Origin of the sequence: Jujubicoccus corallicola (genome assembly GCF_047345645.1) — a bacterium.
Taxonomy (GTDB): domain Bacteria; phylum Pseudomonadota; class Alphaproteobacteria; order Rhodobacterales; family Rhodobacteraceae; genus JBLEFH01.
In genome coordinates, this window is sequence record NZ_JBLEFH010000003.1 from 331,825 (window position 1) to 445,875 (window position 114,051).

A 114,051-nucleotide genomic window follows, 5' to 3' on the forward strand; every position below is an offset into this window, starting at 1 on the left:
AGATCGGGCAGACGGCAAAGGGGCAGCTATAGCGCGAATAGCCATAGGCCATTTTGTTGATGAAAAGATAATCGCCGATCAGCAGCGTCGGCTTCATCGAGCCGGACGGGATCCAGAACGGCTGCACAAACAGCGTGCGGATCACCGCGGCCAGCAAGAGCGCCACCACAACGGTCTTGATCGTTTCGAAAATGCCGCCTTCTTTTTTGGCTTTGGCCATATCCTGCTCTCCTTAATTCCCGCCGTCTTGGCCCTCGGGGGCCTTGGTGTCAACAGAAACGGGCTGCCCTTGGAAGGCTGTTTTGTCTGTCTTTGTGTGTGCGTCTAAAGGGCGCGCTTCCAGCACCACGAAAGCCTGCGCCCAAGGGTGATCATCCGTCAGCGTCACATGGAGGATGCTCTCATATCCCGCCGGGGTCAGCGCCTTCACCCGCTCCGCCGCCCAGCCGGTGACATGCATGACGGGCTGCCCGGTTGGCAGGTTCGTCACTGCCATGTCTTTCCACTTGATCCCCATGCGAAGTCCGGTGCCAAGCGCCTTGGAACAAGCCTCTTTCGCCGCCCATCTCTTGGCGAGCGTTCCCGCCTCATCAGCGCGCCGCGCAGCTTTCGCCAGTTCGGTTTCGGTAAAGACCCGATTGCGAAACCGATCACCGAAGCGCGCCAAAGTGCCTTCGATCCGCTCGATATTCGCCAGATCCGTGCCGATGCCGAGGATCATTTCAGCGCCGCCGTCACATCGCCGCTGGCTTGGTTGAGCGTGACGATAAGCGTGTGCTCCTCCGGCTCGGTCATATCCGCGCCGAAAAGTCCAGCTGTCATCACGAGGGTCAGGCCGGTTTCGGGATCATAGTCGGACTCGAGCCCGTCCAGCGTCAGTGTCGCAAAGCCCGACCGGTTGTTCGCGGAAACAAGGCGGCATTGCCGCTCGCCCGCCTCGCCATAGGGCGGCGAAAGGATCAGCAGATGAAACGCAGCCGCGGCGGGCTCCAGCGTGTCCATCACCGCGATCCGCACATCGCCATTCGCGAAGGTCGCGGTGTTGTCGGCCCATGGCTCGGCGATGTTCTCGGCATGGGTGATATAGTTGTCTCGGCAATCGCTGACCTCTTGCGCGGCGAGCGGCGCGGCGATCAGAAAGGGGAGAAGCGCAAAGAGTTTCATGCCCGCGCCTCGTCCATCTTGCGTCGCATTTCCTTAATCGCCTCATCGAGCCCGACGAAAATCGCCTCACCGATCAGGAAATGCCCGATATTCAGTTCCTTTACCTGCGGCAGCGCGGCAATCGGCCCGACTGTGTCATAGGTCAAGCCATGACCCGCATGAACCTCCAGCCCGAGGTCATGGGCAAACGCGGCCATTTCCGTGAGGCGTTTCAGCTCCGCATCACGCTCCTCAAACCGCCCTTCAGCATGGGCATCGCAATAGGCCCCCGTGTGCAGTTCAATCACCGGCGCGCCAATGCGATGCGCCGCTTCGATCTGCCGCTGGTCCGCCGCGATGAAGATCGACACCCGGCATCCGGCCTCCCGCAACGGCGCGATAAAATGCGCCAGCCGGTTCTCTTCCCGCGCGACCTCAAGCCCGCCCTCGGTGGTCTTTTCTTCGCGCTTTTCGGGCACGAGACAGACCGCATGAGGCACATGGCGCAGGGCGATTTTCTGCATCTCCTCCGTCGCGGCCATCTCGAAATTGAGTGGCACGGTCAACTCCCGCGCCACCGCCTCGATATCCGCGTCGGTGATATGGCGGCGGTCCTCGCGCAGATGCGCCGTGATCCCGTCCGCACCCGCCGCTTCGGCCATTTTCGCCGCCCGAAGCGGGTCCGGGTAAGCGCCGCCGCGCGCGTTCCGCACGGTCGCCACATGGTCGATATTCACGCCGAGACGCAGATCAGACATCGCTGCCTCCTTCTTTCGCGGACTCCTTCGCGCGCGCCAGACGCTCCGCCCATTTGCGCTCCACCGCCGCGCGTCGCCGTTTTTGATACGCCGCAATGGCGGGCTTGGCGACAAAATAACACGCGACGCTGGCGATCACCCCAAGGATAACACCGCCCAGGAAATAGGGCCAAAACACATTGGAGACAAAGGAGAAGAATGGATCCCAATCCGCATGACCGCCGCCGAAAAGTGCCGTGATCGCATCCCATAGCGAGCCGAAGGCTGCGGAGAAGCTTTCATAGATGGAATCGACATCCTCGCCCACCTCGTGATGCGAGCCGCCGGTCAGCATTTTGCCCACCTTGAAACTCATGGTCGCGATGAAGGGGAACGTGATCGGGTTGCCGACAATCGTGCCAATGGCGGCGGCGATGATGTTGCCGCGCAGCACCCAAGCCCAGAACATCGCGTAGAAGAAATGGAAGCCGAAAAGCGGCGAGAAACTGGCAAAGGCGCCGCAGGAAAATCCGAGCGCGATGCGGTGCGGCGTGTCCGGCAGGCGGCGCACGCGATGCCCCATATAGGTCGCCGTACGCCGCCATCCCGCGCGCGGGTAAACGGTCTCAATAAGACGACGATAGAAAGGAGGGCGCTCGCGCCGTTTGAACATATCCGGGCCCGCTCAGCGTTGTGCGCTGCCGCGCTGGCGGACGACCTCGGCCACGTCGCTATCCGCCTCGAGGGCGGTGCGGACGTTGTGATAATGTTCCAGATCTCGTACTTCGATCTCAAAATTCATACGGTAAAAATCCGGTTTGCGGTCCGTGAACTCAAGATCCGATATATTGGCGTTCTGCTCGCCGATCAATGTGCAGATCCGGCCCAGGACCCCCGCATCATTCGCCATGGCGAGGCTGATGCGGATTTTATGTTCGGGTTTGTAAGGCACGCCCGACCATTTGAGGTCGACCCAGCGTTGCGGCGCGTCCTCATATTCGGTGAGGCGCGGGCAGTCAATCGTGTGGACATGCACGCCATGCCCGCGCTGGCTGATCCCGATGATCCGCTCGCCCGGAAGCGGGTAGCAGCACGGGCTCATCTTGGTCCACTGGTCTTCCTCGACGCCGACGATCACGGGCGCGGCCGGGAATTGCGGGATGTTTTCCTCGCGCAGAATCTCCGGGTAGAGCACGCCCACGAGATCGCGCCCTGCGATCTCTCCCGCACCAAGTGCGGCGAGCATGTCCTGCGCATCCTCGTAATTGGCACGCTTCGCCGCGGTGCGGAGCGCCTTGTCGCTGGCCTTTTTGCCAACGCGCTCCAGCGCCACCCGTGCGACTTCGCGGCCAAGGGCAATGTTCGTGCCGCGCCGTTCTTCTTTAAGCGCCCGACGGATCGCGGCCTTCGCGCGGCCCGTCACAACCATCTCTTCCCAACCCGGCTGCGGTTTCTGCCCTTCCGCCCGAATAATCACCACGGACTGGCCGTTGCGAAGCTGCGTCCAGAGCGGCACCCGCTGACCATCCACCTTCGCGCCGACGCAGCTATTGCCGATCCGCGTGTGGATCGCATAGGCGAAATCGAGCGGCGTCGCGCCTTTCGGCAGCTTGATAACCTCGCCCTTCGGGGTGAAACAAAACACCTTGTCCGAGAACATTTCGAGCTTCACATGCTCCAGAAATTCTTCGGGATGTTCCGCCCCGGCAAAACGCTCCGTGAGGTTTTGCAGCCATGTCAGCGGATCGACGGTAAACGGGTTTTCCGCCTGCACACCGTCGCGATAGGACCAATGGGCGGCGACCCCGCTCTCGTTGACCTGATGCATCTGGCGGGTGCGGATCTGCACCTCAACGCGCTTGGCCGCGCGGCCCGACACGGTGGTGTGGATCGAGCGGTAGCCGTTCGATTTCGGCTGACTGATATAGTCCTTGAAGCGCCCCGGCACGGCGGCCCAGCGACCATGCACGAGCCCGAGGATCTTGTAGCAATCCTCGACCGTGTCCGTGACGATGCGGAAGCCGTAAATATCTGAGAGACGGGAGAAGCCTTCCTTGCGCTCCTCCATCTTGCGCCAAATCGAATAGGGGCGCTTTTCGCGGCCCGTGACCTCTGCCGCAACGCCGTTTTCGACCAAGAGACGGCGCATATCGTCCATAATGGCCGGGATGAGATCGCCCGCCTCACCGCGCACCCGCTCGATCCGGTTCATGATGGACTCGCGCGCGGCAGGGTTGAGGACGGCGAAGGAAAGGTCCTCCAATTCCTCGCGCATCCACATCATCCCCATGCGGCCCGCCAGCGGCGCGTAGATTTCCATCGTCTCGCGCGCCTTGCGCATCCGTTTGGCTTCCGGGAGCGACTCGATGGTCCGCATATTGTGGAGGCGGTCGGCGAGCTTCACGAGGATCACACGAAGATCCTTGCTCATCGCCATGAGAAGCTTACGGAAATTCTCCGCCTGCTGGGTCGCGGCGCTGGACAGTTCCAGATTGGTCAGCTTGGTGACGCCATCGACGAGATCCGCCACATTCTCGCCAAAGAGATCACCGAGATCGGCGCGGGTCGCCTCGGTGTCCTCCACGGTATCGTGCAGAAGGGCGGTGATGATGGTGTCGTCGTCGAGTTGCTGCTCCGCGAGCAGCATCGCCACCTCGACCGGGTGGGTGAAATATTCTTCACCAGATTTGCGATATTGGCCGCGATGCGCCTCGCGGCCGAATTCATAGGCTTTGCGGATCCGGGCGGTGTTGCTGGCAGGGTTGTAACTCTGAACCGTGCCAACGAGTGTGTCGACGGGGATCAGCTCAGCCAGTGCCTGCACGTCCCCCGCCATCCCGTTTGCCTTATCCTTACTGCTCGCCTTGAGCTTCCATCAGAGCGCGGAGGAGATCTTCTTCCGCCATGTCGTTTTCTTCGGGCTTGTCGTCGGCCTCGGCCTGACCCAGAAGCTGCGCCATGTTGTCGTCTTCCGGCTCGTCCACCTCGATCTGACGCTGGCGGGACTCGATGGCGCTTTCGCGCAGCTCATCCGCCGGTTGCGTCTCGTCGGCGATCTCGCGGAGGGCAACGACGGGGTTCTTGTCGTTATCGCGATCAACGGTGAGCTCGGCACCAGAAGAGATCTCACGCGCACGGTGCGCCGCGAGCATCACAAGCTCAAAACGGTTCGGGACCTTGTCAACGCAATCTTCGACAGTAACGCGCGCCATAGGGTTTCCTTCCGGTCAAAACATCGAAGAGATCTGCCCCAATCGAGGCGGATGTCTCCTGAAAGATTCGTGAAGGCACAGACATAACGTCGCCGCGCCCAAAACGCAAGGGCAGAAGGCCCTTACGCATCAATGGGATCTATCTTCATGACCGGCGCCGCCGAGATCATCGTATCGACACTGTCGCCCGTCACCGGATGCGTCCAGCGCGGTGCGATGTCTTTCAAGGGGAGCAGCACAAAGAGCCGGTCCTGCAGGCGCGGATGCGGCAGGATCAACTCGTCCGGCGCGAAAATCTTCTGATCCTCAAAGGGCAGATCGCGCCAGTAGCGCCAACGCTCCTCATTGGGGCTGATGAGCCGATCATAAGCAATGAGGTCCAGATCCGCACCGCGCGCGCCCCAGCGATCCGTCCGCAGACGCCCCGCCTCGGCCTCGATCCGGTGCATCGCATCGAGGAGCGCACCGGGCGCGTGTTCTGTCTCCAGCAAGAGTGCGGCATTGCAATAATCGGGCCCATTGCCGGCCGGAACTGCCTCCGTCGCATAGAGTTTACTGCGCGCCACAATCCGCCCGAGCCCGCTCAATTTCTCCATCAAAGCGCGCGCCGTCTCGCGCTCATTTCCATACGCCGTCGGCAAGTTTGCACCTATGGCAATAAGTGCAACCCCCTTTCCCTCTTGCTCATTCACGATCACACCTTATTGTCTGCACGATTTTATTATGTGCCGAGGAAACCATGTTTTACAAGGATGACCGCCTTGCTTTGTTCATTGACGGGTCGAACCTATATTCCGCCGCAAAGGCGCTTGAGTTCGATATAGATTTCAAACTGCTCCGCGAGGAATTCGCGCGCCGCGGCAAGCTTTTGCGCGCGTTCTATTACACGGCGATGCTGGAGAATGACGAATTCTCCCCGATCCGGCCGCTGGTGGACTGGTTGAATTATAACGGTTTTTCGATGGTGACGAAGCCCGCCAAGGAGTTCACCGACGCGCAGGGCCGCCGCAAGATCAAAGGCAATATGGATATCGAGCTGGCCGTCGATGCGATGGAGCTGGCTCCCCATCTCGACCATGCTGTGATCTTCTCCGGCGATGGCGATTTCCGCTCGCTCGTTGAGTCGCTGCAACGGCAGGGCGTGCGTGTGTCGGTCGTCTCGACCCTGCGCTCGCAGCCGCCGATGATCGCCGATGAGCTGCGCCGTCAATGCGACAACTTCATTGATCTGGCGGATCTGCGCGACGTGATCGGCCGTCCGCCGCGCGATGAAGATTAAGCCGGAACCGCCGAAAGACTGCCAACTCTGCCCCCGCCTCGTCGCCTTTCGCGAAGACAGCGCCCAAAAGAACCCTGACTGGTTCGCCGGCGCCGTCCCGAGTTTTGGCGATGAAGGGGCGGAGCTTTTGGTGCTCGGCCTCGCGCCGGGCCTTCAGGGCGCGCACCGAACGGGGCGGCCCTTCACCGGCGATTATGCAGGGCATCTGCTTTACGAGACGCTGACCGAATATGACTGGGCCAATGGTAAATTTGATGCGCGCATCGACGACGGGCTGAAACTCTCCGGCGCGATGGTCTCGAACGCGGTGCGCTGCGTGCCGCCGCAAAACAAACCCATCGGTGAAGAGGTCAACACCTGCCGCCCCTTTATGCTGGACCGGATCGCCGCGTTGAAAAATCTTAAGGCGATCCTCTGTCTTGGCCGCATCGCCCATGATACGCTCATCCGCGGTCTCGGCGCGCGGCTCAAGGATTACCCTTTCGCGCATCAGGCCCGGCATGATCTGGATGGGCTTATGGTTTTCGACAGCTATCACTGCTCCCGCTACAACACAAATACCGGGCGGCTCACGCCCGAGATGTTCCGCGCCGTTTTTGCCGATATCCGCGCCGCGCTGTGATCGCGTCGCTCAGCATCCTTGCGGGGCTGTTTCTAACATGCCTCGGCGCAGCGACGTTTCTGCCGTTCCAGTCAGAAATTGTCTTCATCCCGCTGGTTCTGGGCGACCGTTTCCCGCTCTGGTTACTGCTCTTCGTCGCCTCGGTCGGCAACACGATCGGCAGTTTCATCATGTATTGGATCGGCCGCGAGATCGAACATTTCAAGGATCGCCGCTGGTTCCCACTAAAGCCAGAGCAGCTTGAGAAAGCCGAGCGCTGGTTTCAGAAATACGGCCTCTGGTCCCTGTTTCTGAGCTGGGCGCCCTTCGGCGATGCGCTGGTGCTGATCTCTGGCGTCCTGCGCACCCCGCTCCCGCTTTTCCTGCTCATCGTCGGTTTCGCGAAATTCGCCCGCTATGTCGCCGTCGCCTGGCTCACCCTCTCCGCCCAAGGCACGTGACGGATAAATTTCCTTAAATTTAATTATTAAATCACTCTGATTTATTTTTTGATTTTAACCAGACTCTTCGCTATTGTGACGTTAGGTCAACCCAACAATCATAAGCCCCCCCGGAGGAACCCTATGTCTCAAACCGCTGAAACTGCTACCGAAATGGGGAGCAGAAAACCTTTCCTTCATGAAGGTTTGCGAATCCCCTTCATCCTGATCGTGACCTGCTTCGCCGCTTGGGGCGTGGCCGCGAATATGACGGACCCGCTGGTAAAAGTGTTCTCCAAAGTGTTCTCGATGAGCACATTTCAGGCCTCCCTTGTGCAGTTTTCCTATTACGGCGCGTATTTCTGCCTCGCCCTTCCGGCGGCTTTCATTAACCGCAAATTCTCCTACAAGGTCGGCGTTCTGACCGGGCTCGGCTGCGCTATTGCGGGCGCAATGCTGTTCTACCCGGCCAGCCTGACCATGCAGTATGGCTTCTTTCTCTTGGCGCTCTTCACCCTCGCGGGCGGCCTCTCGATCCTGGAGACCTCGGCGAACCCCTTCGTGATCGCCATGGGTCCGGATGAAAACGCCACCCGCCGCCTCAATTTCGCGCAGGCGTTCAACCCGGTCGGCACCAATATCGGCGTGTTCCTCGCCGCGACCTTCATTCTGCCGAAACTCAACTCGGCGACCGAGGCCGAGCGGGAAGCGATGAGCCAGGCCGAACGCCTCGCCGTCCGCTCCGAAGAGCTTCAGGCAGTCATGCTCCCCTATGTTGGCTTCGCTTTCGTCCTGCTCGCCATCTGGATCGCCATCGCGCTCCACAAGATGCCGACCGAGGAAGAAACCGCCTCCGACGATCCGCATAACGTCCGCTTCGGCCCGACCCTGAAGCGCCTGCTCGCCAACCGACACTACCGTTTCGGCGTGCTGGCCCAGTTCTTCAACGTCGCCGCGCAGACCTGCGTTTGGACCTTCACCATTCAATATGTGATGGAAGCCATCGGCGGCGATGAGGCCAATGCGGGCCGCTACCTGCAATACTCGTTGCTGGTGTTCCTGATCTCGCGCTTCATCATGACATGGCTCATGGGTTTCATCCGCCCGGCCCTGCTGCTCACGCTGATGGGTGCCGCCGGTGCCGCGCTCTGCCTCTTCGCGGTCAGCACGCCCACCATCGCGGGTGTCTGGGCGGTGGTGTTCTGCTCCGCGTGCCTCTCGCTGATGTTCCCGACGATTTACGGTATCGCGCTGCATGGCCTTGGTGAGGACACCAAATTCGGTTCCGCCGGTCTCGTCATGGCCATCCTCGGCGGCGCACTGATGCCGATGGTCCACGGCGCCACGATGGACGCTTATGGCGCGGCGACCTCCTATGTCGTCCCTGCCGTCTGCTTCCTGCTCGTTGCCAGTTACGGCGTGTTCGATCTGCGCGGCGAAGACCGCGAGGCGAGCCTGAGCAAAAACAAGCACTAACCGCAGCTCGCGACTTTAACATGCACGTGACCCGCCATGCGATTTTCGTATGGCGGGTATATTTTTTCACCTCTGGTTCTCCCGGCGCAGCGGGCCTAGCTAGGCCGCAAGTTAACGCTAACACTGGAGACACCAATGCTTGGATACTTCGCTTACTACACCCGTTCGGCAAACAACGCGCCGAAAGCAAACCGCCGTCCGTCCCTGATGGACCTTTTCCTGGGCCTCGCTCCGCATGAAATCGCGGCGCTGAACGCCAAATAAATTGATCCCGTGCGGGGCGCAGCTCACGGGCTGCCCCCATTGCTGGCCTCGCCGTCTCCGCGTATAACGCGCCTGAACAAGGAGACCTTCGCATGGCCAAAGCTCCCCTCCATCTCTATCTCGCCGCACCGCGCGGCTTTTGCGCGGGCGTGGACCGCGCGATCAAAATCGTCGAAATGGCGCTCCAGAAATGGGGCGCGCCGGTCTATGTGCGCCACGAAATCGTGCATAATAAATATGTCGTCGATGAGCTGCGCGACAAAGGCGCGGTGTTTGTCGAGGAGTTGGACGAATGCCCGATGGATCGCCCGGTGATTTTCTCGGCCCATGGCGTGCCGAAAGCCGTGCCCGCCGAGGCCGAGCGCCGCAATATGATCTATGTGGATGCGACCTGCCCGCTCGTCTCCAAAGTGCATATCGAAGCCGAGCGGCATTCCGAAAACGGTCTGCAAATGATCATGATCGGCCATGCGGGCCACCCGGAAACCATCGGCACCATGGGCCAACTGCCACCCGGCGAGGTTCTGCTGGTCGAGACGGTTGACGACGTGGCGAAGATCGAGCCGCGCGACCCCGAAAAGCTGGCCTTCATCACGCAAACCACACTATCTGTGGATGACACCAAGGACATCGTGGCCGCCCTCAACGCGCGGTTCCCGGCCATTATCGGACCGCATAAAGAAGATATCTGCTACGCCACCACCAACCGGCAGGAAGCCGTGAAAGCGATGGCCCCGAAGATCGACGCGCTGCTGGTGATCGGCGCGCCAAACTCGTCCAACTCACAGCGCCTCGTCGAGGTGGGCCGCAAGGCCGGATGCAGCTATGCGCAGCTCGTCCAGCGCGCGGATGATATCGACTGGCGCGCCCTCGGCGGCATCGCCAGAATCGGCATCACCGCAGGCGCATCGGCCCCCGAAGTGCTGGTGAATGAGGTCGTCGATGCATTCAAGGATCGCTATGACGTGACCGAAGAATTCGTGACCACCGCCGAAGAGAATATCGAGTTCAAGGTGCCGCGCGTCCTGCGTGTGGCGTCATGAGCCGGGCGGCCCCATCCATGCAAAACGGCGTCAAAGAGATCCCTCGCCCGGCGCTGATCCTCGGCGGTCTCGGCCTGATTCCGTTCCTATGGGGCGCGCTCTGCGTCCTCTTCCCCTCCATCGGCAATTTCCACGAACAGCGCTTGCCGCTGTCCTATGACGGCATCACCCTGCTCGCGCAATATGGCGTGATCATCCTGAGCTTCATGGGCGGCGCGCTCTGGGGTTTCGGCGCGACCCGCGGTTGGCTGACACTGGTCGTCGCGGTCCTGCCCGCACTCTGGGCGCTTTACGCGGCTTCGGCAGATGCGGCAACGGCTTGCCTGCTGCTCGCCCCCGGCTTCGCGCTGCTCCTTGCAGCCGACATCATGTTCACCGCCGCTGGTCTCGCGCCGCGCTGGTGGCCTTGGCTGCGCGTCCCGCTCACGGCGATTGTCGTGCTGTGTCTGCTGACCGCCGCTCTGTGATTTCAGGGCTTTGCCTTCCGCGCCAAGCCGGATATTGAACGCAAAACTCTGAAAGGCGCTGCCATGCTCACGCTCTATTCCATGCCCAGTTCCGGCAACAGCTACAAAATCCGCCTGCTGCTCGCAAAGCTTGGGCAGGACTATCGGCATGTCGCATGTGAGGCGGGCAGCGCCGCATGGGAAGACGCCAAGCCGCTCTCCCCGCTCGGCAAACTGCCGTTCATGCAGTTGGATGATGGCCGCGTCCTCGCGGAATCCAACGCCATTCTGCTTTATCTCGCGGAAGGCACGCGGTTCCTGCCGGGCGACCGCTATGCCCGCGCCAAGGTTCACGAATGGATGTTCTTCGAGCAAAACCGTCATGAGCCGGTGATCGCCGTGCGCGCATCGCTGAACTTCTACCCTGACCTGCGCGCAACGGCCAAACCGGAGCGCCTCGCCGAGTTGCTGGAGGCCGGACAAACCATCCTCGTCCTGATGGAGCGCCAGCTTCAGGAAACGCCTTATCTCGCCGGAGACACCATCACCGTCGCCGATCTCGCGCTCTACGCATACACCCACACCGCCGAAGAGCGCGGCGGGTATGACCTGTCGGGAATGCCCGCTCTGAAGGACTGGCTCGCCCGCGTCGCGGCGGATGAAGGCCATATTGCGCTGGACGATATCCCCGCATGACCGCATTTTTCGCCTATACCGATGGCGCCTGTTCAGGCAATCCCGGCCCCGGTGGCTGGGGCGCGTTGCTTGTGGCCAAGAAAGGCGACGAGATTGTGAAAGAGCGCGAGTTAAACGGCGGCGCGGCCGAAACCACCAACAACCGCATGGAACTCACCGCCGCCATCGAAGCGCTGAATGCGCTTGGCCGCCCGACTACACTGACCCTCGTGACCGACAGCGTTTACGTGCGCGACGGCGTCACCAAGTGGCTACATGGCTGGAAACGCAACGGCTGGAAAACTTCTCAGAAAAAGCCGGTGAAAAACGAAGACCTCTGGCGCGCCCTAGATGAGGCCACGCAGCGGCACGACATCGAATGGCAATGGGTGAAGGGCCATGCGGGCCACCCGGAAAACGAACGCGCGGATCAACTTGCCCGCGATGGCATGGCGCCTTTCAAATGACCCTCGTCCAGATCCTCGACTTCGCCTCCGTCTTCGTCTTCGCCCTGACCGGTGCGCTCACCGCCAGCCGCGCGCAGTTGGATCTGGTGGGCTTTTTCTTCATCGGTTGCCTCACCGGCGTCGGGGGCGGCACGGTCCGCGACGTGGTGCTAAACCGCGATTTCGTCTTCTGGATCGCCGACCCCAGCTACATCTTCGTCGGCTGCGCCGCCGCGCTTCTCGTATTCTTCACCGCTCCCCTTCTGGAAAACCGCCGCTCCGCGATCCGCTGGCTCGACGCGCTCGCCCTCGCCGTCGCTGTCCCTGCCGGTATTGCCGTGGCGCTCGACCATAATGTCAGCTGGCCCATTATCATCATCATGGGCATGGTCACCGGCTCGGTCGGCGGCATCGCGCGCGATGTCGTCTGCAACGAGGTGCCATGGGTCCTCAAAGATGGCGAGCTCTACGTCTCCGCCGCCTTCGCCGCGGGCTGCGCCTTCATGGCCGCAACCATGCTCGGCCTTAGCGAGATAACCGCAACCCTGATCTGCGGCGCGGTGGCCATTTGCCTGCGCGCCGGTGCCATCCAGTTCGGCTGGCAATTGCCGCACTACAAACCCCGCCCACCACGCGAAAAATAGCCACCGTCGGCAGTTTCGCGCCTACGAAAATTTATGTGACCACCCGTCGCATTGCTGGCTTTTTCGCCGAACGTTAACCATTTAAGAGCTAAACCTTCACGGTTGATGCCGCGCCAGACATAACCAGTCCGAGAAGTTAAAACTGTGTCTTATCCAGATCGAATGAAAAACGAGACCCGCGTTATGGGCAAGACGAAACGCCCGGTGCCCCATAGTGGTTATTTCACGGATATGACCCGTGCGATCATGGCCGCAGGGATCACCGGTCCGCGGATCATCATCGACCTTGACCGCGTGGACGAGAATATCGAACGGCTGCGCCTGCAATTGCCGCCGGAAATGAAGGTGCGTGTCTCGGTGAAAGCCGTGCCGTCGATCCCGCTGATCGCCACCGCCCTCAACGCCTTCGACAGCGACCGGGTGATGGTGTTCAACCTGCAAATGGCCGAGACGCTGGATGGGGCGATTCCCGGTCTCGATATGCTCTTCGGCAAGCCGCAACTCGGCAACACGCTGCGTGCCTGGCTGGCCAAACCGCGCCAGACCGATCCGGTTTGGCTCATCGATAGCATGGAGCGGCTAGAGGAATTTCACACCATCGCGGTCGCCCATGGGCGCAAAATTCGCGTGGCGCTTGAAATCGACATTGGCTTGCATCGCGGCGGCTTTTCCGCGGACGACACCCTGCGCGCCGCCCTCAAACGCGGCCAGGAAATGCAGGCGCTCGAGATCGTCGGCTACCACGGCTATGAATCGCATATCGTGAAGGTGCCGATCCTCTTTGGCCTACGCCGCAAAGCGGTCGATCAATCCGCCACGCTCTACCGCGCGGCCAATGAGATTTACCGCGAGGTCATGGGCGAGATGCCGCGCCTGCGCAATGCAGGCGGCAGCATGACCTTCCAGTTTTACAACGATACCAGCATCGCCAACGAGGTCTCCATCGGCTCGGCTTTCATAAAGCCGACCGAGTTCGACATTCCCTCTATCGGCGCTCTGCGCGGTGCGGCTTTCATCGCTGCGCCGGTCCTCAAAGCAATTGACGGTCTCGTCCTGCCCGGCCTACCCAACTGGTTCGCCAATCTCTGGGCGCGGCTCTCGCCGCATCGCCGCCAGACGCTGTTCATCCATGGTGGCAACTGGCTGGCCGAACCGGAAAGCCCCTATGATCTGCGGCCAAACCCGCTGGTTGGCCGTTCGAGCAATCAGGAAATGCTGAATTGCGGCGTTCGCCGCCGATTCCGCGCCGATGATTTCGTCTTTTTCCGCCCCCGTGTCAGCGAGGTCGTGCTAGGGCAATTCGGCGATCTGATGATCTATCGCGACGGCCAGATCGTCGATCAATGGCCGGTCTTCTCCGCCGCGCCTTAATTGGTGTCGAAGCGCATCCCGGGCGTGAGCGGATAGCCCCTTAAAAACTCATCCGCGTCCTGCGCGCCCTTCCCGGCCCGCTGAAGTCGCGTGATGCGCACCGCACCGGTGCCGCAAGCCACGGTGATCCCGTCACCGATAAGCGTTCCCGGCGCGCTATCGCCGTCCGTTTCCTCCGCCATCAGCAGTTTGATCCGTGTGCTATCAAGCTCCGACCACGCGCCTGGAAAGGGGGACAGCCCTCGGATCAGCCGTGCAACTTCGGCAGAAGGTTTCGCCCAATCGACCTTGGCTTCCGCCTTGTCGATCTTGGCCGCATACGTCACGCCATCCTCCGCCTGCGGCACCGCCTCCGGCTGCGCGTCAATCGCGGCCAGAATCGCCTCTGCACCGATATCCGATAGCCGGTCATGCAAACTCGCGGCGGTATCTTGCGGCGTGATTTCGGTTTCGCGGCGGAGCAGAACCGGACCGGTATCGAGCCCCTTTTCCATCTGCATGATGCAGACGCCGCTTTTCGCATCCCCGGCCATGATCGCCCGTTGGATCGGCGCGGCACCGCGCCAGCGCGGCAGCAGCGAGGCGTGAATGTTCCAGCAGCCAAGGCGCGGCGCAACCAGAACCGCTTGCGGCAGGATCAACCCGTAAGCCACGACCACCGCGAGATCGGCGTCATGTGCCGCAAATTCCGCCTTCGCCGCGTCCGTTTTGAAATTCTCCGGCGTGAACACGGGGACGCCCAATTCCAGCGCCTTCGCATGAACCGGCGACGGGCGCTCTTTCTGGCCGCGTCCCGACCGCGCGGGCGGCTGCGAATAGACCGCCACCACCTCATGCGCCTTCGCAAGCGCCTCCAGCGCCGGAACCGAAAAATCCGGCGTGCCCATGAATACCAGCCTCATCGCTTCCCCTTGCGCCATTTGTCGAGGAGCATCTTGCGCTTCACCGGCTTGAGATTGTCGAGAAAAATCATGCCGTTGAGGTGGTCGATCTGATGCTGGACCGAGGTCGCCCAAAGGCGGACAAAATCCTGCTCCTGCACCTCGCCATTTTCATCCCAAAACCGCACCGTGACCGCGCGCGGACGGGTGATCTTCGCGCTGATCCCCGGCAGGTTCGGCGAGGCTTCCTCATAATCCGATGTAAATTCAGAGGCGTGCAAAATCTCGGGATTCGCCATGCGGATCGCCTGATCCCGCGTCTCCGAGCAATCCACCACCGCAAGGCGCTGCATGATCCCAAGCTGCGGCGCGGCGAGGCCGACGCCGGGCATCGCATACATCGCGGCGAGCATTTCGCCCCAGATCGCGCGGGTCTCGTCGGTCACACACTCAACCGGCTCCGCCGCTGTGCGCAGCCGCTTATCCGGCCAGCGCAGATACGGGCGGTGCGCACTCACGCCCGCGCCTTTTCTTTCTTCAGCTTGATCATCTTCTTCGTGATCATCGAGCGTTTGATCGGCGAGAGATAGTCGATGAAGAGCTTGCCATTGAGGTGGTCCAGCTCATGCTGCGCGCAGGTCGAATCCAACTCGCTAAGCTCGATCTCCTGCGGATTGCCGTCGAGATCGAGATACCCCATCTTGATCTCCGCCGGCCGCGTGACCAGCCCAAACTGATCCGGGATCGAGAGACAGCCTTCCTCATATTCCGACGTCTCGTCCGACGCCTCCAAAATTTCCGGATTGACCATCACCAAGGGGCGGGGCTCTTCCTCATCCTTCGCCGTATCCATCACGAAAAGACGACTCATCACGCCAATCTGCGGCGCGGCAAGCCCGATGCCCGGCGCGTGATACATGGTCTCCAGCATATCATCGGCCAGCGCACGGATCTCGTCGGAGATATCAGCGACGGGCTCGGCGATTTTTTTCAGCCGCGGATCGGGATGGATGAGAATAGGTCTGCGCATAGCCCGTTCGATAGTGGATTGCGACCCGCCCCGCAAGGTGCCACTCTGCCCCGCAAAAGGAGGCCGCGATGGATTTTGACAGCCGCCCACGTTTGGGCACCCAGTCCACGAAATGGGATCAGATGGAGGCGCGTTATGGCGTTTCGCCCGAGGACGGGCTCGCCATGTGGATCGCGGATATGGATTTTCCCGCGCCGCCTTGCGTGATCGAGGCTCTGCGCGCCGATCTCGATCAGGGTGTTTTGGGCTATTTCGGCGATGACGGGCGCTATCTCGACGCGGTGTGCGGCTGGATGAAGCGTCGCCATGGCTGGGAGGTGGATCCCGAGGCGATTTTTGTCGATCACGGCACAGTCCAAGGCGCCTCCATGGTGCTCGAAGCCTTCACAGAGCCGGGCGATCATGTGCTGATGCTCACGCCTATTTATATGGGTTTGCGCCGCATCGCACATGTGAACGGTCGGCCCGCCACTGAGGTCCCGCTTGCCAAGGAAGATGGCCGCTATGTCATCGACTTCGACGCGATGGAGGCAGCACTTACAGGCAAGGAAAAGCTGATCTTTTTCTGCTCGCCCCTCAATCCCGGTGGCCGCGTCTGGACGCAGGAAGAACTCACCGCCATCGCCGATTTCTGCATCCGCCACGATCTCTTGCTGGTCTCCGACGAGGTGCATCACGATCTGATCATGCCCGGCTACACACACATCGCAATGCCCGTCGCCGCGCCCCAAGCACGCGACCGGACAATTATGCTCACCGGCACCGGCAAGACCTTCAACCTCGCGGGCGGTATGCTCGGCAATGTGACGATCGAGAGCCCGGAGCTGCGCGCGCGGTTCAAGAAAATCCACGCGCGCAATGTGACTGATGTGAATCGCTTCGGCCCGATTGCCGCCACCGCCGCCTATAATGAGGGCGAGGCGTGGCTGGAGGCGGTCATCGCGAAGATCGACCAGAACCGCAAAATTTTCGACGCGGGCATCAACGCCATTCCCGGCGTCCATTCGATGGATTTGCAGTCGACCTATCTCGCATGGGTCGATTTTACCAATACCGGGATGGATCGCGACCAGATCCACAAGCGGGTGAAAGAGAGCGCGAAGATCGCCGCGAATGACGGCCTGACGCTGGCGGATCATTGCGGGTCCTTCCTGCGGTTCAACCTCGCTGCGTCCACCGATCTCGTGGAGGACGCGGTCGCGCGGATGCAGACCGCCTTCAGCGACCTTCAGTAAAGCCTGTGACGGCGCGACTTCGCAGTTGCAGCGTATTGACGGTTGCAGCGCAACAATCTACCGTCCGGCAAGATTGTTACGCAATGAAATGAGGCCGCCATGTCGTTCATCATCCAACCCACCCCGCCCGCTCGCCCGAATCGCTGCCAGCTTTTCGGGCCAGGCTCGCGCCCCGCGATCTTCGAGAAAATGGCGGCGAGCGATGCGGATGTGATCAATCTCGACCTTGAGGACAGCGTCGCGCCGCAGGACAAACCGCAGGCCCGCAAGAACATCATCGAGGCGGTGAACGATATTGATTGGGGCAACAAGACGCTCGCGGTGCGGATCAACGCGCTCGACACGCCTTTCTGGTATCGCGATGTGGTCGAGCTTCTGGAGGAAGCCTGGGACCGCGTGGATCAGATCATGATCCCGAAGGTCGGCAACGCCAAGGATATCTATGCCGTCGATGCGCTCGTGACCGGGATCGAACGCGCCAAGGGCCGCAAGAAACCGATCAATTTCGAGGTAATTATCGAAAGCGCGGCAGGTCTGGCGCATGTCGAAGAGATCGCCGCCTCCAGCCCCCGCATGGTCGCGATGAGCCTCGGCGCGGCGGATTTCGCGGCCTCGATGGGCATGGCGACAACCGGAATCGGCGGCACGCAGGCGAATTATTACATGATCGAGGACGCGAAAGAAGATGGCGGCGAACGTCATCGCTATCTCTCCGATCCGTGGCATTTCGCGCAGGCGGCGATTGTGGCGGCGTGCCGGACCCATGGTCTGCTCCCAGTCGATGGTCCCTTCGGCGATTTCTCGGATGAGGAAGGTTTCCGCGCGCAGGCGCGCCGCTCGGCGGTGCTCGGCATGGTCGGCAAATGGGCGATCCATCCTAAACAGATCGCGATTGCCAATGAAGTGTTCACCCCGGACGAGGCCGCCGTCACCGAAGCCCGCGAGATTCTCGCAGCGATGAAAGAAGCCGAAGCGCGCGGCGAGGGCGCGGCGGTTTACAAGGGCCGTCTCGTGGATATCGCGTCGGTGCGTCAAGCCGAAGTGATGGTCAAACAGGCCGACCTCATCGCGGGCGCAAGCTAACCGCAAGCGGCGCGGCGGGCGGCAGCGACAAGCGCGCGCCCCCGCTCGCGCCGCACTTCACCGCTTCGCCAAGATGAAACCGGGGTGGCGTCACCGATCCCGAACCCCTATAGCTTGGCGAAATGCCCAAGCGAGCGGGAATCCCATGAGCGAGAAAACGTCGAATAAAATGTGGGGCGGGCGGTTCGAAAGCGGGCCGGACGCCATTATGGAAGCCATCAACGCGTCGATCGGCTATGACCAACGGCTGGCCAAACAGGATATCGAAGGCTCGCGCGCCCATGCGGCGATGCTCGCAGCGCAAGGGATTATCGACAAGGATGACGCCGAGGCGATCCGGGCAGGTCTTCTCGATGTGCTGGCCGAGATCGAGGGCGGGAATTTCAGTTTTTCCACGGCGCTCGAAGATATCCACATGAATGTCGAGGCACGGCTTACCGAACTGCTCGGCCCGGCGGCGGGACGACTGCACACCGCGCGCAGCCGCAACGATCAGGTCGCAACCGATTTCCGCCTTTGGGTGCGCGATCAGTGTGATGCGGCGATCTCGGGCCTTTCCGCGCTCATCGACGTGTTGATCGGACAAGCCGAAAAGGGCGCGGACATGGTCATGCCCGGCTTCACCCATCTGCAAACGGCGCAGCCGGTCACCTTCGGCCACCATATGCTTGCCTATGTCGAGATGTTCGCGCGGGATCGGTCCCGCTTCGAAGATGCCCGCAAACGGATGAACGAAAGCCCGCTCGGCGCGGCGGCGCTGGCGGGCACCTCCTTCCCCATCGACCGCGATGCAACCGCGAAGGCGCTCGGCTTCGACCGCCCCATGGCAAACTCGCTCGACGCCGTGTCCGACCGCGATTTCGCGCTTGAATTTCTGAGCTCCGCAAGCATCTGCGCCATCCACCTCTCCCGCCTTGCCGAAGAGCTGGTGATCTGGTCCTCCGCCCAATTCCGCTTCATCAAACTCTCGGACAAATGGACGACCGGCTCCTCCATCATGCCGCAGAAAAAGAACCCCGATGCTGCAGAATTGCTGCGCGCAAAAATCGGGCGGATCACGGGCGCGCAAATCGCGCTGATGATGGTGATGAAGGGCCTGCCGCTCGCCTATTCCAAGGACATGCAGGAGGACAAGGAGCAGGTCTTCGACGCGGTCGACAACCTCATGCTCGCCCTTGCCGCCATGACTGGAATGATGGGCGACGCCGAGCCGCAAGCGGACAATCTCCACGCCGCCGCCGCGAGCGGGTTCTCAACCGCGACAGACCTCGCCGACTGGCTCGTCCGCGTGCTTGGCCTGCCCTTCCGCGAAGCGCATCACGTCACTGGCGCGCTCGTCAAAATGGCCGAAGATCAGGGCAAAGACCTACCCGCACTCACGCTGGACGAGATGCAATCCGTCCATGATGGCATCACCGAGGACGTGTTCAACGTGCTGACCGTGGAAGCCTCTGTCGCCAGCCGCACCTCCTATGGCGGGACCGCCCCGAGCCAAGTGCGCGCCCAGATCAAGCGGTGGAAAGCGTGACCCTCCGCCTGATCCTCCTCGCCGCGCTGCTCGCCGGATGCGGCTATAAAACCGAGCCGGACCTGCCGCCGGACGGCCTCGAACGCCCGCAGCAAATTCGCGATATGAGCGGGATGGACGACGAGGATTTCTCCTAATGTCGCGCCTGCGGATGGCCTATCTTGCGCTCGCCATTCTGGGCGCGGTCATCCCTTGGCTCCGCTTCGGCGCGTGGTTTGCCGAAGGCGGCACGACCAACGGTCTGTTCGACGCGTGGACAGCCAACCCCGCCGTCTCCGGCCTCTCATGGGATCTGCTCATCGCGGGCATCGCCCTCACGCTCTGGATCGCCGCCGAAGTGCATGTCCGCCGCGATTACGTCTCGCTCCTCGCCCTGCCGGCGCTCGCCATTGGCGTCTCCTGCGCCCTTCCGCTCTACCTTTTCCTCCGCACAAGGCCCCAAGGCTGACCATGGATCATTTCACCTATCAATCGGGCGTGCTGCACGCCGAAGATGTGCCCCTCACCGAGATTGCCCGCGAGGTCGGCACCCCCGCCTATATCTACTCGACCGCGACTTTAACTCGTCATTTCAAGGTCTTCGACGACGCGCTTGACGGGATGGATCACCTCATTTGCTATTCGGTCAAAGCCAACAGCAATCAGGCGGTGCTGACCACGCTGGCGCAGCTTGGCGCGGGCATGGACGTGGTGTCGGGCGGCGAATATCTGCGGGCGAAAGCCGCGGGTGTACCGGGCGACAAGATCGTTTTCTCCGGGGTCGGCAAGACCCGCGACGAGATGGAAATGGCGCTGAAAGGCGGCATCCGGCAGTTCAATGTGGAGAGCGAGCCGGAGCTGCACCAACTCTCCGACGTCGCCACGTCCCTCGGCGTCCGTGCACCGGTCACCTTCCGCGTGAACCCCAATGTAGACGCGCTGACCCACGCCAAAATCGCGACCGGCAAAGCGGAAAACAAATTTGGCATCCCCATCGGCACCGCGCCGCGCGCCTATGCGGATGCGGCGAAATTGCCGGGGATCGAGGTGGTCGGCGTCGATGTGCATATCGGCAGCCAACTCACGCAGCTGGCACCGTTTGAGGAGGCGTTCACCAAACTCGCCAGCCTCGTCGAAACCCTGCGCGCTGAGGGCCACCCTATCCGCCGGATCGACCTCGGGGGCGGGCTTGGCATCCCCTATCGCCAAGCCAATGAAGTCCCGCCCCTGCCCTTCGACTACGGCGCGGTGATCCGCCGCACGGTCGGCCACCTAGGCTGCGAGATCGAAATTGAACCGGGCCGTCTGATCGCAGGCAATGCGGGGCTGCTCCTCTCGTCGGTGATCTATCTCAAGGAGGGCGAGGGCCGGAATTTCCTTATCCTCGACGCGGCGATGAATGATCTCATCCGCCCCGCCATGTATGACGCCTATCACGAAATCATCCCCGTGACCGAACCCGCGCCGGGTGCCGAACGCATCCCGATGGATATCGTCGGCCCGGTCTGCGAGACGGGCGACACCTTCGCCAAAGAACGCGATATGACGGCGCTTAGTGCGGGCGATCTCGTCGCCTTCCGCTCGGCAGGCGCTTACGGCGCGGTGATGGCCTCGCAATACAACACCCGCCCGCTGATCCCCGAAGTTATGGTGAATGGCGATCAATTTGCGGTGGTCCGCGCACGTCCCAGCTATGAAGAGATCATCGGGCAGGATAAGCTGCCCGCATGGCTTGGCTGACCCGGACCCCTTCCGAAACGGACCCGCTCGCGCGGAACATCACGCGCAGCCGCAACGCGATCCGCCGCGAGCGGATTTTGCGCGCGCTCTGGCCGGGCGGTTCGCTCGCGCTTGCAGGGATTGGGCTGAGTTGGTTCGCGGTGCCCTATTCCGGTTGGCTGGCGCTCGCTGGCGCCAGTGTGGCCGCGATCATGGTCGCCCGCGCGCCGAAAGTCACAGACGCCGAAGCTATCGCGCGGCTCGACGAGGGCGATCCGGCGCATCCTTTGGCCAGCCTTCAGGACCACGCCGTCACCGGCGATCCCGAGCTTTGGGAACGATCTCAAGCGGATATGGCCAATCGCGCCGCCGCGCTGAAACTGCGCAAAGCCAACCCGGACCTCTCGAAACGCGATCCGTGGGGCCTTCGCCTCGCCGCACTCATCGTCGTGGTCGCCGGGACCATGTTCGGCGTCGCACCGCGCTTTGCGCCCGAACGCGACGGCACGCTGACCATCTGGGCCGAGCCGCCCAGCTACACGGGCCGCGGCGCACAACCGCTTGATTTTTCGGAACCTGCGCGCCTGCCCATCGGGAGCAATATCTATCTTCAGGCACAGGATATGGGCCGGATCTGGCTGAACGCGACACTCGGCGAGGAGCAAAGCTTCACGCCGCCTGCGCCGCCTGAGCGCGCGGAAATCACGCTCAATGCCAGCGGTCATGTGAGCCTCCGCCGCCCTTGGGGCGCGCGCGATATCTGGCGCGTGACGGCCATTGCCGATCTGCCGCCCGAGGTGGACATCACGGAAATCGAGTCCGATCAGATGGGCCGGATGCGCCTCGCGCTGGAGTTGCGGGACGATTACGGTGTCACCGCGCAAAGCCTCCATATCGAGATGCCGCCGCCTTCGGTTGAGCTCGGCCCGGCGGGGTTCGACGCCCCGGACCCGATCACACTCGGCGGCCCCTTCTGGGAAGGCGACTTCGCCAAACACCCGCTCGCGGGCCGGCAGGTGATCCTCTTTGCCAGCGCCGAGGACGCGCTCGGGCAAACCGGCGAAAGCAGTCTCCGGCGCGTGACCCTGCCGCGCCGACATTTCCAGAATACCCATGCCGCGCGCCTCGTCGCGATCCGCTCGGATCTCATCTGGAACCCGGCGCGCAACTCCGCACTCAGCGCCGTGCGGTTGCGTAACTATCTGGGAACCGTGACCGATTTGCCTGCCGGTCCCTATCTCGGCGCGCAGCGGTCTTTGCGCCTTCTCTACCGCGCGGAGCCAATCGAGGCTGCGGAATTGCTCTGGCAAGTCGCTATCGCGCTCGAGGAGGAAGGGCTGGACCGCATCCGCCAGCTTGTCGAAGCGCTGCGTCAGGCGCTGGCCGAGGGCGCGCCGCAGGAGGAGATTTCCGCGCTGATGGATCAACTGCGCGCCGAACTCGCCCGCCGCGCCGCCGAAGCGCCGCAAGCCCCGGCGAATATGCAAAACGGCACGGATCTTGCGCAGCAGCTCGACCAGATCGAAGCCTTGAGCGAAGCGGGTGCGCAGGATGCCGCACAGGAATTGCTCGACCAACTCGCCCAGATGCTGAACCAGCCGATGATGCAAAACCCGCAGGCGGGTGGGCTCGACGAGATGATCCGCCAGCAACAGCAATTGAACGACCAGACCTTCAGCGCCGATCCTTCCGCCTTGCCGCAGATGCAATCCATGCAGGAGGCGCTGGCCGAGATGATGCAGGCGCTCGCCGAAAGCGGACCCGGTGATGCCCCCGGCGAGCTTGGCGAAGCGCAATCTCAAATGGAAGCGGCGGCGCAGGCTATGGCGCAGGGCGATCAGCCGGGCGCGCTCGCCGCGCAGGCCGGTGCGCTTCAGGCGATGAGCCAGCTTAGGCAGCAGATGATGGGGCAGCAGCCCGGCCAGCAATCGCCCGGCATGATGCAGGGGCGCGATCCTTTGGGGCGTCCAAGTCAGGGATTTCGTCAGGAAAATCTGGAAGTTCCGGGCGACATGCCAGATGGCAACGCCCGTGCGCTCCGCGAGACCATTCGCGAGCGCCTGCAAGATCCTGCGCTCGCGCCGCGCATGGAGGACTATCTTCGCAGCCTCCTGCGCAGCTTTGGCGGCTAGGTCTTACTCGGGCGCCGCCTCTGTCGCGGGCTCATCAGCCACCCCTTCGGCCACTTCGCCGCCGGTGAAAAACACAAAGCCAAGCACCACCAAAACCACCGCAATGATGATCCCGACCACGGGGCCGCGATGGCGTTTCGCCTGTGTTTCGACAGATTTATCGTCTTCGGGATTCGCCATGAATCTATTCCTTTTCCTAAATGTTTAACGAAGAAAACATAAAATCCACGGCCCGTCACCCGCGCATCGTGATCGCCTTGATGTTCACGAATTCGCGGATCCCGAACGCCCCATGCTCGCGGCCAAACCCGCTATCCTTGGTGCCGCCGAAAGGCATGTTTTCCTCCGCCGCGCCGAAGCCGTTGATGTTCACCATGCCCGTATCGAAATGCTCGATCGCGAGCGAACGGGCACGGTCCACATCTTCCGAGAAAATTCCGCCACCAAGACCGAACCGCGAGTCATTCGCAATCCGCATCGCGTCCTCGTCGTCTTTCGCCCGGATCAGCGCCGCCGCCGGGCCGAAGAGCTCGTCCTCGTAAGCGGGCTGACCCGGCTCTACATCCTCCAGCACCGTCGCCGGATAGTAATAGCCGGTCTCATTCGGCACGACCCCGCCTGTCAGCAGCTTCGCCCCCGCATCGACAGACGCCTGTACCTGTTCATGCAGATTGTCGCGCAGATCCTCGCGGGCGAGCGGGCCGAGACCGTGCGCCTTCTCGAACGGATCGCCGTATTTCACGCCTGCCATCGCCTCGGTGAAGGCGTCCCGGAAATCATCGTAAATCCCATCCGTCACGATAAACCGCTTCGCCGCAACGCAGGTTTGGCCGTTGTTGTAAATACGCCCCGTGACCGACTCGCGAACGGCTTGTTTGAGATTCGCATCGTCGAGAACAAGAAACGCGTCGTTGGAGCCAAGCTCCATCACGGTTTTCTTGGCATGTTCCCCCGCCACGCGGCCAACGGCGGACCCGCCCTTGAACGAGCCGGTAAAGGTCACGCCGCGCACCCGCGCATCGGCGATCAGTTTGTCCGATTGCTCATGATTGATAAGCAGCACGCCAAACGCCCCCTCCGGCACGCCCGCTCGCGCAAGAATTTCGCCCAGCATCAGCGCGCAGCCGGTGACATTGTCGGCATGGCTCAACAGCACCGTATTGCCCGCCATCAAATTCGGCAACGTGTAGCGAAGCGCCTGATAGACCGGGAAATTCCACGGCTGGATCCCGTAAATAACCCCTTGCGGACAATAGCTGACCCAAGCCGGACGGCCGCTGACCTCATGCTCTTCTGTCGCCAGAAACCGCGCGCCGTTTTCCGCGAGATAGTCGCATTCGGACGCCATCGCGAGCACTTCGCCGTCCGTCTGACTCCGCAATTTGCCCATCTCGCGCGTCATCAGATCGCCAAGCTCACCTTTGACCGCGCGCAACTCCTCGCCGATCCGTCTCAGCACGGCGGCGCGCTCCTCAAAGCTGGTTTTCCGCCAGTCCTGATAGGCCGCATGGGCCGCGCCAAGCGCGCCGTCCATCTCCGCATCGCTCATAAGCGGATAGCGCTTGAGAACCTCTTCCGTCGCCGGGTTGATCGTGGTGATCTCGCTCATATCGGCCTCCTTTGTCGCTGGACATCATCGGCCCTTTCCGCTCTCTTGCCAAGGAACAAAGGACCCCGAATGCTCACGCTTTTTCTCCTCTTTCTCGCCGGTTGCCTCGGCGGCGTCATCAACTCGCTCGCGGGCGGCGGCAGCTTTATCATCTTCCCGGCCCTGCTCACTGCGGGCCTGCCGCCGGTCGCCGCGAATGCAACCAACACCTTCGCCTGCATGCCCGGCTATCTCGCAGGCGCCTGGGCCTTTCGGGACGATCTCGCCAAGCATCGGGACGCCCTGCCGCGCACCGTCCTCATCTCCGTCATCGGCGGCGCGCTCGGCGCGGCCATCCTGCTTGCCATCCCGCCGAGCCTCTTCGAGACCAGCATCCCGTGGCTCCTGCTCGTCGCAACCGGCCTGTTCGTGACCGGCAAACGCCTCTCCGCCGCACTCATGGCCAAGGAGTTCAACGCCTCCGGCGTCCAGATCGGTTTCGCCGCGCTCCTACTGCTCGTCTCCATCTATGGCGGCTTTTTCAACGCGGGCCTCGGCATCGTCACCCTCGCCTATCTCGCCGTCGCGGGCTATGACGACATCAACACGATGAACGGGATGAAACTCCTCATCTCCACCGCCATTTCCGTCAGCGCCATCATCCTCTTCGCGATCAAAGGCGAGATTGCATGGATCGCAGGAACAGCCGCGCTGCTCGGCACAATTACCGGCGGTTATCTCGCAGCCCATATCTCGCGCGGTGTGCCGCAAGTCTGGGTCCGTGGCATCGTGCTCGTAATCGCCATCGCGACCACGATTTATTTCTTCTGGGAGGTCTACAGCTAAACCGTCGGGCGGATTTCATACCCTTCCGGCGCGCTCTCCGCATCGACCATCTCGATCCGCTCGACATGGCCAAAACGCGGCCCTTGGCGCAACTCGGCTTCCATCTCTGCAGGGAGATCCGACAACAGCGCCTCGCCCCGCCCGTCGGACAGATTGCGCACCCAACCCGAGACGCCATAGCGCGCCGCCAGTTTCGCCGTGAAGGCCCGAAAACTGACGCCCTGCACGCGGCCAGATATAAAAAGATGCTTTGCCATGCGTCAGCCTCACATTCTGCGCGTATGAACGCAAATAGACTTTGCTTTTTTGAGCCGCCTTCTGCATCTTCGCGCCATGTTCTTGCGAGTGTTCCTGACGCTGGTCGTCGTCGCCATCATTTTGCTCCTGTTCGGTCCCCGTCACCCGGTGCAGAATTTCCCCGCCCATGCCGAATTTGACGATCCCGAAGCCGTGGTCGCCGCGCAAGAGGCCGCGTTTGACGACATCCGACCCGGCCTGAACGCGGCGATCTATCGCCAGTCCGAAGGCAAAACGCCGCTGGCGTTTGTGTATCTGCACGGCTTCTCCGCCTCGCCCGCCGAACTCGCGCCCGTCCCGCAGGATCTCGCCGCGCGCTTTGGGGCCAATCTCTATATCCCGCGCCTGACCGGTCATGGCCGGACCGGCGACGCCCTCGGCGAGGCAAAAGCCAGCGACTGGATCAAAGATGCCGCCGAAGCGATCGATATCGGCAGCGCGCTCGGCGAGCAGGTTGTCGTCATCGGCACCTCCACAGGCGGCACCCTCGCCGCCCTCGCCGCGCTCGACCCTGAAACCCGCGACGAGATTGCCGGTGTCATCTTCATCTCGCCGAATTTCCGCCTGATGGCCAAAGGCGAATTCATCCTGACCCTGCCCTTCGCAAGCCAGATCGTGCCGCTCATCCTCGGCGAAACCCGCAGCTTCGAGCCCCATAACCCGGCGCATGAAGCGGGATGGACCAGCAGCTATCCCAGCCGCGCCATCGTCCCCATGGCCGCCCTTGTGAAAAAGGCACGCAATTCAGACTACAACGCTGCAGCACAGCCCGCGCTCTTCCTGTTTGATCCAGCCGACAGTGTCGTCTCCGCCGAGGAAACCCGCGCCGTCGCCTCAGAATGGGGCGGCCCGGCGCAAATCGCAGAGGTCGCGCTCGGCCCCGATGATGATCCCAGCCACCACGTCCTCGCAGGCGATGCCCTCAGCCCGTCGCAAAACGCGGCGGTCACGGATCTGATGACGAATTGGCTGGTTGAGACGGGTCTGGCACCTGCGCCGTAGGCCGAAACACGGGCTCGCCGCCGATGCGAAAATCCGCGATCACCGCCTGCCCCTCCGGCCCAACCAGCCAGTCGATAAAACGCTGCCCGGCCTCCGCCTTCACATGCGGGTGCCGCGCCGGATTAACGAGCATGATCCCGTAGCTGTTGAGCAAGCGCGGATCGCCCTGCACCAGCACCTTCAACTCATCGCGCCCGCCAAACGCAGCCCAACTCGCAAAATCGCTCAGCGTATAGCCGCCCATGGCCCGCGCGATATTGAGCGTCGCCCCCATCCCGCTCCCCGTCTCGCGGTACCACGCGCCTTCCGGCGTGATCCCCGCATCCTCCCAAAGACGCATCTCCGTCACATGGGTGCCAGACTCATCGCCGCGCGACACAAAAATCGTTTCGGTCTCCGCCAGATGCGTCAGCGCCGCGCTCGCATCCGGAATGACCGCCAGCCCCGCAGGATCCTCCGGCGGGCCGAGAATAACAAAATCATTCTCCATCACATCATAACGCCCAGTCGCCCAGCCCGCAGCGACAAACGCCTCCTCCGCAGCGCGCGAATGGACCCAAACCAAATCCCCATCACCGCGCTCGCCCAGTTTGAGCGCCTGCCCCGTGCCCGCAATCACCGGCTTCACCGTGATCCCGGTCTCTTCTGTAAAGGCCTCCAAAACCACATCTAGTAAACCAGAGTCGCGCGTGGTCGTGGTGGACAGCAGCGTGATCTCCTCCGCGCACAAGGGCAGCGGGAAAAGAACAACTATCGCGAGAAGCCACTTCACACCACCAACTCCCCCGACAGAAACGCGCGCGCCTCGGCAGTCTCAGGGGCATCAAAAAACGTCGCTGCTGGACTGTGTTCGACCACCTTACCAGCGTGCAAAAACACCACATCACACGCAATCCGCCGCGCCTGACCCGGATCATGCGTGACAAGCACAACCTTGACGCCCTTCGCGCTCACCTCGTGGATCAGCACCTCAACCTGCGCCGTCGCCGCCGGATCAAGATTGGCCGTCGGCTCATCCAGCAACAACACCGCCGGATCCATCGCCAGCGCCCGCGCAATTGCAAGCCGCTGCTGCTCACCACCCGAAAGGCTGCGCGCGGCCTGATTTTCCTTGCCTTCCAGCCCCGAAAGAGCCAGCAAATCGCGACATCGCATAGTTTGGTCGGCTTTCGAAACTCCAGCCACGCGCAAAGCAAAACGCATATTGCCGCCCACACTACGCCGAAGCAAAACGGGCCGCTGAAACACCATCGCCTGCTTTTTCCGTGCGACCAGATCAAGCGGCTGACCTCCCGAGAAAATTCGCCCGCGATCCGGCGCAATCAACCCGTGCATCACCCGCAAAAGCAGACTTTTCCCGGCGCCGTTCGGCCCCATGATGACGGTCGGCCCATCGCCGGAAATACGCAGCGAAAGTATATCCAGCAGACCACGCTGATCGCGATCAAGCCGAATATTTTCGAGGCTGAGAAGCGCGCCACTCATGCCCGACGCGCTCCCGATAGCGCCGCCGCGACTGCGTTCACAGAGAGCGCCATCAGCAGAAGAATCCCGCCAAGCGCGAGAGCCAGCGCAAGATTGCCCTTCGACGTTTCAAGAGCAATCGTCGTCGTCATGACCCGCGTCGCGTGGTCAATATTACCTCCGACGATCATCACCGCACCCACCTCGGCAATCGCGCGGCCGAACCCTGCCAGCGCCGCCGTGTAAAGCGCTGGCCGCGCCTCGACGATCAAAGTCGGGATTTGCCGCTGTTTTGAGAGACAAAGCGAAGCGAAAAGCTCCTCATATTCCTCGGCGCGAGACACTATCGCCTCACGCGCAAGCGCCGCGACAATGGGCGTCACCAAAACCGCTTGCGCGATAATCATCGCCGTTGGCGTATAGAGAAGGCCCAGCGTTCCGAGCGGCCCCACACGCGAGAGCAACAGATAGAGACCAAGGCCGACCACCACGGGCGGCAGCCCCATCATCGCATTGGTCAACACAATAAAAGTGCGTCGAAACGGAAAGCGAAGTGCGGCTAGGCAGGCTCCGAGCGGCACACCTATGAGAACGGCAAGCGCCGTTGCGCTCAAGGAGACGCGGAGAGATAGAAGAATGATCTCAATGAGATCCGCATCGCCGCTTAGGATCAAACTCCAAGCAATCCCAAGCGCTTCGCTGAAGGTGTTCATGGACGGAACCCTTCGCAAGTGGCGCTAAATATGGCGATCGGTGATGACAGCATAACGCAGCCAAGGAGCCGCAAGCGGCGCGCCGCGTCAAGGTCAGACGAGGCCGAAGCTCGAAAATGGTAGGAAGCGCAGATAGTCACCGGTGCGGATCGAGGTGGTGTCTGCGGGCACGTCGATCAACCCCTCGGCCCAGCTCAGGCTGGAGACAATTCCGGACCCGTCCGACTCAAAGGCAACGAGTTCGCCATCTTCGATCCGCCCGCGCAGAAATTCGCGACGGCCGGAGCGGAAATCCTTGGCAAAGCCTGACGGCATCTGCCAAGCGCGTGGTTTTGGCCAGTCGGCGCCAGACATGACGGTCAAGGAGGGCCGCGCAAAGATAAGGGCGCTCACGAACGCCGACACCGGATTGCCGGGCAGGCCGAAAATCGGGACCTCTTGCCAATGGCCGAGCACCAGCGGCTTGCCGGGCTTGGCCGCGACGCGCCAGCTTTCGAGACGCCCTTCTTGGGCAATCAGTTGTGCGACGTGATCTTCATCGCCAACCGACGCGCCGCCGGAGCTGATCAGCGCGTCGCAGCGCGCGACCGCATTGTTCAATGTGTCGCGAAGCGCATCGCGGCTGTCCGGGACATGGCCAAGGTCAACCGTGTCGAAGCCCCATTGTTTCAGAAGGCCAAGCAACATGGGGCGGTTGCTGTCGTAAATCTGACCGGTCCCCGCTGGCGCACCCGGCGGCAACAACTCGTCGCCGGTTGAGATCACGCCGACACGAAGCGGCGCATAGCAGACAGCCTCCGAAAGCCCGACCGACAGTGCGACGCCGATATCTTGCGGACGCAGGCGTCGCCCTTTGCGGAGCGCGATTTCACCCGCTCGCAGATCCTCGCCCGCGCGGCGGATATTCGTGCCTTCGAGCAGAGGTTTGCGGATCATCAGGCGACCGTTTTCCACCCGTGTATCTTCCTGCGGCACGACGCGATCCACACCGTCCGGAATGACCGCGCCGGTAAGGATCCGGATCGCCTCAACTTCGCCCACCTTGCCGCCAAACGGCGCGCCAGCGGCAGAGCGTCCTTCTATAAGGCGAAACGCTGTCTCCTCGCCGCGGAACCCATAGCCATCCATGGCAGAGTTGTCGTCCGGCGGATGGCTGCGGGCGGCAATCAGATCCTGCGCGAGAACCGAGCCGACGGCGTCCGTCAACGGGATCGTTTCGGTCCGCGCCACCGGTGTCATACGCTCGCGGAGCGCGAGCAGCACGTCATCAACGCTGAGAAGGTCGTCGGACATTGCGCGCCTCTTTCATCACAAACTTCGCCAACCCTGCGATATCATTGAGATCAAAAACAGGTAAATCGTGCTCTATCGGGAAATCCGCCGCGATGGCCACCACTTTCGCGTAGCTTTGCGACAGATCCTCCCGGCGCTGCCCGCCGCGCCGGCATTCGAGCCGAGGATGGCAAGGCTTCATATAGCCATCCACCAGAACGAGATCCGCCGCCGCCATCCGCGGCAGGTAGAAATCAAGCTGCGGCTCCGGCGCGCCGCGCAACGCGTGGGTCATGCTGAACCCTTCCGGCGAGGATTCGACGAACTCCATCGCACCTGCCGCGAGATGCGTTCCCGCGTCGGATCCGCCCGCATCCACCAGCGACTTTTCAGACGTCTTGACCACAGACACCCGATAGCCCTGCCCGTGAAACTCCTTGATCAATCTCTCGCAAAGCGTTGTCTTCCCACTGTTCTTCGATCCGGTAATCCCGAAAACCTTCATGGCGCAAGCCGCTCCGTTGCCCGGATCAGATCCTCCGGCCTGTTGATATTCAGGAACGGATCGTAGATTTGATTCTGAAAAGAAATCCTTTCCGGAGAGACGTTATCCGTGAAAGCCGTGACTTTTCTTCCGCCGTTTTTCAGAAAATCCAAGAGATTATCCGCGAGCGAGACCGGCCAGCGGGCGAAAACCGGATGCAACCCACTGGGCGATGCGGCCTGCGCACATTCCGCGACCGCCAAGCGTTCAACAAGATCCATCGGGAAAAATGGCGTGTCCACGGCGACGCTGACAAGATGCGATGCGCCAGCCTCGCGCGCCCAAACCAGACCCGACAGAACGCCGCCAAGCGGGCCGCAATCGGGCAAGGCATCGGGCAGCACCGGCAGACCATAGCCCGCGAGCCGCGCCGGATCGCCATTCGCGCTGATCGCCACCGCCGCGCATTGCGGCGAAAGCCGGGCAATCGCCCGCGCATAAAGCGTCTCCCCGCCAAGCTTCAAAGCCCCTTTCTCAATGCAGCCAAAGCGCCGTCCAGCCCCTCCCGCGAGGATCAGGCCAAAGTCGTTTGATTTTTCAGGCTTTTCGCTCATCAGCCAACTATCACGATTTGCGCAAGAACCAGCAAGCCCTCCTTGCTCCTCCCGCCAATGCCTGCCAATATTAACGCAAAGGAGATCCAATGCTCTATTGGCCACCCAAGGACGCGACCAACGCCCCGGTTCTCACGGATCGGCATGGGCGGAGCTTTCCTTATCTGCGCCTGTCGGTCACGGATGTCTGCAATTTCAAATGCAGCTATTGCCTGCCCGATGGCTACAAGCCGACCGGGAAATCGCCGTTTTTGAGCCGGGATGAGTTGGTGCGGACGGCGAAGGCGTTTGTCGGCATGGGCACGTGGAAAATCCGCCTGACCGGCGGCGAGCCGACCGTGCGTCGGGATTTCTTCGAGATTGCGGAAGAGATCGCCGGGATCGACGGGCTGGAGACGCTGGCGCTCACCACCAATGGCTACAAACTGCCAGAGCGGGCGCAGCGGCTGCGTGATTGCGGGATCAATGCGATCAATATCTCCATCGACTCGATGAGCCGCGAAGGGTTTCGGGCCGTCACGGGCCGGGATCGGTTTGGCGATGTGATCGGCGGAATCGAGGCGGCCATTGCGGCCGGGTTCGACAGCATCAAGCTGAACGCCGTGCTCTTGAAGGGGATCAATGATCGCGAGATTGGCGAGTTGATCGGTTTCGTCCAAGACAAGCCGGTCGATATGCGTTTTATCGAGTTGATGGAGACGGGCCTCAGCGCCGACTATTTCGCAAAGCGTCACCTCTCCGCCGATGTGGTGCGGGACTTTCTGGCGGAGGGCGGCTGGTCGCCCGTGCCGCGCGCGGTAGGCGCCGGTCCGGCAGAGCGGTTCAGCCATCCCGAGAGCCAGGGCGAGGTGGGGATCATCGCGCCCTATTCCAAGGATTTCTGCAAGGGCTGCAACCGTTTGCGCGTCTCGGCGCGCGGCGATCTGCATCTTTGCCTCTTCGGCAAAACCGGCTTCCCGCTCCGCGACCTTCTCGAAGACGACGCGCAGCGCCCGCAGCTTCAGGCGCGTCTGACCAAGCTTCTGGCGCTTAAAACGGAGAGCCATTTCCTGCATGATGGCGATACGGGGATGACGCCGAATCTGGCTTATCTCGGGGGATAAATGAAAGACGCATTTGAGATCGGGGCCGCCAAAGGGGCCAGCCTGCGGATGATTGATGTGGGGCGCAAACGCCCGACGCGCCGCCGCGCTGTGGCCTGCGGATCGATCACCATGGGGGCGGAGGCATGGCGACTCCTGCGCGCGGGCCAACTGCCGAAGGGCGACGTGCTGACGCTGGCCGAAGCGGCGGGTATCATGGGGGCGAAGAATGCGCCGGATCTCATGCCGATGTGCCATCCACTCCCGCTCGATTCCGCCAGCATCGACTATGTGTTTGATGATGAGGTGCAGCGGCTCACGGTCTACGGCCAAGCCGCCGCGGTCGCCAAAACCGGGGTCGAGATGGAAGCGCTGGCCGCGACCAATGCGGCGCTGCTCACCATCTGGGATCTCACCAAGGGGATCGACCCGGCGCTGGAAATTTCCGGCGTGCGCTTGCTTGTAAAAACCGGCGGCAAAAGCGGCGTATGGGTGAATCCCGAGGGCATCCCCGATTGGCTGTCGGCGCAACTCCCTGATGATGGGTCGCTGGAGGGCCGCAGCGTTGCCCTTCTCACCGCTTCGGACCGCGCGGCGGCGGGTGAATATCTTGACGAATCCGGCGCGCTGCTCGCCAATCTCGTGGAAGATGCCGGCGGCGCAATCACTGCGCGCGAGGTCGTGGCGGACAGCCGCGACGGCCTCAAAGCCGCAATCCTCGCGCTCACCGAGAGCCAACCGGATCTGCTGATTATCTCCGGCGGCACCGGCCCCGGCCCGCGGGACAACACCCCGGAAACCCTCGCTGAAATCGCCGAGCGGATGCTGGATGGCTTTGGCGAGATGCTCCGCACCGAAAGCCAGCATCATATCGAAACCGCATGGCTCTCGCGCATGACGGCGGGGATGGTCGGGCGCACACTCGTCCTCGCCTTCCCCGGCAGCCCGAAAGCGGTCAAAGAATGTTGGGATATCGTCGCGCCCTTTATCGGCGTCACGCTGACCCGCATTGCAAAACAGGGGTTTGGCTCGAAATGATGACACTCACTCTCGCGCCTTTCGGCGCCTTTCGCGATCTGCCCGGCGGGGCGATAGAACTCGAATCCGGCGCAAATACAGACGCGCTTCGGGCCCGTCTCACCGATCATTACGGCCCGGCTCAAGAGGCACTGGTGCAGTCCGCCGCCTTCGCACTCAACGGCACGGTGATCCCCGAGGGCGGACGGATTGAGGAAGGTGGCGAGCTCGCGCTTCTGCCGCCCGTCTGCGGCGGATGAACTGTCGCTGCGTCATTCGCGAAGCCCCATTAACCCTCGACGAAGCGCTGGCCTTCACGAGCGATCCGGCCCATGGCGCGGCGGATATTTTCCTCGGCCATGTCCGCAACCATCACGGCGGCGAAGCGGTCGAGGGGATCACCTATGACGCGCATCCCGCGCTCGCCGAAAAAGCCTTCACCGAGATCGCCGAGGAAGCGCTCGCGAAATTCGGGCCTCTCAAAATCTATATCGGCCACGCCATGGGCGAACTCCCCATCGGCGGGCTTTCGGTCCTCATCGCCGTCTCCAGCGCGCACCGGGCCGAGAGTTTTGACGCCTGCCGCTATGCCATCGAAGAGATCAAACATCGCGCGCCCATCTGGAAACGCGAGCATTATCTGAGCGGGAAAAGCGCGTGGTTGCCGGGGCATTCCCTCCGATGAGCCGCCATGATCGCCAGATTGTTTTGCCCGAGATCGGCCCAGTCGGTCAGGCGAAACTGGCGGGTGCCAGCGTGCTGGTCATCGGCGCGGGCGGTCTCGGCGCACCGGCGCTGCTCTACCTCGCCGCCGCGGGCATCGGGCGGATCGGCATCGCGGACAGTGACGTGGTCTCGCTCTCCAATCTTCAGCGGCAGATCCTCTATAAAGAAGCCGATTGCGACCAGCCGAAGGCGGAGACCGCCCGCCGCCGCCTGCTGGAGATCGACGCAAACCTCACCATCGAGACCTACCCCGCCATCACCCATCACAACACCAAAGAGATCTTCGCGCGCTACGACGTGATCCTCGATGGCACGGACAATTTCGCCACGCGCTTTCTCGCCAATGACGCAGCGCTGAAGTCCGGGCGGCCCCTCGTTCAAGGCGCAGTGCTTGGCCTCACCGGCCAACTCGGTGTGTTCGGCCACGAAGACGGTCCCTGCTACCGCTGCCTCCACCCCGAGCCGCCGCAAATGCCTGTGAAGAATTGCGCCGAAGCGGGCGTGATCGGGGCGGTCTGCGGCATGACCGGGAGCATGATGGCAATGCAGGCCATTGCGCTCCTCATCGGTGCGCCTTTCGAAACCCTCTCCGGCCAACTCTGGATGACCGATCTGCGCCGTATGACTACCGACACCCTGCGCCTCGCGCCGCGCCCGGATTGCCTCTGCCGGGGCGACCGCGCGGCGATCACGCTCCCCAAAGGCGCGCCGCCGGTTGTAAGGCTCGCCACGCTCGCCCCCGGCGATGTGCTGGTCGATGTGCGCGAGGCGCTCGAATGGGCGAGCGGCTCGCTGGCCGGCGCCGTTCACGCACCCCTCTCCGAACTCGAAAACGGCACCCCGCCCCCCGAAGGGGGCCGCCTCGTCCTCTTCTGCGCCGCAGGGCCGCGCGCCCGCCGCGCCGCAGACATCCTCAAGGACCACAACGTGGCGCTGCTCGACGGCGGAACGCGCACACTTCTGCCGTAGCTATTCCTTCCGCTTGATCCGCCCAAGCGCCGCCCCTAGGCTCAATCATCGACAACCACTTTCGGACCTCTATGCAGCCGCTTCGCATCGCTCTTTTGCAAACCACGCCGCAAAGCTCGCCCGCCGCCGCGCTGGCGACGCTGGAGCAATCCGCCCGCCAAGCGGCCAAGGATGGCGCGAAACTGCTCATCACGCCCGAGATGTTCCTCACCGGCTACAATATCGGCGCGGAGAAAACCGCGGATCTCGCCGAGCCCGTGGACGGCACCCTGCTCCATGAGGTCAGCGTGATCGCCCGCAGCAGCGGCATCGCGATCCTCACCGGCTGGCCCGAAAAAGACGGCGCGATCTACAACAGCATCGCGCTCATCGGTGCGGACGGAAAACGCATCGGCACCGCCCGCAAAACCCATCTGTTCGGCGATGTCGACGCGGCGCAGTTTACCCCCGGCGACACCTTCGCCCCGCTCATCGACTTCCAAGGCTGGCGGCTCGGCCTCGCGATTTGCTATGACATCGAGTTTCCCGAAACGGCACGGCATTTCATGCTCGAAGGCGCGGATGCGATCCTCGTGCCGACCGCCAATATGTCGCCTTTCGAAATGGTGCCGACGCAGATGCTGCCGACCCGCGCTGCCGAAAATACGCTCTACATCGCCTATGCCAATTATGTCGGCAAGGAAGGCGGGTTCAGCTATTGCGGACTCTCTTGCGTTAGCGGTCCGGACGGCGTTGATTTCACGCGCGGGAACACCCGCAGCGAGCTGCTTTTCGCCACGCTCAGCCCCGATTACCTGACCAAAACCCGCGCCGCGCAGAACCAACGCCTCCAGCGCCGCCCGACCCTCTACCGCAACCTCACCGAGGAGACAGAATGACCGCACTGACCGCGTTCGGCCCCGATTTTCCCTTCGCTTATGACGATTGGCTGACCCATCCTTCGGGCATCGGGTCCGTGCCTGCCGAGAAGCATGGCACGAAAATCGCTGTCATCGGCGCGGGCGCGGCGGGCGTTATCGCGGCCTATGAATTGATGAAACTGGGCCTGCATCCGGTGGTCTTCGAATCCGGTCAATTCGGTGGCCGCCTCCGTTCGCAAGCCTTTGAGGGCACGGACATTATCGCCGAGCTTGGCGGGATGCGCTTCCCCCTCTCCTCGGCGGGATTCTACCACTATGTCAGCAAGGTCGACGGCGAGAGCCAGCCCTTCCCGAACCCGCTGACCCCCGCCGCAAGCTCTACCGTGATCGACCTTGCGGGTGAGACCTTCTACGCCGAAACGCTCGACGATCTGCCGGATCTCTTCAAAGAAGTCGCCAAAGCCTACGACTCCGCCCTCGAAGTCGGCGCGCGGTTCAGCGACCTGAAAACGGCGATCCGCAACCGCGATGCGGCCACGATCAAGGAGATCTGGAACCCTATCGTCGCCGATTGGGACGAGCGCACCTTCTACGATTTCGTCACCTCGTCCGAAGCCTTCCAGAACCTCTCCTTCCGCCACCGCGAAGTCTTCGGTCAGGTCGGTTTCGGCACCGGAGGCTGGGACTCGGACTTCCCCAACTCCATGCTTGAAATCTTGCGCGTAAACCTTTGCGAATTCGACGAAAATCAGCATTTCATCGTCGATGGCGTGGAGAGCGTCCTGCACAAACTCTGGCGGCACGCGCCCGAGACTTGCGCCCATTGGCCGAGCGGCACGACCCTCGCCAGCCTCAACAACGGCGCGACCCGTCCCGGCGTCACCGCCATCGCGCGCGCAGCCTCAGGCGATCTCACCATCACCGATCAATGGGGCCGGCGCGAGGATTTCCCCGCTGTCATTTCCACCTGCCAAACCCATCTGCTGACCACCGCCATCGACACGGATGAGGCCCTCTTCAGCCAGAAAATGTGGATGGCCCTCGACCGCACGCGCTACATGCAGTCGTCGAAAACCTTCGTCATGGTCGACCGCCCCTTCTGGAAGGATAAAGACCCCGAAACCGGGCGCGACACCATGTCGATGACCCTGACCGACCGCATGACCCGCGGCACCTATCTCTTCGACAACGGGCCGGACAAGCCGGGCGTGATCTGCCTCTCCTACGCGTGGATGACCGACGCGCTCAAAATGCTGCCTCTACCGGTCGAAAAACGCGTCTCCCTCGCCCTGTCGGCGCTTGAAAAGATCTACCCCAATGTCGATATCGCGAGCCACATCATCGGTGACCCGATTGCCGTCAGTTGGGAGAACGATCCCAATTTCCTCGGGGCGTTCAAAGGCGCGCTGCCGGGACATTATCGTTACAATACGCGCATGTACGGCCATTTCATGCAGGACGAGTTGCCCCCCGAAGAACGCGGCCTCTACATCGCGGGCGACGGCGTCAGCTTCACTCCCGCATGGGTTGAGGGCGCTGTGCAAACCGGTCTCAATGCGGTCTGGGGCGTCATGCACCAGCTTGGCGGGCAAAGCAGCGCCGAGAACCCCGGCCCCGGAGATGTCTGGAAGGACCGCGCCCCGATCCGACTGCCCGAATGACCCCGCGAAACTAATCCATATTTATTCCCGACGGAAAGAGTGTGACATTTTCACGTCACGCGCCCAAATGGCTTTGGAAAACCCGGAAAGGGTCTCGACTCCCATTCCCGAACTTTATAGTCGGGAATGGTAACTTCCTTGGTGAGACCCATGAAAACCGCGACCCAACTCTCCCTGCTGGCGGGTGCCAGCCTCTCGACTCTCGCGACATTTGCACAGGCGCAAAACACCGCAGACCTCTTCATGCTCGACGAGCTGGTCATCAACTCGACCATCGACCCGACCGCACCGATTGCGGGCTATGTCGCCGATGCATCGATCTCGGCGAACAAGACCGGCACCCCGATCCTCGAAACCCCGCAATCCGTCTCCGTCATCACCGGCGCGCAGATCGAGGACCAGGGCGCGACCACCATCGGCGACACGCTCGGCTACACCTCCGGCGTAACCGCGCAGCCATTCGGCACCGATCCGCGTTTTGACAGCCCGACCCTGCGGGGCTTCAACAGCGCTAACTCGCAATATCTCAATGGCTTGCGGATCATGCGCGATTTCGGCGCGCCCTCCTTCGAGATTTATTCGCTGGAGCGCGTCGAGGTGCTGAAAGGCCCCTCCTCCGTGCTCTACGGCGCGGGCAACCCCGGCGGGATCTTCAATCAGGTCCAGAAACGCGCGCAATATGGCGATTTCGGCGAGGTCGGCATCGGCGTTGGCGATCCGAAAGCGACCGAAGGTTTCGTCGACTGGAACCGCGGGCTCTCCGAGAATTTCGCCGCTCGCCTGACCGCCGTTGCCCGCGACACCGAGGAAGACGTCGAGGAACTGACCAATGAGCGCGGCTATGTCGGCCTCGCGACCCGCTGGCAAGTGACGCCGACAACCGAGCTGCAATTCCTCGGCTCCTACCAAACCGACACGCCGATCACCCCGGCGGGCGTGCCTTACGATCTCCTCGGCCAGATTGACGATGGCACGCTGCGCAGCTTCTATGTCGGCGATCCGGCAGATGATTTCAGCGACCGGACCAACCGCAACCTTGGTTTTGAGCTCAAGCAGGAGCTCGCCGGCGGCTGGCAACTCAATTCCAACTTCCGCTACCAGAATTTCGACTGGGAGTATCGCGGCTTCGATCTCGATCATGAAGTGCTGGATGGCGACACGATCACCCGCGGCATCATCAACCAGTTTGAGGATAGCGAAACATATAATCTCGACAGCCGCGTGACGGGCACCGTGACCACCGGCGCTGTGACCCACGACCTGATGTTCGGCGTCGATATTCGCCGTTTCGAGGATGAGAACCGCACGGAATTCGCCGATGCCGGGACGATCAGCGTGTCGAACCCGGTCTATGAGGGCGCGGACATTCAGGCCCCGTGGTATATCGGGGCCAAGGATCTCACCGTCGAGCAGATCGGCATTTACGCGCAAGACACGCTGAAAGTCGATAACTGGACCGTCGGCATGGCCCTGCGCCACGACTGGGCCGAGCAATCCGGGACCGCCTACAGCAACTATAACGGCACCTCGGATGCGGGTCAGGAAGATGAAGCCACCACGGGCCGCATCGGCGTCTCCTATCTCTTCGCCAATGGCATCGCGCCCTATATCAGCTACGCGACCTCTTTCGATCCCGAAATTGGCGTCGATGGCGATGGCAATGCGCTGGAGCCCACCGAGGGCAAGCAGATCGAGGCGGGCGTCAAGTATCAGCCCACCAATTTCGACGGCTTCTTCACCGCCTCAGTTTATAAGATCGAGCAAACCAATCTTAGCCGGTCCGTTGAGGAGGAGGTCAATGGCGACACCATCGCAGTGACGCGCCAGATTGGGGAAGCGGAGTCGATTGGCTTCGAACTCGAAGGATCTGTCAGCCTCAATGACAACTGGAACATTCGCGGCGCTTACACCTGGAACGAGACGGAGCAGAAAGAAGGCGCGAATGATGACAACTGGCTTGCCAATGCGCCGAAGCACAATGCGAGCCTTTGGGCGAACTACACCTTCTCCGATGGCACCACGCTTGAAGGTCTGACCCTAGGCGCAGGCGTGCGCTATATCGGCGAGCGTTATGGCGAGGATGCGAATATCTACAAGATGGACGATGTCACCCTCGTCGATGCGCAGCTTGCCTATGATCTGACAGACGACGCGAGCTTCTCGCTCAACGTCAGCAACGTGGCCGACGAGGAATATGTCGCGACCTGCACGGCCTTCTCCTGCTACTATGGCGATGGCCGCGCCTATCAGGCCCGCCTCAACTACAAGTGGTAACTACCGCGCCTATCGGGCGCCGGGCCGCGATGCTCGGCGCCCTTTCTGTTTGCGCCGCGCCTTTAATCGGGCGCGGCGCCGAGCCGTTGCGGCTCGCGGCGATAGACTGGGCGATGATGGAAACCGCCATCGCCCTCGGTCACATGCCCGTCGCGGCCTGCGAGTTGATCCGCTACCGCGAGGATGCCGTCGCGCCGAACATCCCTTTGAGCGTCACCGATCTCGGCCTGCGCGGCTCGCCGAATTTCGAGCTGTTGCAACTCACACGGCCAGACCTGATCCTCTCCTCCAACTACTACACCGGCATCGAGCCCCGCCTCGCCGCCATCGCGCCGGTCATGGCGCAGCCCTTTTACCTGCCGGGCGAAGCGCCGTGGCCGAAGGCCGTCGCCGCGCTTCATGCGCTGGCGGATCGGCTAGGCAATCCGGGCACGGCCACCCGCACCGAAGCGCGCGCCCGCGCCACGCTCGCGGAGCTCTCCACCCGGCTTGATCCGCTCAAAACCCGCCCGGTCTATGTGATCGAAATCGGCGATGCGCGCCATTTCCGGGCCTTCGGGGCGGACAGCATGTTCGGCAATATCCTGACCGAACTCGGCTTCGAGAACGCCTGGACCGACCTCAGCCGCTTCGCCTTCGCCGCGCCGGTGCCGCTGGAGCGGCTGGCCGAGCGCCCGGAGGCGCGGATCGTCCTCGTCTCCGGCATCCCGCCCATTGCCGCCCGCGCCCTCGAAACCTCGGTGCTTTGGACCCATCTGGAACCGGTCGCCGAAGGCCGCGCCAGCACGCTCGGCGCGGTAAACCCGTTCGGCGGCATCCCGGCGGCGCTACGTTTCGCCGAGCTTCTGGCTAGCGCGCTCACAGGTGCCGCATGACCGCCCGCCGCGCCACGATCTTCGGCCTCTGGTTCCTCCTCTGCGCCGCGCTCTGGGCTCACGCCGCCCGGCCCTTCCTCGCAAGCGGCTGGCCCGCTTTCCCTTTCAGCGCCGAAACCCTCTCCATCGACAGCCTGCTCTTCGCCTTCGGCCACCTGCCGCGCGGGTTGATGGCGCTGGTCGCGGGCGCGCTGCTCGGTCTCTCCGGCGCGCTGCTCCAAGCGGTCCTGCGCAACCCGATTGCCGACCCGACCACCCTCGGCATCTCCTCAGGCGCGCAACTCGCCCTCGTCGCGGTTCTCGTCCTCGCCCCCGAGTGGTTAAGCTGGGGCCGCTGGCCCATTGCGATGCTCGGCGCGGGCGTCTCCACCGCGCTCGTCATGGCCATCGGCAGCGCCCGACGATTCTACCCGGTCACCATGGTGATCGCCGGGATGCTCATCGGCCTCTTCGCCTCCAGCGTCGGCGCGGCGATGACCCTGTCGCAAGGACAATATCTCTTCTCGCTCGTCATCTGGAATGGCGGCTCGCTGGTCCAGACCGGCTGGGGACCGGCCCTCGCCCTCACCGCTATCCTCGCTTGCGGCGCCCTCGCCAGCGCCCTTCTCGCAAGGCCGCTCTCCGTTCTCGCCCTCGGCGAAACCGGCGCGACGTCGCTCGGTCTCAACGGCAGCCGCATCCGCCTTCTCGCCATTGCGCTGGCTGCAATCCTCGCCGCCAGCGTCTCCGCCGCTGTGGGGCTCGTCGCCTTTATCGGCCTCGCCGCACCGGCCCTTGCCCGCGCTCTCGGCGCGCGAAGCCTAAAGCAACTCCTGGCGCTCTCCCCGCTCACCGGCGCGCTGATCCTCTCGCTCTGCGACGGGCTCGTCATGCTCGCTGGCGGCGCGAGCGGCGAGATGTTCCCGACCGGCGCGATCACCGGCCTCATCGGCGGCCCGCTCCTTCTGTGGATGCTCCCGCGCCTGCGCAGCACGCCGCCGCCCGCCACGAAAGAGCGCGTGAAACGGCGCGATCGCCCCACCCCTATGCTCGCGGCCTTCGCCGTTTTCCTCTTGGTCTCAACGATCATCCTTGCCATGGTTGGCCGTGTTCCCGGTGGCTGGGATGTGCTGGACGGCGAGACGCTGCGCCTCTTTCTGCCGAACCGCCTCCCGCGCCTCGCGGGCGCGGCCGCAGCGGGCGGCTTGCTCGCTCTCGCCGGGGCGATGCTCCAGCGCCTGACCGCCAACCCGCTCGCCTCGCCCGAACTCCTCGGAGTCTCGGGCGGCGCGGCCATCGGCTATGCGGCGCTCCTCTTCCTGCTCCCCTCCCCCTCCGCGCTGATCCTCACCGGCGGCGCGGCGCTCGGCGGCACCCTCGCCATGCTCATCATCCTCGGTGTCGTCTTTCAGGACACAGTCCGCCCGCAGCGCGTCCTCCTCGCCGGGGTCGCCATTTCCGCCTTCGCCTCCGCCGTTCTCACCGTGCTGATGGCGGCCGGAACGATGAAATCCTTCGCTATCCTCGCTTGGCTCAGCGGCTCCGCCTCCGCGCTGACCGCCACCGGCGCGGCGCTTCTGCTGGCGATGCTCACTGCACTCACAATCGCCGCCCTCATCCTCGCCCGCTGGCTCACCATCCTGCCGCTCGGCCCCGCGATCAGCAAAAGCCTCGGCGTGCCGCTCTCCGCCGCATGGGCGCTCATCGTGATCATGGCCGGGCTCGCGACCGGCGCGGCCACCATCCTCGTCGGCCCGCTCAGTTTCGTCGGCCTCGTGGCCCCGCATCTCGCGCGCCATCTCGGCCTTGCCAACGCGCGCGCCCATCTCATGGGCAGCGTGCTGATCGGCGCGCTTCTCATGCTTGCCGCCGATTTTGGCGCAAGAATGGCGAGCTTCCCCTATGACCTCCCCCTTGGCCTCTTCGCCTCGCTGCTCGGCACGCCCTGGCTGATCTGGCTGCTTCTTCGGAGACCGAAATGACCCCGCTTTTCGAGATCACCTCCCTGTCCTTCGACGTGCCAGGGCGCCGCCTGCTACATGATCTGACCCTCTCGCTTCCGGCGGGTCAGGTCGTTGGCCTGCTCGGCCATAACGGCTCGGGCAAATCGACCCTGCTCAACCATCTCGCGCGGCATCTCACGCAAAGCGAAGGCCGCATCCACTTTGAAGGCCGCGACCTGCGCGACTGGCCTGCGCGCGACTTCGCCCGCCGCCTCGCCTATCTGCCGCAACATCTGCCTGCCGCCGCGGGGATGCTCGTCGAAGAACTCGTCGCGCTTGGCCGTTATCCGTGGCATGGCCCCCTTGGCCGCCCCGGCCCGGACGACCGCGCTGCCATCGACCATGCCATCACGTCCTGCGGTCTCGACCCGCTGCGTGGCCGTCAGGTGGACACGCTTTCGGGCGGCGAAGCGCAGCGCGTCTGGCTCGCCATGCTGATCGCGCAGGAAGCCGGGTGCCTGCTGCTGGACGAGCCGATCTCCGCCCTCGATATTTCGCATCAGGTGGATGTCCTCAGCCTCGTCCACAGCTTCTGCCACGAGAAAAGCCGCTCGGTGATCGTGGTGCTGCATGATCTCAACATGGCGGCGCGGTTTTGTGATCACATCGTCGCCATGCACAGCGGACGGGTTGCATTCCAGGGCGATCCGGGCGATTTCATGACCACCCAAACCCTGAGCCAGATCTATGGCGCGCCGATGGAGATCCTGACCCGCGCCGATGGTAGCCCGGTTGCCCTGCCCGCCTGACACCGGAGACAACATGCTGCGTCAATTCTTTTCGTATTATCAGCCGCATATGCGGCTTTTCTGGCTCGATTTCGGCTGCGCCGTGGCGTCCGGCCTGCTCGAACTCGCCTTCCCGCTCGCCATCACCGGCTTTATCGACTACCTGCTGCCGCGCGGCGACTGGACGTTGACCTTGCTCGCCGCCGCCGTGCTGACGATCATTTACATCATCAATGCCGGGCTGATGGCGATTGTTATCTATTGGGGCCACAAGCTTGGAATCAATATCGAAACCGAGATGCGCGCCCGCGCGTTCGCCCATCTCACCCGCCTGAGCTGGCGCTGGTATGACCGCGCCGAGACGGGCAAGCTGGTCGCCCGCGTCACCCGCGACTTGGAAGAAATCGGCGAGGTCGCCCATCACGGGCCGGAAGACCTCTTTATCGCCATCATGACCTTCATCGGGGCCTTCGCGCTGATGATGTGGATCCACCCGCAACTGGCGATCATCACGGCAACCATCGTGCCGCTGATGGTCTGGCTGATCTCGGTCTATGGCGGCAAAATGACCCGCGCCTGGCGCGAGATTTACGCCCGCGTCGGTGCGTTCAATGTCCGGCTCGAAGAGGCGCTCGGCGGCATCCGCGTCGTGCAGGCCTTCGCCAATGAGGACCACGAAAAATCCCTCTTCGCCCGCGACAACCATCGCTACCGCCAGACGAAACTCGACGCCTACCGCATCATGGCGAGCGTGACCTCGATTCACTATATGGGGATGCGCCTCGTGCAGGTGATCGTCATGGTCGCGGGCGCAGCCTTCGTGCTGGAAGGGAGCCTCACCACGGGCGGCTTCGTCGGCTTCCTGCTGCTCGTCGGCGTGTTCTTCCGCCCGCTGGAGAAAATCGCCGCCGTGGTCGAGACCTATCCGCGCGGCATCGCGGGCTTTCGCAACTATCTCGAACTCATTGGAACCGAACCGGATATTCAGGAAACGCCCGGCGCCAAACCCGCGCCCCGTCTGCGCGGCCATATCCGTTTTGAGAATGTCGAGTTTGAATATGGCGAGGGTCGCCCGGTCCTTCACGATGTGACGCTGGAGGTGAAGCCGGGCAGCACCGTGGCGCTGGTTGGGCCTTCCGGGGCGGGTAAATCCACAATCATGGCGCTGGTCCCGCGTTTCTACGAGCCAACCGCCGGGCGCATCACCATCGGCGGCGTGCCGCTCCATGACATGACTATGGAGTCGCTCCGCCGCCAGATTGGCCTCGTCAGCCAGGACGTGTTCCTCTTCGGCGGCACCTTGCGCGAAAACATCGCCTATGGGCGGCTCGATGCGGGCGAGGACGAGATCCTGCGCGCCGTCGAGAAAGCGCAACTCGGCCCGCTCGTCGAGAACCTGCCGGACGGGCTCGACACCATCGTCGGCGAACGCGGTGTCTTGCTCTCGGGGGGGCAGCGTCAGCGGGTGGCGATTGCCCGCGTGCTGCTGAAAGACCCGCCCATCCTGCTGCTCGATGAAGCGACCTCCGCCCTCGACCGTGAGACCGAGCGCGAAGTGCAAGCCGCCCTCACCGCGCTCTCGGTCGGCCGCACGACGCTGGTGATCGCGCATCGTCTCAGCACGATTGAACATGCTGACAATATCGCAGTCGTCGAGGCGGGCCGGATCACGGAACAAGGCCGCCACGCGGAGCTGATCCAGCGCGGCGCGACCTATGCGAGTTTGGCGAGCTAAAGGGCATCCACGAGTCTGCGACGATCAACCGCGTTCAATAAGACAGCAGAAAAATGGCGAGCCGAGCGCTCGCCATTTTCGTTAGTTCACCGTGACCGGGAAACCGTAAGTCGTTCTCGCGCCCGGCGGTGGCGGCGGAAAAGGTGCCGCTTGGCGGATCACATTCAGGGCCACCTGATCCACAGCGGGAATGCCCGAACTGCTGGCAACCCCAAGCGCCGCCAATTGCCCCGACGCCCCTATGGTGAACTGCACGACGACACGACCACCACCGCCACTCGGAGCCCGCGCTCGAATTCTACTCACTTTAGATTGCACAATTCCTGAGTAATTCGCCGCGGCCTGCTGTGCCGCCGCTTGGGCCTGAGCCTGAGCTTGCGCCCGTGCCGCTGCGGCTTGTGCCTCGGCTTGCGCGCGCGCCTGCGCCTCGGCAGCGGCCTGTGCGCGGGCACGTTCTTCTGCGGCCCGCTGCTCGGCGGCACGTTGCTCAGCAGCGCGGCGCTCGGCCGCACTTGGCTGCTGAGGCTCAGGCTGCGTGCGCTGCGGCTGGGGGTCCGGCTGGCGCTGCGGTTGCGGCGTCGGTTGAGGTTGCGGCTCCGGGCGGCGCGGCGGCGTGCGCGTCTCGGGACGCGCGCGCGGCACGATCGCCGGAATATCGGACTCCTCAACCACCTCCGGCTCAGCTTCCGGCTCAACCGGCTCAGGCTCTTCCTCCGGCACAGGCTCCGGCTCCACCGGTTCTTCCTCTACAGGCTCCTCAAGCGGAACCTCCTGAGGCTCAACCGGCGCAGGCTCCTGCGCGGCCTCCGGCTCCACGGGCTCTTCAGGCTCCGCTGCCTCGGGCGGCTCTTCCGCGTCCACCGCCTCGGCGTAATCCGCAAACTGCGCCCCACCTGATGGCGGCGGCGCGGAGGACGGCAAGATCGGCGCCTCCCAACTCGGGCGCAGCGCGCCGAACAGCATCAGGTGAACCAGCCCCGAGATGACCAGAAAGACGACCGTATTGCGCATCACTCTCCACTCCTTTCCGTCACCAGAACCACGGATTCCGCACCCGCCGCCTGCAATTCTCCAGAGATCCGCACCAGCTCCTGCGCAGGCAAATCGCGGTCCGGCAGCATCCGCCAGACGATATTCTCCTTGTCCTGCTGCGCGGTCACGAACCGGTCGAGCGAGACATCCTCACCCTCATAAACCAGCCGCCCATCGGGATGGACGACAAGCGTATCAGGCGGCGGCGAGCCTTCGATGTTGGCCGTTTCGATCAAGGAAATATCCCCGGCAACCGGCTTTGCCAGCGTCCCAGCAAGCAGGAAAAAGATCAGCATCAGAAAGACGATGTTGATGAGCGCAATCGTCGGCTCGCCCCGGCTGCGTTTTTTTGTGACGCGCAATCGGCTCATCGCAGCACCCTCACATTCAGCCCGTCAATCTCGCGCAGCGCGGTCAGCACCGTCACGAGCGACTGGCTGTTCACCGTCTCCGTCAGGCTGATCAGCGCCGTCTCGGACTCGCCGCGCCGCGCTGCCGCCTCATTCGCGACATCCTCCAGCGCCACCTCATTCGCGCCGATACGCGCCGTCTCACCATCAAGCCGGATAAAGAGCGGCGGCGCGGCGCGTTGCGTGGTCCCGCTGCCCTGCGCAGCCGAGACAAGCTCCACCTCGGCGAATTTCGTAAAGGTCGAGGACAGCATGAAGAACAGCAGCAGCAGGAAGATCACGTCGATCAGCGAGGTCAGCGACAGGCGCCGACGCCGCTTCTCACGCCGCTTGATCATAGCGCGCTCCCGCGGTGATCGGGTGGAACGCCGCTTCGAGGGCGGAGGCAGCCAGTTGACGCTCGCGCTCGATGCGGCTTTCGAGCCATGTCAGCACCATCGACACGGGCATCGCCACCGCAAGGCCCGCCGCCGTGGTCAACAGCGCGACCCAGATCCCGCCCGCAAGGATCGACGGGTCCACCGAACTGCCCGCCGCCTGAAGCGCGCGAAACGCTTCGATCATGCCCAAAACTGTCCCAAACAGCCCGAGCAGCGGCGCGATTTGCGAGATCAGGTCAAGCAGGCGCATGTTGTGTTCGAGCGGCGCGAGACTGTCTTCGGCCAGCGCCTCATAGCGCGGCTTGACACTTTCATCCTTGCCAAGCGCACTTTCGATCACCCGCGCAATATGGTTTTTGCTCTCGCCAAAAGCGCGATGCGCCCCGTCAACATCGCCATTGTCCCAAGCGGCCAGCCCCCGGCGGATCGAGCGATGACGCCCGACGCCCATCGAGGCAAATTGCCACAGCTTGGCCAGCACCACGGCGAGCGCGATCACCGACATGACCAGCAGAATCGCAATGACCGGCCCGCCCAGAGCCAGCGCTTCGGAAAGTTGCGCCACGGCGCCGTTAAAACTGTTCATTGCAAAGTCTCCAGATCGGATTTGTTCGTAATTTCAAGGGCGTCGCCGCAAGCGGCCGCATCTATTCCCTCGCCCTCGCACGCGCTCACGCCATTGACGAGGACGGACGCCGCCGCGTCGCAGTCGATATCACTCAGCGGGAAGGCGCTAACGCGCGGGCGATCCTGTGAGACATTTCCCAGATTGAGGGTTTTCAGGCCAAGCACGACGCCCTCTTCATCGAAAAACACCGTCTCGATGACAAGCTTGTCGAGATCCGCCTCAAGCCCGTTGCGGGTGACAAATGTCAAGCGACACGCCTCTTCACTAGGCTCAACCTTATTGAGTTCAACCGAGAGCTCCTGCGCCATCGCAGGTGCCGCGCCCCCAAGGGCCAAAGCGACTGCCAAGATCATCTTCCGCATGGGATGCCTCCATTAACCTTCGCCATTCGATGGCACAGCCACTGGGCGGGGTCAATATTCCCAATAAAATTTGTCGAGATAGTTTTTGGTGTCTGGTGAGTCTCCGCTTAGGCGAGATTGGAAGTGGAAATAGTCACCTTTAGAGAGTGTCGGGCCCGCATCCTTCATTCGCGCCTCTTCCGCTCAAAATGCAGATCAATCGCAAGGTGCGGAGAGCTCCGACGACAGAATTCCCCGCTCATCTTCTCATCCTGACTAGATTTTGTGCATCGCGATAGCGGTTGCTGAAATGTCAGGCAAAGCACCTGTAATGAGCGTGGACCCAAAGGCGAAACTCTGGTTCCCCTTCGCGCCACGCTCCTACCCATAGGACAACAGCCGAAGGAGAGCGCCATCACCGTCGCCGCCCAAATATCCACGCAGCCCCGCGCCATCGGACGCCTTCATATCGACGTGAAGGCGCGGGACGGGCGCAGCGCGCTGGCGCGGCTTGAGCAACAGGGCGCGTCGCGGTTGCTCTTCCCGCGGCGGGATCATGTCGAGGGGATCATCCTCAACACCGCCGGCGGCGTGACGGGCGGCGACCGGTTTCAATTTCGCGCCGAGGTGCAGGAAAACGCGGCGCTCACCCTCACCACGCAAGGCGCCGAGCGACTCTACAAAGCGCAGGACGGCGAGACCGGACGCATCGAAAGCGAGGTGCGCATCGGCCCTGCCGGTCGCCTCGACTGGCTGCCGCAGGAGACAATCCTCTTCCACGGCGCGAATGTGTCCCGCCGCTTCACCGCAAACCTCACCTCCGATGCGCGGTTCCTCTTCGTCGAGCCGATCATCGTTGGCCGTAGTCATATGGGCGAGACCGTCACGTCCGCCCGGTTCCGAGATGACGTGCGGCTCATCCGTGACGGCGAGGTGATCTTCCGCGACACGACCGCGCTGGATGGCAACATCGCCGCGCTCATGGACCGCCCCGCCATTGGCGGCGGTGCCCGCGCAGCGGCTCTACTTCTCTACGCCGCCCGGGACGCCGAGGCCCATCTGGAACGCCTCCGCGCGCTCTGCCCAGCGACCGGCGGCGTGTCGCTTCTGCGCGGCGGCCTGCTTGCGGCGCGCTTGCTCGCGGCAGACGGGTTCGCGCTTCGCCGCAGCCTCATCCCGATGCTGCGCCACTTCACCGATCTGCCCCGCTGCTGGAGCCTTTGAATGAACCTGACCCCGCGTGAAAAAGACAAATTGCTGATCGCCATGGCCGCGGAAGTCGCCCGCAAGCGCCTCGCGCGCGGCGTCAAACTGAACCATCCCGAAGCCATCGCCCTGATCACCGATGCGGTGGTCGAAGGCGCGCGGGATGGCCGCACGGTGGCCGACATGATGCAGGTGGGGGCGGAAATCGTCACCCGTGCGGACTGTATGACGGGTGTGCCGGAAATGATCCCCGAAATTCAGGTCGAAGCCACGTTCCCGGACGGAACCAAACTCGTCACCGTTCACAACCCCATTCGCTAAAAGGAGCCTTTCATGCGTTATCTCCCTGTTTTCCTTCTGATCGCCAGCCCCGCGCTCGCCCATACCGGCGCGCATTACAGCGGCTTTATGGCGGGCCTTATGCACCCGCTCACCGGAGCCGATCACCTGCTCGCCATCCTCGCCATCGGTCTTTGGGCCGGCCTCTCCGGCGCGCGCCGCAGCTATCCGGCGGTGTTTGTCGGAGCGATGCTGACCGGCGCGCTGCTCGCCATGAACGGCGTCGTCCTGCCGCAAATCGAGCCGATCATCTTGGCGTCCGTGATTGTCTTTGGCGCGGCGGCTGGCCTTGCGCTCCGCATCCCGCACCTCATTGCCTTCCCGGTGATCGCGGTGGCGGGTCTGGCCCATGGCGCCGCCCACGGCATGGAAGGGTTTGGCGGCAGCTTCATCGCAGGCTTCCTTGTCGCGACGGCTGGCCTTCTCGCGGCGGGCATAGCAGTCACCCATCCACGTATGGCCCGCATTGGAGGCGGCATTGCGGCACTTGGCGGCGCGGCCATCGCAGCGGGCGTGGCATGATCCCCGGCGAGCTGTTCCCCGCAGCCGGCGATATCATCCTCAACGGCAACCGGGAGGCGACCACATTGATGGTCGCCAACACCGGAGACCGCCCAATTCAGGTTGGCAGTCATTTCCACTTCGCCGAGACCAACCCGGCGTTGGACTTCGACCGCACCGCTGCCCGCGGCCAGCGCCTTGATATCGCTGCAGGCACCGCCGTGCGTTTCGAGCCCGGCCAGCGACGCGAAGTCCGCCTGATCCCGATCAGCGGCGCGCGCAAAATCTACGGTTTCAGCGGCGAGATCATGGGCAAACTATGACTTCATTCTTACCACCAGCCACGCCACTGACCGAGAATGACGACCATAAACGTAGTGTATGCGGCGGCTTGAAGCCAAAAGGCGATGCTGGACATTTGAATCCTCATTCAATCTGCATCCCCTTCACTAACCGCGGTTCTGGGCGAGTCATCAAGAACCTTCGCAATCACTTCGTAGATTACGAAGTGTTCCCAATTTTATATATTTTAAATCAATATATTAGACGTGATTGGCTGAGGTTCAACAGGTTTCTTGAAACAAAATGTGAAGGAGAACTCTGATGCCCGCCCAGATTTCCCACGGCGATTACGCCGCGATGTTCGGCCCCACCACCGGGGACCGTCTGCGCCTTGCCGACACTGACCTCATCATTCAAGTCGAGCGCGATCTCACGAATTACGGCGAGGAGGTCAAATTCGGTGGCGGCAAGGTGATCCGCGACGGAATGGGCCAGTCTCAAGCCACCCGCGCGGAAGGCGCGCTTGATACAGTCATCACCAACGCGCTGATCGTAGATTATACCGGGATTTATAAGGCCGATGTGGGTCTGAAAGACGGGCGCATCGCCGCCATTGGCAAGGCGGGCAACCCGGATACGCAGCCCGGCGTCGATATCATCATCGGTCCCGGCACGGAGATTATCGCGGGCGAAGGCAAGATCCTCACCGCGGGCGGGTTCGACAGCCATATCCATTACATTTGCCCGCAGCAGATCGAGGACGCGCTTCATTCCGGCCTCACCACCATGCTCGGCGGCGGCACCGGCCCCGCCCATGGCACGCTCGCGACCACCTGCACGCCCGGCCCTTGGCATATCGGGCGGATGCTGCAATCGGCCGATGCCTTCCCAATGAACCTCGCCTTTGCGGGCAAGGGCAACGCGTCGCTTCCCGGCGCGCTGGAGGAGCAGATCAAAGCCGGGGCCTGCGCGCTCAAACTCCATGAAGATTGGGGCACCACTCCCGCCGCCATCGACTGCTGTCTCTCCGTGGCGGACGCGATGGATGTGCAGGTAATGATCCACACGGACACGCTCAACGAATCCGGCTTTGTCGAGCACACGGTGAAGGCGATGAAGGGCCGCACGATCCACGCGTTCCACACCGAAGGCGCGGGCGGCGGTCATGCGCCGGACATCATCAAGATTTGCGGCGAGGACTATGTCCTGCCCTCCTCCACCAACCCGACGCGGCCCTTCACGGTCAACACCCTCGAAGAGCATCTCGACATGCTCATGGTTTGCCACCATCTCGATAAATCAATCCCCGAGGACATCGCTTTTGCCGAGAGTCGCATCCGCCGCGAAACCATCGCCGCCGAGGATATTCTGCACGACATGGGCGCGTTCTCAATCATCGCGTCGGACAGTCAGGCCATGGGCCGGGTTGGCGAGGTGCTGATCCGCACATGGCAAACCGCCGACAAGATGAAAAAGCAACGCGGGCGGCTATCAGAGGAAACCGGCGAGAACGACAATTTTCGCGTCCGCCGCTATATCGCGAAATACACGATCAACCCGGCGATTGCGCATGGTATTTCTCACGAAATCGGCTCCATCGAGGTCGGCAAACGCGCCGATCTGGTGCTTTGGAACCCCGCCTTTTTCGGCGTGAAGCCGGAGATGGTCCTGCTCGGCGGCTCCATCGTTATGGCGCAAATGGGCGATCCGAATGCCTCGATCCCGACGCCGCAGCCCGTCTATTCGCGCCCGATGTTTGGCGCTTTTGGACGGGCGGTTGAAAACGCGGCTGTTGTCTTTGTCTCGGAAGCCGCAGACGATGTGCGGTCGCGCCTCGGCCTCGCCAAGCAAACCGTCGCAGTGAAAAACACCCGGAAGATCACCAAACGCGATCTCAAGCTGAACGACGCGTTGCCGCATATCGAGGTCCATCCCGAAACCTACGAGGTCCGCGCCGATGGCGAGCTCTTGACCTGCCAACCTGCGGAGACCCTGCCCATGGCGCAGCGGTATTTCATGTTCTGATGCTGACGGCGAGAGACTACCACCCGCATCTGCATGGCGACGCTGACGACCGGATCGCGCTCACTTTTGAGGGCCGGTTTCTCCGTCGCCGCACGCTGGAAACGGAAAGCGGCCTTACCTTCCTGCTCGACCTGCCTCGCACCACCTCACTCGACCATGGCGGCGCGCTGGTCTTGGAGGATGGCCAGCAAATCGAAATCATTGCCGCGCCGGAGCCTCTTCTCGAAATCACCGGCGATCTGCCCCGCTTCGCTTGGCATATCGGCAACCGTCACACACCTTGTCAGGTTGAGGCAAAGCGGCTCTTGATCCAGCCCGACCATGTGATCCGCGAGATGCTGAAGCACCTCGGTGCCACCGTCACCGACATCACTGCGCCCTTCACGCCCGAAGGCGGCGCCTATGGCCACGGACGCACCCATGCCCATAGCCACTGATGCCACCCTTCTGCTCGCGCAATGGCTTTCGCCCGCCTTCCCTGTTGGCGCGTTCAGCTATTCGCACGGGCTGGAAGTAGCCATCGCGCAGGGCGATGTGGTGGACGCGGGCAGTCTTGATATCTGGCTCACCGATATCCTACGCCATGGCGGCGGCTGGATCGACGCCGTGCTGATCCGCGCCGCCATGAGCGATCCAATCGCGGCGGCGGAAGAGGCCCGCGCCCGCAGTGGCGCGAAAGAGAGGCTTTTCGAAACCGAGCAGCTCGGCGCGGCCTTTTGCGCGCAACTTCGCAATGTCTGGGGCCTTGATCTGCCGGACTGCCCCTATCCCGTCGCTTTCGGCATCGGCGTCGCAGAGCTCGACCTACCGCCGACCCAGGCAATCTCAATGTATCTCCACGCCTTTGCGGGCAACCTCATCTCCGCCGCGCAGCGCCTCATGCCGCTTGGCCAAACCGATGCGCAGGCGATGCTCAACCGCCTCGCCCAAATCTGCCAATCGCTCGCGAAAGAGAGCGAAGGCACCACCCTAGACGACATCGCAACCGCTTGTTTCGCCGGAGATATCGCCGCCATGCGGCACGAAACGCTCAGCCCAAGGATCTTCCGCACATGAGCCAAAACGGCCCTCTTCGCATCGGCATCGGCGGCCCGGTCGGCGCTGGCAAAACGACCCTGACCGCCGCCCTCGCCCGCGCCCTCAGCCCGCATCATTCCATCGCCGTGATCACCAACGACATTTACACGCGGGAGGATGCGGACGCACTTCTCCATATGCAGGTTCTGCCCGAGGACCGGATCATGGGGATCGAGACTGGCGGCTGCCCGCACACGGCGATCCGCGAGGATGCGTCGATCAACCTTGCAGGCGTGGCCGAGCTTTGCGCCCGGCACACTGATCTTGAGATCATCCTCATCGAAAGCGGCGGCGACAATCTTTCGGCGACCTTCAGCCCCGAACTCGCGGATCTGACCATTTATGTGATCGACACCGCCGCCGGGCAGGACATTCCGCGCAAGAAAGGCCCGGCGATGATGCGCTCCGATATTCTCGTCGTGAACAAGATCGACCTCGCACCGCATGTCGGTGTCTCTTTGGGCCAGCTTGAAGCGGATGTGACCGCTGCCCGTGCGGGTCGCCCCTACGTGCTGACGGTCGCAAGAGATCAGCGCGGGACAGAAGAGATTGTGGCACATATTCGCGAGATCGGCGGGCTTCGCCTTCCGGACTGAGACGGTCGAAGGTGTAATGCAGGTCGATGGCGAGCGCGAAAAACCGACCGCGCCGCCCCTTCCTCCGTCTTCCATAGCCACCAAACACTCCAGACTTTCGACCTTGCCCAAAGCCGGATCGCATCTATGATCGGTCTGCGGCGACGCTCGGCGCTTGCCCTCGGGAGAGACTGCACATGATGACCATCACCCCAAGCCGTAAGCGCACGCGATGATCCTCATCACTATCTGGCCCCTTTTCGCGTTGATCTGCCTCGGCTTTATCCTCGCACGCAGCCAATTTCCCTCCACCGCGTTCTGGCCTGCAGCGGATAAAATCAACTATTTCGTCCTCTTCCCGGCGCTGCTCGTCTCCAGCCTCGCCAATGCGCCCGTGACCGACCCAGCGGTGTTTCGCCTCGGCGGCGCGGCGATCCTCACCATCCTGATCGCCGCCGGGCTCGCGCTTCTTTTTCGCCGCGCGCGGCCCATGCCTGCCGCGCGGTTCGGCCCAATTCTGCAGGGCGTGATCCGGTTCAACACCTATCTCGGCTTCGCGGTCATCACCGCGGTTGGCGGGTCCGAAGGCGTGGCCCGCGCTGCGGTCTATCTCGCCATCGCGGTGCCGCTGGTGAATGTCCTCTCCATCATCGCGCTCACCAAGAAAACCGGCGAGCAGCAGGGGCGGCTCCTCGTCAAAACCATACTCCGCAACCCGCTCATTCTCGCCTGCCTTCTCGGCATCGCCATCGCGCTCAGCGGGATCGGCCTGCCCTTCGGTCTCGGCGCGTTTTTCGGCCTGCTCGCCCAAGGGAGCTTGCCGCTCGGCCTGCTCTGCGTCGGCGCGGCGCTGCAACCGGCGAGCCTGCGCCATGACAGCCGCGCTTTGGCCGCCAGCGGCGTGGCCCGCTTGCTCCTGATGCCCTGCCTCGCCTTTCTCGTCGGGCGGCTGTTCGGCCTCAGCGGCACCGAAGCGCTGGTCCTGATCGTTTTCTCCGCGATCCCGACCGCACCGACCTCTTACGTGCTGACCAAACAACTCAGCGGCGACGGCGCGTTCATGGCCGGGATCATCACCGCGCAGACGCTGCTCGCCGTGCTGACGCTCCCCCTGATTCTGATGGTTTTCGGCGGCTAACCCCTAGCCTACCGACACATTTTTCTGCGCCGTGCCCGCCACATAGGTCTGTGCAACGGCGCGGTCATCGCCCAGAGTTTGCAGGATAAACAGCTCCTCAGCCAGTGTCTCCGCCGCCGCCATGCGCAGCGCCATGGCCGGGGTGGCTGCGGCATCGAGCACCACCACATCCGCTGCGCTGCCAACCTCCAGCGTGCCGATCTCCGACAACTTGCCAAGCGCCTCGGCATTGCCGCGGGTGGACCAGTAATAGCTCTCAAACGGATGCAGTTTCTGCCCGTTCAGTTGCAGCACCTTGTAGCCCTCATCCATGGTGCGGAGCATCGAATAGCTGGTCCCACCGCCAATATCCGTCGCAATCGCGGTGCGCACACCAGCGCCCTCCAGCCCATCGCGATCAAAAAGACCGCTGCCGAGAAAGAGGTTCGAGGTGGGGCAGAACACGGCGACCGAGTCCGTCTCCGCAATGGCGCTGCGCTCGCGGTCGGTCAGATGAATCGCGTGGCCGAATAGGCTCTTCGGCCCGGCGAGGCCGTAGCGCTGGTAAATGTCGAAATAATCCCGCGCCTCGGGGTAAAGCTCCGCCGTGAAGGCAATCTCATCGTGATTTTCCGACAGATGCGTCTGTATCGGACAATCCGGGAATTCCTGCGCCAGCGCGCCCGCAGCCTTAAGCTGCGCAGGCGTTGAGGTGATCGCGAAACGCGGTGTGATCGCCACCTCGGCGCGGCCCTTGCCGTGCCACTTCTCGATCAGCGCTTTGGTCTCGTCATAGCCGCGCTCGGGCGTGTCGGTCAGGCCGTCCGGGGCGTTGCGATCCATCATCACCTTGCCTCCAATCACCGCCATATCGCGGCGCGCGGCTTCGGTGAAATAGGCCTCGGCGGAAACGGGATGAACCGAGCAGAACGCCACCGGCGTCGTCGTGCCGTGAGCGGTGAGCAGGTCGAAAAACGCGGTCGCCATTTCGCGGGCGTGGTCGGCATCGGCAAAGGCGAGCTCGGCTGGGAAAGTGTAGGTGTTGAGCCAGTCAAGCAGTTGCGCGCCCCAACTGCCGATCACCTGCACCTGCGGGAAATGCAGATGCGTGTCGATGAAGCCGGGGAGGATCAGATGCGGGCGGTGGTCGACGACCTCCACGCCTTCCTGCGCGATGTTAGCGTAGTCACCGCGCGCTACGATCTTGCCATCCCGGATCAGCAGCGCGCCGTCCTCGACATAGCGATGCGCGGTGGTGTCCTCGGGGCCTTCGGGTTTGCGTGTGAAGTCCAAGAGACGCCCGCGCAGGATAAACTCGGTCATGACCCTCCTCCAATCGCCGGGCTAAGGCGTAGCAAAATTTCGGTCGCGACAAAGGCGGCGATCACTTCGGGCCGCTTATCGCCATAGCCGGACGCGCCTATGGGACAGATCAGCGCGCTGTCATCCACCCCGGCCTCGCGGCACTGCCGGGCGAAAATCGCGCGTTTGGTCGCGGAGCCGATCATGCCGACATAGGGGAATCCCCGTTTCAGCGCCTCCATACCGATCAGGAAATCCAGGCCATGGTCGTGAGTGACGATGAGGATCGCGGCATCCTCGGGCGCGGTGTCGAGTTCAGCCTCCGGCAGCGGCGTCAGGCGCGTCTCGGCGCCGCCCTCATACCGCGCCATTTCCTCAGCGCGCGGGTCGATCAGGATCGGGGTCAGCGGCAGCGGCTCCAGCGTCCGCGCAACGGCCCGCCCGACATGACCCGCCCCGAAAATCAGCACCTGCGGCGAAACGGCGCGCGGCGCGTCTTCCGCCTCACTTTGCACAAGGCTGACAGTCACACGTCCGCCGCAGCATTGCCCGATCTCGGGGCCAAGGCTGCGCGTGATCTCGCGCGCGGTCTCGCCGGAAAGGAGCATGTCGCGCGCCGATTTGATCGCCTCGAATTCCAGCGCGCCGCCACCAATCGTGCCATCGATGCGGTCCGCGAAAACCAGCATCGCGGCGCCCTCCTCGCGCGGCGCGGAGCCGTCCACCTTGGCGAGCGTCACCTTGATCGCGCGCTGCGTCTCGTCAGCCATTCTGCCCGCGCATCCGCTTCACCGCCATCAACACGCGCTCCGGCGTCGCGGGCGCATCGAGTTGCGGACATATCTTGTAATCCGCCTCGGACGCCACCGCCATGGAGAGCGCTTCCAGCACCGAACTTGCCAACATAAAGGGCGGCTCGCCCACGGCTTTCGAGCGCCGGATCGTCGGCTTGGGGTTCTCCGACCAATCCGCCAGCGCGATGTTCATCACGCGCGGTCGATCCGAGGCGAGCGGGATTTTATAGGTCGAGGGCGCATGTGTCTTAAGCTGCCCCTTGTCGTCCCAGACCAACTCCTCGGTCGTCAGCCAGCCCATCCCCTGAATGAACCCGCCTTCGATCTGCCCGATATCGACGGCAGGGTTCAGCGAGCGGCCGCAATCATGGAGAATGTCCACTCGGTCCACATGATATTCGCCGGTCAGCGTGTCGATGGAGACCTCGCTCACCGCCGCGCCATAAGCGAAATAATAGAAGGGGTTGCCCTTCCCAGTGCTGCGATCCCAGTGAATGTCCGGCGTTTTATAGAAACCGGTTGCCGAGAGGTGGATGCGCGCGAGATAGGCCGCTTCGATCACCTCCTCAAAGGGCAGAAGCTGGTTGCCGACACGCACATGGTTCGGCTCAAACGCGATCTGGTCTTTCGGCACACCCCAGTGATCGGCGGCGAAGTCCTCCAGCCGCCCGCGCAGGGTGAGCGCCGCGTCCTGCGCCGCCATGCCGTTGAGATCGGAGCCCGAGGACGCCGCCGTCGCCGAGGTGTTCGGCACCTTGCCCGTGGTCGTTGCCGTGATGCGGACGTGGTTCAGGTCCACCTGAAAACAGTCCGCCACGACCTGCGCGACCTTGGTGTTGAGGCCCTGCCCCATCTCGGTCCCGCCATGGTTCAAATGGATCGAGCCATCGCGATAAATATGGATGAGCGCGCCCGCCTGATTGTACCAGGTCGCCGTGAAGGAGATGCCGAATTTCACCGGCGTCAGCGCGATCCCTTTGCGGATCACGCCGCGCTTGTCGTTATGCGCAAACACCGCCTTGCGCCGCGCCTGATAGTCGGAACTCTCCTCAAGCTGATCGACGATCCGGCCAATGATATTGTCCCGCACCGTCTGGTGATAGGGCGTCACATCGCCGTGCTGCCCGTAGAAATTGGCACGACGTATCTCCAGCGGGTCTTTGCCAAGTTTATAGCCGATTTCCTCGCAAATCCGCTCGGCCATAAGCAAGCCCTGAGGCCCGCCAAAGCCGCGAAACGCCGTGTTCGACACCGTGTTCGTTTTCATCGGGCGGGATTGCAGATGCACCGCCGGGTAGAAATACGCATTGTCTGCATGGAAGAGCGCGCGGTCGGTCACGGGGCCGGAGAGGTCCGCCGAGAAGCCGCAGCGCGCGGCAAGCTCGCCCTCCACCGCAAGGATGCGGCCCGTCTCGTTATAGCCGACGGTGTAGCGGTTGAGGAAATCATGGCGCTTGCCAGTGGCGGTCATATCGTCGTCGCGGTCGGGCCGGATCTTCACCGGAACACCATGCTTTTTCGCCGCGACGGCCGCCAGCGCCGCGAACAGGTTCGGCTGCGTTTCCTTGCCGCCAAAGCCGCCGCCCATCCGGCGCACTTCGATGGTCACGGCCCCGGTCGGCACGCCGAGAACATGGGCCACCATATGCTGCACTTCGGACGGGTGCTGGGTGGAGGAATAAACCTTCACCTCGTCATCCTCGCCCGGAATGGCGAAGGCGATATGGCCTTCGAGGTAGAAATGATCCTGCCCGCCGACACGCATTTCGCCGCTGAGCTGATGCGGTGCGTCCGCCAAGGCGGGCGCCACATCGCCGCGCTGAAGCGTGAGCGGCTCCGTTACATGCGGGCCGTCCTGCGCCAGCGCGTCGCCGACATCGGTGACATGGGGCAGCGGCTCATACTCGACCTTCGCCAGCTTCGCCGCCCGCCGTGCCGCATCGCGGCTTGTCGCAAGGACGCAGAAGATCGGTTGCCCCCAGAATTCGACCATGCCTTCGGCGAGAACCGGATCGTCATGTTTGCCGGTTGGCGAGACATCATTATGCCCCGGCATGTCCGCTCCAAGCAGCACATCGACCACGCCCGGCGCCGCGCGCACGGCGCTCAGATCCATCGCCGCGATCTTCGCATGGGCCGCTTCAGAAAGGCCGAGGCAGGCGTGCAAGGTGCCATGCGGCTCGGGGATATCGTCGGTATATTCCGCGCCGCCGGTGACGTGTTTATGGCCGCTGTCATGGCGCTGCGGTTGGTGAACGCCCCCCTTGATCATGTTCATTCTGCTGCCTCCCGGATGAGCCGCACGTCGCTGCCCCCTTGCTCCAGCCAGAACCGCATGAGCAGATTGGCGGCAACGTCGGCGCGGTATTCGGCGCTGGCGCGGTGGTCGGAAATCGGGTCGTAATCCTTGGCGATCGCGTCCATCGCGGCGCGGACAGTATCCTCATGCCACGGCTGGCCTTTCAGCGCGGTTTCTGCGTGGCGCGCACGTTTCGGGGTCGCTGCCATACCGCCAAAAGCGATCCGCGCGGAAGTGATGGTGTCCCCCTCAACCTCCACGGTGATCGCCCCGCAGACCGACGAAATCTCCGACTCGCGCCGCTTGGAAATCTTGTAAGCGCCGCTTCGCGCGGTCTCATTCGGAAGCGGGATATGGATGGCCTCAACAAACTCGCCTTTGGCGCGGTCCTGCTTGCCATAATCGATGAAGAAATCCTCCAGCGGGATCGTCCGCCGCGCATCGCCCTTGCGCAAGGTGAGCGTTGCGCCGAGCGCGATCAGCGTCGGCGGCGTGTCGCCAATCGGCGAGCCATTGGCGATGTTCCCGCCAACCGTGCCCATATTGCGCACCTGCCAGCCCGCGATCCGCGCCCAGAACGGGCCGAGATGCGGGAAATGCTCCGCCAAAAGCGCCTGACAATCAGTGTAGCTCGCGCCCGCGCCGAGAGTCAGTTTCCCGCCTGACACCTCCATCTGGCGCAAGTCATCAAGATGCGCGATGAAGATCGCGGGAGAAATATCCTTCAGGAATTTGGTGATCCAGAGGCCGACATCGGTGGCCCCGGCGACAATGGTCGCGTCCGGATGGGCTTCGTAAACAGCCGCGAAATCATCGACGGAGGCAGGCAAAATAGCCCGGTCGCCGTCCCGCTCAACTTCCACGCGCGCGCCGTCAGCCCAGTTATGAAGCTGCGCCGACACCGCCTCCCGCTGCGACTCCAGCCGCGCCGCGACGCCGCCCTCACGTGCCGCCTCCTGCGCGGCAGCAATGATCGGGCCGTAGCCGGTGCAGCGGCAGAGATTGCCTTGAAGCGCTTCCTCGATCTGGTCGACAGACGGGTCCGGCACGTTCATCAGAAGCGCGAAAAGCGTCACCACGATGCCCGGCGTGCAGAACCCGCATTGGCTGCCATGCAGCTTGACCATCGCCTCCTGCACCGGGTTGAGCGCGCCGCCCGGCTCCGCCAGATGCTCGACCGTGACCACGTGACAGCTATCGAGCGTCGGCAGCAGGCGGATGCAGGCATTCACCGGCTCATAGACCAGCGCGCCGCCCCGAAACTGCCCGACCAGCACCGTACAGGCCCCGCAATCGCCCTCGGCGCAGCCCTCTTTCGTGCCTTTCAACCGCCGCTCGATCCGCAAGAAATCCAGCAGCGTGTCACGGCTCGCGACCTCGCGCAGCGTGATTGGCTGGTCATTGAGAAGCAGGCGCATCTCGCGCCGCGTCTGCACATCGCTCATCACAATCTCCCTGTGGCCTTTTCGGCCTTTCTTCGCAGCTTACGCCCGCAAAGGCGCGACTGTAAGGGGCAAAACCGCAGGGAAGCTTTTCAAAAATTCTTTGAAAGTATTCCAGAAAAAGCGCACACAAACTAGTGTCATAAGACACTGACAGCGGGGAACAATAAAAATGTTGGAAAAATTCTTTAAACTGGAGGCGCACGGCACCACGCCGCGCACCGAGATCATCGCGGGGGTCACGACCTTCCTGACGATGGCCTATATCATCTTCGTCAACCCGGACATCCTGTCCACCACCGGTATGGATCGCGACGCGGTCTTTGTCGCAACCTGCCTGGCCGCTGCGCTCGGCTCGCTCATCATGGGTCTGCTCGCGAACTGGCCGATCGGGATGGCCCCCGGCATGGGCCTGAACGCCTTCTTTGCCTTCACCGTGGTTGGCGCCATGGGGTTCACATGGCAGCAGGCGCTCGGCGCGGTGTTTATCTCTGGTGTGATCTTCTTGCTGCTGACCGTCACGGGTGTCCGCCGCTGGTTGATCGCCGGGATTCCGTCCTCCATGCGCTATGCCATTGCCGCCGGTATCGGCCTCTTTCTGGCGCTCATCGCGCTGACCAGCGCCGGGATCGTTGTGGACAATCCGGCCACCTATCTGGCGCTTGGCGACATGACGGCCACCGGTCCGCTTCTCGCGATCCTTGGCTTTTTCATCATCGCGGCACTCGCGGCGATGCGGGTGACTGGCGCGATCCTCATCGGCATCCTGATCATCACCGCCATGTCGATCATCATAGGCGCAAGCGAGTTTGGCGGGATCCTCTCCATGCCGCCCTCCATGGCACCGACCTTCTTGCAACTCGACATCATGGGCGCGCTCAGTGCCGGGATCTTTCAGGTTGTGCTGGTCTTCGTGCTCGTCGAAGTCTTCGACGCGACCGGCACGCTGATCGGGGTTGCGAGCCGCGCCGGTCTTCTCGAAGGCGACAAGCCCGAGGACAATCCGCGCCTTGGTCGCGCCCTTCTGGCGGACAGCTCTGCGATCCTCGCAGGCTCCGCGCTAGGCACCTCCTCGACCACGGCTTATGTCGAAAGCGCCTCGGGCGTGCAGGCGGGCGGGCGTACGGGCCTGACCGCCGTCGTCGTCGCGGTCCTGTTCCTGCTGGCGCTCTTCTTCGCGCCGCTCGCAGGCTCGGTCCCGGCGGTCGCCACTGCTCCGGCACTGCTCTACGTCGCCTGTCTGATGATGCGCGAGCTGGTCAACGTCTCTTGGGACGATGTGACCGAAGCCACGCCCGCCGCGATCACGGCGCTGATGATGCCCTTCACCTATTCTATCGCGAATGGTCTGGCTTGCGGCTTCATCTCCTATGCGGTGATCAAGGCGCTCAGCGGTCAGGCGCGGGATGTGCATCCGGCGACATGGCTGGTGGCGGCGCTCTTCGTCATCCGCTTCGCCTTCTTCGGCGGCGAATAAACCAAAAAAGGGGCGCCTTCGAGGGCGCCCCTTTTCCCATCGGCCAGGCCGATTATTTCTCTTATTTCTTGCCCGACATGCCGCCCGACACCTCTTCGGTCGCCTCAGCAGGCAACTCATCCGGCAAGAGTAGGTTCAGGAAAATCGCGATGAAGGCTGCGGGCAGCAGGCCCGAGGTCATCAGCACCGCCGCCGTTTTCGGCAGATGCTGGACCGCGCCCGGCTCAAGCTGAAGCCCCAGCCCGACCGAAATCGCGATCCCGAAGATCACCATGTTCCGGCGGTTCCACTCCACATCGGCGAGCATGGAGACGCCCGAGGCGACCACCATGCCGAACATCACGATCACGCCGCCGCCCAGCACTTCGATGGGCATGGTCGAGATCGCCGCGCCGACCTTGGGCAGAAAGCCGCAGAGGATCAGGAAGACCGCGCCGATGGTCACAACCCAGCGGCTCATCACGCCGGTGATCGCGATCAGGCCGACATTCTGCGAGAAGGACGTGTTCGGAAGCGTGCCGAAGAACCCGGCCACAGCGCTGCCAAGACCGTCCGCCCAAGTGGCACCAGTGATTTCCTTATCCGTTGCTTCACGCTGTGCGCCCCCTTTACAGATCGCAGTCACATCGCCGACTGTCTCCACGGCGGAGACAAAGGCCAGCAGGCACATGCCGATGATCGCCGCCGGATCGATGCGGAACCCGAAAGGCAGCAGTTGCGGCGGCGCGACGACAGCGGCGTTGCCAACCGCGGAGAAATCCACCATGCCGAGGAAGAACGCGTAGATATAGCCCGCGATCAGGCCGATCAGGACCGCCGCGACGGACAGCATCCCCTTGGCGAAAAACTTCAGGCCAAGCGTGGTGAAGAGAACCACCAGCGCCACGGACCAGCTTTTCAGACTGCCATATTCGGGCGTCCCGATTTTCGGCACACCGCCCGCGGCATATTGGATGCCGACTTTGACGAGCGCGAGGCCGATCAGCGTCACGATCAGCCCGGTGACGAGCGGCGGGAGCGCAAAGCGGATTTTGCCGATCTGCGTGGCGAGGAAGGCGTGGAAGACCCCGCCAATGACGACCGCCGCCATCAGCCCGCCCATGGCCTCAGTGCCGCCGCCAGCGACGACCGGCACCATCACCGGGAGGAAGGCAAAGCTGGTGCCCTGCACGATCGGCAGACGCGCCCCGACCGGGCCGAACCCGATGGTCTGAAACAGCGTCGCGATCCCGGCAAAGAGCATTGACGCCTGGATCATGTAAATCAGCAGCGGGAAATCCGGGGAGCCCGAGCCGAAGCCAAAACCCGCCGCACCGGCGACGATAATGGCAGGGGTCACGTTGGAGACAAACATCGCCAGCACATGCTGGATGCCAAGCGGTACCGCCTTTGCCAGCGGCGGCATGTAGTCGGGATCTCGTAGCTGTTCGGGGGTTCCTATCGCGCTATCTGCGGCCATACTTCTTACTCTCCGTGTTGATTTGGAAGGGAAATCTGCCAAGGCGTTTCCATATTATATTCTTCCAGATTATTGCCGGGGCCGTCCCGGTCTATGACGAGGAAATCCGCCTCCTCATAGAGCGTCGTCAGAACCGCGTGCCACAGGCCGCGCGGGTAATTAAGGCCGATGCCGGGTGGCACCAGAAAGGGATGCGGCGTGCCGGGTTTGCCGCCGTCGTCATGCGCCACCACCGCGAGCCATGGATGCGGGCCGAGCGGCACGAAACACTGGCTGCCGAGCGGGTGGCGCTCCATCAGATCGAGCATGAGCGGCACCGTGTAAGGCCGCCCGTGGAAAATATTGATGACCGCCGTGCCTTCGCCGCTCAGTTCGACCGAGGCGAGCGCATGATGCCGGTCGCACATGCCGCGATTGATGACCTTTGAGGGCGCATCACGGCGCTGAATGATCTCGCCAAATGGCGCGAAGCCCTCCGCGGTGAGGGGCTGGGCGACGAGGTGGCGAGACCGATCCATCAGCGCATCGTCCCCTGAAGCTGTCCGCTGATCGAGCCATCAAGCGGCGCGTGGCGGTTCACGTCTTTATAGAGCAGGTAGCGGAACGTCCCAGGTCCGCCCGCATAGCAGGCTTGCGGGCAGAAGGCGCGGAGCCACATAAAATCGCCCGGCCCGACCTCAACCCAGTCGCGATTGAGCCGATACACCGCCTTGCCCTGAAGCACGAAAAGCCCGTGTTCCATCACATGCGTCTCAGCAAAGGGGATCGAGCCGCCGGGTTTGAAGGTCACGATGGTCACATGCATGTCGTGGCGCAGATCGTCGGGATCGACAAAGCGCGTCGTCGCCCAAGCCCCTTCGGTCTCAGGCATCTCGGCGGGCGGAATGTCCTGCTCATGGACGGTGAAAAACTCCGGCTTGCCCTGCCCTGCACAGCTTTTGTAACGCTTGCGGATCCAGTGAAACACCGCCTTGCCCTCGCCCTCATTGCGCACGGCCCAGTCGGAGCCGGACGGCACATAGGCAAATCCGCCCTGCCGCAGGGTCGCGGTCTCCTCGCCGCAGCGCAGCGTGATTTCCCCCGCCGTGACGAACAGCGCCGCCTGCGCATCCTCGTCACTTTCCGGCAGATCGGACCCGCCGCCGGGCGAGAGTTCCACCACATATTGCGAGAAGGTTTCCGCAAATCCTGTGAGAGGGCGGGCCAGTACCCACATGCGCATCCCCTCCCAGTTCGGCAGGTAGCTCGCGACAATATCGCGCATCACAGAGGCCGGGATCACCGCATAGGCATTGGTAAACACCGCCGTGTCCGTGGTCAGCTGGTCCTGCCCCGGCAGACCGCAGAGCGGGCCACCAAAGGGTATGGGAGGAGTCGTCATGGCAGGATCTCCTTCAGGCGCAACTCAGCGATCCGCTCGACCTGCTTCGCCGCCGTCTCGAATTCGGTTTCCGTACCGTTTTCAACGCGCTCTTCGAAGTTCTTCAAAATACTTGCCTTGTCGTGATCCCGCACCGCGATAATGAAAGGGAAGCCGTGCTTCGCCGTGTAGGCATCGTTGAGTTCGGTAAACCGCGTGCGCTCCTCATCGGTGAGCGCATCCAGACCCGCGCTCGCCTGCTCCGCTGTCGACTCCGCCGTGAGGCGCTTGGCCGCCGCCAGTTTGCCCGCCAGATCGGGGTGCGCCGTGAGCACACCAAGCCGCTCCTCTCGACTCGCCGCGCGAAACTGCCGGGTCAGCGCCGAGGCCATGCCGACCGCCGTGTCATGGGCGGGACCAAGCTCGCCGTCATAGGCACGTTCGGCGAGGAAGGCGGAATGTTCATAAATGCCGCCGAATGTCTCGACAAAGGCGTCACGTTCCATCTCGGACGGCCGGGTGCGGCTCTGCGGCGGGTGATGCTCATGCCAATGCCGCGCGATATCGATCCGGCGGGGGAACCAGACATCGTCGTGACCGCGCGCATATTCGATGAATTTCTGGACCGCCAACGCACGGCCCGGACGGCCAGCGAGACGGCAATGGAGGCCAATCGACATCATCTTCGGCTGGCCCGCCTCACCTTCCGCATAAAGCATATCGAAGGCATCGCGCAGATAGGCGAAGAACTGCTCTCCGGAGTTGAACCCCTGAGCCGTGGCGAACCGCATGTCATTGGCGTCGAGCGTATAGGGGATGACCAGTTGCTCCCCGCGCCAATAGGGCAGATCGTCATCATAAGTGTCGGAAATATAGAGGAACCCGCCCTCCTCGCTTGCGAGCGACACCGTATTCATCGACGCCCGCCCGAGATAGAAGCCCAGCGGGCGCGCCCCGGTCACTTCAGTATGAAGCCGGATCGCCTCATCAAGATGCGCCTTCTCCTGATCGCGCGGCACGTCCTTATATTCGATCCATTTCAGGCCGTGGCTCGCGATCTCCCAATCCGCAGCCTTCATCGCCGCGACCTGCGCAGGCGAGCGGGCGAGCGCGGTGGCCACGCCGTAGACGGTCGGCTTTACATCCGAGCCGGTGAAGATCCGGTGCAGGCGCCAGAACCCGGCCCGCGCGCCATAGTCGTAGATCGACTCCATGTTCCAATGCCGCTGTCCGGGCCACGCCTGCGCGCCGACGATTTCGGACAAAAACGCCTCGGACGCCTGATCCCCATGCTCAATGCTATTTTCGCCGCCTTCCTCGTAATTGACGACGAATTGCACCGCGATTTTCGCACCGCCGGGCCAGTTCGGGTTGGGCGGTGTGGCCCCATATCCATGCATATCGCGGCTATATCGCATCGGTCCTCCTTTGAGTTTCCCCTCAGACTAGGCGTTCTGATCGCGCGGGACATTCAAGAAATTTTTGAAAGACTGTTTCTTTATTTACGCTGTATTCGCGCGCGAGCCCGCTCTAGGGTCGGCGGAAAAGGGAGACGACCATGGCCGATAGCGGCAGACTGAGCACCCATGTTCTCGACACAGCCAAGGGCAAACCGGCCGCCGGGCTGCGCATCACGCTTTACCGCCTCGACGGCGAGACACGCGAGACGGTGAAAGAGGTGGAAACCAACAGCGATGGCCGCACGGACGCGCCGCTTCTGGCCGGCGATGAGTTGACCGAAGGGGTCTACGAGCTGGAATTTCACGCCGGGTCCTACCTGCGCGCGGGCGATGTGACCGGCGGGACGCTCTTTCTCGATGTGATCCCAATCCGGTTTGGCGTCGGCGATGCGGGCGCGCATTATCATGTGCCGCTGCTGCTCTCGCCCTACGGCTATTCCACCTATCGCGGCAGCTAAGCGTCCTCGCGGGCGGTGGCGTCCTCGATGGCATCCAGTTCCCGCCGCGCGGCGGACAGCATGAATTCGATGTAAATCCGCACCTTGGGATCAATCAGCTTCCGGTGCGGATAGAGGATGGCGAGCGGCGACGGGTCCGGCAGAGCGTCCGGCAGGATTTCCACCAGATCACCGCTGGCGAGGTAGGGCGCGACCTCATAGCGCGCGCGGTTGATGATGCCGTGACCCGCCAGCGCCCATTGAATCAGCACATCGCTGTCATCGGCGCTGAACGGGCCGCTCAGGCGATAATTCTTCGTCTCGCCATTGTCGCGGAGCGCCCAAACCTGTTCCGTCGTCCCCGCGAAACGGAGTAGCAGACAGTCATGATCCGCCAGATCCGCCGGGCTTTGCGGCGTGTCGCGCGCCTCCAGATAGCTTGGCGCGGCGCAGATGGTGCGGCTCACCTGACGGATCACACGGCGCTTCAGGGTAGAGCTGGATAGCTCGCCAAACTGAAAGGCCAGATCCACACCTTCGTCAAACAAATCAACGATATGGTCGGAAAGCCTCAAGCGGATTTCGACCTCGGGATAGATCTTGTTGAAGGCCGGAATGACCGGCGCCACGATCCGCCGCCCTAGCCCCAACGGCGCGGCGACATGGATGGATCCTTTGAGCCCGGTCGAATGTTCCGCCAGCGCCGCCTCAGCCTCCTCTACTGTGTCGATGATCCGGCCCGCATGGGCGTAAAAGAGCCGCCCCATCTCCGTCGGCACCACTTTCCGCGTCGTCCGGTTAAAGAGCCGCACCCCAAGCCGTTTCTCCAATTCCTGTATCCGCGCCGACGCCACCGCCGCCGACACGCGCTGATCCCGGCCCGCCGCGGAGATGCTCCCCAGCTCCACCGTGCGCAGGAAAATACGGAGATTATCGAGATAGGGCATAGGGTTTACGTCCGATTATCAAGAATTTTTTGATAGCAAACCTTGAATCGCTGGCTTTTGCAATCTCCCGCGATTTGGCACTCTTTGGCGCGAGGAGAATTTATGAACGAATACGCTGTTATTTGGGACTGGGCGATGGCGGCCGCGCGGTGGCTTCACATCGTCACCGCAATCGCTTGGATTGGCTCATCTTTTTACTTCATTGCGCTGGATTTGGGGCTGCGCAAAGCTGCGAATTTGCCGAAAGGCGCGGCGGGTGAGGAATGGCAGGTCCATGGCGGGGGCTTTTACCACATCCAGAAATATCTGGTCGCGCCCGAGGCCATGCCCGAGCATTTGACGTGGTTCAAATGGGAAAGCTACGCGACTTGGCTCTCCGGCGCGATGCTGATGGCCCTGCTCTATTACGGCGGCGCGGACCTCTTTTTGATGAACCGCGAGGCGTGGGATGTGCCGAGCTCCGTCGCGATCCTCATTTCGATCGTCTCGATTGCCTTCGCATGGGCGCTTTACGAGATCCTCTGCAAGTCGAAATTCGGTGAGGACAACACCAAACTGATGCTCGCGCTTTACGGCATTCTCGTCGTGATTGCATGGATTTACTGCCAGATCTTCACAGGCCGCGCGGCCTTCCTGCACCTCGGCGCGCTCACCGCGACGATCATGTCCGGCAATGTGTTCTTCACCATCATCCCGAACCAGAAAATCGTGGTGGCGGACCTCAAGGCGGGCCGCACGCCGGACCCGAAATACGGCAAGATCGCCAAGCAGCGCTCGACCCATAACAACTATCTGACTCTGCCCGTGATCTTCATGATGCTGTCGAACCACTACCCGATGGCGTTTGCGACCGAGTTCAACTGGATCATCGCGTCGCTCATTTTCCTGATGGGCGTGACGATCCGCCATTTCTTCAACACCATGCATTCGCGCAAAGGCTATGTCTGGTGGACTTGGGTTGCGACGGTCGGGCTCTTTTTTCTCGTCATCATGTTCTCGCTTTGGGGCAGCAAGGTCCCGGACAGCGAGACCGAGGTCAGCGAGCTTCCGGCCCGCGTTCAGCAATTCGCTAGCAACGCGCATTTTGACGGGGCGAAGCAGGTCATCAACACCCGCTGCGTCATGTGCCACAACGCCGATCCGAGCTATCCCGGTGTGCGCTGGACGCCGAAGGATGTGGATCTGAGCAATGATGCGGGCATCCTGACCCATGCCCGCGCCGTCTATCTTCAATCCGGGCGCAGCCATGCCATGCCGCCCGGCAATGTCACCATGATGGAAGATCGGGAACGCGCCCTGATCACGGCATGGTTTGAAAGCGCAGTCAGTGAGGGGAGCGTCGAATGAGTTACGAAACGAAAGCAGGGATTCAGGTCGAAAGCGGGCTGGCCAAGTTTATCCAAGCGGACGCCCTCCCCGGCACCGGGATCGAGGCGGATGCGTTTTGGTCCGGCCTTGCGGATATTCTCGGCCGCATGACACCGAAGAACGCGGCGCTGCTGAAAAAACGTGAGGATTTGCAGGCGCAGATCGACCAGTGGCATCGCGAGAATGAGATGGATGCTGGGGCTTATCGCGCATTCTTGGAGGAGATCGGCTATCTGCTCCCTGAGGGTGAGGACTTCCAGATCGGCACGCAGAATGTCGACCCCGAGATTGCCGAAGTGGCCGGGCCGCAGCTTGTTGTTCCCATCATGAATGCCCGCTACGCGCTCAACGCCGCCAACGCCCGCTGGGGAAGCCTCTACGATGCGCTTTACGGCACAGACGCGCTTGGCGATTTGCCGAGCGGTAAGGGATACGATCCCGAACGCGGCGCCCGTGCGATTGCTTGGGGCCGCGATTTTCTCGACGCGCATTTCCCGCTGGATGGGGCGAGTTGGTCCGACGCGACCAAACTCAGAGCTGATGCAAGCGGCCTGAGCGTCACCACCGACAATGGCGATGCGACCCTGAAAGACCCGGCGCAATATCTCGGCTTTGCGACCGAGGCATCGCCGCTTCAGGTGATCCTTGTCCATAACGGCCTGCGGATCGAAATCCTCGTCGATCCAGAGAGCCAGATTGGCAAGGATGACAAGGCCGGGATTTCCGACATCTGGCTCGAATCCGCCCTCACCGCGATCATGGATTGCGAGGATTCGGTGGCCGCCGTCGACGGGCCGGACAAGACGCTGGCTTACCGCAACTGGCTCGGCCTGATGAAGGGCGATCTGACCGAAGAGGTCAGCAAAGGCGGCGAGACGATCACCCGCAAGCTGAACCCGGATTTCGCCTATGAAGGCCCGAACGGTCCCTTCTCGATCAAGGGCCGCGCGCTGATGCTGGTGCGCAATGTTGGCCATCTGATGACCACGCCCGCCGTGCTGAACGCGGATGGGTCCGAGGCGTATGAGGGTCTGCTCGACGCGGTGATCACCGTGATGATCGCGCTGCACGACCTGAAGAAAACCGAAGGGCCGCGCAACTCCGTCAAAGGCTCCGTCTATGTGGTGAAGCCGAAGATGCACGGGCCGGAAGAGGTTGCCTTTGCCGATGAGGTGTTCACGGCGGTGGAAGATCTGCTCGGCCTCGCGCCGAACACCGTGAAAATCGGCATCATGGATGAGGAGCGCCGCACGACGCTCAACCTCAAGGAATGCATCCGCGCCGCGAAGGACCGCGTGGCCTTCATCAACACCGGTTTCCTAGACCGCACGGGCGACGAGATCCACACCTCCATGCAGGCCGGTCCGATGATCCGCAAAGGCGCGATGAAGGGCGAGGCCTGGATTTCCGCCTATGAGGACAACAATGTCGATATCGGTCTCGCGGCCGGCTTCCGGGGCAAGGCGCAGATCGGCAAAGGCATGTGGGCGATGCCCGACCGTATGGCGGAGATGCTGGAGCAGAAAATCGGCCACCCGAAATCTGGCGCGAATTGTGCGTGGGTGCCTAGCCCGACCGCCGCGACCTTGCACGCGACCCATTACCACAAGGTCGATGTGGCCGCGCGGCAGGAAGAGATCGCCAAGGGCGGCAAGCGGGCGGATAAGGCGGACATCCTGACGGTCCCGCTCGCCAAGGGGCAGAACTGGACGCCCGACGACATTCGCGACGAGATCCGCAACAATGCGCAAGGGATCCTCGGCTATGTGGTCCGCTGGGTGGATCAGGGCGTCGGCTGTTCCAAAGTGCCTGATATCAATGATGTGGGCCTCATGGAGGACCGCGCGACCTGCCGGATTTCCTCGCAGCACATGGCCAACTGGCTGGAGCATGGCGTGATTTCCGAGGACGACGTGCGTGCCGTCATGCAGGAAATGGCCGAGGTGGTGGACCGCCAGAACGCCGATGATCCGAGCTATGAGCCGATGGCCCCCGGCTTCAACGGTCCGGCCTATCAGGCGGCGCTGGATCTGGTGTTGAGAGGCGCGGAGCAGCCGTCTGGCTATACCGAACCACTGCTCCACGCTGCGCGCCTCGACAAGAAGGCGGGCTAAACGACCACGCTAGCCCTTCCCAAACGCGCCCCCGGTTCCCGCCGGGGGCGTTTTTCATTTGCCGCGCATATCCGCGACCAGCCGATGCTCGATGTCCAGCGGGAAGGCGCGGCTCGCGCCCTCATCCCCGGTCGCATCGAAAATCAATGCCTTGAGGCGCGGCAGATAGCTGCGGAGCGGGCGCGGCGCGTCGCTTGGCGCCTCCGCATGATAGCGCCGCATCGTCTCGATATAATCCTCAATCGCCTGCATCAGCGCCGCATCCGCCCGCGCTTTACGCAGGATCTCGTCCATCTCGCGGCGCGTGATCAGCACATGTTTGCCCTCAGCCCCGATCCAGGCCTGAAGAACCACGTCATTGTCTTTACTCATCTTGGTGTCAGAAACTCGTTAAACAGAAATTTTTGGTTAAACGCCGGCCCGCAGCAGAGGGAAAAACACCGGCCCCGACCGAGATCGGGACCGGTGCGTCCTGCCTTGAACAGACCGCGCTTCGGAGGCTTGGGGGGTTACTCGCGCATGGCGTGCTGAATCTGGTCGACCATCGGCTTGACCAGATAGGACAGGATCGTGCGCGGCGTGGTTTCGATGAAAACTTCCACCGGCATCCCTGGCCGCAATTCTGCATGTTCGATCTGGGCAAGCGCCTCCTGATCGATGGCGAGACGGGCAAGATAATAGGTGTTGCCGGTCATCTCATCCGTGCTGGCATCGGGGGAGACGTCGAGCACCGTCGCATTCACCTGCGGCGTGGTGCGCTGGTCGAGCCCCGAGAAGCGCAGCCGTGCCGACTGCCCCTGATAGACCTGATCCACATCCTGCGGCGGCAGCTTGCTCTCGACGATCAACTGACCATCGACGGCAATCAGCGTCACGAGCGTTTCGCCCGGCGAGATCACCTGCCCTTCCGTATGCACCGCCAACTCGTGAAGCTGGCCGCCAATCGGCGCGACGATGCTCAGACGGTTCCGGCGATCCTCCGCAGCGATTTTTTCCTGCTGGAGTTGCGCGAGTTCGGCCCGCTTTTCGTCTAGAATGGTCAGTACTTCCTCGCGATAATCCTCGTCGATCTTTGCATATTCGAGATCGCGGCGCAGGATTTCTTCCTGCGTCTCGGCGCGCTGCGCATCGAGGGCGGCAATATCCGCGCCCAGATCCGTCCAGACCCGTTTAGCGGACCGGAATTCCGTATCGCGCACAAGGCCCTTCTTGGCAAGTTCCGCCTTGCTGTCCATCTCCTCAGCCGCAAGGCCAAGCGAGACTTCCACCGCCTCACGCTGCGCCTGAAGCGCGGTCAGCTTTTCCTCAAGCTGCGCCTTCTGGGCGGTGAGCTGATTGCGGCGCCCTTCGCGCGCGGCGCTGCGCGCTTTCATCAACTCGCGCTGGCCGGTCATCAGGACCTCGGCGTCGCGGGTGTCCTTGGCGGTCAGCGTCTCGGGGAAGGTGATCTCGGCCTCATTCAGCAGTTCCGCCTCCAGCCGCGCTTCCTGCGCGAGGAGCGTGTCGATCTGGCTGTTGACGATGCTCAGATTGGCGTTCACGACCGTCGGGTCGAGGCGGAAGAGCGGTTGCCCGGCCTCCACCGACTGGCCTTCCTGCACGAGGATTTCCTTCACCGTGCCGCCATCGAGATGCTGCACATTCTTGGGCCGTCCCTCGACGATGAGCTTGCCCATACCGACAACCGCGCCGCTGATTTCCGCAAGCGCCGCGACACTGCCCGCGCCGCCGAAGAGGATGCCGATCACCGCAAGGGCAATGACGATTTGTTTGCGGAGCGAGCGTCCGATGCTCTGGTCGATCTGATCATACCGCATTGAGTTGCCCCCTGTGTTTGGCGACGCCCTGGTTGGCCGGAACGACCTTGCGCAGGACTTCGTCGCGATCCCCGAACGCCACCTGCGTGCCGTTCTGGATCATCAGTGTTTTGTTGACCGCCGCGAGCGCGCTCGGCCGGTGTGCGATGACGATGACGATGCCGCCCCGTTCCCGCACGGCGTTCAGCGCATCGGTCAGCGCCCGCTCGCCCATCGTGTCGAGGTTGGAATTCGGCTCATCAAGCACCAGCAAAAACGGATCGCCATAAAGCGCACGGGCGAGCCCGAGACGCTGGCGCTGACCGGCGGAGAGCAGCTTGCCGCTGTCGCCGATCTGCGTCTGATAGCCTTCCGGCAGCGCCGCGATCATATGGTGAATCCCGGCGAGATTGGCGGCTTTCAGCACCTGCTCAATATCGGGCTGAAGCGCGAAGCGGCAGATATTCTCGGCCACGGTGCCCTCAAACAGCTCCACATCCTGCGGCAGATAGCCGATGAATTTGCCGCGCTCCAGATCGCTCCACTGATCGAGGGTCGCGCCATCGAGACGGACCGATCCGGCCAGGGTCGGCCAGACGCCGACCAGCGCACGGGCAAGGCTCGATTTACCCGAACCGGACGGCCCAACGATGCCAAGCCCTTCGCCCGCTTTCAGCTCAAACGCCACATCCTGCAGGAGAAGCGCTTGCTCGCCCGGTGCGGCAGTCGCGAGACCATCCACCCGAAGCATCGCTTGCGGAACCGGCAGGCCCGCGGTCTCCGCCGCGTCGCCGCTTTTGCGCAGAGTCTCATCGAGACGCGCGGTCGCCTGACGCGAAGCCACAAAGCTCGGCCAATGCGAGACGGCCTGCTCAATCGGGGCCAGCGCACGGGCCATGATGATCGACGCCGCGATCATGACGCCTGCCGTGATCTGCTGATGGATCACCAGATAGGCCCCAAGCCCCAGCATCCCGGATTGCAGCATCAGCCGCATCATCTTGATGACCGAGGAGAACATATTGCTGTGGTCGGACATTTTCTGCTGGCGCTCGTAATGCTGCTCGACCGCGCCGGAGTAGCGGGCGGAGAGGCTCGCGCCCATGCCCATGGCCGTGATGACCTCAGCATTGCGGCGCGTGGTGGACATCAGCGCCGACTGCATCCCGGAGCTTTCCGACAATTGCTTGGTCGGGTTACGCGACATCAGTTCATTGATAACGACGAGGCAGGAAATCACCACGCCGCCGATCACCGCCATGATCCCGAGCCATGGATGGAACAGGAAGATGATGAGGAAATAGAGCGGCATGAAGGGCAGATCGCAGATCGCTGCCGGGCCGGGGGAGCCCAGAAAGCGGCGGATCGCCTCCACATCGCGGTAAGGATTGATGCCACTAGCGCTGCGGCCCGCCATGATCGGCATCCGCAGATTGGCCATGAAGGCCGGGCCGGAGAGCCGCGCATAGACGCGCATGGCGATCCGGTTGAGCGCCCGGAGGCGCAGAATGTCCAGCACGCCGCTGAGCAGGTAAAGAAAAATCGCGATCCCGGCGAGGACCATCAGCGTCGGGACGCTGTTGCTTGCCAGAACCCGGTCATAGACCTGAAGCATGAAGATCGGGCCGGTCAGCATCAGCACGTTCACCACGGCGCTGATGACGAAGATCGCCATGAAGGCCCCGCGATAGAGACCGATGATCTTTTTGACCGAAGATGGTTTCGAGGACTGCACGTCACTCCCCCCTTTTGTATTCGGGGCCGCGCCGTTGCCGGCGCGGCCGTTTGTTTTACGAGATCAGATCGTGGCCGAAGAGATTGCCGAGCTGCGTTGCCGCTGCTTCGTCTTCTGCCATATCCGTATCGTCGCCAAGGGCGCTCAGATCCGCATCGACACCGTCCTCAGCATCCCACGGTAAGGCCGCAGCTACCTGGGCATTCACGGACGGCGCGAAGCGCGCGGCCATGCTGCTGTCGTCCAGCATCCGCATCTGCGGACCAATCGCCGGGGTCAGGTTGATCGAGGCCAGATCCTGCGAACCGCCCGAGAAGGCCACACGCATCACCTGAACACCCGCTTCAAGCTCAACCTGCGCCGATCCGGTTTCCGCGAAGGTGGTCCAGCCACCTGTCGGATCGACCGAGATCGCACCGCTGCTCTCGTAAGGCACACCGTCCTTGCGGAAGCTGGCCTCGATGGACCGTGCCCCGCTGCCACCGAAGGCCGACAGGAAGCTGACGTCATACACCCCGTCTTCAGCGACGTTGATGGTGTATTCCAGCCACTCGCCATCGGCGATCCAGCCGATGTGACCCTGTGCGGTTTGCTCGACATCGCTGCCAGCACGGCCGCCATTGGTGCCACCGGCAAGGCCCGGATCGTCGTTATAGGCCACGCCCTGACCGCCATCGTCGTAATCCGACGCATCGATGGTCAGCGCTTCGCCATCCACGAGAACCGGGGTGCCGCCGAACGGGGTCTGGCCAACCTCGCCGCCGCCATCGCCGCCTGCCTGGTAGATCGTCACGGCATTGAGCGGGGCGTTGTTGATATCCGCGCTCATGTCGATGCTGATCGTCCCATTCGTGACGGTGACAACAGTCTGGTAGGACACAGGCGTATCCGGCCCGACCTCGGCGAAAGGATCGAGGTTGGTGATGACCTGCTGGCCATTCACCGCCGCATCGAACTGACGCTGACCCGCCGCATTGAAATAGGTCTCCTGCGTCCAGAGCGTCACCACATAGGTGCCGTTCGGGATGTCGATGGAGGCATTCCAATTCGTGCCATCCTCATAGGTCTTGAACGCGGACCCAGCCGTCGCCCCTGCCCCATTCGGATTGTTCGGGTTGTCCGTTCCGGCGCCCGGATTGATCGCGCCCGAGAGCGTGACCCGCGGATCATCCTGACCGACAAGCGCGACACCCAGCACCGGATCGTTGGCAATAGCGCCGCCACCGAAGTTGATGCCGAGGACGAAATCGCCTGCTTCCGGCTCCGGCGTGTTGTCCGGATCGAAGAAGTTGACGGTGCCGTCATTGTCGGTGTCGAGCTGTAGCGCGTCGTTCACATCGTCGCCATTGGCGTCATCATCACCGGTCAGCTGGTAAGGCTTCACGTTTTTGATGACGAACATATGGTCGTTGTAATCGTAGTTCCCTGCGCCCGGATAATCCTGGATCGCAATGAAGGTGCCTTCGATCACATCGCCATTGGCGTCGAGTGCCTGGAAGAACCGGATCAGGTGGCCCTGATTGTCGCCAACAAGCTGCCCGAAATTCGGGTCGATCTTGTTGGCTTCCGGATCGGTCCAGGAGGCGTAGGTCGGACGGCCATCCACCGCGATGAAGAGCCCGAAGGGATCATCACCCGAAATGGTCGCGCGTGCCACGCTGCCGGTGTCACCCGTGCCCGCAACATGCCCATCCGGCAGAACCGTCTGTGCCTGCTGGTTATCCTGCGCAAACAACTCTGTCGTGTCCGAAGACTCCAGCCCGTGGACGTTGAGCCTTGCGACATTGTTGTATTGCAGGAAGGCGGCCAGCTGGATCACCTCGACATTCTGCGACGGATCGAGCGCCTCCATGTAAGGCATCAGAACCTCGTCGCCGACGGTCTCGACAACACCGCCACCCGCGAGCTCGCCTTGCGCCATATCGGTGCTGTAACCGAAGGCTTCGACGATCTGGGCCACAGTCGGCTCCGAACCATTCTCGGAGAACTCCTGCGCGATGCCCGCCAGTTGAACCACAACCTCCGGCTTGGTGATATCGTCAGAAATCACCGTCAGCGTGGAGTTCATGATCTCCGCGCCTGCCGAGGTGCCGGTATGGGTGCCGACAAACTCGATGGTCAGATCGACACTGCCGCCCGCCGGGACTTCCGTCGGGATCGTGCCGACAATCTGGAAATTCTCCGGATCGCCGAGAACGATGTCCTCGATGGTCAGCGCCGCGAAACCGTCATTGGTGAGGGTCACCGTGGCTTCATTGCGGAACTCCTGCTGGCTGTTGGCCGGGTTGTCGATATTGGTGAACACCAGACGGTCATCCGCCGCCGCATCGTCCAGACCTTCGATATCGAGCGTCTGGCCGAAGCCGACGGGCGCGATACCCTCCACGACATACATGTTGTCGTTATAGTCGTAGTTGATGCCGGTGTAGTCCATGATCACGAGATACACATTCGGGATCACGTCCCCACCCTGATCAAGCGCCTGGAACACCTTGACCGTGTGGCCCTGCTGTTCGCCCTCGACGACGACACCACCGGTCGGGTTGAGGCGCGGATCGGTCGACAGACCGGCGACCTCGATGCCAAATACGCCGTCGCCCTGCCAGCTTGCCGGGATCCGCCCATTGCCGAAGGTCTCCGTCGCGAAGGTGTTGTCGTTACCTTCATTCGGGAGCAGGCGCTGGTTGTCCGTGCCCTCATGGCTCCAGAACGTGATGTCCTGACCCTTGTTGCCCGGATTGTGGATGCCAAGCGTCGCCCCGCCCGGACCGTGGAAGGCCGAGATCTGGGTGATTTTCGCCTCGGTCACACCATCGGCGAGTTTCCAGTAAGGCGACAGGACTTCGGTCTCGTCGGTCTTGCCGAACACATCGTTGGTGCTGAGCGTGCTGTTCTCGCCGCCGCCGAGAAGCGTGAGCCCCTCGATACGGTTGCCAAAGCCAAACACTTCCCAGACCTCGTTGACATTCGGTTCCTGACCACCCTCGGGTCGTGCCTGCCAGAACCCTGCCAGATCCACATCAACGAACGGGGTGTCCGCATCGTTGGTGCTGATCCGCAAGCGGCCATCGAACACCGTGGAGGTGCCGTTGATGTTGCTTGTCGGCGGGGTATAGGCCGCACGGTCGAAGGAGACCGTCACGTCGATGAAGCTGCCTGCGGCGATGCTTGTGCCTTCCAGCGTGGCCGGCGAGGTGATCGCGAAGGGGCCGGAGATATCCACATCGTTGATCGTCAGATCCTCGGTGCCGTTGTTGGAAATCCGCACCACACCCGTGTCCTTATAGTCGCGGGTGACGCCATCCTGCACCGGATCCTCCAGATAGGAGAAGTGCAGGCGATCATCGGCATAGGTCGCATCGAGGCTCTGGATCGCGATCTCAGCATTGGCATTGCCGTTGAAGGCGGTGACATCGAGATAGTCGATCTGGCTCGCACCCGGCGCATCGGAGGTGATCCGAAGCTCATAGGTGGTTCCGGCCTGAAGATCGGCATAGACCGTCTCCTCGCCATCCTCACCCTCGCCCGGGAAGCCCGTGCTGCTGATCTCGACACCGTTGAGCTCCCAGGTCAGGCCCTGCCCGTTCGGTGCGCCGGCATTTGCCGCTGCATCAAGCAGATAGGTGCCATCCTCGGCGACGGTGAAGTAGAACACCGCCTCGCTGCCGCTGACCGTGTTGGCCGAGCCATCGTCTGCCTCCAGCTCGATCCGGCCCGCCCCGTCGATATCGGCCGGAACCGCGACGAAGGGGGTGATCGGCTCTTGGGTGACGCGCAGATAGTCCACATTCGGGCCATTCGCCGCCGGTGCCGTCACGGTGATCGTGTTGGTCCCTGCGGTGAGTGTCACCGTGGTCTGCTGCGGGCCCCAGACGGATTCCGCCTGGTTGGAGTTCGGCGTGAAGGCGAGATCGCCCGCATCCGCTCCGTTGACCGACAGGCTCATCGGACGCGCTTGTTTGCTGGTCGAGAGGGCATAGAGGATATCCAGCCCATATTCGCCATCCTCAGGCACATCGATGGTCCAGGTGATCGACTGATCGGTCGAGCCGTTGAAGTCCACGAAATTGCCCGACTGGTCGCGATCCTCGGTGACGACGACGGGCCCATCCAGCGCGGCATTTTCAGCCTCGTAGATGGTGTAGACCGTGCCATCGACCACTTCGATCCCGTCGCCCGCATCGGTGCCATTGTCCGTCGAGACAAGCACTTCAAGCTGGTCGATATTCGGACCGGTATTGGCAACCGAGCGCAGCGTGACCGCGTTCTGGCCCGACACGAGTGTCGCCGGAACCTCGACGATCTGCCAGTTCGCCCAGCTTTCATCCGAGGTGGCCGCCGTGGTCGGCGGGAAGGACGCGACCTCAACGATCGTGCCATTCACCTCAACCTGAAGCGGACGGTCGGCATTGCTGCCATTGGCGTAACGGAACTGGAGCAGCGCGCTGCCCGACTTGTCCGCCGGCACATCGAAGGTGAAGGTCATGAAGTCGGCATTGGTGCTGCCGAAGTCCGCATAACCGCCGCCTTCGCCGTCGAGATTGTCGGTGTTGCCGTCATTCCCGTACGCGCCCGGCCACAGACCGTTGATCTTGCCCGTGCCCGTTTCCGGGTTGTCCTCGGTGCGGATCTGGATCTGGCCATTCGTCGCAATCTCAACCGAGGTGCCATCAAGCGGCGTATAGTCCTCGGCCTGGATCGAAAGCAGCGGGACGAACTCTTCCGGCTCTTCGCCCGGCACGAAGGTCGTGCTGACGCTGGCCGTGTTGAGATCGTCATCGGTGACTTCGAGCGTCGCGACGGTGTTGCCCTCCAGAACGCCCAGATCAATGGTGAACTGGTTGTTGCTGTCGAGCGTGACCGTGGTTTCCGGCCCGCCATCGAAGGAGACGCGCAGCGCGGTGATGTCATCGTCCAGACCGTTGACCTGGAAGATCGCCGCCGACGGATCGCTCACATCGAAGGCCACCAGCGCGAGATCGCCGCCCTCATTGGCCGAGATATCCTGCGTCACACCGCCCGGAGCCGGGGTCAGAAGGATGAGCTGGCTCGCCCCGGTGCCGCGGTTCAGCGTCATCAAGTAAAGCTGGCCGGTTACCGGGTTTTCGATGATGTCGAGCGGATCGATATAGTCGTCGATCACTGACCCATCGGGACGGCGCAGAACGTCGTCGCCGGTGATGTTGCCCAGCTCGTCCACGGTGATGTAGCGCACATTGTCGCCCACCGAGAACTGCGCGAAGACAACCGCGCCTTTGAGGTTCGAGCCGAAGGCATTGCCGGTATATTCCGTCACACCATTAGGCGAGCGGTTGTAGCCGAGATTATAGACCCCATCGAGATCGTAATTCTCGTCCGGCTGAACGCCAACCTCATAGCCGTCGGTGTTCGGGTTGCCGTCATTGCCGCTCACCACCTCGTTCGGATCAAGGCCCGAGGTCGGGTTCCCGCCGTTCAGCACATACTCGTCGCGGAGGGTAACCGGGTGGCCGTAATAGCCGCCCTCATCCACCGTGAAGAGATAGTCATACTGCTTCGGCGAGTTGGTGATGGTCGTATCGAGGCCCGGCTGGGTCGGATCCGTCGGGGTTTTCCCGCCGGAGGCCGTGCCGTTCGTCGGGACATAGAGGTTCCCGTTCGAGTGCCAGACCAGATCGTAGGCGTTCCGCACACCGGTGGCGTAGATCTTGACCACGGCATCGTCCGCATAGGGATTATACATCCCCGGATAGGTGCCATCATCGTTGAAATCGCTGTCCGGGAAGGTCGTCGTCGGAACGTCATCATAGTCGATCGGCTCGGTCCGCACGTCAAAGCCGCCTGCCGGTGCCTCCTGCGAGATGTCGATCTCGAGGATCGCCGCGTTGAAAAGCCGCTCCGGACGGTTGCCCCAGGCGTTGTCGGGATCGCCCGCCGCCGAGTTGGAGCCTTGCGACAGATAGAGCAGATATTCTGGCTCATCCGCCTGACCGAAATCCGGATTCTTGCGGAACTCGAGGCTGTTCGTCAGGTGGTCGCCGCCGGAACGCGGGAACCCGAAGGCGAAGGTTTCTGCGGTCGCGGTGTCAAAATCGCCATTGTCGCCAAGGGTGATCTTGCTGACACGGCCCGAGAATTCCGGCGTCGAGTAGGCTTTCGACTCCCGCGGGATCGGTGCGTTGTCGGTGATCCAGATCGTGTTCGGATCGTTCGGATCAAAGACCATGCCGACAATGCCGCGGCGATCCGTCCCCTCTTCGAGATAATCGAGGGAGAGCGTTTCTTGCGACGCCTTGTCGATGGAGCCATCCGCATTGACATCCCAGCGATGGATCTCGCCGGTAATGGTGCCGACATAGAGCTTGCCGTCCGGGCCGAACTCGATCGTGGTGTAACCGAACGCACCGTCTCCGAAGCCGTCAAGCTGCGTGGTGGTGTCGAAGGCAACTTCGCGGGCCACATCCTCCGGTGCTTCGCCGGTGACGAAAGTGGTCGTCAGGTCCTGCATCTGGCGCAGCGGTGCATCCGGGTCGCTGACCGCGCCGAGATCCATCACATCCTGCACCTTGAGGGTGTAGCTCGTGTTCTCCTTCAGATCTTCCAGCGGACGGATCGTCAGGGAGTCCGCACCGCCGCTGACCTGAACGTCGATCTCGACTTCAATGCCGGTCAGGGTCTCGACCAGTTTGACATTGTCGACATAGGCGACGTTCGGACCACGGTTGCCCGGAGCCTGAAGATTGACGCCCACCACCAGCGAGGAGGTCGGGTCAATATCCGTCGGCAGTTCGCCATCCGGCCCGATCTCAATCGTGGTCTGCCCGTCGAGATTGGCCGCCACAGGCGAGGTGAAGAACGAGTAATCCAGATCCGCCGAGCGATCATCATCCGGCGTCAGATCCGGGATTTGCTCGATTTCGAGATACTGGATCTCGGTGTTCTCACCGCCGATGGAGTCGATGGTCAGCTTGCCGTCGGTCACCTGAACGATGCCGGTCACCAGCGTCGAGCGGAAGCCTTCGCCGTCGGTCGAGCCGTCAATCGGGTTCGCCGGCACCCAGTCGGGCATGAAGCTCTGGCCTTCGACATTGATGACATAGTTGCTGTCAAATGCCCCGGCCGTATCACCCACAGACATGGTGATCTGATAGGTGCCATCCTCAAGCGCCATCTCCCAGGCCCGCGAGCCGTTTGCGCCTGCGCCCGGATACTCGAAATGGGCGTAGGTTTTCTGCAGGTCGGTCGCTTCGCTGGCAGTGTTCTTGTACCAGTGCGCATTGGCGGGCTGATCGAGCGGCGTGGTGCCGTTGGCGGTGCCATCGGCGACGCTGTCCTCGCTCACCCAGCCATAGGTGAAGCCATTGCCACGGTCGCCATAAGCGGCACCCGTATCGGCCTCGTAGCCATCCGGCGTGGTGTAGCCCGACGGCAGACCTTGCTGCGTTTGCCCTTCGGGCGGCTGGAAGTTGATCTTCACAACCTCTTCGAAGCGCACCAGTTCCCGCTCATCGACAGGGCCGCCATCGTCATTGCTGATGGTGACATTGTCGATATTCGGACCCGCATTGCCGACATTGGTGAAGGAAATCTCGTTGGTGCCGCCCGAGAGGGTGACATCCACGGTGACTTCCATCCAATCCGACCATTTCGCTGCTTCGGTGGTCTCAGTGCTCTGCGGGAAGGACAGAGTCTGCGTGACGCCGTTGACCGAGAGGGTCATCGGACGGTCCGCATTGCCGCCATTCGCATAGCGCACGGTGAGCTGATACTCGCCCGCTTCCGGCACATCGACCGAGAAGGCCGCGCTGTCGGTCGGCTCGCCGCCCATGTCGAGATAGCCATTGCCTTCCGAGCCCGGACGCAGGCCGTCGGAGTCGAAATCCAGACCGGGACCGCTATTGCCCGCGTTGGCGCCCGGCTCCGGGTTGTCCGGCGTGCGGTGAACCGTGTCAGGCTCCGTCTCAGCATCCGTGATCACGAAGGTCTCACCCTCGATGGTGACCGAGAACGGCGTCCCGGTGTTGCCACCATCCTGATAGGAGAAGCTCAACTCGTCGATATTCGGTCCAGCCGTCGCACCTGCCGGGATTTCCAGACGGATCTGGTTGCCGCCTTCGGTGAGCTCCAGCTCAACCGTCTGCGTCACCCAGCTTTCCCAGCCATTGCCGTCAACAACCGGCCCCGGCACGAAGTCCACGGACTGCGCAGTGCCATCATTGAGCGACAGATCCAGCGGGCGGTTCTCCGTGCCGCCATTGGCGTAACGGATCGTCACCTCATAGGTGCCCGCTTGCGGCGCATCGACATTGACCACAATCGCGTCCCCGGCATTCGCGCCGAAGTCGATATAGGCCTCGCCAACCGCGCCAGCGCGGAAGTTGCCGAACGCATCAGGATTGTCCGCATCCACGACGCGGGTGAAATCGCCATTGCTAGGCTGACCGTCGTCGAGAACGGTGACGAGCGAGGCGTCTTCGGCCTGAATGGTGAAGTCATCGACATTCACATCCGGGTCCGCCACCACGATCGGCATGGAGGTCGACGCCTCGTTGCCCACCTCATCGGTAACATAGGTGATCACAGTGTAACCGCCCGGCGCGAGCGCGGAGCCGTCCACAGTGAAATCGCCATCGGCATCCGGGAACACTTCCACGCGGGTCGCCCCGCCATCGAAGCTGAGTTCCGTTTTGACGATATCCGCGTCGATCCCTGCGAGGTTGAAGTTGATCGAGGCCGCTTCGGTCTCGGTCAGTTCGCCGTCCGGCCCACTCAGGAAGAGCGGCACACCGTCCTCATCCGCAGAGGTGTCGTTCAGCGCTTCGGTGGTGATTTCGATCTGGTCGATGTTCGGGCCGGATTCTGCACCTGCCGGGATCGCCAGCGAGACCGTGTTGCTGCCAGCTTCCAGCGTCACCGGAACCGTCAGGATGCCCCAGTTGTTGAAGCCCGCATCATCCCCGTTGCCGGTCGGACCGGTGGAGGGGAAGAGCGTGGTCGCAGCCGTGCCGCCATTGATGGCGATATCGAGCGAACGCTCTTGGGTGCCGAACAGCTGCGACGCGTAGCGGATATTGACGAGATACTCGCCGGCTTCCGGCACATCGAAGGTGAAGGTCAGCGTGTCGCCCGGATCATCGCCGTAATCAATGTAGCCGGTTCCGTTGAAGTCCGGACGCAGCCCCTGGAAGCCGCCCGTTTCCGGGTTATCCGCATCGCGCACAACGGTAATGGTCGCATCGCCGTCAGGATTGTCCGACAGCGTCACCGCCGCGTCCTCTGCCTGAAGCGTGATCGGCGCGAAGACCGGCGGCTCACCCACAGTCAGCGTGAACTGGACGGACTCCGAGTCAAGGCTGCCATCCGTGGCAAACACGTCCACCGTGTAATTGCCCTGCGGCAGCGCCGGATCAACCGTAAGCACGCCATCTACAAGGGAAATCCCGGCCGGAAGCGGATCGCCGCCCGCAAGCTGCGCGGTGTAGGTGACCGCATCGCCATCCGGATCGGTCGCGCCAAGCGCCGCGGCCACATCGACCGTGCCGCCCGTGCCCTGATCGAGCGTGACATCGTCGAGCGTCGCTCCATCGGCAAGCTCCGGCGCTTCGTTCACATCTTCGACCGCGATATCGAGCGTCGTCGAGGTCGCGTTGCCATCGGCATCCGTCGCCGTGACCTCAACCTGAACGCTGTCGCTTTCCTCATGGTCGAGCGAAACGCCATCCGCCAGCGAGAGCGTGTTGCCGTCAATGGTGAACCGCGCATCGTCGGTGCTGAAGGTGATCGCATCGCCATCCGGATCGGTCGCGCTCAGCGCCCCAATCACTGCCCCATCGGCGTTCTCCGCCACACTGGCATTGTCGAGGCTCGGCGCCGTCGGTGGCCCATCCTGCGGCGCGGTGCGAGTCAGGGTGATGTTGTCGATGCGGAGGTTCTCGCTATCGGCAAGACCCGTCAAGGTAAGGATCGTCCCCTCCTCGACATAGACCACGGTGTCAAAGGTGAGCAGCTTGCGGTTGCCTGCCTGCCCTGCCGCGCCGCGCCCGGTGGTGCCATCGCCGTTCAGCCACTCCCCATCATCGTCGAAGCTCGCATTGTCAGCGACGCTGACACCATCCACATCGATCGAGAAGGTCGCGCTACCATCGGTCTCGTCATAAACTGTCACGGAGATCGTGTAGTAGCCCGGCGGGATATCGCCCGCGCCGAGATCCGTCGTCACGCTCGCAGCCGTGTTCGCATTGGTGCGGATCAGCTGATAGCCCGACGCGCTGGCTGCAGCAGCCTGATAGAAGCCGGTCGCATCTGGCAGACCGGTGAAGTCTTCCGCCTCGATGGTGAAAGTATCGCCAACCTGCGGCGCATCAATGTTGAACTCGAGCGTCAGATTGGTGGTCAACCCGCCCGGATCCGTCGCAATGATATCGACATTGAAGAGCCCGCCTTCCGTCGGCGTCCCGGAAATAGTCTGGGTCGCCGGATCATAGGTGATGCCATCCGGCAAGGTCGATGTATCGACACTCAGCGTCAGCGCATCTCCATCCGGGTCGGAGAAATACTCCGCAAAATCAAGGATGTTGATCGTCTGGAATTCTTGATTCACATCGCCGAAATACTCTTCCAGAGCATAGGGCGCGGTCACCGGTGCATCATTCACATTGCCAAGAGTCAACTGGAAGCTATCGCTCGTCGTTGCATTCTGCGACGCCCCATCATCAGCAGTCACCGTCACCGTGTAGGTGCCCGGCAATTTTGGCAGCGTGCCGAGCATCGCATTGCCGTTGAAGCTGATATCAGAGAACTGGCCGGTCACATCCGCGCCATTCTCATCGGTGACAGTGAAGCTGTATGTGAGGCTCTCACCCTCCGGGTCAGAAAAGGGCAGATCAAGTTCAAGATTTGCGCCTTCGAGGAGTTCGAGATCAACAATCCCACCGCCGATCACCTCCGGCGCTTCGTTAACGTCGGTGCCCGCTCCTTCTTCGATGAGTTGGACATTGGTGAAGCTGACCGTGCCCAGACCGTTGCGGGAGTTATCTTCATCCGAGACAAAGACCAGAGAGTCGATGGTTTTGCCCGCATGGGCACTCAGATCGATGACATAGCGTACCGTGCCGCCGCCAACAGACGTGCCCGTGCCTTTCAGGTCGATAAAGTTGCGGAAACTGTCAGTCCCATCAAGCAGATAGACAGAGCCGTCGGTATCCAGACCATCATTGTCGAGATCGAAGCCCACGGCCACAAGCTCAGGTTCAAACTGCCCAATCGTGACATCCACGGAGATCCGGGTGTCCTCCGTGATCACATAATCTGTTCCCAGAAACGCGCGCTTCCAGTGGTTGTCATTCAACGCCAACGTCGCGCCACCATCCTCGACGGCATAGTTGTTTCCGCCGTCTTGATTGCCAGTGTAGCCGACAATGCTGTCCTCGCTGAAGGTCACATCAAACACCGTGTCAGAGCCCGGCTCGCCAGGATCACCTTCCGTCACTGTAAAGCTCACAGACGACTGCGAGGTTTGCGCGCCGTCAGAAGCGGTGATCGTCAGGTTCAGCGCCTCGCCTGCGGTGAAGGTTGCGCCGTCGGCGACGACGATGTCGGTGCCGATGATCTCGAAACGCGCATCGTCAACGGTGAAGGTTACCGGGTTGCCCTCGGGGTCCGTCGACGCAACCGTGCCGACAACGTCGCCAGCTTCAATGTCGTCCGCGAAGGTCGCATCGCCCGTGTAGACGGGAGCACTCGGCGCTTCGTCGACAGTCCCGCCATTATCCTCTTCGATCAGCTGGACATTGGTGAAGCTGACGGTGCCGAGACCGTTGCGGGGGTTATCTTCGTCCGAGACAAAGACCAGCGAATCGATAGTTTCGCCCGCATGGGCGCTCAGATCAATGACATAGCGCACCGTGCCGCCACCAACAGGCGTGCCCGTGCCTTTCAGATCGATAAAGTTGCGGAAACTGTCGGTCCCATCAAGCAGATAGACAGAGCCGTCCGTGTCCAGACCATCATTGTCGAGATCGAAGCCCACGGCCACAAGCTCAGGTTCAAACTGACCAATCGTGACATCCACGGAGATCCGCGTGTCCTCCGTGATCACATAATCCGTTCCCAGAAACGCGCGCTTCCAGTGGTTGTCATTCAACGCCAGCGTCGCGCCACCATCCTCGACGACATAGTTGTTTCCGCCGTCTTGATTGCCCGTGTACCCGACAATGCTGTCTTGACTGAAGGTCACATCGAACACCGTGTCAGAGCCCGGCTCTCCAGTATCACCCTCCGTCACCGTGAAGCTCACCGACGACTGCGAGGTTTGTGCGCCATCCGAGGCCGTGATGGTCAGGTTCAGCGGCTCGCCTGCGGTGAAACTTGCGCCTTCGGCGACGACGATATCAGTACCGACGATTTCGAAGCGTGCATCGTCCACGGTGAAGGTCACCGGATTGCCCTCGGGATCGGTCGACTCGACCGTGCCGACAACATCGCCAGCCTCAATGTCGTCCGCGAAGGTTGCGTCGCCAGTGTAAACCGGCGCGCTCGGCGCTTCGTCGACAGTCCCGCCATTATCCTCTTCGATCAACTGCACATTGGTGAAGCTGACCGTGCCGAGACCGTTGCGGGGGTTATCTTCATCCGAGACAAAGACCAGAGAGTCGATGGTTTTGCCCGCATGGGCGCTCAGATCGATGACATAGCGCACCGTGCCGCCACCAACAGGCGTGCCCGTGCCTTTCAGATCGATAAAGTTGCGGAAACTGTCGGTCCCATCAAGCAGATAGACAGAGCCGTCCGTGTCCAGACCATCATTGTCGAGATCGAAGCCCACGGCCACAAGCTCAGGTTCAAACTGACCAATCGTGACATCCACGGAGATCCGCGTGTCCTCCGTGATCACATAATCCGTTCCCAGAAACGCGCGCTTCCAGTGGTTGTCATTCAACGCCAGCGTCGCGCCACCATCCTCGACGACATAGTTGTTTCCGCCGTCTTGATTGCCCGTGTACCCGACAATGCTGTCTTGACTGAAGGTCACATCGAACACCGTGTCAGAGCCGGGCTCGCCAGAATCACCCTCCGTCACCGTGAAGCTCACCGACGATTGCGAGGTTTGTGCGCCGTCCGAGGCGGTGATCGTCAAGTTGAGCGGCTCGCCTGCGGTGAAACTTGCGCCTTCGGCGACGACGATATCAGTACCGACGATTTCGAAACGGGCGTCGTCCACGGTGAAGGTCACCGGATTGCCCTCTGGATCGGTCGACTCGACCGTGCCAACCACATCGCCAGCTTCGATATCGTCTGCGAAAGTCGCATCGCCGGTGTAGACGGGCGCGCTCGGCGCTTCGTCGACGATGGCTTCGGTGACGGTGAAGCTCACCGAGGACTGCGAGGTCTGCGCGCCATCAGATGCGGTGATCGTCAGGTTGAGCGGCTCGCCCGCGGTGAAGGTTGCGCCCTCGGCGACGACAATGTCGGTGCCGATGATTTCGAAGCGAGCGTCGTCAACGGCGAAGGTCACCGGGTTGCCTTCGGGGTCGGTCGACTCGACCGAGCCGACTACATCGCCAGCTTCGATATCGTCTGCAAAGGTCGCATCGCCCGTGTAGACCGGCGCGCTCGGCGCTTCGTCGACGATGGCTTCCGTGACGGTGAAGGTGACCGACGATTGCGAGGTTTGCGCGCCGTCCGAGGCGGTGATCGTCAGGTTCAGCGGCTCACCAGCGGTGAAGGTCGCGCCGTCGGCGACGACGATGTCGGTGCCGATGATATCGAAACGGGCGTCGTCAACGGTGAAGGTCACCGGGTTGCCTTCGGGGTCCGTCGACTCGACCGTGCCCACGACGTCGCCAGCTTCGATGTCGTCCGCGAAGGTCGCGTCGCCGGTGTAGACCGGCGCGCTCGGCGCTTCGTCGACGATGGCTTCGGTGACGGTGAAGGTGACCGACGATTGCGAGGTTTGTGCGCCGTCAGATGCGGTGATCGTCAGGTTCAGCGGCTCGCCGGCGGTAAAGGTTGCGCCGTCGGCGACGACAATGTCGGTGCCGATGACTTCGAAACGCGTGTCGTCCGCGGTGAAGGTCACCGGGTTGCCTTCGGGGTCGGTCGCCGAGACGCTGCCGACGACCGTGCCAGCGGCGATGTCATTGGTGAAGCCCGCATCACCGCTGTAGAGCGGGGCGGTCGGGGCTTCGTCGACATCGTTGACGGTGATGATCACGTCCTGCGCGACGCTATTGCCGCCTTCGTCGGTTGCGGTGACTTCGACCTCATAGCTGGATTTGGCTTCGAAATCAGCCGCTTCAGACAAGGTCAGTGCGCCGCTTGTGGCATCGACCAGCACGAGCGCCGCATCGGCGCCGCCGGTGATCGCGTAGGTGACTGTGCCCGGCGTGTCGCCGGTGGTCGTGTCGGAGACCACATCGGAGGCGGCGACGCTGCCGGCTTCGGTGACGCCCTCGTCCATGGTGAATTCGCCAGGCACGTCAAAGCGCGGGCCGAAATCGGGCGTGCCGCCAACGGCGGTCAGCGCGAGGACATCGACATTCGGGCCGTTACCGTCATTGAGGAAGAGCGACAGGGTGTTTTCGCCTTCTTCCAGCGTGACTTGCGTGACCAGCACCTTCCAATCGTTGAACGCATCCGAGCCGCTACCTGTGGGCGCGAAAGAGAGCGTCTCAACCGTCGCACCGTCAAGCCGGACCTGCGCGCTGCGCGTGGTCGACGAGGCATAGCGGATGTGCAGATCATAGGTGCCGGAGAGTGGTGCATTCACCGTGTAGCTGATACCGTCACCGGTGGCGCCGAAATCGAGATAGCCTTCGCCGCTGTAGTTCGGTCGCAGGTTGAACGCATCGACGCCGCTGGCGCCCTCGTCCGCGTCATTCGTCTGGGTCAGGATCTTGCTGCCCGGCGCGCCGGTGCCTTCGCGGAAAATCGCGCCGGTCTCGGCCTGAATGTAGATCGGATCGATCGGAACCGGCTCTGCGGCCACATTGACGGCATAGCTTTGCGCGGTGGACGCACCGGCTTCGTCGGTTGCGGTGACCTCGACGTCATAGGTGTTCGGGCCATCCGCGTTGTAAACAGGGGCGTTGATGAAGGTCAGCGCGCCGGTCGCCGGATCCACGTTGAACAGCGCCGCATCCGCACCGCCGGTGATTGCATAGCTCACATCCTGACCATCGGCATCCTCAGCCAGAAGGGTCCCGACTTCGGTTTCGCCCTCGAAGAGGTCAAAGGATTGCGGACCTTCGAATTCCGGATCAAGGAAGCTGTAGCTGCCGCCAGCCTCGACAATCGCGATCCCGTCGATATTCGGGCCATTGCCCTCAAGCTGGCGGAATGTCAGCACATAGTCGCCATTCGCATCGGTCTCGGTCAGCGCGATGTCGAAGGTCTGCGTATCCCAGACGGCAAAGCTGCCCGTGTTCGTGTTCGGCATGTTGAGCACTTCGGTCGTGCCGTTGAATACCGAGATGGGACGCGCCGTGTTCACCGCGCCCGTGCCGCCATTCGCCCATTTGATCACCAGACCGTAGGTCTCGCTGCCATCCAGCTCGCTCGCCGGAATGGTGATGCTGAACTTGTCCCCGGCGGCCCCGCCGAAATCAACATAGCCCTCGCCCGAATAGCCCGGACGCAGCCCGTCGGCCGTGTATTCGTTCGGATCATTTGTCGGGTTGGTCTCTTTGTTCTCAATGTTCCGACGAACTGTGTCGGTGCTCAGGATGTCGAACTCGGTATCTTGAAAGACAATCGGAAATGCCATGGCGTCCTCGCTTAACTCTGGAATTGGTGCTGCACCGCGTGCCGCGCGTCATTGCGACTTGCGGTGCTGGCTGAGCGTTTCGGTGAATGATGGTGTGGTTTGCGTGCGGAGCGGCGCGCCGCCCCGAGGTGCCGAGGATGCGCGGCGTCCTGCGTCGCGCCCGTCGGCTGGAAATGGTTTGGTTTATGGGGGGCCGTTCGCGCGACGTCGGAAGTCTCGGCTTCCACGTGATCACAGTCGATAAAGTTAACGCGCATTTTGAAGGCCCCCACCTTGCAGTCCGTTCAGTCTGTGGTGACAGGCGTCGGCAATCTATTGCCCAAAACGACGAAAATGCGCAGCTTTCTTGCGCCGCTGTTTACGAAATATAAAGGTATATAAACGAAACGTTAACGCGATTTTGGCTGTTCTACGCGTTTCGTTTAGAAGAGCGGCATCGGGCGGAATCGGTTAATTGGTTAAGCGCTTAACATTTCGCTCGCCGAGGCGTTTGGACAGGTTTCCAAACGCGACTTTGTTAACTTTCAAAACCTGAACACTCTAAAATAATTAACGATTTTTTCAGTTTCATAAAATGATGAACAATCGCGGCTAAGATGTTAACACCAAAGGAAAAATGTTAATCTGTAACAATTTTTTAGCGTTTTTGAGTAGGTCACGTCTACTCAAAACGGCAATTTTTTGCTTGTTGGAGCGCTGCCTTTCGGACAACTTTAATAAATTGATTAAAGGGGGCGGCCGCTCTCACGGGTTAGGGGAGCGGCTGAGAGGTGATATGACCGTAGCTATTAAACTTGTGAGTGACAGCGAATTTATTATCAACGCACTTGAACGCGACCTATCGACGCATTTCAAGACAATCGAAAAGCTGACATCGCCGCAAAATTTCTTCGCAAAAGGCGCGGTGTCGAACTGCGTTTTGATTTGGGAAGTCGGCTCGACCGAAGACTGCATTCGCCAACTCAGTGATGCGAAAAAGCAAGGGCTGGCGCTGCATAACGTGCTGCTCATGCTGCGTTCGGAGACGCAGCTCGAGGCGCTGGAGCCGATCATGTATGACGTGGGTGCGGTCCTTCAGCCGTCGCTTGATCCGAACGCGATTGCGCGCACGGTTCATGCCATGTCGCCGGATCTGTGTATCCTGCCGACGATCTATATCAAACGCCCGTCTCGCGCGGCGGCTCTGCCGAACGCATCGCCGCGTCTCGACCGGCTGACGACGCGCGAACGTGCTGTTTTGGCACGGCTTTCCGAGGGCGATTGCGATAAGGAGATCGCGGCGGCGATGAATATCAGCGACAGCACCGTCCGCGTGCATGTCCGCTCCGTGATCCGCAAACTCGGGGTTCAGAACCGCATCCAGGCCGCGCTCCACGCGGTCGGCGCGCAGCCCAATCCCTGCGCGTCTTATCGTCACTGACAGACCGGCGCGGGCCGTAGGGGCCGCGCAAAACTGACCGGCTCTGTGCAAGCTCCCGAGCCCATGCCCAGAGCCTTTTGAATTTTCAGTTGAGATTCAAAACATTTCCCAGAAATAGAAGATACCGTTAATTTCAGTTAAGCGGGATCTTCTCGCGAATCTGTATTTTCAAAACTGCGCCGTAACTTCTGATTTCTCCCGTTATCAAGCGGTGCATCGTATTTTTGTAGTATTGAGATATTTTGATCTATCTCTGCGGCCATCCTCTACGCTCCTCCCTTGCGTGGTCGAGATCGCAGATCCGAGAAAGGTAAGCGCCATGTCGGCCTGAGCACACGCCCCCACTTTGTGCGTCTCCGGTGACAGAACTTACCCTAGCGCGACCGCGGTCCGAACCTTGCGCAGGACTGCGGTCGTCCTTTTGCGCGCGGACCTCAGCCATCCCCGGTCAGACCCAGCCGTCAACAGTCAGCCGTCGAGATAGCAATCATCGAAGTTGGCGAAAGAAATAAGGGCGGGCAAATCCTCGAAATGCACCCGCCCCTCTTTGAACGTTAACAATTTCATCTCCCTAAGCTTTCGTAAACAGCGATTCAGATGAATCGATGTCAGCCCCAGCGCGTCGGAGAGAATGGTTTGCGTCAGCGGGCAATGGAACCCGTCATCGGAGGCCTGGCCCACGCGGCGCAGGCGCTCCCAAAGCTCCAGCATAATATGCGCGGTGCGCGTCACCGCCTGACGGCGCCCGACGCTGGTGAGATGCTCGCACAGCACCGCCTCGTCCCGCGCCGCGGACCAGAGAACCGCCGTGGCGATTTTGGGATTGGCCAGCATCAGCTTGGTCATATCCTGCCGCCGCAGTTCGCCCACATGGGCCTCACAGATCGGCGCGATGCTATAGTCGGCATAACGAATGGCGAGATTGCGGAGGCCCAGAAAATCCCCCGGCACGTGGAAATCGACGATCTGACGCGCGCCATCGGGAAGGATTTTATAGGAGTAGGCCCAGCCGGAAATCAGGATAAATGCTTTCGCGTCTTTATCCCCCTCCGTCACGAGATCGCATCCCGATGTACAGAGCCGACCATTTTCCTGAAGCTTGCGAAGCTGAGTGGTTTCATCCTCAGACAAGCACACGAACGGCGAGAGCTTTCGCTCTAAGGGGGTATGATAGCGAAGCATAAATCCAACCAGTGAGAAATGATTAAAATAATGTTGATTTTACCATAATCGGGCCTCGCTGTCATATTTTTACGCATTTGGGACCGGGGAGGATGGTTTCGCGCCACTCCATTTTGCCGCGTTGGCGGCTGCAGCATAAAGTGTCAGGTGAAAGGGTAAGTATGCGCATTTTTTGAGCGCTCGCGATGGCCTTCGCGAGCGGACATGAACATGTGTCGGAATTTATGTGTGAATTCTTCACACTAGCGCAGTGGCCCAAAAAGGGCGTTTGAGGGCGGCTGATCAGGGATGAAACGGTCGCTCTTTTGATCGGGGCGTCGAGACGGCGCCCATGGCGAAACTTACGTATATGTCAAATGCTACACACAAATGCGTGATCAAACCCGATTGAGACCATTTGCCGCATAAAACCGACAGAATCACTTTTGAAATCAATCGGTGTCGAATGGAACTGAGAAAGCAGGGGGCGACATAATATTGCGAGAATGGTCTGCGGGTCGTAGCTTTATTCTGCCAAACGGCGAATCTTCGAGACAACCGAAAGGGCTCCACCATGAACCATCTCCGTAAATTCCGCGCGGCCGCGAGCACGGCGGCACTTCTCACCGCGTCTGTGGCCGTCGCGCAAGACGACATTCAGCCGATTGAAGCGACGCTGACCGAGCAGGATCAGGCCATCATCGCTTGGGTGGATGAAAACCGCGATGCGATCCTCGACGAGTTGAAAACCCATGTCGATATGAACACCGGCACGGACAATGTCGAAGGGATCGACGCCTATCGCGAGGTGCTTCAGGGCGATTTGCAGGAGCTTGGGTTTGAGACGGAAACGCGCCCTGCTCCCTCCGTTGAAATCCTGACCTGCGAAGGCGGCGAAATGGCGTTTGCGGACAGCCTGATCGGCACGATCCGGGGCGAGTCCGGAAATCGCATTTTCCTCAACGGGCATATGGACACGGTGTTTTCCGCCGATGATGAGTTTCAGACGCTCGAAATCACCGAGGATGGCGTGCTGAAGGGCCCGGGCGTGGGCGACATGAAGGGCGGCATTGTGGTGATGCTGAACGCCATGCGCGCCGTCGCGGCGCAGGACATGCTGCAAAATGGGCATGTGACGGTCGTGTTCAACTCGGATGAGGAGATCGGCTCGCTTGGCTCTCGCGCGCTCATCGAGGAGCAGGCCGGAGAGCATGATGTGGGTCTTATTTTCGAATCCGGCGCGAATGACACCATGACCCGCTCGCGCAAGGGCTTGGGACAGGCGCGTCTGAAGATCACGGGCCGCGAGTCCCATGCCGGGGCCAACCATCAGGACGGCGTGTCGGCAAATCTCGAACTCGCCCATAAGGTGATCGCGATTGAAGAGCTAACCGATTACGAGAAGGCCAGCACGGTCAACACCGGCACCATGTCCGGCGGCGAGAAACGCAACACCGTTCCCGGCTGCGCGGAGGCCTATATCGACATGCGCTACATGACGCAGGCGGATGGGGAAGAGCTGAAATCGCAGATCGAGAGCATCGCATCCGAGACGGTAGTGCAGAACGAAGCCCATCCGGATTTTCCCCAGGTGGAAAGCTGGGTGGTGCTGCACCGCCCCGCCAAGGAGCAGAACGACGCGGTTGATGAGATGCTCGCGACGGTGATGGGTCTCTCGCAGGCTATCGGCGCGCCGGTCACGGGGACGAATGTATCCGGTGGCGGCACGGACGGCTCGATTGCGCAATCGGTGGGGCTGCCGACGCTCGACAGCCTTGGCCCGGATTCGAGCGGCATCCATTCCTCGCGTGAAGAGTCGACGGCGGACTCGCTGATCGCCCGCACCAAACTGGCGGCGATTCTGCTCGCGCGGGAGATTCAGGAAGGCATGTAATAAGAAACGCGCCGGGTCGATCTGGCCCGGCGCGTTTTTCTTCGTCGAATACCTGCGTTGGCTCGAACGCGAGACGGATCAATACATCACCTGATGCAGCATCACCTCAACCGGTCCGTCGCCACGCAGCTTCGCACTCCCGCGCGCGAGGAGCCAGCCATCGGCGCGCTCCAGCCTCGCGACAATCTGCACATTCTCGCCGGACGGCACTGCCGGCAGCGACACCTTCACCGCCTTCGCCCCACCCTCACTCTTAAACCGCATCGCCGGCGCGGCGCGGCGGCTTTGTAGCTCGCTTTCCGCCCCCTCAAAGACAATCACGATCTCTCCTTCCGGGATCGCTTCGCCATTTGCGGAGACAAGCGTGGCGTCAAGAGCGGTCTGTGCGACGGCGCGGTCGGTCAAGGCAACTCCTGTCGTGAGCGTGAAAATGAGCGCTCCGAGGAGGCTCAGATATTTGCGGCGGGAAATGAGGTTGCGTGTCATGTCGTTGATCCTTCTGACAGCGTGCGGAAAGGGTGACGCGCAAGCCGGCGATGATCAAGCCACAAAAAAGTGGGGCGCCCGAGAGCGCCCCATCTGGGTGTTTTAGACAATGATGAAATCGTCGTGGTCGATCCGCAGGTTCGCGCGGGTCTGCGCAAACTGGATCGCCTCGATCTCGCCCGAGCCGTCCGCGTCGTAGAACAGCCCGCCATCATTGGTGTCATAGACGATGCGGCCATCCTCGCTCGTGGCGACGCCAAGGTCATTCGCCTCGAAAGCATCCATGCTGAGGGTGCCAAGCTCGCCCGCTTCGGTGAAGATCAAATCGTCGAGCAGGATCACATCGTTCTGGTTGGTCCAGAAGCCCTTGATCTCATCGACATTGTTCTCCCCGAGGGCGGTCGAGAAGCGGAAGGAGTCCGCCCCGCTGCCACCGAACAGCACGTCGTTGCCGAGCCCGCCATCAAGCAGGTCATCGCCCGCCTCACCGCGCAGCTCGTCATCCCCGGCAACACCCGGCTGAACCGGCTCTGGCGGGAAGTCCACCGACACATTCAGCTCATAGGCCGAGCCCGCCGGGACGACCTCTTCCCAACCGCTGCCACCCGCATCCGGCGACCAGCGGCCTTCCAGAATGTAGTAGGTGCCGGTTTCCTCAACGACATAGGTGAGGCTGGAGTCGCGACGGGAGTTGGATCCGGGATCGCTGCCGCCATCGTCGTTCTGCGCGACTATATTCCCGTCGCTGTCGAGCAAGCGCACCCAGCTGTCATGCACATTCGGGTCGGCGATCCCGTCGATATCGACCGTGATATTCGTACCCGCAGCCAGATCGACGCTGTAATAGCCGCCCTGCCCGTTGCCGACGGCGTTCACTGTCGTGTGGAGCACGGTCGTCGAGTCGAAGATGTCCGGATCCTCCTCCAGCGAGAAGTTGTTCGAAATGTCGAACGCGGTCTCGATGGAGTTGTTGGTCGCGGTTTCATCAAGGGTCGCGTAGCCGCTGCCCAGACCCGGACGCGGGATCGGCTCGCCCTGATAGGCATAGTCCCCGAGGATGGTGTCGTTGCCGCCGCGGCCGCGCAGGATGTCATCTCCGCCCTGACCGGTCAGCACATTGTCGCGGCCATCACCTATGATCTGGTCATCATAGCCGGTGCCGGACAGGTTCTCGATGGAGATATAAGTGTCGCGCACCGAGGTCGGCGCGTTGAACCAGAGGAACAGCCCCTCGTCATAGTCGCTGTAATCCGCAGTATCGCTGCCCTCGCCGCCGATGAGCGTGTCGCGCCCGCCGCCGCCTGTCAGCGTGTCATCGCCATCGCCGCCTTCGAGCGTGTTGGCCTGATCATCGCCGATCAGTTTGTCATCAAAGGACGAACCGACCACATTCTCGAAACCGACGAGAATATCGTGGCGGATCACGCTGCCGCGCCCGACGATTTGCACCGGGCCATCTGCATCGCCGCCTTCCGCCGTGCCGTTGACGAGGTCAACCATCACGCCGTCCGAGCTGCCGACATAGCTGACGGTGTCATTGCCGTCGCCGCCGTCGAGATAATCCTGACCCGAGCCGCCAATGATGAGATCGTCGCCGCCCTCACCATAAAGCAAATCACCATCGTTCCCGCCGTCGAGAATGTCATCCCCGTCACGGCCGTTGAAGACGTCACCGCCGCCGCGCCCCCAGAAATGGTTGTTCGCCGCGGTGCCAATGAAGCGGTCAATCCGGTCGTCAGAGCCGATCAGGTTCTCGATGCTGTAGAAGGTGTCGCCCGAGGCCGTGCCGCCGCTCGCCACATTGGTTTCGAGATTGACGAGAAGCTGAAACGGGCTTTCACGGCTGTAATCCACCGTGTCCTGACCGTCACCGCCGCGGAAAATGTCGATCCCGGCCTGACCGCTCAGCGTATCGTCGCCATCGCCGCCGTCGAGAATGTCATTGCCCTGACCGCCCAGAATGGTGTCGTTACCGCCACCGCCATAGAGCGTGTCATTGCCGTCATCGCTTTCCGTCTGATCTTCGAGATCCGCCACATCAATCGTGTTGTTGATATCGCGGCTGGCCAGCGAGTCGCGCCCGCCAATGATGAGATCATCACCATCCTGCCCGAAAATCGTGTCATCACCGGAGCCGCCGTCGAGGGTCTCGCCCTCATCGGTGCCGACAATGATGCTGCTCATCGTGTTGTCGCCGACGCTCGGGGTATCTACATCGACATTACCGCCCGGCGGGATCGTGGAGTCGACATAGATGATGTTCTCGACATTGGCGATCGCGCCCACGTCGATATCGCGAGACAGGACGAACACCGTGTCATTGCCGCCATCCTCTTCCTCACGGACAATGTCGTCAGCGGAGTCGATGAAATAAGTATCATCGCCGCCATAGCCTGCCATCCGGTCCGCGCCGCCACGGCCATCCAGCACGTTGTCGCCGTCATTCCCGATCAGAACGTCGTCATAGTCGCTGCCGATCCCGGTCTCGATATAATATTCCGTCTCATCGTCATTATGACCCGCGAAAATCGAGACATTGTTGCGGTGCCCGTTCACGCTTGAGAACTGGCCAGCGCGCAGATCAAGGATCGTGCCATGGGTCGAACCGGAGAAATCAATCGTGTCCTGGCCGCCCGTGTCATGGATGACAAAACCGATATCTTTCTGCATCCCGGTCGAGGTCAGTTCATAGCCATACACCGTCGCGTTGAAACCATAGACATCATCGTCGGTATTGAGATCAATCGTCTGATAGGTGCGCGTGCCCTCATCATCGACCGTCGAGAAGAAGCGGCGGATCACGGCCTCAATGTCCGCCATAAGCGGTGTCGAGGCGGACCAGCGGCTGTCCTCGCCCACATCAATCCCGTCGAAATAGGACATGACGCTGTATTGCTGGCGGTCATAGATCCAGGTCGCATTGTTCAGATAATTGATCTGCACCCCGCCCGGACCGCTATAGTTATAAAGGCCGGGATGGTTCAGACCGAATTCATGGCCAAATTCGTGAATGTAGCTGTCAAAGACATATCCACCAATATCCGTCAGGCTTGGCTCGGTGTCGTGGAATCGCTGCCCTACGCTCACATAACGGTTGCTCGAAAATGCACCGCCATCGTCTTCCTCGCCAAGCTCGGGACTGACGACCTGCATCCAGTGCAGATCCGGATCATATTCCGCATCATCGACGATCTCGAACTCAAACGGCGTCGTCAGGGACCAGACTTCCAGCGCACCAATTGCCGCTGCCTTATAGTCGGGGTGATTGTTCAGCTCGGTGACATTGATCACCACCGGCTCGGCGGCGATTTCCGGCGTGATCGTGCGGAAAAGTGCGCCCACATAATCGAGGAAGGCTTCATAATCTTCGCTCTTGTCAAACGGGTTGTCCGGGGTCTGGTCGTTGACCCACCATTCGGTATTGGCATCGCTAGAGGTTGGCATTTCTAACTCCCTGTGTGTCGATTTCAAATATCTGAAATCGTTATTATTTTGGGTGCAAAAGACCAGCAAGCAACGCGGAGGCGTTGCCCGGAAATCTGGTCATTTACCATGTGTTGATGCGTTCAGTTTAGCCGCAACCGCCTTCGATCCCGCAACCCTTTTCGTCAGTTACGGGACCGGCTTTTTTGTAAACTTATAGATAAACTTGAATCTTATTCGTGTTTGTCTCCGGCCAGCCCTCGCGCTGATAGGCGCTGTGCCAAAACATCCATTCATGCCAAGAGGATAGCGCGAAGGTTGATGTCATTGCCGCGCGGGTCTCTTCATCCGCATTGTCCGCCAGACGATCCGTCAGCGCGAGCATCCCTTGCACCGCAGCATCGAAATCGGCGCTCGCATACGTGTCGATCCACGACCGATAGGGATGGTCCCCCGCGGCCTCCGCATGGATCGCCGCGCCGACGCGCTGATAGATCCAGAAACAGGGGAGCAACGCTGTGACTGCAACCGAGAATGGATCGACCGCCGCCGCGCGGATCAGCGCGCTGACATAGTGATCGCAGGCGCGGGACGGCGGCGTTGCGGCGAAATCCGCCGGCGTGATCCCGTAAAGCGCCATATATTCCGCATGAAGCTGCCGCTCGACCGCAATCGCGCCATTGGCCGATCCCGCCAGCCGCGCCACGGTCTCCGCATCCGGCGCGCGCGACGCCGCAAGCGTCAGCGCCCGCGCGAAGCCTTCGAGATAATGCGCGTCCTGAATGATGTAGTGCTGAAAGGTCTCGCGCGGGAGCGTTCCCTCGGCCAATTCGCGGTTAAACGGCATGGTGCGGATCGTATCCTGCAACTCGGCCGTCGCGGCCCAAAGCTCTTCGGTAAAGCGCATCGTCATCTCTTTCTCTGAAGGTAAAAATGGTGAACGGGACCGTGGCCCGCGCCCACTTGCAGATCATCCGCCGCGGCAATCGCGCCGCTGATATAGGCTTTCGCCCGCCGGGTCGCTTCCGGGAGCGCATGGCCACGGCCAAGCTGCGTCGCCAGCGCCGAGGAAAGTGTGCAGCCCGTGCCATGGGTGTTGCGTGTCTCAGTTCGCGGGGCCATCAGCTGCGTCTCCACCTCGGGCGTGAGTAGCAGATCCGTCGCGTCCGCGTCCGGCAGATGTCCCCCCTTGATCAGCACCGCGCCGCAGCCGAGCGAGAGAAGCCGTGCCGCCTGCCCGCGCATCTCCGCCAGAGTCTGGCATTCGGCATCTTGCAGCAAATCCGCCGCCTCCGGCAGGTTCGGCGTGATGACCGCCGCACGCCGCAAAAGACGCTCGCGCAGCGCGGTCACGGCATCTTCCGCCAGAAGCCGGTCGCCCCCTTTCGCGACCATCACCGGGTCAAGAACAATCGGCGCATCCACCCCCTCCAGCGCCTCGGCGACCGCCTCAATCGTCCGCGCATCGCCGAGCATCCCGATCTTGATCGCATGGATCTCGATATCCGCCCGGATCGCCGCAATCTGCGCCGCAATCATCTCAGGCGAGACCATCTCAACCGCCTGAACGCCGCGCGTATTTTGCGCCGTCAGCCCGGTGATAACCGCCATCGCATAGCCACCATTGGCAGAAATCGCTTTGATATCAGCCTGGATGCCCGCGCCGCCCGACGGGTCCGACCCCGCAATCGACAAGATATTCGGAATCATGCGCCGCTCCATTTCTGGACGAATTCGCGCGCGGCTCCTTCGGGGTCGTCGGCGCGCGAAATGGCCGACACGATGGCAATGCCCGCGCAACCCGCACGCTGCACATCCGGCACATCGGCGGCTCTCAGCCCGCCAATCGCCATCGCGGGCAGCGGCGATTGGCGAACAATCGCGGCCAGCCCATCAAACCCAAGCGGCACGGCATGGTCAGGCTTCGACGCCGTCGCGCGGACCGGGCCAACACCTAGGTAATTCACCGCGTCAACCGGCACCGCAGCAAGCTGCGACTCGGCCTCAATCGACAGCCCAAGCACCGCATCCGGCCCGATCTGCGCCCGGATCGCCGCCGGATCGCCATCCGACTGCCCGATATGGAGCCCGAACGCCCCAACCTCGCAAACCAGTGCCGCGCGGTCATTTAAGATCAGCTTCGCGCCAAGCGGCTCTAATCGCGTCCGCACTTCGCGAGCGAGTTCCGCAAAAGCCTTGTCCTCCAATGTCTTGTGCCGAAGCTGCACCCATCCGGCACCGCCGCGCGCGGCTTTCTCGGCTTGATCTGGAACAGACAGCGGCGCGACCGCATCGGTGATGAAACAGAGCGGCGGGATCATGCGAAGGACACCCGCGCCATGCTGTCGAGCCGCTCGCCCGTCATGCTGTAAAGCGCGTCGATGAACGCAACCTGAAAGCTCGCCGGCCCCTTCGCCGTTTCCGCCGCGACCTCGCCCGCGGCGCCGTAATAAGCCAGCGCCGCGACCGTCGCCTCCAGCGGCGAAGCAGCAGCCGCGAAAGCCGCGACGATCCCCGTCAGCGAGCAGCCCAGAACCGTGATGCGCGGCATCATCGGATCGCCATTTTCGATGCGATATGCTTGCTTCCCATCCGTCACGAAATCCACAGGCCCCGTCACCGCGACAACCGCTTTGCTCGCCAAAGCCAGCGCCCGCGCAGCTTCCTCTGCGGCCTCCACACTGTCCGTCGCATCCGCGCCGCGCCCCTGACTTTCCGCCGTTTGCGAGAGAGCCAAGATCTCCGATGCATTGCCCCGGATGATCGTCGGGCGGAGCGCCAAAAGCCGCGCGCCGACCTCTTTGCGAAACGCGGTCGCGCCCACGGCCACCGGATCCAGAACCCACGGAATCTCATTCTCCACCGCCGCCGCCGCCGCGATCTCCATGCACTCCGCCCATTCCTCATCGAGCGTGCCAATATTGACTGTCAGCGCCGACGCGAGCCCGGCAAATTCCGCCGCCTCCCGCCGTGCATGGGCCATCGCCGGAGACGCGCCCGCCGCCAGCATGATGTTCGCCATGACATTCATTGCGACATAATTGGTGAGGTTCTGGACCAGCGGCGCGGTCTCGCGCATGGCATTGAGATAATGTGAGGGTTTGTGCATCAGCATCCTCCGCTATGGGGCGAGGTTGCTGAAAAGACGGGGCATGAGGCCGGGTCCAAGACAACTTCCTACGCCGATATGAGTCGGTTCAGGTTCGAAGGGTACGTCTCAACCCGGCCCGTGCCGGATGCCCCTGTTGTGCGGGCCAATGTAGCGGCAGGGCGGCGCAAGTCAATCGCTGTGCGCGGCCAAAAAGCCTGCGCGATCAAAAGGGTTAACGGCGGCGCGACACGCGATCCGGTCTCAATTTCAGCGATGAGGGGAAGTGGCGCACCTTGAAGGAGAAAGTTCGAACTCCTTCTTCTCCGATCTGGAAGACTGGGAAGCCCAGCTCAAGCCGCATGAAGCCTTGCTGCCGGAGATGGAACCATGAGCCATCTCACGCAAGAATTCTCTGAATCTAAGCCTGAAGCTTCTGCCGCACCCTCGAAGCGAAGGGTGCGGTCTAAGACGCCGCCGCCATTCTCTCTGCGTCTGAATGAGGACGAACGTGCAAAACTGGAGACGGCAGCGGCGGGTATGCCGCTCGGCCCCTTCATTAAGGCCAAGCTGTTTGATTGCGATCTCTCCCCGCGCCGAACACGCGGTCAGGCTCCCGTCAAAGACCATGCAGCACTGGCACGGGCACTCGGTCTGCTCGGCAATTTGCGTCTGGCGAATAACCTCAACCAGCTCGCCAAGGCTGCAAACAAGGGAGCGCTGCCTCTGTCGCCTGAAGTCGAAGACGAACTGATGGCAACCTGCGCTGCGGTGCTGGCCATCCGTATGGAGCTGATGAAGGCGCTTGGCTATGAGAATGAGGACCACTCATGATCATGGTAGGCAATCAACGCGGGAACGGTCTCAAGCTCGCTGCCCACCTGATGAACGCCCGCGACAATGAGCATGTCGAGGTGCATGAACTACGAGGCTTTACGGCGAACACTTTGCATGGCGCGTTTCAGGAAGCCGATGCGATCTCCAAGGGGACAAAGTGCCAACAGTACCTGTTGCAAACTCTCACCCCATTGATCACCCCTTTCTCACACGCTTAACCGCGCAACCTTACTAAGATTGCGCGTTTGATAGATCATCGCAGGGACTTGCCTTCGAGCTGCATAATATGCGCGCGACTTCGGATGCGATCCATAAACGCATCCGCAATCAACGGATCGCCGATGTATCCGTACCATTCTTCTGGAGCACGCTGAGAAATCACGATCGTGGAAGATCGCGAGGACCGATCTTCTATGACCTCAAAGATATCTGTGAGCTCCTGCTTTTTCAGCGGACTGAGCGCAAAGTCATCGATAATGAGAAGCTCCAGCTTCGAGGTTTTCGTCCTCAGCTTCGCAATCGTTCCGTCCAAACGCGAGAACCCGATCTCTTCGGCGAGGCGGCCAGTGCGGACGTAGCGCACGCCCATTTCACTCTGAACCGCGGCCATTCCCAGTGCGCAGGCAAGCCAAGTTTTGCCGGTTCCAGATGCGCCAGTCAGAATGAGATTTTGGTGCCGCCTAATCCAATCACATTTTAGAAGCGATAGGATCTCCGATTTGTCGATATTCCGGTTCTTTCGAAAATCTATCTCTTCTGGCGCCGCGTGATATTTAAATTGAGCCGACTTCAGCAGGCGGTCGATTTTGTTACGATATCGTCGGTCCGCTTCTGATTGGACCATGCGAAGCAGGCGATCTTCGATGGGTACATCTGAGTATTGTGGGTTCTTTAATTGATGGTCCAACTCCTCCATGAAGCCCGTCAATCTGAGGTTGCGAAGCATATCAAATAACTGCGCATTAGACATCGCCATCTCCTTCAATTTTCCTTTTGAGCGCCTCAACAAAGTAGTCAGGCCCTCTGACATTGCGCTTTGCTGGCGGCAACTCGCGGCCCTCGATCTCGTCATCGTCCGGAGCCTCAATGCCCGCACTTAAAATGTGTTCCACCTTACGAATGGTTGGCTTTTCAATCTTGTTCGCAATTGCGCAGGCTTTTTCGACTCTCTTATCGCCGTAGCTTTCGGCGAGATGCGCAAGGTTGGCGGCAGCTTTCGCTGTGGAATCTGCCTGTTTGCCAGTTCGAAAGTGACCATCAATCAGGCGAACCGCTTCCTTTCCGATATGTCTGACGTGACTTTTGGCCCCGTTAAGTCTCAGCATGGAGGCAGACTTATGATTTTCCGGCATATGCCTAGAGTCGGTCACAAGGTTCCCGCTTCCAGACGACAAGGCGTGGGTTGCGACGATTTTTCCTTCGAAAGCAAGATGCACTGAGGTTGCCGTTACCTTTGCGCTAACGTGTTCGCCGGAAAGGTGCGCGGGAACCGAATATCTGCTGCCAGAAACCGGCACGTGATAGTCCTGTCCAACCCGGATATTGAGAAGCCACCGTCCGGGCTCATAAGCGTTCGTAGGTAAGGGTGCGAAGCCCTGTTGATCCTGTTGTTCAAAAAGTTCATTTCGGCTCGCGTCGTGGCCGCGCATTCGGCGCGAATTGAGATCGTTGAGCAACGGGTCTATGGCGGCGTTGAGCTCTGAGAGCGACAGGAAGCGGCGGTCTCTCAGTGGTGCTAGTATCCTATTTTGAGTGATACCGACCGCGTTTTCTACCAACCCTTTGTCGCGCGGCTTCCGTACCCGCGCAGTCAACAGTCCGAAGCCGTAATGGTCAGAGAATTCCAAAAACTCTGGTGTAAGAACGGCTTCCTGACCTTTTCGGCGTGGCGTTTGAACGGCTGCAGGGAAGTTGTCGATGGTAATCAGAACGGGAGAGCCACCGAAGTATTCCAGCATCTTTTTGAATGCGGCCAGCACCACAAACTTTGTTTGGTTCTCAATCGCAATCGTGAAGGTCTTCCTGCTTTTCGCGCTTACAGCGCAGAAAACATCATAATCGCGCGCTTTTTCGTCAACTCCGAAGAGCGTCGGCCACCTTCCTGACTTCCTGCCAACAAAATCGCACTGGATCATTTCGCCAGGATCATAAGTGAAGCTCATGATCACGTTCTTGCTCTTTGCTTGCCGATGATATTCCCTGCAGAAGGTCGGATAAGACTGCGCTTTCAGACCGTCTGGAACAGTCCTTACGTATTCTTCGTGTAACAACTTCAGGGTAACTCCGCGCTCAGAATGCTCGAAAATAACGTGATCAAAATCGGGCTGCGCGAAGGACAGGTCCCGTTTGAAAGCACCTGGAGCGACATACTTGCGAAGCTCCGTTTCGCTCAAGTCGGTAATGGTCTCTATCGTGAGAGGCGATTGATTTAGATGTGTGCGCCATTTCGCGACAGTTCCGCGTGATAAACCCGTTAGTTCGGCAATTTGCGTATTATTAAGTTTTCCTTGCAGGATAAACTGAATCCCGCGTTGAGTTTGAGTAAGCATGCGAATTCACTCCTTGAATGCACATAATTGGCTGGCCAAGAAGTTCTCGTTCTTGACAGAGTGCAGTGTTTCGGAAAGAATTAGCTATCGGTTCGATATCGACAGCTAAATTGGGGGGCCGCCGACGGCAATCGGCGGTTTTCTCTTTTCAGAGAGTGAGAGATCAGTCGTCTTTATACCTTTCGGGCCAAAGGTCCTCAGGCCGCCGACCGATCGCAGTGGCAATGGCTTCTTCGATCCGCTTGGATCTGTGCAATCCCTGACTCACCAATGACATCGACGCGCCGGATACACCGAGCTGTCGGCTCAGCTGGGCAAATGAAGTACCGTTAACCCTCATGGCCTCTTTGATGTGATGGTGAATTTTTGAACGGTTATCAGGCGATTGATCGGACATTTCAGTCCCAGTGTTAGATTAATGGTTTCGAAGCTCTCTCAAAGCAGAAACACCGTAGGGATAAGGAGCAAGTAAAATCGTAATTTGAAGTTCCTACAGCCTGCATACAAACGTAAGAATTGGCGCTGCCGTTTGTAAGCATTTTCCAATTTTCGCCGCTAAATCATCATTTTAAAAAATTGATTTTTTATCGCCTTGGATCTACCATTAAGTCGATGTTCATGGCGAAAAGATGTGTGCGACGAGAAAAGATAACGAATCGCTTGATCGAAAGCTGGTCGCGACACGATTGCGTCAGATACGCAAATCATGTGACCTGACGCAGGCTGAACTCGCGGAGAGAATTGGATATTCGCGAGAAGGCTACGCAAATTACGAACGCGAGCATCGCGCATTGCCGCGCAGGGCACAGCGCCGCATTATCGAGTTAACGGGAGAAGACCCATTAGACTTCTCGAAAACTTACATTGCCCCCCATCAAAATAAGCGTCGGAGCAGCGCCAATATTTACAAGCTGTGCCGCGACCTGCCTGAGATACGGCGGCGCTCCGTCGCAGATCACAGCATCTACATCGCTCGGGAATTTTCAGTGTTAGGCCGCCGATGGGTAAAGTTGCGCGACTTCATGGCAATTGAAGCCGCACTTTGTGGGCTAATCAGGATCATTTCGATTGAAGTGGGGCTGCCATTCGGCGAGCCTGTCGGAGAAGTTGACTGGATATTGCTGCTTTCCTGCCTCGCAGCAATCGTACTCGCACCGATGCAGATAGTCTCGTTTGTCAAGTTTCAAAAATGGCGAAAAAGACAGAACTTCGTTTATTCATAAATGTTTAGGCTTGAGCGCTGCTGAGATCAAAGGCTTCGATAGCCAATCCACCTAACGACGAGATATGTATTCGCGACAGCCGGATAGGACGGCGCAAAACCGATCTTACCTGCCCATCTCTTGCTCAACATCAGCCAAGAATTCCGGCATCGATACATCAAGTTGCTCGCACAAGGCCGCGATGACCGAAAGGGTCGGCTGCCGATTGGACGTTTCAAGCAAGGAAACGTAGCTGACAGATATATTGGCCCGAAACGCCAACTCTTCCTGCGAAAAGCTTTTCGCTTTCCGTCGCCGCTTCAGAACCTTAGCGAATGCGGAAACTAGTTGATTGTTCGACCTCTCCATCCTGAACGGTATTGGATGGCCGGTCCATTTTCGTCTAATGACTATAGTCGTATTTTTGCTATAGTCACAGAGTTCGGGCCGCAGTGCATGCTCGGCTTGTTGCCCTTAGCAGTCCACGCGCAAAGGAGATCTTCAATGACAAGTCTATCAACCGAAATGCCGCAGCTGGCATCATATGTTGTTCTGAATAGGCAGGGCGAGACCCTGCATCGCTTCTATTTGCGTAACTTACTTTCAAGCGCCGATGCGGTTTTTCTGGAGGACGCCGGTCTGATCGAGCCCAGCCTGATCAAAATTAAGACTGGCGAAGGGCAAGATTTCCTCTTCGAATGCGCGGACTTCACCTTAGAGGGCGCACTCATGCTCAAAGAAATGACAGCATGGCTCAGTACCGAGCGAAAATCTTGGGGACAGATTTGGGACGTGCGCGACCATATCACCGATCTCTTTGGCCCGCCCGATGAGCATAAGATGGTGTTTCATCCGAAAGCTTTAGAAATTCTCAGCAAAGACAGTGTTGAAGAATTTTTCGAAGATGCAGCGACGGGTTGGTCTGTCCTGGATCTCGATATATTAGCGATCGAAGAGCGATTGCTATAAAGATTTGCGGTTTTCAATTTGTCTTACTTAAGCTTTCACGAAGGGAAGCAAGTAATTTTAGTGCCGACATTTAATCTCCGACGAATATCGGTCCTTTGCTGGCGTTCGCGCATGTCAATTTTCGCAACGGCACCGCCTGTCGAGCCTACCATTCAATAATCACGTAGTATTCGACAGAGGCTTGCGTCTGAAATTCACTTTCGACGTTCGTCTAAGCACCACTGGTGTTGCGTGTGGTAGCTTCGCATGAGCTAAACTATGATGAATGTAGCCGAGGTTGCAGACCTCACGAAAAACGCCAGAATGTGAAACTAAGAGGATATTTCTCTCGATTGGTAGCGCATTAAGCGCTTCGGTTACACGAAGTCGAAAGTCATCGTCTGTCTCACCATCTTTCGGAGTCGAGTTCTCTCCTCGTTGCCATTTGGGGACACCCTCGTAAATTCCCCATGCCCGCTCAGCCAATTTTGGATCTATGATAAATTCGCTATCGCTAGCCCGGCAAAATGGCGAAATCGTCATTAAACATCTTGACAGTGGGCTGCTTACAATCAGGTCAATCGGATGCTCTTGCAAGGTTCTGACTGCCTGCTCCGCCTCCTTTTTGCCGATACCAGACAATGAGATATCTGACTGCCCCATTGTTAAACCATTAATATTCCAAGGCGTCCTCGCATGCCTAAGGAAAATTAGTGACTTCGGAAGACTCGATGTAGAGTTGTGGAACATAAAATTTAGAGTAGGAGCGCTTTGACAACATCGTGCTTCGAACCAAGTTCATCCATAAGCATCTTGAGTAGATCTTCTTTGAATTTGCGCGCCTCATCACACAGGTCCTGATAAACTTGCGTTTCCAAACCCTTTTCACCGGGTAACTTGAGCTGCGTGCGGGTCTCGATGTCATTAAGGTGATCGAGGAACCGGGCATAGCGAGCCAACGGACTTTGCATTGCAGGGCCAAATATAGACTGAAGTCGTGCGATCGTCGGCATCGCAAACAACTCTTCGAGTCTCTGACGCTTTTTTGCGACTTCTAACCCTTTTGTCTCGCTCACCGCGGCCACCCCGCCGAGGTAGAGAAGCATGCGAGAAAAGCGCAGTTTAATGAGCCGGATCGCTCTCGGCTTATCTGACGAAGCCGTCTTATGTTCGAAATCCACGCAGATAGTGCGCCAGTATCGGATCACGTCATTCAGCAGAAACAAGCTCAACTTGTGATCGCCCAACTCGTCTGCGACATAGCGTTCGATTAGCCGGGTACGAGTCTTCTCAAAAAGCTGTTGATTGAAGATCCATTCCCCTTCGAGCAGAAACAACATCCGACGAGTGATGAATTCGTTGGTGTCTTTGTCACCCCCGATCGTTTCAAGGAGATTTTTTATCTTAAGTGGGTTTTCAAATACGCCACCGTGAGCAGGCATCACTAGCCCTTCATCACTCAAACGTGACCGATATGCCTTCTGCGCCTTTCGCGCGTCGGAAATCGTGATTCTGCCATTGACCAATACGAAAAGGTCAATGTCAGATCCGCTGGTGCATTCGCGTCGCGCAACACTGCCATTCACGCCGATAAGGTAGTTCGGATCGTCCTTAAACATGCTCGCTGAAATTTTGCGCATTTTTTTCAGCTGAAGCTCAGACTCTCTCTCGCATGCGGCCAATACCCGCGACGCATCACTCCCCTTCATTAAACTATCCCTTAACAAGTTCTTCGAGCTTCACGGAATAGCGAGACCGGGTCTGCTTATATCGCGTACTGATCTGATGGAGACTAGAAAGCTCAACACTTTCATCCACAAAGAACTTCCGATCATTGATGTTTACATCAACGGTTAGCCAAGACTTCGGTAGCCGAGACCGTAAATCATCCTCGTACTCAAGAACAACATTCAAATATGTAAAGAGTTCAGCATGAGACGCCCTAAAGCTCTTCTCTGTCTTCAGAAAATCCTCTGGGCTAAACTTATCGATGTTGGCCGTCATGTAGGACTGAGCGACCGTGTCAAGCAATCGGCCGATTGGAGCATTGATTACCAGATTGTAGACACTGTTCTTCAGCGACCAAAAATCATCGAAGTCATTCTGGGGCAAACTACCGGATGCAGCCCAACGCCTAACGGCAGCGCTCGCGCTCCCGAACGCTGACCTTGGACCGACGAAAGCCCTACACCGCGTGATGCCTTCTAACGTGTCTATATTAATCGGCGCAGAGAAAAGAAAAGCGTGCTTCCCATTACCCTTCCCTTCAATCAGAGCAAGCACCTCATCTGGCTCAACGTGGAACTCCCTCAAGATGTCAAGAATTTGCGAGCCAAATCGGGTTGAGCCTTCGACGATATCCCGCGTAGTCTGATGATGGTTTATTCCAAATCTTTCTTCAAAAACTGGTTCTAACGTGTGCGATAGCGGGCCATGTCCGACATCGTGGAGCAAAGCGGCGCAAACAATCGTTTTGCGCTCTCTCTCGTCCATCTCAACTTCAAGGGCGTAGGTTTCAGCCAACTTGGCCACACCGATCGAGTGCTCCCTGCGGTTATGACGCCGCCTGTAGGGCTGTCTACCGGACCCCTTTTTTACATAGTCAATCGCGCCTAAAAACCCGATGCCTTCCAGCCGCTTTAGAGGAATAGTTGCCAAAAGTGCGTTCGCAACCTGATCTTCCAGCTGAACGTCATCATCAGATCGCAATGTCGGTGTTGCATCAGTGATACGCATCAAAGTCGGCGCGCAAATCCGACTTAGATCACACCCACTTCCTAGCTGATGTTTGTGCTGCATACCCACCAATTGCTCACTCTTTTCTATCAGTCACTGCCAATATAGGATGAAAACATTGCGGATACGATACCTCGTCAGAACCCTATAGCTTACTATGGTATCATAGTGTTCAGACGCGCCAAACTTCAAGCAAAACTCAAAGGGGTACACCCCAAAGTTATATCTTAAAATTGAAGACAAGCCACCTACCAATTTCCGAGCGGCGCTCAGAGAACCCGCCGATGCAAGCCTGCTCAAAGTCCTCCCCTCGCGTGGATCATCACCCCTGATCTCTCCGATCACCGCAAGCCTCTTTCAGGTTTCCGCTCTGCAGCTGGCCAATACGACGTTTCATATCCGTCGAGAAGTCGATCTTAATGAACATCTGGAACCGTCATCAGATATCTCTTCCACCACAAAATAAGCGGTCATTGCCCCCTTCAATCGCAGCTGTGCGCCGTCGCCATAAAAACCACTCGGGCTTTGCTACGAAAACTTTGTGAAAAGGAGACGTTGCGACGGGCGAACAAGCATATCCGACACTTTGATCATCGTACTCGCTTTTTTTCGACCGCCTCCCTTTTTCTCAATTTCCAGCTCACCTTCCGCAGCAAACTTTTGCAAGACGCGAAAGATCATCTCATTTTGGGCGGCCGTCAGATTGCCGATCTGAGACAATAGGTCCTCAACCATCAACACATTATTGCTCATGCTGTCCATCACCCTGCTAGGCAACTCGTTCTCCAGCTCCATGATGAGTTTTGCTTCGTCGTCATCTCGAAATGAAAACAGGGAGTCTTTGCTTTCGACAAGCCGGTGATCAAAACCAATCTCAAAGAGACTACCTTTCCCTATGTGTTTAAAATGGTTCTGCTGGTCCCAATGCACCGAGAGCATCTTGTCCCGCGCCGCCTGATGTTTCGAAAGATGGGCTAGCAACATCCAGCGCTTATCTGTCTTCGAATACATCATGAAAGGTGTAAAAAAATGAGCTCCGCTGTTTTTGCCAAGTGTCTCCATAATTGCTCGCTGCGCGGTGGCACGCCCAAAGCTCTCGTCATCCTTCAGTTCGTGCCAAGTTTTGACAAAGTCGTTGGTCACGCCAAACTGTCGCAAACTATCTAGCCCGCCTCCATCTGTCCGCAGATAATTCAATAAAGCATCAATGGAGAAAGTCAGAATGGCCTCAGGCTTATCCAACGTGGAGAATATCTGTCGCAAACAATGCACTGGAACATCCACGTAGCCCCATTGATCGAGGACAAAGAAACTCCGTCCATGGCGTTGACGCTTCTTGATATCAGTGAGCACTTTGGGCAACAGTTGTTCAAACGCGCCCGTCTGAAGTATGATTGTGTCGTCCAGTTGCCGCTCAAATTCACTTTTGACGAGTTGCTCGCGCAGTGCTGCCATGTGCAGTTTATTAGCATCGCTGAAATAGAATCGTGCGGCGATCTCCAAAGGCTTACGGCGCCTCGCATTTACTCGAGACTTAGCCTTCTTTACCGCGTCGAGCAGCACAAAGGGGCTCCCGTGGCGCGTTTCATCGCCTTTCTGGTAAAGCCCGCCACCACAAAACCCATCAACAATTGTGATCCGTAGAGTATCCATGTGAGGGTTGGCCGTGACCGTATCGAAGTAAACATCGAGATATTGCTCAATAACCTCGAGCTTTCGCTCCGTGTGCGCTTCAATACCGGGAAGCTGCTCACCTACTTTCCAATTGAAGTTCTGCTTCTTCCCCATCTTATCCAGTCACATAAATTTCGTTGAACAAGACTGATTAGTATTGGTGAAAACGCAAGCTGAAACCAGACTCAAGGTTGAAATTCTTCGGGCATCTCATCCCAAGTTTGACCGCGATAATCGCGACCATTCAGCTTTTTAGAGCGTTTCCTATTATCTTTACCCCAAGTTCCCCATTGTTTGAAAAAGAACGCGGTTCCATGCAATCGACAGACATTGTGAATTTCATCGATCCACTCCTCTTTGATCGGTCGGGCACTTCGACCACTTTCGCCGCCAACAATAGCCCAGTCGATATCTTTCAGATCAATTTGACCAACACTGTCAATCAATGGCTCGAACGAGATAAACCGGATGCTAGCCGGCACTCGCCGCAGCTCATCGATGCGGTGGACAACCTCATGTCCCTCCACACTGGTACCCAGCCAAACATTGCCCAAAGGGTCAGGGCAGATGTCACGCAAAATCTCTGCCATTCGACTCGGCCTCTTGGTCAAAATCTGATAATTGTGACGTGGCGTATCTGACATCACCCGCCAAACTTCTGCGACAAATGCCTTCGATACGTCTGGATGAAAGAGGTCGCTCATGGAATTTACGAATATCTTCCGCGGCTTTCTCCATCTTCTTGGAATTTCAAGAGAGGTGTGATCTTCGCGCACAACGCCATTCCAGATCGTGCGCTTACCAGATTTTCGGGTGAGGCCCTGGTATTTTTTGACGCCCATGGCCTCCAAGCGCTTTGCCATATTCATCGCATAGCAATTGGTGCATCCGGCGGACATGATCGTGCACCCGGCAACCGGGTTCCAAGTAGCATCCGTCCATTCGATTTGCGTCTCGGCCATTCAACTTCTTTCATCAACGCTCGGATCTTCTTGCAACTACTAACTCTGGCAAAGCAGTGAGGCAATATATATGAAGGACGCGGTCTTTCCTGGCGTTTGCACTGGGCTTTGTTGACGGTGTGGATGCGCCCTCCAGATAATGTCGTCATGGGCCAATTTGACGTGTTGAACCAGCAAAGAGCCAGAGTATCAATTCAGTCGAGAAGGCGGTGCAAGACGCCTGAGGTTTAGGCGAACAGGTCCGCTTGAACGAACAGAGAAACGCTCCGCTGCGTTGCAATGAATGACCGCTTCCCGACCTTCAAAACCATCGAGTCCGCAAAGGTGAGAACCGCTGCGATAGCTGAGGTCTTCGCGGTTCTCGCCTTCGCTCCCATGAATGTGCAGACATTCTAAGTAAGTTGGCCTAACTTTAACGGACCCGCTAACGTAAGGGTTCGCCAAGCCTCTATGCCATATACAACCTGTGCGTT

The 114,051-nt window shown here is 61.0% G+C and carries 106 protein-coding genes and 1 riboswitch (1 of these 107 only partly in view); of the genes, 52 read left to right on the forward strand and 54 right to left on the reverse strand.

Annotation, left to right across the window (positions count from 1 at the left end; genetic code table 11):
* The 8 genes from lepB to folK all read right to left on the reverse strand — a co-directional run.
* Positions 1–220: the 5' portion of a signal peptidase I gene (gene lepB, locus ACMA5I_RS06900; RefSeq protein WP_525885498.1), read on the reverse strand. The gene continues 563 nt to the left of window position 1, outside the view; only the first 220 of its 783 coding nucleotides appear in the window; it begins with the start codon at positions 218–220; the stop codon falls past the left edge of the window.
* 12 nt (positions 221–232) lie between these two features.
* Positions 233–721, reverse strand: coding sequence for a holo-ACP synthase (gene acpS / locus ACMA5I_RS06905; protein ID WP_525885499.1), 489 nt, complete (start codon positions 719–721; stop codon positions 233–235).
* Complete coding sequence (locus ACMA5I_RS06910) at positions 718–1,164, reverse strand: hypothetical protein (protein WP_525885500.1); 447 nt, start codon at positions 1,162–1,164, stop codon at positions 718–720. Before ACMA5I_RS06910 ends, acpS begins: the two co-directional genes overlap by 4 nt.
* Positions 1,161–1,901: a pyridoxine 5'-phosphate synthase gene (locus ACMA5I_RS06915; RefSeq protein WP_525885501.1), complete on the reverse strand. Its 741-nt coding sequence runs from the start codon at positions 1,899–1,901 to the stop codon at positions 1,161–1,163. The genes ACMA5I_RS06910 and ACMA5I_RS06915 overlap by 4 nt, the downstream gene beginning before the upstream one ends.
* Positions 1,894–2,553, reverse strand: coding sequence for a DUF2062 domain-containing protein (locus ACMA5I_RS06920; RefSeq protein ID WP_525885502.1), 660 nt, complete (start codon positions 2,551–2,553; stop codon positions 1,894–1,896). The genes ACMA5I_RS06915 and ACMA5I_RS06920 overlap by 8 nt, the downstream gene beginning before the upstream one ends.
* A gap of 12 nt (positions 2,554–2,565) precedes the next feature.
* Complete coding sequence (locus ACMA5I_RS06925; protein ID WP_525885667.1) at positions 2,566–4,686, reverse strand: RelA/SpoT family protein; 2,121 nt, start codon at positions 4,684–4,686, stop codon at positions 2,566–2,568.
* 46 nt (positions 4,687–4,732) lie between these two features.
* A complete protein-coding gene (gene rpoZ, locus ACMA5I_RS06930; protein ID WP_525885503.1) occupies positions 4,733–5,092 on the reverse strand; it encodes a DNA-directed RNA polymerase subunit omega in 360 nt (119 codons plus the stop codon).
* Positions 5,093–5,214: 122 nt separating this feature from the next.
* Complete coding sequence (gene folK / locus ACMA5I_RS06935) at positions 5,215–5,790, reverse strand: 2-amino-4-hydroxy-6-hydroxymethyldihydropteridine diphosphokinase (protein WP_525885504.1); 576 nt, start codon at positions 5,788–5,790, stop codon at positions 5,215–5,217.
* 41 nt (positions 5,791–5,831) lie between these two features.
* Between folK and ACMA5I_RS06940 the strand changes: the two genes are divergently transcribed.
* The 11 genes from ACMA5I_RS06940 to ACMA5I_RS06990 all read left to right on the forward strand — a co-directional run bounded on the left by ACMA5I_RS06940 (position 5,832) and on the right by ACMA5I_RS06990 (position 13,777).
* Positions 5,832–6,371 (forward strand): LabA-like NYN domain-containing protein, encoded by a 540-nt coding sequence (locus ACMA5I_RS06940; RefSeq protein ID WP_525885505.1) that lies wholly within the window; start codon positions 5,832–5,834, stop codon positions 6,369–6,371.
* Entirely contained in the window at positions 6,361–6,993 is a 633-nt protein-coding gene (locus tag ACMA5I_RS06945) for a uracil-DNA glycosylase (protein WP_525885506.1), read from the forward strand. The genes ACMA5I_RS06940 and ACMA5I_RS06945 overlap by 11 nt, the downstream gene beginning before the upstream one ends.
* On the forward strand, positions 6,990–7,433 hold the full coding sequence (locus tag ACMA5I_RS06950; protein ID WP_525885507.1) for a VTT domain-containing protein: 444 nt from the start codon (positions 6,990–6,992) through the stop codon (positions 7,431–7,433). The genes ACMA5I_RS06945 and ACMA5I_RS06950 overlap by 4 nt, the downstream gene beginning before the upstream one ends.
* A 123-nt stretch (positions 7,434–7,556) precedes the next feature.
* Complete coding sequence (fucP, locus tag ACMA5I_RS06955; protein ID WP_525885508.1) at positions 7,557–8,888, forward strand: L-fucose:H+ symporter permease; 1,332 nt, start codon at positions 7,557–7,559, stop codon at positions 8,886–8,888.
* Positions 8,889–9,023: 135 nt separating this feature from the next.
* Positions 9,024–9,152: a hypothetical protein gene (locus tag ACMA5I_RS06960; RefSeq protein WP_525885509.1), complete on the forward strand. Its 129-nt coding sequence runs from the start codon at positions 9,024–9,026 to the stop codon at positions 9,150–9,152.
* A gap of 92 nt (positions 9,153–9,244) precedes the next feature.
* The gene (gene ispH, locus ACMA5I_RS06965; RefSeq protein WP_525885510.1) at positions 9,245–10,195 is read left to right on the forward strand and encodes a 4-hydroxy-3-methylbut-2-enyl diphosphate reductase; all 951 of its coding nucleotides are present in this window, start codon (positions 9,245–9,247) and stop codon (positions 10,193–10,195) included.
* Between the two features lie 17 nt (positions 10,196–10,212).
* Entirely contained in the window at positions 10,213–10,662 is a 450-nt protein-coding gene (locus ACMA5I_RS06970; protein WP_525885511.1) for a DUF3429 family protein, read from the forward strand.
* Between the two features lie 63 nt (positions 10,663–10,725).
* On the forward strand, positions 10,726–11,337 hold the full coding sequence (locus tag ACMA5I_RS06975) for a glutathione S-transferase N-terminal domain-containing protein (protein WP_525885512.1): 612 nt from the start codon (positions 10,726–10,728) through the stop codon (positions 11,335–11,337).
* Positions 11,334–11,783: a ribonuclease HI gene (gene rnhA, locus ACMA5I_RS06980; RefSeq protein ID WP_525885513.1), complete on the forward strand. Its 450-nt coding sequence runs from the start codon at positions 11,334–11,336 to the stop codon at positions 11,781–11,783. Before ACMA5I_RS06975 ends, rnhA begins: the two co-directional genes overlap by 4 nt.
* A complete protein-coding gene (locus ACMA5I_RS06985) occupies positions 11,780–12,406 on the forward strand; it encodes a TRIC cation channel family protein (RefSeq protein WP_525885514.1) in 627 nt (208 codons plus the stop codon). Before rnhA ends, ACMA5I_RS06985 begins: the two co-directional genes overlap by 4 nt.
* A 162-nt stretch (positions 12,407–12,568) precedes the next feature.
* Positions 12,569–13,777, forward strand: a complete 1,209-nt coding sequence (locus ACMA5I_RS06990) for an alanine racemase (RefSeq protein ID WP_525885515.1) — start codon at positions 12,569–12,571, stop codon at positions 13,775–13,777.
* On the opposite strand, the gene fmt is transcribed toward ACMA5I_RS06990, so the two are convergent.
* From fmt to def (ACMA5I_RS07005), 3 genes are read right to left on the reverse strand one after another with little or no spacing between them, the layout of a single operon-like run.
* A complete protein-coding gene (fmt, locus tag ACMA5I_RS06995; RefSeq protein WP_525885516.1) occupies positions 13,774–14,679 on the reverse strand; it encodes a methionyl-tRNA formyltransferase in 906 nt (301 codons plus the stop codon). The genes ACMA5I_RS06990 and fmt overlap by 4 nt on opposite strands.
* The gene (gene def, locus ACMA5I_RS07000) at positions 14,676–15,176 is read right to left on the reverse strand and encodes a peptide deformylase (protein ID WP_525885517.1); all 501 of its coding nucleotides are present in this window, start codon (positions 15,174–15,176) and stop codon (positions 14,676–14,678) included. The genes fmt and def (ACMA5I_RS07000) overlap by 4 nt, the downstream gene beginning before the upstream one ends.
* Positions 15,173–15,688 carry a peptide deformylase gene (gene def, locus ACMA5I_RS07005; RefSeq protein ID WP_525885518.1) on the reverse strand — a complete coding sequence of 172 codons (516 nt, stop codon included), beginning with the start codon at positions 15,686–15,688 and terminating at the stop codon, positions 15,173–15,175. Before def (ACMA5I_RS07005) ends, def (ACMA5I_RS07000) begins: the two co-directional genes overlap by 4 nt.
* A 68-nt stretch (positions 15,689–15,756) precedes the next feature.
* Here def (ACMA5I_RS07005) and ACMA5I_RS07010 point away from each other — a divergent pair, with 68 nt between their 5' ends.
* From ACMA5I_RS07010 to ACMA5I_RS07040, 7 genes are all read left to right on the forward strand, one after another.
* Positions 15,757–16,923, forward strand: coding sequence for a MalY/PatB family protein (locus ACMA5I_RS07010; RefSeq protein WP_525885519.1), 1,167 nt, complete (start codon positions 15,757–15,759; stop codon positions 16,921–16,923).
* 99 nt (positions 16,924–17,022) lie between these two features.
* Positions 17,023–18,006, forward strand: coding sequence for an L-malyl-CoA/beta-methylmalyl-CoA lyase (locus ACMA5I_RS07015; RefSeq protein ID WP_525885520.1), 984 nt, complete (start codon positions 17,023–17,025; stop codon positions 18,004–18,006).
* Between the two features lie 145 nt (positions 18,007–18,151).
* Positions 18,152–19,534, forward strand: coding sequence for an argininosuccinate lyase (gene argH, locus ACMA5I_RS07020; RefSeq protein ID WP_525885521.1), 1,383 nt, complete (start codon positions 18,152–18,154; stop codon positions 19,532–19,534).
* The gene (locus tag ACMA5I_RS07025) at positions 19,531–19,671 is read left to right on the forward strand and encodes a hypothetical protein (protein WP_525885522.1); all 141 of its coding nucleotides are present in this window, start codon (positions 19,531–19,533) and stop codon (positions 19,669–19,671) included. Before argH ends, ACMA5I_RS07025 begins: the two co-directional genes overlap by 4 nt.
* Entirely contained in the window at positions 19,671–19,982 is a 312-nt protein-coding gene (locus tag ACMA5I_RS07030; RefSeq protein ID WP_525885523.1) for a DUF2834 domain-containing protein, read from the forward strand. Before ACMA5I_RS07025 ends, ACMA5I_RS07030 begins: the two co-directional genes overlap by 1 nt.
* 2 nt (positions 19,983–19,984) lie before the next feature.
* The gene (gene lysA / locus ACMA5I_RS07035; RefSeq protein ID WP_525885524.1) at positions 19,985–21,253 is read left to right on the forward strand and encodes a diaminopimelate decarboxylase; all 1,269 of its coding nucleotides are present in this window, start codon (positions 19,985–19,987) and stop codon (positions 21,251–21,253) included.
* Entirely contained in the window at positions 21,241–23,364 is a 2,124-nt protein-coding gene (locus ACMA5I_RS07040) for a DUF4175 family protein (protein ID WP_525885525.1), read from the forward strand. The genes lysA and ACMA5I_RS07040 overlap by 13 nt, the downstream gene beginning before the upstream one ends.
* Positions 23,365–23,367: 3 nt before the next feature.
* Here the strand turns inward: ACMA5I_RS07040 and ACMA5I_RS07045 are convergent, their stop codons facing one another.
* Both ACMA5I_RS07045 and ACMA5I_RS07050 read right to left on the reverse strand, forming a co-directional pair.
* Positions 23,368–23,544, reverse strand: a complete 177-nt coding sequence (locus ACMA5I_RS07045; RefSeq protein ID WP_525885526.1) for a hypothetical protein — start codon at positions 23,542–23,544, stop codon at positions 23,368–23,370.
* Positions 23,545–23,599: 55 nt separating this feature from the next.
* Entirely contained in the window at positions 23,600–24,973 is a 1,374-nt protein-coding gene (locus tag ACMA5I_RS07050) for an NAD-dependent succinate-semialdehyde dehydrogenase (protein ID WP_525885527.1), read from the reverse strand.
* A gap of 69 nt (positions 24,974–25,042) precedes the next feature.
* Between ACMA5I_RS07050 and ACMA5I_RS07055 the strand changes: the two genes are divergently transcribed.
* The gene (locus tag ACMA5I_RS07055) at positions 25,043–25,798 is read left to right on the forward strand and encodes a sulfite exporter TauE/SafE family protein (RefSeq protein ID WP_525885528.1); all 756 of its coding nucleotides are present in this window, start codon (positions 25,043–25,045) and stop codon (positions 25,796–25,798) included.
* On the opposite strand, the gene ACMA5I_RS07060 is transcribed toward ACMA5I_RS07055, so the two are convergent.
* Positions 25,795–26,055, reverse strand: a complete 261-nt coding sequence (locus ACMA5I_RS07060) for an acylphosphatase (RefSeq protein WP_525885529.1) — start codon at positions 26,053–26,055, stop codon at positions 25,795–25,797. The two genes, ACMA5I_RS07055 and ACMA5I_RS07060, sit on opposite strands and share 4 nt — an antisense overlap.
* Before the next feature lie 76 nt (positions 26,056–26,131).
* Here ACMA5I_RS07060 and ACMA5I_RS07065 point away from each other — a divergent pair, with 76 nt between their 5' ends.
* Positions 26,132–27,097, forward strand: a complete 966-nt coding sequence (locus ACMA5I_RS07065; RefSeq protein ID WP_525885530.1) for an alpha/beta hydrolase — start codon at positions 26,132–26,134, stop codon at positions 27,095–27,097.
* Here the strand turns inward: ACMA5I_RS07065 and ACMA5I_RS07070 are convergent.
* From ACMA5I_RS07070 to mobA, 6 genes are all read right to left on the reverse strand, one after another.
* Positions 27,042–27,869: a substrate-binding domain-containing protein gene (locus ACMA5I_RS07070; RefSeq protein ID WP_525885531.1), complete on the reverse strand. Its 828-nt coding sequence runs from the start codon at positions 27,867–27,869 to the stop codon at positions 27,042–27,044. The genes ACMA5I_RS07065 and ACMA5I_RS07070 overlap by 56 nt on opposite strands.
* A complete protein-coding gene (locus ACMA5I_RS07075; RefSeq protein WP_525885532.1) occupies positions 27,866–28,582 on the reverse strand; it encodes an ATP-binding cassette domain-containing protein in 717 nt (238 codons plus the stop codon). The genes ACMA5I_RS07070 and ACMA5I_RS07075 overlap by 4 nt, the downstream gene beginning before the upstream one ends.
* A complete protein-coding gene (locus tag ACMA5I_RS07080; RefSeq protein ID WP_525885533.1) occupies positions 28,579–29,274 on the reverse strand; it encodes an ABC transporter permease in 696 nt (231 codons plus the stop codon). Before ACMA5I_RS07080 ends, ACMA5I_RS07075 begins: the two co-directional genes overlap by 4 nt.
* Before the next feature lie 93 nt (positions 29,275–29,367).
* A complete protein-coding gene (locus tag ACMA5I_RS07085) occupies positions 29,368–30,567 on the reverse strand; it encodes a molybdopterin molybdotransferase MoeA (protein ID WP_525885534.1) in 1,200 nt (399 codons plus the stop codon).
* On the reverse strand, positions 30,542–31,051 hold the full coding sequence (mobB, locus tag ACMA5I_RS07090; protein ID WP_525885535.1) for a molybdopterin-guanine dinucleotide biosynthesis protein B: 510 nt from the start codon (positions 31,049–31,051) through the stop codon (positions 30,542–30,544). Before mobB ends, ACMA5I_RS07085 begins: the two co-directional genes overlap by 26 nt.
* The gene (mobA, locus tag ACMA5I_RS07095; protein ID WP_525885536.1) at positions 31,048–31,644 is read right to left on the reverse strand and encodes a molybdenum cofactor guanylyltransferase MobA; all 597 of its coding nucleotides are present in this window, start codon (positions 31,642–31,644) and stop codon (positions 31,048–31,050) included. The genes mobB and mobA overlap by 4 nt, the downstream gene beginning before the upstream one ends.
* An 89-nt stretch (positions 31,645–31,733) precedes the next feature.
* On the opposite strand from mobA, the gene moaA reads away from it, so the two are divergent.
* From moaA to ACMA5I_RS07155, 12 genes are all read left to right on the forward strand, one after another.
* A complete protein-coding gene (moaA, locus tag ACMA5I_RS07100) occupies positions 31,734–32,747 on the forward strand; it encodes a GTP 3',8-cyclase MoaA (protein ID WP_525885537.1) in 1,014 nt (337 codons plus the stop codon).
* Complete coding sequence (gene moaCB, locus ACMA5I_RS07105; RefSeq protein WP_525885538.1) at positions 32,748–33,764, forward strand: bifunctional molybdenum cofactor biosynthesis protein MoaC/MoaB; 1,017 nt, start codon at positions 32,748–32,750, stop codon at positions 33,762–33,764.
* Positions 33,764–34,003, forward strand: coding sequence for a MoaD/ThiS family protein (locus ACMA5I_RS07110; protein WP_525885539.1), 240 nt, complete (start codon positions 33,764–33,766; stop codon positions 34,001–34,003). Before moaCB ends, ACMA5I_RS07110 begins: the two co-directional genes overlap by 1 nt.
* A complete protein-coding gene (locus tag ACMA5I_RS07115) occupies positions 34,000–34,428 on the forward strand; it encodes a molybdenum cofactor biosynthesis protein MoaE (RefSeq protein ID WP_525885540.1) in 429 nt (142 codons plus the stop codon). The genes ACMA5I_RS07110 and ACMA5I_RS07115 overlap by 4 nt, the downstream gene beginning before the upstream one ends.
* On the forward strand, positions 34,425–35,438 hold the full coding sequence (locus tag ACMA5I_RS07120; protein ID WP_525885541.1) for a ThiF family adenylyltransferase: 1,014 nt from the start codon (positions 34,425–34,427) through the stop codon (positions 35,436–35,438). The genes ACMA5I_RS07115 and ACMA5I_RS07120 overlap by 4 nt, the downstream gene beginning before the upstream one ends.
* Positions 35,439–35,509: 71 nt before the next feature.
* Positions 35,510–36,316, forward strand: coding sequence for a carbon-nitrogen hydrolase family protein (locus ACMA5I_RS07125; RefSeq protein WP_525885542.1), 807 nt, complete (start codon positions 35,510–35,512; stop codon positions 36,314–36,316).
* Entirely contained in the window at positions 36,313–37,959 is a 1,647-nt protein-coding gene (locus ACMA5I_RS07130; protein ID WP_525885543.1) for a flavin monoamine oxidase family protein, read from the forward strand. Before ACMA5I_RS07125 ends, ACMA5I_RS07130 begins: the two co-directional genes overlap by 4 nt.
* A 150-nt stretch (positions 37,960–38,109) precedes the next feature.
* Complete coding sequence (locus tag ACMA5I_RS07135; protein WP_525885544.1) at positions 38,110–40,233, forward strand: TonB-dependent siderophore receptor; 2,124 nt, start codon at positions 38,110–38,112, stop codon at positions 40,231–40,233.
* A complete protein-coding gene (locus ACMA5I_RS07140; protein WP_525885545.1) occupies positions 40,227–41,108 on the forward strand; it encodes an iron-siderophore ABC transporter substrate-binding protein in 882 nt (293 codons plus the stop codon). Before ACMA5I_RS07135 ends, ACMA5I_RS07140 begins: the two co-directional genes overlap by 7 nt.
* Positions 41,105–43,069 (forward strand): Fe(3+)-hydroxamate ABC transporter permease FhuB, encoded by a 1,965-nt coding sequence (fhuB, locus tag ACMA5I_RS07145; RefSeq protein WP_525885546.1) that lies wholly within the window; start codon positions 41,105–41,107, stop codon positions 43,067–43,069. The genes ACMA5I_RS07140 and fhuB overlap by 4 nt, the downstream gene beginning before the upstream one ends.
* Positions 43,066–43,839 (forward strand): ABC transporter ATP-binding protein, encoded by a 774-nt coding sequence (locus ACMA5I_RS07150; protein ID WP_525885547.1) that lies wholly within the window; start codon positions 43,066–43,068, stop codon positions 43,837–43,839. The genes fhuB and ACMA5I_RS07150 overlap by 4 nt, the downstream gene beginning before the upstream one ends.
* Positions 43,840–43,852: 13 nt before the next feature.
* On the forward strand, positions 43,853–45,553 hold the full coding sequence (locus tag ACMA5I_RS07155) for an ABC transporter ATP-binding protein (RefSeq protein ID WP_525885548.1): 1,701 nt from the start codon (positions 43,853–43,855) through the stop codon (positions 45,551–45,553).
* Positions 45,554–45,634: 81 nt separating this feature from the next.
* Here ACMA5I_RS07155 and ACMA5I_RS07160 read toward each other — a convergent pair whose 3' ends face one another.
* Genes ACMA5I_RS07160 through ACMA5I_RS07180 form a run of 5 tightly spaced genes read right to left on the reverse strand, consistent with a single transcriptional unit; the run spans position 45,635 to position 48,365 of the window.
* Entirely contained in the window at positions 45,635–46,564 is a 930-nt protein-coding gene (locus tag ACMA5I_RS07160) for an energy transducer TonB family protein (RefSeq protein WP_525885668.1), read from the reverse strand.
* Entirely contained in the window at positions 46,564–46,956 is a 393-nt protein-coding gene (locus tag ACMA5I_RS07165; RefSeq protein ID WP_525885549.1) for an ExbD/TolR family protein, read from the reverse strand. Before ACMA5I_RS07165 ends, ACMA5I_RS07160 begins: the two co-directional genes overlap by 1 nt.
* Positions 46,953–47,333: a biopolymer transporter ExbD gene (locus ACMA5I_RS07170; protein ID WP_525885550.1), complete on the reverse strand. Its 381-nt coding sequence runs from the start codon at positions 47,331–47,333 to the stop codon at positions 46,953–46,955. The genes ACMA5I_RS07165 and ACMA5I_RS07170 overlap by 4 nt, the downstream gene beginning before the upstream one ends.
* On the reverse strand, positions 47,317–47,961 hold the full coding sequence (locus ACMA5I_RS07175) for a MotA/TolQ/ExbB proton channel family protein (RefSeq protein WP_525885551.1): 645 nt from the start codon (positions 47,959–47,961) through the stop codon (positions 47,317–47,319). Before ACMA5I_RS07175 ends, ACMA5I_RS07170 begins: the two co-directional genes overlap by 17 nt.
* Positions 47,958–48,365 carry a hypothetical protein gene (locus tag ACMA5I_RS07180; RefSeq protein WP_525885552.1) on the reverse strand — a complete coding sequence of 136 codons (408 nt, stop codon included), beginning with the start codon at positions 48,363–48,365 and terminating at the stop codon, positions 47,958–47,960. The genes ACMA5I_RS07175 and ACMA5I_RS07180 overlap by 4 nt, the downstream gene beginning before the upstream one ends.
* Before the next feature lie 432 nt (positions 48,366–48,797).
* Here ACMA5I_RS07180 and ACMA5I_RS07185 point away from each other — a divergent pair, with 432 nt between their 5' ends.
* The 9 genes from ACMA5I_RS07185 to ACMA5I_RS07225 all read left to right on the forward strand — a co-directional run bounded on the left by ACMA5I_RS07185 (position 48,798) and on the right by ACMA5I_RS07225 (position 55,487).
* Positions 48,798–49,568, forward strand: coding sequence for an urease accessory protein UreD (locus tag ACMA5I_RS07185; protein WP_525885669.1), 771 nt, complete (start codon positions 48,798–48,800; stop codon positions 49,566–49,568).
* Positions 49,569–49,871 carry an urease subunit gamma gene (locus ACMA5I_RS07190; protein WP_525885553.1) on the forward strand — a complete coding sequence of 101 codons (303 nt, stop codon included), beginning with the start codon at positions 49,569–49,571 and terminating at the stop codon, positions 49,869–49,871.
* A 12-nt stretch (positions 49,872–49,883) separates the two neighbouring features.
* Positions 49,884–50,411, forward strand: a complete 528-nt coding sequence (locus ACMA5I_RS07195; RefSeq protein ID WP_525885554.1) for a HupE/UreJ family protein — start codon at positions 49,884–49,886, stop codon at positions 50,409–50,411.
* Complete coding sequence (locus tag ACMA5I_RS07200; protein ID WP_525885555.1) at positions 50,408–50,713, forward strand: urease subunit beta; 306 nt, start codon at positions 50,408–50,410, stop codon at positions 50,711–50,713. The genes ACMA5I_RS07195 and ACMA5I_RS07200 overlap by 4 nt, the downstream gene beginning before the upstream one ends.
* Before the next feature lie 280 nt (positions 50,714–50,993).
* The gene (gene ureC, locus ACMA5I_RS07205; protein ID WP_525885556.1) at positions 50,994–52,697 is read left to right on the forward strand and encodes an urease subunit alpha; all 1,704 of its coding nucleotides are present in this window, start codon (positions 50,994–50,996) and stop codon (positions 52,695–52,697) included.
* Complete coding sequence (locus ACMA5I_RS07210; protein ID WP_525885557.1) at positions 52,697–53,134, forward strand: urease accessory protein UreE; 438 nt, start codon at positions 52,697–52,699, stop codon at positions 53,132–53,134. The genes ureC and ACMA5I_RS07210 overlap by 1 nt, the downstream gene beginning before the upstream one ends.
* The gene (locus ACMA5I_RS07215; protein WP_525885558.1) at positions 53,118–53,753 is read left to right on the forward strand and encodes an urease accessory protein UreF; all 636 of its coding nucleotides are present in this window, start codon (positions 53,118–53,120) and stop codon (positions 53,751–53,753) included. Before ACMA5I_RS07210 ends, ACMA5I_RS07215 begins: the two co-directional genes overlap by 17 nt.
* A complete protein-coding gene (gene ureG, locus ACMA5I_RS07220) occupies positions 53,750–54,370 on the forward strand; it encodes an urease accessory protein UreG (protein WP_525885559.1) in 621 nt (206 codons plus the stop codon). Before ACMA5I_RS07215 ends, ureG begins: the two co-directional genes overlap by 4 nt.
* 211 nt (positions 54,371–54,581) lie before the next feature.
* A complete protein-coding gene (locus ACMA5I_RS07225; protein ID WP_525885560.1) occupies positions 54,582–55,487 on the forward strand; it encodes an AEC family transporter in 906 nt (301 codons plus the stop codon).
* A 3-nt stretch (positions 55,488–55,490) separates the two neighbouring features.
* On the opposite strand, the gene guaD is transcribed toward ACMA5I_RS07225, so the two are convergent.
* Genes guaD through xdhA form a run of 4 tightly spaced genes read right to left on the reverse strand, consistent with a single transcriptional unit; the run spans position 55,491 to position 61,306 of the window.
* Complete coding sequence (guaD, locus tag ACMA5I_RS07230) at positions 55,491–56,789, reverse strand: guanine deaminase (RefSeq protein ID WP_525885561.1); 1,299 nt, start codon at positions 56,787–56,789, stop codon at positions 55,491–55,493.
* Complete coding sequence (gene xdhC, locus ACMA5I_RS07235; RefSeq protein ID WP_525885562.1) at positions 56,786–57,538, reverse strand: xanthine dehydrogenase accessory protein XdhC; 753 nt, start codon at positions 57,536–57,538, stop codon at positions 56,786–56,788. The genes guaD and xdhC overlap by 4 nt, the downstream gene beginning before the upstream one ends.
* The gene (gene xdhB / locus ACMA5I_RS07240; protein ID WP_525885563.1) at positions 57,531–59,840 is read right to left on the reverse strand and encodes a xanthine dehydrogenase molybdopterin binding subunit; all 2,310 of its coding nucleotides are present in this window, start codon (positions 59,838–59,840) and stop codon (positions 57,531–57,533) included. Before xdhB ends, xdhC begins: the two co-directional genes overlap by 8 nt.
* Complete coding sequence (xdhA, locus tag ACMA5I_RS07245; RefSeq protein ID WP_525885564.1) at positions 59,837–61,306, reverse strand: xanthine dehydrogenase small subunit; 1,470 nt, start codon at positions 61,304–61,306, stop codon at positions 59,837–59,839. The genes xdhB and xdhA overlap by 4 nt, the downstream gene beginning before the upstream one ends.
* A 169-nt stretch (positions 61,307–61,475) precedes the next feature.
* Between xdhA and ACMA5I_RS07250 the strand changes: the two genes are divergently transcribed.
* Positions 61,476–62,780 (forward strand): NCS2 family permease, encoded by a 1,305-nt coding sequence (locus ACMA5I_RS07250; RefSeq protein WP_525885565.1) that lies wholly within the window; start codon positions 61,476–61,478, stop codon positions 62,778–62,780.
* Positions 62,781–62,841: 61 nt separating this feature from the next.
* Here ACMA5I_RS07250 and ACMA5I_RS07255 read toward each other — a convergent pair whose 3' ends face one another.
* The 4 genes from ACMA5I_RS07255 to puuE are packed head-to-tail and all read right to left on the reverse strand — an operon-like array spanning position 62,842 to position 67,017.
* The gene (locus ACMA5I_RS07255) at positions 62,842–64,239 is read right to left on the reverse strand and encodes a uracil-xanthine permease family protein (RefSeq protein ID WP_525885566.1); all 1,398 of its coding nucleotides are present in this window, start codon (positions 64,237–64,239) and stop codon (positions 62,842–62,844) included.
* Between the two features lie 5 nt (positions 64,240–64,244).
* A complete protein-coding gene (locus ACMA5I_RS07260; RefSeq protein WP_525885567.1) occupies positions 64,245–64,757 on the reverse strand; it encodes an ureidoglycolate lyase in 513 nt (170 codons plus the stop codon).
* A complete protein-coding gene (locus ACMA5I_RS07265) occupies positions 64,757–65,620 on the reverse strand; it encodes a bifunctional allantoicase/(S)-ureidoglycine aminohydrolase (protein ID WP_525885568.1) in 864 nt (287 codons plus the stop codon). The genes ACMA5I_RS07260 and ACMA5I_RS07265 overlap by 1 nt, the downstream gene beginning before the upstream one ends.
* A complete protein-coding gene (gene puuE, locus ACMA5I_RS07270) occupies positions 65,617–67,017 on the reverse strand; it encodes an allantoinase PuuE (protein ID WP_525885569.1) in 1,401 nt (466 codons plus the stop codon). Before puuE ends, ACMA5I_RS07265 begins: the two co-directional genes overlap by 4 nt.
* Before the next feature lie 140 nt (positions 67,018–67,157).
* Between puuE and uraH the strand changes: the two genes are divergently transcribed.
* The gene (gene uraH, locus ACMA5I_RS07275) at positions 67,158–67,517 is read left to right on the forward strand and encodes a hydroxyisourate hydrolase (protein ID WP_525885570.1); all 360 of its coding nucleotides are present in this window, start codon (positions 67,158–67,160) and stop codon (positions 67,515–67,517) included.
* Here the strand turns inward: uraH and ACMA5I_RS07280 are convergent.
* Positions 67,514–68,443 (reverse strand): LysR family transcriptional regulator, encoded by a 930-nt coding sequence (locus tag ACMA5I_RS07280; RefSeq protein WP_525885571.1) that lies wholly within the window; start codon positions 68,441–68,443, stop codon positions 67,514–67,516. The two genes, uraH and ACMA5I_RS07280, sit on opposite strands and share 4 nt — an antisense overlap.
* 102 nt (positions 68,444–68,545) lie before the next feature.
* Here ACMA5I_RS07280 and ACMA5I_RS07285 point away from each other — a divergent pair, with 102 nt between their 5' ends.
* Together ACMA5I_RS07285 and ACMA5I_RS07290 are read left to right on the forward strand one after the other, a co-directional pair.
* Positions 68,546–69,790, forward strand: coding sequence for a urate hydroxylase PuuD (locus ACMA5I_RS07285; RefSeq protein WP_525885572.1), 1,245 nt, complete (start codon positions 68,546–68,548; stop codon positions 69,788–69,790).
* On the forward strand, positions 69,787–71,925 hold the full coding sequence (locus tag ACMA5I_RS07290) for a malate synthase G (protein ID WP_525885573.1): 2,139 nt from the start codon (positions 69,787–69,789) through the stop codon (positions 71,923–71,925). Before ACMA5I_RS07285 ends, ACMA5I_RS07290 begins: the two co-directional genes overlap by 4 nt.
* A 54-nt stretch (positions 71,926–71,979) precedes the next feature.
* Here ACMA5I_RS07290 and ACMA5I_RS07295 read toward each other — a convergent pair whose 3' ends face one another.
* The 4 genes from ACMA5I_RS07295 to ACMA5I_RS07310 form a co-directional block, all read right to left on the reverse strand.
* A complete protein-coding gene (locus ACMA5I_RS07295) occupies positions 71,980–72,297 on the reverse strand; it encodes a hypothetical protein (protein WP_525885574.1) in 318 nt (105 codons plus the stop codon).
* Positions 72,298–72,434: 137 nt separating this feature from the next.
* Positions 72,435–73,742: an HlyD family type I secretion periplasmic adaptor subunit gene (locus ACMA5I_RS07300; RefSeq protein WP_525885575.1), complete on the reverse strand. Its 1,308-nt coding sequence runs from the start codon at positions 73,740–73,742 to the stop codon at positions 72,435–72,437.
* Positions 73,732–75,456: a type I secretion system permease/ATPase gene (locus tag ACMA5I_RS07305; protein WP_525885576.1), complete on the reverse strand. Its 1,725-nt coding sequence runs from the start codon at positions 75,454–75,456 to the stop codon at positions 73,732–73,734. Before ACMA5I_RS07305 ends, ACMA5I_RS07300 begins: the two co-directional genes overlap by 11 nt.
* Before the next feature lie 55 nt (positions 75,457–75,511).
* On the reverse strand, positions 75,512–91,198 hold the full coding sequence (locus ACMA5I_RS07310; RefSeq protein WP_525885577.1) for a carbohydrate-binding protein: 15,687 nt from the start codon (positions 91,196–91,198) through the stop codon (positions 75,512–75,514).
* A gap of 86 nt (positions 91,199–91,284) precedes the next feature.
* On the opposite strand from ACMA5I_RS07310, the gene ACMA5I_RS07315 reads away from it, so the two are divergent.
* Both ACMA5I_RS07315 and ACMA5I_RS07320 read left to right on the forward strand, forming a co-directional pair.
* The gene (locus ACMA5I_RS07315; RefSeq protein WP_525885578.1) at positions 91,285–91,569 is read left to right on the forward strand and encodes a hypothetical protein; all 285 of its coding nucleotides are present in this window, start codon (positions 91,285–91,287) and stop codon (positions 91,567–91,569) included.
* Positions 91,570–91,973: 404 nt separating this feature from the next.
* On the forward strand, positions 91,974–92,618 hold the full coding sequence (locus ACMA5I_RS07320; protein ID WP_525885579.1) for a helix-turn-helix transcriptional regulator: 645 nt from the start codon (positions 91,974–91,976) through the stop codon (positions 92,616–92,618).
* 468 nt (positions 92,619–93,086) lie between these two features.
* Here ACMA5I_RS07320 and ACMA5I_RS07325 read toward each other — a convergent pair whose 3' ends face one another.
* Entirely contained in the window at positions 93,087–93,755 is a 669-nt protein-coding gene (locus ACMA5I_RS07325) for a Crp/Fnr family transcriptional regulator (RefSeq protein WP_525885580.1), read from the reverse strand.
* A 598-nt stretch (positions 93,756–94,353) separates the two neighbouring features.
* Here ACMA5I_RS07325 and ACMA5I_RS07330 point away from each other — a divergent pair.
* Positions 94,354–95,673: a M20 family metallopeptidase gene (locus tag ACMA5I_RS07330; protein ID WP_525885581.1), complete on the forward strand. Its 1,320-nt coding sequence runs from the start codon at positions 94,354–94,356 to the stop codon at positions 95,671–95,673.
* Between the two features lie 78 nt (positions 95,674–95,751).
* Here ACMA5I_RS07330 and ACMA5I_RS07335 read toward each other — a convergent pair whose 3' ends face one another.
* The 6 genes from ACMA5I_RS07335 to thiM all read right to left on the reverse strand — a co-directional run bounded on the left by ACMA5I_RS07335 (position 95,752) and on the right by thiM (position 102,691).
* Positions 95,752–96,159: a hypothetical protein gene (locus tag ACMA5I_RS07335; RefSeq protein WP_525885582.1), complete on the reverse strand. Its 408-nt coding sequence runs from the start codon at positions 96,157–96,159 to the stop codon at positions 95,752–95,754.
* A gap of 102 nt (positions 96,160–96,261) precedes the next feature.
* Positions 96,262–99,603, reverse strand: coding sequence for a M10 family metallopeptidase C-terminal domain-containing protein (locus tag ACMA5I_RS07340; RefSeq protein ID WP_525885583.1), 3,342 nt, complete (start codon positions 99,601–99,603; stop codon positions 96,262–96,264).
* 193 nt (positions 99,604–99,796) lie between these two features.
* Positions 99,797–100,495 carry a thiaminase II gene (gene tenA, locus ACMA5I_RS07345; protein ID WP_525885584.1) on the reverse strand — a complete coding sequence of 233 codons (699 nt, stop codon included), beginning with the start codon at positions 100,493–100,495 and terminating at the stop codon, positions 99,797–99,799.
* The gene (gene thiD / locus ACMA5I_RS07350) at positions 100,492–101,292 is read right to left on the reverse strand and encodes a bifunctional hydroxymethylpyrimidine kinase/phosphomethylpyrimidine kinase (protein WP_525885585.1); all 801 of its coding nucleotides are present in this window, start codon (positions 101,290–101,292) and stop codon (positions 100,492–100,494) included. The genes tenA and thiD overlap by 4 nt, the downstream gene beginning before the upstream one ends.
* Complete coding sequence (gene thiE, locus ACMA5I_RS07355) at positions 101,289–101,903, reverse strand: thiamine phosphate synthase (RefSeq protein ID WP_525885586.1); 615 nt, start codon at positions 101,901–101,903, stop codon at positions 101,289–101,291. Before thiE ends, thiD begins: the two co-directional genes overlap by 4 nt.
* Positions 101,900–102,691, reverse strand: a complete 792-nt coding sequence (gene thiM / locus ACMA5I_RS07360; RefSeq protein WP_525885587.1) for a hydroxyethylthiazole kinase — start codon at positions 102,689–102,691, stop codon at positions 101,900–101,902. The genes thiE and thiM overlap by 4 nt, the downstream gene beginning before the upstream one ends.
* Positions 102,692–102,739: 48 nt before the next feature.
* Positions 102,740–102,836, reverse strand: a riboswitch (TPP riboswitch).
* Positions 102,837–103,060: 224 nt separating this feature from the next.
* On the opposite strand from thiM, the gene mobC reads away from it, so the two are divergent.
* Entirely contained in the window at positions 103,061–103,504 is a 444-nt protein-coding gene (mobC, locus tag ACMA5I_RS07365; protein WP_525885588.1) for a plasmid mobilization relaxosome protein MobC, read from the forward strand.
* Positions 103,501–103,725 carry a hypothetical protein gene (locus ACMA5I_RS07370; RefSeq protein WP_525885589.1) on the forward strand — a complete coding sequence of 75 codons (225 nt, stop codon included), beginning with the start codon at positions 103,501–103,503 and terminating at the stop codon, positions 103,723–103,725. Before mobC ends, ACMA5I_RS07370 begins: the two co-directional genes overlap by 4 nt.
* A 35-nt stretch (positions 103,726–103,760) precedes the next feature.
* Here the strand turns inward: ACMA5I_RS07370 and istB are convergent, their stop codons facing one another.
* The 3 genes from istB to ACMA5I_RS07385 form a co-directional block, all read right to left on the reverse strand.
* The gene (gene istB, locus ACMA5I_RS07375) at positions 103,761–104,477 is read right to left on the reverse strand and encodes an IS21-like element helper ATPase IstB (protein ID WP_525885590.1); all 717 of its coding nucleotides are present in this window, start codon (positions 104,475–104,477) and stop codon (positions 103,761–103,763) included.
* A complete protein-coding gene (istA, locus tag ACMA5I_RS07380) occupies positions 104,470–106,056 on the reverse strand; it encodes an IS21 family transposase (RefSeq protein ID WP_525885591.1) in 1,587 nt (528 codons plus the stop codon). The genes istB and istA overlap by 8 nt, the downstream gene beginning before the upstream one ends.
* A 163-nt stretch (positions 106,057–106,219) precedes the next feature.
* Positions 106,220–106,453: a helix-turn-helix domain-containing protein gene (locus tag ACMA5I_RS07385; protein ID WP_525885592.1), complete on the reverse strand. Its 234-nt coding sequence runs from the start codon at positions 106,451–106,453 to the stop codon at positions 106,220–106,222.
* A 232-nt stretch (positions 106,454–106,685) separates the two neighbouring features.
* Between ACMA5I_RS07385 and ACMA5I_RS07390 the strand changes: the two genes are divergently transcribed.
* Positions 106,686–107,279, forward strand: a complete 594-nt coding sequence (locus ACMA5I_RS07390; RefSeq protein WP_525885593.1) for a helix-turn-helix transcriptional regulator — start codon at positions 106,686–106,688, stop codon at positions 107,277–107,279.
* Between the two features lie 105 nt (positions 107,280–107,384).
* On the opposite strand, the gene ACMA5I_RS07395 is transcribed toward ACMA5I_RS07390, so the two are convergent.
* Positions 107,385–107,627: a helix-turn-helix domain-containing protein gene (locus tag ACMA5I_RS07395; protein WP_525885594.1), complete on the reverse strand. Its 243-nt coding sequence runs from the start codon at positions 107,625–107,627 to the stop codon at positions 107,385–107,387.
* 135 nt (positions 107,628–107,762) lie between these two features.
* Here ACMA5I_RS07395 and ACMA5I_RS07400 point away from each other — a divergent pair, with 135 nt between their 5' ends.
* Positions 107,763–108,227 (forward strand): hypothetical protein, encoded by a 465-nt coding sequence (locus tag ACMA5I_RS07400; protein WP_525885595.1) that lies wholly within the window; start codon positions 107,763–107,765, stop codon positions 108,225–108,227.
* Between the two features lie 159 nt (positions 108,228–108,386).
* Here ACMA5I_RS07400 and ACMA5I_RS07405 read toward each other — a convergent pair whose 3' ends face one another.
* The 5 genes from ACMA5I_RS07405 to ACMA5I_RS07425 form a co-directional block, all read right to left on the reverse strand.
* A complete protein-coding gene (locus tag ACMA5I_RS07405) occupies positions 108,387–108,956 on the reverse strand; it encodes a histidine phosphatase family protein (RefSeq protein ID WP_525885596.1) in 570 nt (189 codons plus the stop codon).
* 5 nt (positions 108,957–108,961) lie between these two features.
* Positions 108,962–109,915 (reverse strand): nucleotidyltransferase domain-containing protein, encoded by a 954-nt coding sequence (locus ACMA5I_RS07410; protein WP_525885597.1) that lies wholly within the window; start codon positions 109,913–109,915, stop codon positions 108,962–108,964.
* Between the two features lie 4 nt (positions 109,916–109,919).
* Positions 109,920–110,942 (reverse strand): HD domain-containing protein, encoded by a 1,023-nt coding sequence (locus ACMA5I_RS07415; RefSeq protein ID WP_525885598.1) that lies wholly within the window; start codon positions 110,940–110,942, stop codon positions 109,920–109,922.
* Between the two features lie 528 nt (positions 110,943–111,470).
* Positions 111,471–112,730: a three-Cys-motif partner protein TcmP gene (locus tag ACMA5I_RS07420; RefSeq protein ID WP_525885599.1), complete on the reverse strand. Its 1,260-nt coding sequence runs from the start codon at positions 112,728–112,730 to the stop codon at positions 111,471–111,473.
* Between the two features lie 71 nt (positions 112,731–112,801).
* A complete protein-coding gene (locus ACMA5I_RS07425; protein WP_525885600.1) occupies positions 112,802–113,578 on the reverse strand; it encodes a DUF5131 family protein in 777 nt (258 codons plus the stop codon).
* Positions 113,579–114,051: the final 473 nt, after the last annotated feature.

Coding starts and splice junctions, on each gene's coding strand:
- ACMA5I_RS06920 (WP_525885502.1), bottom strand. CDS start 2,553: ATGTTCAAACGGCGCGAGCGCCCTCCTTTCTATCGTCGTCTTATTGAG.
- argH (WP_525885521.1), top strand. CDS start 18,152: ATGAGCGAGAAAACGTCGAATAAAATGTGGGGCGGGCGGTTCGAAAGC.
- mobB (WP_525885535.1), bottom strand. CDS start 31,051: ATGAAGGTTTTCGGGATTACCGGATCGAAGAACAGTGGGAAGACAACG.
- ACMA5I_RS07030 (WP_525885523.1), top strand. CDS start 19,671: ATGTCGCGCCTGCGGATGGCCTATCTTGCGCTCGCCATTCTGGGCGCG.
- ACMA5I_RS07165 (WP_525885549.1), bottom strand. CDS start 46,956: ATGAGCCGATTGCGCGTCACAAAAAAACGCAGCCGGGGCGAGCCGACG.
- ACMA5I_RS07395 (WP_525885594.1), bottom strand. CDS start 107,627: ATGGAGAGGTCGAACAATCAACTAGTTTCCGCATTCGCTAAGGTTCTG.
- ureG (WP_525885559.1), top strand. CDS start 53,750: ATGAGCCAAAACGGCCCTCTTCGCATCGGCATCGGCGGCCCGGTCGGC.
- ACMA5I_RS07265 (WP_525885568.1), bottom strand. CDS start 65,620: ATGACGACTCCTCCCATACCCTTTGGTGGCCCGCTCTGCGGTCTGCCG.
- ACMA5I_RS07175 (WP_525885551.1), bottom strand. CDS start 47,961: ATGAACAGTTTTAACGGCGCCGTGGCGCAACTTTCCGAAGCGCTGGCT.
- ACMA5I_RS07110 (WP_525885539.1), top strand. CDS start 33,764: ATGACACTCACTCTCGCGCCTTTCGGCGCCTTTCGCGATCTGCCCGGC.
- ACMA5I_RS07335 (WP_525885582.1), bottom strand. CDS start 96,159: ATGACACGCAACCTCATTTCCCGCCGCAAATATCTGAGCCTCCTCGGA.
- ACMA5I_RS07255 (WP_525885566.1), bottom strand. CDS start 64,239: ATGGCCGCAGATAGCGCGATAGGAACCCCCGAACAGCTACGAGATCCC.
- ACMA5I_RS07290 (WP_525885573.1), top strand. CDS start 69,787: ATGAGTTACGAAACGAAAGCAGGGATTCAGGTCGAAAGCGGGCTGGCC.
- tenA (WP_525885584.1), bottom strand. CDS start 100,495: ATGACGATGCGCTTTACCGAAGAGCTTTGGGCCGCGACGGCCGAGTTG.
- ureC (WP_525885556.1), top strand. CDS start 50,994: ATGCCCGCCCAGATTTCCCACGGCGATTACGCCGCGATGTTCGGCCCC.
- ACMA5I_RS07370 (WP_525885589.1), top strand. CDS start 103,501: ATGATCATGGTAGGCAATCAACGCGGGAACGGTCTCAAGCTCGCTGCC.
- moaA (WP_525885537.1), top strand. CDS start 31,734: ATGCTCTATTGGCCACCCAAGGACGCGACCAACGCCCCGGTTCTCACG.
- ACMA5I_RS06945 (WP_525885506.1), top strand. CDS start 6,361: ATGAAGATTAAGCCGGAACCGCCGAAAGACTGCCAACTCTGCCCCCGC.
- ACMA5I_RS07330 (WP_525885581.1), top strand. CDS start 94,354: ATGAACCATCTCCGTAAATTCCGCGCGGCCGCGAGCACGGCGGCACTT.
- ACMA5I_RS07180 (WP_525885552.1), bottom strand. CDS start 48,365: ATGCGGAAGATGATCTTGGCAGTCGCTTTGGCCCTTGGGGGCGCGGCA.
- puuE (WP_525885569.1), bottom strand. CDS start 67,017: ATGCGATATAGCCGCGATATGCATGGATATGGGGCCACACCGCCCAAC.
- ACMA5I_RS06910 (WP_525885500.1), bottom strand. CDS start 1,164: ATGAAACTCTTTGCGCTTCTCCCCTTTCTGATCGCCGCGCCGCTCGCC.
- fucP (WP_525885508.1), top strand. CDS start 7,557: ATGTCTCAAACCGCTGAAACTGCTACCGAAATGGGGAGCAGAAAACCT.
- mobA (WP_525885536.1), bottom strand. CDS start 31,644: ATGAGCGAAAAGCCTGAAAAATCAAACGACTTTGGCCTGATCCTCGCG.
- ACMA5I_RS07075 (WP_525885532.1), bottom strand. CDS start 28,582: ATGAGTGGCGCGCTTCTCAGCCTCGAAAATATTCGGCTTGATCGCGAT.
- ACMA5I_RS07300 (WP_525885575.1), bottom strand. CDS start 73,742: ATGCGGTATGATCAGATCGACCAGAGCATCGGACGCTCGCTCCGCAAA.
- ACMA5I_RS07170 (WP_525885550.1), bottom strand. CDS start 47,333: ATGATCAAGCGGCGTGAGAAGCGGCGTCGGCGCCTGTCGCTGACCTCG.
- xdhB (WP_525885563.1), bottom strand. CDS start 59,840: ATGAACATGATCAAGGGGGGCGTTCACCAACCGCAGCGCCATGACAGC.
- ACMA5I_RS07155 (WP_525885548.1), top strand. CDS start 43,853: ATGCTGCGTCAATTCTTTTCGTATTATCAGCCGCATATGCGGCTTTTC.
- ACMA5I_RS07120 (WP_525885541.1), top strand. CDS start 34,425: ATGAGCCGCCATGATCGCCAGATTGTTTTGCCCGAGATCGGCCCAGTC.
- ACMA5I_RS07285 (WP_525885572.1), top strand. CDS start 68,546: ATGAACGAATACGCTGTTATTTGGGACTGGGCGATGGCGGCCGCGCGG.
- ACMA5I_RS07045 (WP_525885526.1), bottom strand. CDS start 23,544: ATGGCGAATCCCGAAGACGATAAATCTGTCGAAACACAGGCGAAACGC.
- thiM (WP_525885587.1), bottom strand. CDS start 102,691: ATGCACAAACCCTCACATTATCTCAATGCCATGCGCGAGACCGCGCCG.
- ACMA5I_RS07115 (WP_525885540.1), top strand. CDS start 34,000: ATGAACTGTCGCTGCGTCATTCGCGAAGCCCCATTAACCCTCGACGAA.
- ACMA5I_RS06990 (WP_525885515.1), top strand. CDS start 12,569: ATGAAAAACGAGACCCGCGTTATGGGCAAGACGAAACGCCCGGTGCCC.
- ACMA5I_RS06970 (WP_525885511.1), top strand. CDS start 10,213: ATGCAAAACGGCGTCAAAGAGATCCCTCGCCCGGCGCTGATCCTCGGC.
- ACMA5I_RS07010 (WP_525885519.1), top strand. CDS start 15,757: ATGGATTTTGACAGCCGCCCACGTTTGGGCACCCAGTCCACGAAATGG.
- moaCB (WP_525885538.1), top strand. CDS start 32,748: ATGAAAGACGCATTTGAGATCGGGGCCGCCAAAGGGGCCAGCCTGCGG.
- ACMA5I_RS07015 (WP_525885520.1), top strand. CDS start 17,023: ATGTCGTTCATCATCCAACCCACCCCGCCCGCTCGCCCGAATCGCTGC.
- def (WP_525885518.1), bottom strand. CDS start 15,688: ATGCGCAGACCTATTCTCATCCATCCCGATCCGCGGCTGAAAAAAATC.
- ACMA5I_RS07080 (WP_525885533.1), bottom strand. CDS start 29,274: ATGAACACCTTCAGCGAAGCGCTTGGGATTGCTTGGAGTTTGATCCTA.
- ACMA5I_RS06940 (WP_525885505.1), top strand. CDS start 5,832: ATGTTTTACAAGGATGACCGCCTTGCTTTGTTCATTGACGGGTCGAAC.
- fmt (WP_525885516.1), bottom strand. CDS start 14,679: ATGAGGCTGGTATTCATGGGCACGCCGGATTTTTCGGTTCCGGCGCTG.
- xdhA (WP_525885564.1), bottom strand. CDS start 61,306: ATGAGCGATGTGCAGACGCGGCGCGAGATGCGCCTGCTTCTCAATGAC.
- thiE (WP_525885586.1), bottom strand. CDS start 101,903: ATGATCCCGCCGCTCTGTTTCATCACCGATGCGGTCGCGCCGCTGTCT.
- istB (WP_525885590.1), bottom strand. CDS start 104,477: ATGTCTAATGCGCAGTTATTTGATATGCTTCGCAACCTCAGATTGACG.
- ACMA5I_RS07250 (WP_525885565.1), top strand. CDS start 61,476: ATGTTGGAAAAATTCTTTAAACTGGAGGCGCACGGCACCACGCCGCGC.
- mobC (WP_525885588.1), top strand. CDS start 103,061: ATGAGCCATCTCACGCAAGAATTCTCTGAATCTAAGCCTGAAGCTTCT.
- ACMA5I_RS07195 (WP_525885554.1), top strand. CDS start 49,884: ATGCGTTATCTCCCTGTTTTCCTTCTGATCGCCAGCCCCGCGCTCGCC.
- ACMA5I_RS07125 (WP_525885542.1), top strand. CDS start 35,510: ATGCAGCCGCTTCGCATCGCTCTTTTGCAAACCACGCCGCAAAGCTCG.
- ACMA5I_RS07050 (WP_525885527.1), bottom strand. CDS start 24,973: ATGAGCGAGATCACCACGATCAACCCGGCGACGGAAGAGGTTCTCAAG.
- ACMA5I_RS07280 (WP_525885571.1), bottom strand. CDS start 68,443: ATGCCCTATCTCGATAATCTCCGTATTTTCCTGCGCACGGTGGAGCTG.
- rpoZ (WP_525885503.1), bottom strand. CDS start 5,092: ATGGCGCGCGTTACTGTCGAAGATTGCGTTGACAAGGTCCCGAACCGT.
- xdhC (WP_525885562.1), bottom strand. CDS start 57,538: ATGGCTGACGAGACGCAGCGCGCGATCAAGGTGACGCTCGCCAAGGTG.
- ACMA5I_RS07160 (WP_525885668.1), bottom strand. CDS start 46,564: ATGCGCAATACGGTCGTCTTTCTGGTCATCTCGGGGCTGGTTCACCTG.
- istA (WP_525885591.1), bottom strand. CDS start 106,056: ATGCTTACTCAAACTCAACGCGGGATTCAGTTTATCCTGCAAGGAAAA.
- ACMA5I_RS06985 (WP_525885514.1), top strand. CDS start 11,780: ATGACCCTCGTCCAGATCCTCGACTTCGCCTCCGTCTTCGTCTTCGCC.
- ACMA5I_RS07065 (WP_525885530.1), top strand. CDS start 26,132: ATGTTCTTGCGAGTGTTCCTGACGCTGGTCGTCGTCGCCATCATTTTG.
- ACMA5I_RS06975 (WP_525885512.1), top strand. CDS start 10,726: ATGCTCACGCTCTATTCCATGCCCAGTTCCGGCAACAGCTACAAAATC.
- ACMA5I_RS07055 (WP_525885528.1), top strand. CDS start 25,043: ATGCTCACGCTTTTTCTCCTCTTTCTCGCCGGTTGCCTCGGCGGCGTC.
- fhuB (WP_525885546.1), top strand. CDS start 41,105: ATGACCGCCCGCCGCGCCACGATCTTCGGCCTCTGGTTCCTCCTCTGC.
- ACMA5I_RS07135 (WP_525885544.1), top strand. CDS start 38,110: ATGAAAACCGCGACCCAACTCTCCCTGCTGGCGGGTGCCAGCCTCTCG.
- ACMA5I_RS07310 (WP_525885577.1), bottom strand. CDS start 91,198: ATGGCATTTCCGATTGTCTTTCAAGATACCGAGTTCGACATCCTGAGC.
- rnhA (WP_525885513.1), top strand. CDS start 11,334: ATGACCGCATTTTTCGCCTATACCGATGGCGCCTGTTCAGGCAATCCC.
- thiD (WP_525885585.1), bottom strand. CDS start 101,292: ATGATTCCGAATATCTTGTCGATTGCGGGGTCGGACCCGTCGGGCGGC.
- ispH (WP_525885510.1), top strand. CDS start 9,245: ATGGCCAAAGCTCCCCTCCATCTCTATCTCGCCGCACCGCGCGGCTTT.
- acpS (WP_525885499.1), bottom strand. CDS start 721: ATGATCCTCGGCATCGGCACGGATCTGGCGAATATCGAGCGGATCGAA.
- ACMA5I_RS07200 (WP_525885555.1), top strand. CDS start 50,408: ATGATCCCCGGCGAGCTGTTCCCCGCAGCCGGCGATATCATCCTCAAC.
- lysA (WP_525885524.1), top strand. CDS start 19,985: ATGGATCATTTCACCTATCAATCGGGCGTGCTGCACGCCGAAGATGTG.
- ACMA5I_RS07315 (WP_525885578.1), top strand. CDS start 91,285: ATGATGGTGTGGTTTGCGTGCGGAGCGGCGCGCCGCCCCGAGGTGCCG.
- ACMA5I_RS07085 (WP_525885534.1), bottom strand. CDS start 30,567: ATGTCCGACGACCTTCTCAGCGTTGATGACGTGCTGCTCGCGCTCCGC.
- ACMA5I_RS07295 (WP_525885574.1), bottom strand. CDS start 72,297: ATGAGTAAAGACAATGACGTGGTTCTTCAGGCCTGGATCGGGGCTGAG.
- ACMA5I_RS07320 (WP_525885579.1), top strand. CDS start 91,974: ATGACCGTAGCTATTAAACTTGTGAGTGACAGCGAATTTATTATCAAC.
- ACMA5I_RS07340 (WP_525885583.1), bottom strand. CDS start 99,603: ATGCCAACCTCTAGCGATGCCAATACCGAATGGTGGGTCAACGACCAG.
- ACMA5I_RS07420 (WP_525885599.1), bottom strand. CDS start 112,730: ATGGGGAAGAAGCAGAACTTCAATTGGAAAGTAGGTGAGCAGCTTCCC.
- ACMA5I_RS06960 (WP_525885509.1), top strand. CDS start 9,024: ATGCTTGGATACTTCGCTTACTACACCCGTTCGGCAAACAACGCGCCG.
- ACMA5I_RS07215 (WP_525885558.1), top strand. CDS start 53,118: ATGCCCATAGCCACTGATGCCACCCTTCTGCTCGCGCAATGGCTTTCG.
- ACMA5I_RS07415 (WP_525885598.1), bottom strand. CDS start 110,942: ATGCGTATCACTGATGCAACACCGACATTGCGATCTGATGATGACGTT.
- ACMA5I_RS07060 (WP_525885529.1), bottom strand. CDS start 26,055: ATGGCAAAGCATCTTTTTATATCTGGCCGCGTGCAGGGCGTCAGTTTT.
- ACMA5I_RS07260 (WP_525885567.1), bottom strand. CDS start 64,757: ATGGATCGGTCTCGCCACCTCGTCGCCCAGCCCCTCACCGCGGAGGGC.
- ACMA5I_RS07150 (WP_525885547.1), top strand. CDS start 43,066: ATGACCCCGCTTTTCGAGATCACCTCCCTGTCCTTCGACGTGCCAGGG.
- ACMA5I_RS07225 (WP_525885560.1), top strand. CDS start 54,582: ATGATCCTCATCACTATCTGGCCCCTTTTCGCGTTGATCTGCCTCGGC.
- ACMA5I_RS07400 (WP_525885595.1), top strand. CDS start 107,763: ATGACAAGTCTATCAACCGAAATGCCGCAGCTGGCATCATATGTTGTT.
- ACMA5I_RS06915 (WP_525885501.1), bottom strand. CDS start 1,901: ATGTCTGATCTGCGTCTCGGCGTGAATATCGACCATGTGGCGACCGTG.
- ACMA5I_RS07210 (WP_525885557.1), top strand. CDS start 52,697: ATGCTGACGGCGAGAGACTACCACCCGCATCTGCATGGCGACGCTGAC.
- guaD (WP_525885561.1), bottom strand. CDS start 56,789: ATGACCGAGTTTATCCTGCGCGGGCGTCTCTTGGACTTCACACGCAAA.
- ACMA5I_RS07390 (WP_525885593.1), top strand. CDS start 106,686: ATGTGTGCGACGAGAAAAGATAACGAATCGCTTGATCGAAAGCTGGTC.
- ACMA5I_RS07425 (WP_525885600.1), bottom strand. CDS start 113,578: ATGGCCGAGACGCAAATCGAATGGACGGATGCTACTTGGAACCCGGTT.
- ACMA5I_RS07405 (WP_525885596.1), bottom strand. CDS start 108,956: ATGTTCCACAACTCTACATCGAGTCTTCCGAAGTCACTAATTTTCCTT.
- ACMA5I_RS07040 (WP_525885525.1), top strand. CDS start 21,241: ATGGCTTGGCTGACCCGGACCCCTTCCGAAACGGACCCGCTCGCGCGG.
- uraH (WP_525885570.1), top strand. CDS start 67,158: ATGGCCGATAGCGGCAGACTGAGCACCCATGTTCTCGACACAGCCAAG.
- ACMA5I_RS07410 (WP_525885597.1), bottom strand. CDS start 109,915: ATGAAGGGGAGTGATGCGTCGCGGGTATTGGCCGCATGCGAGAGAGAG.
- ACMA5I_RS07190 (WP_525885553.1), top strand. CDS start 49,569: ATGAACCTGACCCCGCGTGAAAAAGACAAATTGCTGATCGCCATGGCC.
- ACMA5I_RS07130 (WP_525885543.1), top strand. CDS start 36,313: ATGACCGCACTGACCGCGTTCGGCCCCGATTTTCCCTTCGCTTATGAC.
- ACMA5I_RS07385 (WP_525885592.1), bottom strand. CDS start 106,453: ATGTCCGATCAATCGCCTGATAACCGTTCAAAAATTCACCATCACATC.